Source organism: Paraburkholderia silviterrae, from assembly GCF_004353915.1.
GTDB classification, from domain to species: Bacteria; Pseudomonadota; Gammaproteobacteria; order Burkholderiales; family Burkholderiaceae; genus Paraburkholderia; species Paraburkholderia silviterrae.
In genome coordinates, this window is the sequence record NZ_SMRP01000005.1 from 159,440 (window position 1) to 274,782 (window position 115,343).

General features: G+C 65.1%; 95 protein-coding genes, 1 tRNA gene, 1 pseudogene and 1 riboswitch (1 of these 98 cut by a window edge). Of the genes and pseudogenes, 35 read left to right on the forward strand and 62 right to left on the reverse strand.

Annotation, left to right across the window (positions count from 1 at the left end; genetic code table 11):
* The 3 genes from EYW47_RS13005 to ndk form a co-directional block, all read right to left on the reverse strand.
* A protein-coding gene (locus tag EYW47_RS13005) for a helix-turn-helix domain-containing protein (RefSeq protein WP_133195249.1) crosses the window boundary here: on the reverse strand, positions 1–930 show its 5' portion. It extends 210 nt beyond the left edge of the window; only the first 930 of its 1,140 coding nucleotides appear in the window; it begins with the start codon at positions 928–930; its stop codon lies off the left edge, out of view.
* A gap of 249 nt (positions 931–1,179) precedes the next feature.
* On the reverse strand, positions 1,180–2,334 hold the full coding sequence (gene rlmN / locus EYW47_RS13010) for a dual-specificity RNA methyltransferase RlmN (protein ID WP_133195250.1): 1,155 nt from the start codon (positions 2,332–2,334) through the stop codon (positions 1,180–1,182).
* A gap of 127 nt (positions 2,335–2,461) precedes the next feature.
* On the reverse strand, positions 2,462–2,887 hold the full coding sequence (ndk, locus tag EYW47_RS13015) for a nucleoside-diphosphate kinase (protein ID WP_028216912.1): 426 nt from the start codon (positions 2,885–2,887) through the stop codon (positions 2,462–2,464).
* A gap of 293 nt (positions 2,888–3,180) precedes the next feature.
* On the opposite strand from ndk, the gene EYW47_RS13020 reads away from it, so the two are divergent.
* A complete protein-coding gene (locus EYW47_RS13020; RefSeq protein ID WP_133195251.1) occupies positions 3,181–3,879 on the forward strand; it encodes a Bax inhibitor-1/YccA family protein in 699 nt (232 codons plus the stop codon).
* A 128-nt stretch (positions 3,880–4,007) separates the two neighbouring features.
* On the opposite strand, the gene EYW47_RS13025 is transcribed toward EYW47_RS13020, so the two are convergent.
* The 10 genes from EYW47_RS13025 to EYW47_RS13070 form a co-directional block, all read right to left on the reverse strand.
* Positions 4,008–4,781 (reverse strand): MBL fold metallo-hydrolase, encoded by a 774-nt coding sequence (locus tag EYW47_RS13025; RefSeq protein ID WP_133195252.1) that lies wholly within the window; start codon positions 4,779–4,781, stop codon positions 4,008–4,010.
* 7 nt (positions 4,782–4,788) lie between these two features.
* Entirely contained in the window at positions 4,789–5,928 is a 1,140-nt protein-coding gene (bamC, locus tag EYW47_RS13030; protein WP_133195253.1) for an outer membrane protein assembly factor BamC, read from the reverse strand.
* 146 nt (positions 5,929–6,074) lie between these two features.
* Positions 6,075–6,980, reverse strand: a complete 906-nt coding sequence (dapA, locus tag EYW47_RS13035; RefSeq protein ID WP_133195254.1) for a 4-hydroxy-tetrahydrodipicolinate synthase — start codon at positions 6,978–6,980, stop codon at positions 6,075–6,077.
* Between the two features lie 44 nt (positions 6,981–7,024).
* Positions 7,025–7,762, reverse strand: a complete 738-nt coding sequence (locus tag EYW47_RS13040; protein ID WP_240763666.1) for a class I SAM-dependent methyltransferase — start codon at positions 7,760–7,762, stop codon at positions 7,025–7,027.
* A gap of 14 nt (positions 7,763–7,776) precedes the next feature.
* Positions 7,777–8,979: a tryptophan--tRNA ligase gene (locus tag EYW47_RS13045; RefSeq protein WP_133195255.1), complete on the reverse strand. Its 1,203-nt coding sequence runs from the start codon at positions 8,977–8,979 to the stop codon at positions 7,777–7,779.
* A gap of 4 nt (positions 8,980–8,983) precedes the next feature.
* Positions 8,984–9,649: a site-2 protease family protein gene (locus tag EYW47_RS13050; RefSeq protein ID WP_133195256.1), complete on the reverse strand. Its 666-nt coding sequence runs from the start codon at positions 9,647–9,649 to the stop codon at positions 8,984–8,986.
* Between the two features lie 91 nt (positions 9,650–9,740).
* Entirely contained in the window at positions 9,741–10,376 is a 636-nt protein-coding gene (locus EYW47_RS13055) for an L-threonylcarbamoyladenylate synthase (protein ID WP_133195257.1), read from the reverse strand.
* A 163-nt stretch (positions 10,377–10,539) separates the two neighbouring features.
* The gene (locus tag EYW47_RS13060; protein WP_133195258.1) at positions 10,540–11,370 is read right to left on the reverse strand and encodes a 3',5'-nucleoside bisphosphate phosphatase; all 831 of its coding nucleotides are present in this window, start codon (positions 11,368–11,370) and stop codon (positions 10,540–10,542) included.
* Positions 11,371–11,473: 103 nt separating this feature from the next.
* Complete coding sequence (locus EYW47_RS13065; protein WP_133195259.1) at positions 11,474–12,382, reverse strand: alpha/beta fold hydrolase; 909 nt, start codon at positions 12,380–12,382, stop codon at positions 11,474–11,476.
* A gap of 85 nt (positions 12,383–12,467) precedes the next feature.
* Positions 12,468–13,412, reverse strand: a complete 945-nt coding sequence (locus EYW47_RS13070; protein WP_133195260.1) for a ferritin-like domain-containing protein — start codon at positions 13,410–13,412, stop codon at positions 12,468–12,470.
* 214 nt (positions 13,413–13,626) lie between these two features.
* On the opposite strand from EYW47_RS13070, the gene EYW47_RS13075 reads away from it, so the two are divergent.
* Together EYW47_RS13075 and hslO are read left to right on the forward strand one after the other, a co-directional pair.
* On the forward strand, positions 13,627–14,151 hold the full coding sequence (locus EYW47_RS13075) for a gamma carbonic anhydrase family protein (protein ID WP_133195261.1): 525 nt from the start codon (positions 13,627–13,629) through the stop codon (positions 14,149–14,151).
* 66 nt (positions 14,152–14,217) lie between these two features.
* A complete protein-coding gene (gene hslO, locus EYW47_RS13080) occupies positions 14,218–15,180 on the forward strand; it encodes an Hsp33 family molecular chaperone HslO (RefSeq protein WP_133195444.1) in 963 nt (320 codons plus the stop codon).
* Between the two features lie 41 nt (positions 15,181–15,221).
* On the opposite strand, the pseudogene EYW47_RS41780 reads toward hslO, so the two are convergent.
* Positions 15,222–15,374 (reverse strand): annotated as a pseudogene (locus tag EYW47_RS41780) (IS5/IS1182 family transposase); the annotation flags it as partial.
* A 388-nt stretch (positions 15,375–15,762) separates the two neighbouring features.
* On the opposite strand from EYW47_RS41780, the gene EYW47_RS13085 reads away from it, so the two are divergent.
* From EYW47_RS13085 to EYW47_RS13115, 7 genes are all read left to right on the forward strand, one after another.
* Entirely contained in the window at positions 15,763–16,998 is a 1,236-nt protein-coding gene (locus tag EYW47_RS13085; protein ID WP_133195262.1) for an MFS transporter, read from the forward strand.
* Positions 16,998–18,677: an acyl-CoA synthetase FdrA gene (gene fdrA / locus EYW47_RS13090; RefSeq protein ID WP_133195263.1), complete on the forward strand. Its 1,680-nt coding sequence runs from the start codon at positions 16,998–17,000 to the stop codon at positions 18,675–18,677. Before EYW47_RS13085 ends, fdrA begins: the two co-directional genes overlap by 1 nt.
* A gap of 30 nt (positions 18,678–18,707) precedes the next feature.
* Positions 18,708–19,979 carry a YlbE family protein gene (locus tag EYW47_RS13095; protein ID WP_133195264.1) on the forward strand — a complete coding sequence of 424 codons (1,272 nt, stop codon included), beginning with the start codon at positions 18,708–18,710 and terminating at the stop codon, positions 19,977–19,979.
* Positions 19,980–20,004: 25 nt separating this feature from the next.
* Complete coding sequence (locus EYW47_RS13100) at positions 20,005–20,841, forward strand: oxamate carbamoyltransferase subunit AllH family protein (protein WP_133195265.1); 837 nt, start codon at positions 20,005–20,007, stop codon at positions 20,839–20,841.
* A 1-nt stretch (position 20,842) separates the two neighbouring features.
* A complete protein-coding gene (locus EYW47_RS13105) occupies positions 20,843–22,114 on the forward strand; it encodes an MFS transporter (protein ID WP_133195266.1) in 1,272 nt (423 codons plus the stop codon).
* An 11-nt stretch (positions 22,115–22,125) separates the two neighbouring features.
* Positions 22,126–23,058: a carbamate kinase gene (arcC, locus tag EYW47_RS13110; protein WP_133195267.1), complete on the forward strand. Its 933-nt coding sequence runs from the start codon at positions 22,126–22,128 to the stop codon at positions 23,056–23,058.
* Positions 23,059–23,198: 140 nt separating this feature from the next.
* Positions 23,199–23,600: a hypothetical protein gene (locus tag EYW47_RS13115; protein WP_377784904.1), complete on the forward strand. Its 402-nt coding sequence runs from the start codon at positions 23,199–23,201 to the stop codon at positions 23,598–23,600.
* Between the two features lie 129 nt (positions 23,601–23,729).
* Here EYW47_RS13115 and ftsB read toward each other — a convergent pair whose 3' ends face one another.
* The 9 genes from ftsB to EYW47_RS13160 form a co-directional block, all read right to left on the reverse strand.
* Positions 23,730–24,155: a cell division protein FtsB gene (ftsB, locus tag EYW47_RS13120; RefSeq protein WP_133195268.1), complete on the reverse strand. Its 426-nt coding sequence runs from the start codon at positions 24,153–24,155 to the stop codon at positions 23,730–23,732.
* Positions 24,156–24,256: 101 nt separating this feature from the next.
* The gene (eno, locus tag EYW47_RS13125) at positions 24,257–25,540 is read right to left on the reverse strand and encodes a phosphopyruvate hydratase (RefSeq protein WP_028216897.1); all 1,284 of its coding nucleotides are present in this window, start codon (positions 25,538–25,540) and stop codon (positions 24,257–24,259) included.
* A 337-nt stretch (positions 25,541–25,877) separates the two neighbouring features.
* A complete protein-coding gene (gene kdsA, locus EYW47_RS13130) occupies positions 25,878–26,732 on the reverse strand; it encodes a 3-deoxy-8-phosphooctulonate synthase (protein WP_133195269.1) in 855 nt (284 codons plus the stop codon).
* The gene (locus EYW47_RS13135) at positions 26,729–28,390 is read right to left on the reverse strand and encodes a CTP synthase (RefSeq protein WP_133195270.1); all 1,662 of its coding nucleotides are present in this window, start codon (positions 28,388–28,390) and stop codon (positions 26,729–26,731) included. Before EYW47_RS13135 ends, kdsA begins: the two co-directional genes overlap by 4 nt.
* Before the next feature lie 176 nt (positions 28,391–28,566).
* The gene (locus EYW47_RS13140) at positions 28,567–29,370 is read right to left on the reverse strand and encodes an alpha/beta fold hydrolase (protein WP_133195271.1); all 804 of its coding nucleotides are present in this window, start codon (positions 29,368–29,370) and stop codon (positions 28,567–28,569) included.
* A 189-nt stretch (positions 29,371–29,559) separates the two neighbouring features.
* Positions 29,560–32,127 carry a DNA internalization-related competence protein ComEC/Rec2 gene (locus EYW47_RS13145; RefSeq protein ID WP_133195272.1) on the reverse strand — a complete coding sequence of 856 codons (2,568 nt, stop codon included), beginning with the start codon at positions 32,125–32,127 and terminating at the stop codon, positions 29,560–29,562.
* Between the two features lie 118 nt (positions 32,128–32,245).
* A complete protein-coding gene (locus EYW47_RS13150; RefSeq protein ID WP_133195446.1) occupies positions 32,246–33,034 on the reverse strand; it encodes a TatD family hydrolase in 789 nt (262 codons plus the stop codon).
* Positions 33,035–33,123: 89 nt separating this feature from the next.
* The gene (gene lolD / locus EYW47_RS13155) at positions 33,124–33,855 is read right to left on the reverse strand and encodes a lipoprotein-releasing ABC transporter ATP-binding protein LolD (protein ID WP_133195273.1); all 732 of its coding nucleotides are present in this window, start codon (positions 33,853–33,855) and stop codon (positions 33,124–33,126) included.
* Positions 33,848–35,101 (reverse strand): lipoprotein-releasing ABC transporter permease subunit, encoded by a 1,254-nt coding sequence (locus EYW47_RS13160; RefSeq protein WP_133195274.1) that lies wholly within the window; start codon positions 35,099–35,101, stop codon positions 33,848–33,850. The genes lolD and EYW47_RS13160 overlap by 8 nt, the downstream gene beginning before the upstream one ends.
* Positions 35,102–35,444: 343 nt before the next feature.
* Here EYW47_RS13160 and EYW47_RS13165 point away from each other — a divergent pair, with 343 nt between their 5' ends.
* The 5 genes from EYW47_RS13165 to EYW47_RS13185 all read left to right on the forward strand — a co-directional run bounded on the left by EYW47_RS13165 (position 35,445) and on the right by EYW47_RS13185 (position 42,493).
* Entirely contained in the window at positions 35,445–36,668 is a 1,224-nt protein-coding gene (locus EYW47_RS13165; RefSeq protein WP_205710067.1) for a regulator, read from the forward strand.
* A 31-nt stretch (positions 36,669–36,699) separates the two neighbouring features.
* Positions 36,700–38,406, forward strand: a complete 1,707-nt coding sequence (gene recJ, locus EYW47_RS13170; protein WP_133195276.1) for a single-stranded-DNA-specific exonuclease RecJ — start codon at positions 36,700–36,702, stop codon at positions 38,404–38,406.
* A 94-nt stretch (positions 38,407–38,500) separates the two neighbouring features.
* A protein-coding gene (prfB, locus tag EYW47_RS13175) for a peptide chain release factor 2 (RefSeq protein ID WP_133195277.1) occupies positions 38,501–39,605 on the forward strand; the annotation gives its coding sequence in 2 pieces (ribosomal slippage) (positions 38,501–38,581 and positions 38,583–39,605; 1,104 coding nt in all).
* 227 nt (positions 39,606–39,832) lie between these two features.
* The gene (gene lysS, locus EYW47_RS13180; protein WP_133195278.1) at positions 39,833–41,368 is read left to right on the forward strand and encodes a lysine--tRNA ligase; all 1,536 of its coding nucleotides are present in this window, start codon (positions 39,833–39,835) and stop codon (positions 41,366–41,368) included.
* Positions 41,369–41,743: 375 nt separating this feature from the next.
* Positions 41,744–42,493 carry a glycine zipper 2TM domain-containing protein gene (locus EYW47_RS13185; protein ID WP_133195279.1) on the forward strand — a complete coding sequence of 250 codons (750 nt, stop codon included), beginning with the start codon at positions 41,744–41,746 and terminating at the stop codon, positions 42,491–42,493.
* Positions 42,494–42,649: 156 nt separating this feature from the next.
* Here the strand turns inward: EYW47_RS13185 and iscX are convergent, their stop codons facing one another.
* The 12 genes from iscX to EYW47_RS13245 form a co-directional block, all read right to left on the reverse strand.
* Complete coding sequence (iscX, locus tag EYW47_RS13190; protein WP_133195280.1) at positions 42,650–42,847, reverse strand: Fe-S cluster assembly protein IscX; 198 nt, start codon at positions 42,845–42,847, stop codon at positions 42,650–42,652.
* Positions 42,848–42,873: 26 nt separating this feature from the next.
* On the reverse strand, positions 42,874–43,215 hold the full coding sequence (fdx, locus tag EYW47_RS13195; protein WP_133195281.1) for an ISC system 2Fe-2S type ferredoxin: 342 nt from the start codon (positions 43,213–43,215) through the stop codon (positions 42,874–42,876).
* 215 nt (positions 43,216–43,430) lie between these two features.
* Complete coding sequence (gene hscA / locus EYW47_RS13200; RefSeq protein WP_133195282.1) at positions 43,431–45,302, reverse strand: Fe-S protein assembly chaperone HscA; 1,872 nt, start codon at positions 45,300–45,302, stop codon at positions 43,431–43,433.
* 146 nt (positions 45,303–45,448) lie between these two features.
* The gene (gene hscB / locus EYW47_RS13205) at positions 45,449–45,985 is read right to left on the reverse strand and encodes a Fe-S protein assembly co-chaperone HscB (RefSeq protein WP_133195283.1); all 537 of its coding nucleotides are present in this window, start codon (positions 45,983–45,985) and stop codon (positions 45,449–45,451) included.
* A 118-nt stretch (positions 45,986–46,103) separates the two neighbouring features.
* Complete coding sequence (gene iscA, locus EYW47_RS13210) at positions 46,104–46,427, reverse strand: iron-sulfur cluster assembly protein IscA (RefSeq protein ID WP_028216880.1); 324 nt, start codon at positions 46,425–46,427, stop codon at positions 46,104–46,106.
* 23 nt (positions 46,428–46,450) lie between these two features.
* Complete coding sequence (iscU, locus tag EYW47_RS13215; protein WP_133195284.1) at positions 46,451–46,855, reverse strand: Fe-S cluster assembly scaffold IscU; 405 nt, start codon at positions 46,853–46,855, stop codon at positions 46,451–46,453.
* 92 nt (positions 46,856–46,947) lie between these two features.
* Positions 46,948–48,171, reverse strand: a complete 1,224-nt coding sequence (locus tag EYW47_RS13220) for an IscS subfamily cysteine desulfurase (RefSeq protein WP_133195285.1) — start codon at positions 48,169–48,171, stop codon at positions 46,948–46,950.
* A 78-nt stretch (positions 48,172–48,249) separates the two neighbouring features.
* Positions 48,250–48,783 carry a Fe-S cluster assembly transcriptional regulator IscR gene (gene iscR, locus EYW47_RS13225; protein WP_028216877.1) on the reverse strand — a complete coding sequence of 178 codons (534 nt, stop codon included), beginning with the start codon at positions 48,781–48,783 and terminating at the stop codon, positions 48,250–48,252.
* A 153-nt stretch (positions 48,784–48,936) separates the two neighbouring features.
* The gene (locus tag EYW47_RS13230; RefSeq protein WP_133195286.1) at positions 48,937–49,419 is read right to left on the reverse strand and encodes a low molecular weight protein-tyrosine-phosphatase; all 483 of its coding nucleotides are present in this window, start codon (positions 49,417–49,419) and stop codon (positions 48,937–48,939) included.
* 118 nt (positions 49,420–49,537) lie between these two features.
* Positions 49,538–49,777: a hypothetical protein gene (locus EYW47_RS13235; protein WP_028216875.1), complete on the reverse strand. Its 240-nt coding sequence runs from the start codon at positions 49,775–49,777 to the stop codon at positions 49,538–49,540.
* A gap of 159 nt (positions 49,778–49,936) precedes the next feature.
* Positions 49,937–51,373, reverse strand: coding sequence for a lactate utilization protein B (locus EYW47_RS13240; protein ID WP_133195287.1), 1,437 nt, complete (start codon positions 51,371–51,373; stop codon positions 49,937–49,939).
* Positions 51,374–51,510: 137 nt separating this feature from the next.
* Positions 51,511–52,233 (reverse strand): (Fe-S)-binding protein, encoded by a 723-nt coding sequence (locus tag EYW47_RS13245; RefSeq protein WP_133195288.1) that lies wholly within the window; start codon positions 52,231–52,233, stop codon positions 51,511–51,513.
* Between the two features lie 236 nt (positions 52,234–52,469).
* Here EYW47_RS13245 and EYW47_RS13250 point away from each other — a divergent pair, with 236 nt between their 5' ends.
* Positions 52,470–53,270 (forward strand): IclR family transcriptional regulator, encoded by an 801-nt coding sequence (locus tag EYW47_RS13250; protein ID WP_028216872.1) that lies wholly within the window; start codon positions 52,470–52,472, stop codon positions 53,268–53,270.
* A gap of 86 nt (positions 53,271–53,356) precedes the next feature.
* On the opposite strand, the gene EYW47_RS13255 is transcribed toward EYW47_RS13250, so the two are convergent.
* From EYW47_RS13255 to pbpG, 3 genes are all read right to left on the reverse strand, one after another.
* Entirely contained in the window at positions 53,357–53,881 is a 525-nt protein-coding gene (locus EYW47_RS13255) for a helix-turn-helix transcriptional regulator (protein ID WP_133195289.1), read from the reverse strand.
* A 3-nt stretch (positions 53,882–53,884) separates the two neighbouring features.
* Entirely contained in the window at positions 53,885–54,172 is a 288-nt protein-coding gene (locus tag EYW47_RS41785; protein WP_133195290.1) for a hypothetical protein, read from the reverse strand.
* A gap of 256 nt (positions 54,173–54,428) precedes the next feature.
* Positions 54,429–55,613, reverse strand: a complete 1,185-nt coding sequence (pbpG, locus tag EYW47_RS13265) for a D-alanyl-D-alanine endopeptidase (RefSeq protein WP_133195291.1) — start codon at positions 55,611–55,613, stop codon at positions 54,429–54,431.
* Between the two features lie 740 nt (positions 55,614–56,353).
* Between pbpG and EYW47_RS13270 the strand changes: the two genes are divergently transcribed.
* Entirely contained in the window at positions 56,354–56,929 is a 576-nt protein-coding gene (locus tag EYW47_RS13270) for a phasin family protein (protein ID WP_133195292.1), read from the forward strand.
* Positions 56,930–57,138: 209 nt separating this feature from the next.
* Here the strand turns inward: EYW47_RS13270 and lpdA are convergent, their stop codons facing one another.
* From lpdA to aceE, 3 genes are all read right to left on the reverse strand, one after another.
* Positions 57,139–58,908: a dihydrolipoyl dehydrogenase gene (lpdA, locus tag EYW47_RS13275; RefSeq protein WP_133195293.1), complete on the reverse strand. Its 1,770-nt coding sequence runs from the start codon at positions 58,906–58,908 to the stop codon at positions 57,139–57,141.
* A gap of 87 nt (positions 58,909–58,995) precedes the next feature.
* Complete coding sequence (gene aceF, locus EYW47_RS13280; RefSeq protein WP_133195294.1) at positions 58,996–60,666, reverse strand: dihydrolipoyllysine-residue acetyltransferase; 1,671 nt, start codon at positions 60,664–60,666, stop codon at positions 58,996–58,998.
* An 80-nt stretch (positions 60,667–60,746) separates the two neighbouring features.
* Positions 60,747–63,443 carry a pyruvate dehydrogenase (acetyl-transferring), homodimeric type gene (gene aceE, locus EYW47_RS13285; RefSeq protein WP_133195295.1) on the reverse strand — a complete coding sequence of 899 codons (2,697 nt, stop codon included), beginning with the start codon at positions 63,441–63,443 and terminating at the stop codon, positions 60,747–60,749.
* Between the two features lie 296 nt (positions 63,444–63,739).
* Between aceE and fixL the strand changes: the two genes are divergently transcribed.
* The 4 genes from fixL to EYW47_RS13305 all read left to right on the forward strand — a co-directional run bounded on the left by fixL (position 63,740) and on the right by EYW47_RS13305 (position 70,438).
* Positions 63,740–66,256 (forward strand): oxygen sensor histidine kinase FixL, encoded by a 2,517-nt coding sequence (fixL, locus tag EYW47_RS13290; protein ID WP_133195296.1) that lies wholly within the window; start codon positions 63,740–63,742, stop codon positions 66,254–66,256.
* Entirely contained in the window at positions 66,253–66,906 is a 654-nt protein-coding gene (gene fixJ / locus EYW47_RS13295; protein ID WP_133195297.1) for an oxygen response regulator transcription factor FixJ, read from the forward strand. The genes fixL and fixJ overlap by 4 nt, the downstream gene beginning before the upstream one ends.
* 289 nt (positions 66,907–67,195) lie before the next feature.
* On the forward strand, positions 67,196–68,050 hold the full coding sequence (gene folD, locus EYW47_RS13300) for a bifunctional methylenetetrahydrofolate dehydrogenase/methenyltetrahydrofolate cyclohydrolase FolD (protein WP_133195298.1): 855 nt from the start codon (positions 67,196–67,198) through the stop codon (positions 68,048–68,050).
* 288 nt (positions 68,051–68,338) lie between these two features.
* Positions 68,339–70,438, forward strand: coding sequence for a M3 family metallopeptidase (locus EYW47_RS13305; protein WP_133195299.1), 2,100 nt, complete (start codon positions 68,339–68,341; stop codon positions 70,436–70,438).
* A gap of 108 nt (positions 70,439–70,546) precedes the next feature.
* Here the strand turns inward: EYW47_RS13305 and EYW47_RS13310 are convergent, their stop codons facing one another.
* Both EYW47_RS13310 and dinB read right to left on the reverse strand, forming a co-directional pair.
* A complete protein-coding gene (locus EYW47_RS13310; protein ID WP_133195300.1) occupies positions 70,547–71,833 on the reverse strand; it encodes an amidohydrolase family protein in 1,287 nt (428 codons plus the stop codon).
* Positions 71,834–72,040: 207 nt separating this feature from the next.
* The gene (gene dinB, locus EYW47_RS13315) at positions 72,041–73,228 is read right to left on the reverse strand and encodes a DNA polymerase IV (RefSeq protein WP_133195301.1); all 1,188 of its coding nucleotides are present in this window, start codon (positions 73,226–73,228) and stop codon (positions 72,041–72,043) included.
* A 134-nt stretch (positions 73,229–73,362) separates the two neighbouring features.
* Here dinB and EYW47_RS13320 point away from each other — a divergent pair, with 134 nt between their 5' ends.
* Positions 73,363–74,067: an aspartate/glutamate racemase family protein gene (locus EYW47_RS13320; protein WP_133195302.1), complete on the forward strand. Its 705-nt coding sequence runs from the start codon at positions 73,363–73,365 to the stop codon at positions 74,065–74,067.
* Between the two features lie 10 nt (positions 74,068–74,077).
* Here EYW47_RS13320 and EYW47_RS13325 read toward each other — a convergent pair whose 3' ends face one another.
* The 3 genes from EYW47_RS13325 to EYW47_RS13335 all read right to left on the reverse strand — a co-directional run bounded on the left by EYW47_RS13325 (position 74,078) and on the right by EYW47_RS13335 (position 77,413).
* Positions 74,078–76,237, reverse strand: a complete 2,160-nt coding sequence (locus tag EYW47_RS13325; protein ID WP_165976548.1) for a site-specific recombinase — start codon at positions 76,235–76,237, stop codon at positions 74,078–74,080.
* Positions 76,238–76,607: 370 nt separating this feature from the next.
* Positions 76,608–76,684 (reverse strand) — tRNA-Met (locus tag EYW47_RS13330).
* 183 nt (positions 76,685–76,867) lie between these two features.
* Positions 76,868–77,413: a PadR family transcriptional regulator gene (locus tag EYW47_RS13335; RefSeq protein WP_133195304.1), complete on the reverse strand. Its 546-nt coding sequence runs from the start codon at positions 77,411–77,413 to the stop codon at positions 76,868–76,870.
* A 264-nt stretch (positions 77,414–77,677) separates the two neighbouring features.
* On the opposite strand from EYW47_RS13335, the gene EYW47_RS13340 reads away from it, so the two are divergent.
* Positions 77,678–78,664: an NAD(P)H-dependent flavin oxidoreductase gene (locus tag EYW47_RS13340; RefSeq protein ID WP_133195305.1), complete on the forward strand. Its 987-nt coding sequence runs from the start codon at positions 77,678–77,680 to the stop codon at positions 78,662–78,664.
* Between the two features lie 106 nt (positions 78,665–78,770).
* On the opposite strand, the gene EYW47_RS13345 is transcribed toward EYW47_RS13340, so the two are convergent.
* Entirely contained in the window at positions 78,771–79,400 is a 630-nt protein-coding gene (locus tag EYW47_RS13345) for a 2-hydroxychromene-2-carboxylate isomerase (RefSeq protein ID WP_133195306.1), read from the reverse strand.
* Positions 79,401–79,669: 269 nt separating this feature from the next.
* Here EYW47_RS13345 and xth point away from each other — a divergent pair, with 269 nt between their 5' ends.
* Entirely contained in the window at positions 79,670–80,455 is a 786-nt protein-coding gene (xth, locus tag EYW47_RS13350; RefSeq protein ID WP_133195307.1) for an exodeoxyribonuclease III, read from the forward strand.
* Between the two features lie 51 nt (positions 80,456–80,506).
* On the opposite strand, the gene EYW47_RS13355 is transcribed toward xth, so the two are convergent.
* The 4 genes from EYW47_RS13355 to glnA form a co-directional block, all read right to left on the reverse strand.
* Positions 80,507–82,588 carry a prolyl oligopeptidase family serine peptidase gene (locus EYW47_RS13355; RefSeq protein ID WP_133195308.1) on the reverse strand — a complete coding sequence of 694 codons (2,082 nt, stop codon included), beginning with the start codon at positions 82,586–82,588 and terminating at the stop codon, positions 80,507–80,509.
* Positions 82,589–82,721: 133 nt separating this feature from the next.
* Positions 82,722–84,296: a nitrogen regulation protein NR(I) gene (gene ntrC / locus EYW47_RS13360; RefSeq protein ID WP_133195309.1), complete on the reverse strand. Its 1,575-nt coding sequence runs from the start codon at positions 84,294–84,296 to the stop codon at positions 82,722–82,724.
* Positions 84,297–84,343: 47 nt separating this feature from the next.
* Positions 84,344–85,486 carry a nitrogen regulation protein NR(II) gene (gene glnL, locus EYW47_RS13365; protein WP_133195447.1) on the reverse strand — a complete coding sequence of 381 codons (1,143 nt, stop codon included), beginning with the start codon at positions 85,484–85,486 and terminating at the stop codon, positions 84,344–84,346.
* Between the two features lie 168 nt (positions 85,487–85,654).
* Positions 85,655–87,070 (reverse strand): type I glutamate--ammonia ligase, encoded by a 1,416-nt coding sequence (gene glnA, locus EYW47_RS13370; RefSeq protein ID WP_133195310.1) that lies wholly within the window; start codon positions 87,068–87,070, stop codon positions 85,655–85,657.
* Between the two features lie 507 nt (positions 87,071–87,577).
* Here glnA and EYW47_RS13375 point away from each other — a divergent pair.
* The gene (locus tag EYW47_RS13375) at positions 87,578–88,042 is read left to right on the forward strand and encodes a rhodanese-like domain-containing protein (protein ID WP_133195311.1); all 465 of its coding nucleotides are present in this window, start codon (positions 87,578–87,580) and stop codon (positions 88,040–88,042) included.
* 186 nt (positions 88,043–88,228) lie between these two features.
* Here the strand turns inward: EYW47_RS13375 and EYW47_RS13380 are convergent, their stop codons facing one another.
* The 5 genes from EYW47_RS13380 to hrpA form a co-directional block, all read right to left on the reverse strand.
* Positions 88,229–89,065, reverse strand: coding sequence for a competence/damage-inducible protein A (locus EYW47_RS13380; RefSeq protein ID WP_133195312.1), 837 nt, complete (start codon positions 89,063–89,065; stop codon positions 88,229–88,231).
* A 42-nt stretch (positions 89,066–89,107) separates the two neighbouring features.
* Positions 89,108–89,941 (reverse strand): EI24 domain-containing protein, encoded by an 834-nt coding sequence (locus tag EYW47_RS13385; RefSeq protein WP_133195313.1) that lies wholly within the window; start codon positions 89,939–89,941, stop codon positions 89,108–89,110.
* A 173-nt stretch (positions 89,942–90,114) separates the two neighbouring features.
* Positions 90,115–91,143: a sterol desaturase family protein gene (locus tag EYW47_RS13390; protein WP_133195314.1), complete on the reverse strand. Its 1,029-nt coding sequence runs from the start codon at positions 91,141–91,143 to the stop codon at positions 90,115–90,117.
* A 45-nt stretch (positions 91,144–91,188) separates the two neighbouring features.
* Positions 91,189–92,220: a YVTN family beta-propeller repeat protein gene (locus tag EYW47_RS13395; protein WP_133195315.1), complete on the reverse strand. Its 1,032-nt coding sequence runs from the start codon at positions 92,218–92,220 to the stop codon at positions 91,189–91,191.
* 220 nt (positions 92,221–92,440) lie between these two features.
* Positions 92,441–97,186 (reverse strand): ATP-dependent RNA helicase HrpA, encoded by a 4,746-nt coding sequence (gene hrpA, locus EYW47_RS13400; RefSeq protein WP_240763668.1) that lies wholly within the window; start codon positions 97,184–97,186, stop codon positions 92,441–92,443.
* A 23-nt stretch (positions 97,187–97,209) separates the two neighbouring features.
* Between hrpA and argA the strand changes: the two genes are divergently transcribed.
* From argA to proP, 3 genes are all read left to right on the forward strand, one after another.
* A complete protein-coding gene (gene argA / locus EYW47_RS13405; protein ID WP_133195316.1) occupies positions 97,210–98,610 on the forward strand; it encodes an amino-acid N-acetyltransferase in 1,401 nt (466 codons plus the stop codon).
* 82 nt (positions 98,611–98,692) lie between these two features.
* Positions 98,693–98,968, forward strand: coding sequence for an oxidative damage protection protein (locus tag EYW47_RS13410; protein WP_027793465.1), 276 nt, complete (start codon positions 98,693–98,695; stop codon positions 98,966–98,968).
* A 638-nt stretch (positions 98,969–99,606) separates the two neighbouring features.
* The gene (proP, locus tag EYW47_RS13415; protein WP_133195317.1) at positions 99,607–101,076 is read left to right on the forward strand and encodes a glycine betaine/L-proline transporter ProP; all 1,470 of its coding nucleotides are present in this window, start codon (positions 99,607–99,609) and stop codon (positions 101,074–101,076) included.
* A gap of 125 nt (positions 101,077–101,201) precedes the next feature.
* On the opposite strand, the gene EYW47_RS13420 is transcribed toward proP, so the two are convergent.
* The 5 genes from EYW47_RS13420 to EYW47_RS13440 all read right to left on the reverse strand — a co-directional run bounded on the left by EYW47_RS13420 (position 101,202) and on the right by EYW47_RS13440 (position 105,069).
* Complete coding sequence (locus EYW47_RS13420) at positions 101,202–101,681, reverse strand: metallophosphoesterase family protein (protein WP_133195318.1); 480 nt, start codon at positions 101,679–101,681, stop codon at positions 101,202–101,204.
* A gap of 153 nt (positions 101,682–101,834) precedes the next feature.
* On the reverse strand, positions 101,835–102,266 hold the full coding sequence (locus EYW47_RS13425; protein ID WP_133195319.1) for a cupin domain-containing protein: 432 nt from the start codon (positions 102,264–102,266) through the stop codon (positions 101,835–101,837).
* Entirely contained in the window at positions 102,263–103,741 is a 1,479-nt protein-coding gene (locus EYW47_RS13430) for a mercuric reductase (protein ID WP_133195320.1), read from the reverse strand. The genes EYW47_RS13425 and EYW47_RS13430 overlap by 4 nt, the downstream gene beginning before the upstream one ends.
* A 309-nt stretch (positions 103,742–104,050) precedes the next feature.
* Positions 104,051–104,260, reverse strand: a complete 210-nt coding sequence (locus EYW47_RS13435) for a hypothetical protein (protein ID WP_133195321.1) — start codon at positions 104,258–104,260, stop codon at positions 104,051–104,053.
* A gap of 194 nt (positions 104,261–104,454) precedes the next feature.
* The gene (locus EYW47_RS13440; protein WP_133195322.1) at positions 104,455–105,069 is read right to left on the reverse strand and encodes a glutathione S-transferase family protein; all 615 of its coding nucleotides are present in this window, start codon (positions 105,067–105,069) and stop codon (positions 104,455–104,457) included.
* Positions 105,070–105,621: 552 nt separating this feature from the next.
* Between EYW47_RS13440 and EYW47_RS13445 the strand changes: the two genes are divergently transcribed.
* The 5 genes from EYW47_RS13445 (at position 105,622) to EYW47_RS13475 (ending at position 110,633) form a co-directional block, all read left to right on the forward strand.
* Positions 105,622–105,870: a hypothetical protein gene (locus tag EYW47_RS13445; protein WP_133195323.1), complete on the forward strand. Its 249-nt coding sequence runs from the start codon at positions 105,622–105,624 to the stop codon at positions 105,868–105,870.
* Positions 105,871–106,302: 432 nt separating this feature from the next.
* Entirely contained in the window at positions 106,303–106,575 is a 273-nt protein-coding gene (locus tag EYW47_RS13450) for a hypothetical protein (protein WP_133195324.1), read from the forward strand.
* 1,014 nt (positions 106,576–107,589) lie between these two features.
* Positions 107,590–108,651 (forward strand): substrate-binding domain-containing protein, encoded by a 1,062-nt coding sequence (locus EYW47_RS13460; protein WP_133195325.1) that lies wholly within the window; start codon positions 107,590–107,592, stop codon positions 108,649–108,651.
* Positions 108,652–109,126: 475 nt separating this feature from the next.
* Positions 109,127–110,332, forward strand: coding sequence for an MFS transporter (locus tag EYW47_RS13470; protein WP_133195326.1), 1,206 nt, complete (start codon positions 109,127–109,129; stop codon positions 110,330–110,332).
* Positions 110,333–110,495: 163 nt separating this feature from the next.
* A complete protein-coding gene (locus EYW47_RS13475; RefSeq protein WP_133195327.1) occupies positions 110,496–110,633 on the forward strand; it encodes an entericidin A/B family lipoprotein in 138 nt (45 codons plus the stop codon).
* Positions 110,634–110,792: 159 nt separating this feature from the next.
* Here the strand turns inward: EYW47_RS13475 and EYW47_RS13480 are convergent, their stop codons facing one another.
* Positions 110,793–111,782, reverse strand: a complete 990-nt coding sequence (locus EYW47_RS13480) for an EamA family transporter (protein ID WP_133195328.1) — start codon at positions 111,780–111,782, stop codon at positions 110,793–110,795.
* Positions 111,783–112,440: 658 nt separating this feature from the next.
* Between EYW47_RS13480 and EYW47_RS13485 the strand changes: the two genes are divergently transcribed.
* Together EYW47_RS13485 and thiC are read left to right on the forward strand one after the other, a co-directional pair.
* Complete coding sequence (locus tag EYW47_RS13485) at positions 112,441–112,848, forward strand: GreA/GreB family elongation factor (protein ID WP_133195329.1); 408 nt, start codon at positions 112,441–112,443, stop codon at positions 112,846–112,848.
* 83 nt (positions 112,849–112,931) lie between these two features.
* A riboswitch (TPP riboswitch) is annotated at positions 112,932–113,071 on the forward strand.
* Positions 113,072–113,172: 101 nt separating this feature from the next.
* The gene (gene thiC / locus EYW47_RS13490) at positions 113,173–115,104 is read left to right on the forward strand and encodes a phosphomethylpyrimidine synthase ThiC (protein ID WP_133195330.1); all 1,932 of its coding nucleotides are present in this window, start codon (positions 113,173–113,175) and stop codon (positions 115,102–115,104) included.
* Positions 115,105–115,343: the final 239 nt, after the last annotated feature.

Below are 115,343 nucleotides of genomic sequence, written 5' to 3' on the forward strand. Positions count from 1 at the left end.
GGAATCCTGCGTCACGCGAATCGCGAACGTCGAAGTGCCAGGCGCCGCCGAAACCGAAGCCGCTTGTTCCGTTGCCGCGGCTGCCACCGCTGGCGTGCTCGCCGCTGCCGCGTTCGCGGCAGGCGCCGCGCTTGCCGGCGCGGCCTGGGCAGCCAGCGATGCACTCGCCGCACCCTGAACGGCAGAGGCTGCGCCGCTGACCTGGCCATTGACCTGGCCATTGACCTGACCGCTTGCCTGAGCGTTCGCGGCCTCGCCACCCTGCGCGCCGGCCCCTTCCGTGCCCTGCCCGGCCGCTGCGCTCGTCGTCGCGCCCTCGGCCACCGTCGCTGAAGACGCGCTCGATTCACTGCTTGCGTTGCTAGTCGTGCCGCTCGCCATCGACTTCAGGCGCGCGAACCATGCCGACGAATCGACGCTGTTCGTATGCCACATCGAAATGCCGATCACCGCGACGACGACGATCGCCAAGCCCCACAGCCACGACGCACGGCGTCGCGGCGTGCGCACCCCGCCGCCCAGCGAGAGCGAGACGCGCCCGCGCGGCAGGTCCGCGCCCGCCGATGCGGGCATCGACAGATCCGGCTGCGGCACGCCACGCTCGCGGCGCAGCGCCTGAGTGAGCGGCGCGGGATCGGCGCCGAGCAGCTTCGCATAGGCACGCACCACGCCGAGTGCGAACGTTGCATCCGGCAGATGGCTGATGTCGCCCGCCTCAAGCTCGCGCAGCTTCGAAACCGACACCTTCAGACGCGCCGAGACGTCCTCGACCGACCAGCCCTTCGCCTGGCGCAGCTGCGCGAGGCGCACCCCCACTGCGGCGAGCGTGTCGGGCACCACCTGCACCGGCGATGGCGAGCCGTCGGATCCCGAACGGCCTGCGTTGGCCTCTGTTCCGTCTGTCCCGAAAGGGTGCTGCGGCTCGCTCATCCCAAAGTCCTTGCGTCGATTCTTTTCTATCCCGGAACCGGCGGGCGCGCTGCGCCCGGCCCCGATTCGCAGACCGTTTATAACAAAATGCGCGGCTACTGTGCCGCATCCGATCGCTTCTGCAACGTTTCTTGTCAAACTCGCTTGCAATACTGCGTCATTCCCCGCGCAGCTGCACCGACACTGCCTTTCGTGCCCCGCTTCTACTGTGTTATCACCCTTTTTTGCCTTACCCCGAGTCCACTGCGTTCAGTGCCGAACCGGATGGACGTCGATCACCTTGCGGGCGGTGCGCTCGGCCAGGCGCGTGCGGTCCTTCACCTCGCCTGCGAGCTGGCCGCAGGCCGCGTCGATGTCGTCGCCGCGCGTCTTGCGCACGGTCGTGACGACGCCCGCATCCATCAGGATCTGCGCGAAGCGCTTGATCTGGTCCGATTTCGAGCGCAGCAGGCCCGACTCGGGGAACGGGTTGAACGGAATCAGGTTGAATTTGCACGGCACGTCACGCGTTACCGCGAGCAATTGGCGTGCGTGCTCTTCCGTGTCGTTGACGCCGTCGAGCATGCAGTACTCGAACGTGATGAAGTCTCGCGGCGCAACCAACAGGTACCGCTGGCAGGCGGCCATCAGCTCGCGCAGCGGATACTTGCGGTTCAGCGGCACGAGCTCGTCGCGCAACGCGTCGTTGGGCGCATGCAGCGACACCGCGAGCGCGACCGGCAGGTCGGCGCCGAGGCGGTCCATCATGGGCACGACACCCGAGGTCGAAAGCGTGACGCGCCGGCGCGACAGGCCGTAGGCGTTGTCGTCGAGCATCAGGCGCATCGCGGGCACGACCGCGTCGTAGTTCAGGAGCGGCTCGCCCATGCCCATCATCACGACATTCGTGACGACGCGCTCGCCCTTGCCCTCACCGCCGGTCGCGCGGCCGCCAGCCTCGCCAAGGAGCGACGCGCGCAGGGCGAACTCCGCCATGCGCAGCTGGCCGATGATCTCGGCCGTGGTGAGATTGCGTGAAAAACCTTGCTTGCCGGTCGAGCAGAACCGGCAATTCACCGCGCACCCCGCCTGTGACGACACGCACAGCGTGCCGCGCGTTTCTTCGGGGATGAACACGGTCTCGACCGCGTTGCCGTTGCCGACGTCCACGAGCCACTTGCGCGTGCCGTCGGAGGAGACGTTGTCGGAAATGATCTCGGGCATGCCGATCGAGGCGCGCCCTTTTAGCTTCTCGCGCAGCGATTTGGCCAGATCCGTCATGCCGTCGAAGTCGGCGGCATTGTATTGATGAATCCAGCGCTGAAGCTGTTTGGCGCGAAACGGCTTCTCGCCCAGGCTCTCGCAATATGCGACAAGCCCTTGGGCGTCGAGATCGAGAAGGTTGACGGTGGAACTGCTCGTCATGTCGAATCCTGCCATTTCAGTGCGAGAGCGCGTTCACCGCCGGTTTCGAGGAAACCCGGCACCGACAGTGAACGTCATCGCCGTTCGCGACCCTATGCTACCTTGAACTACCGCTTACTCTTGCTGCTTAGCGCGAGTAAACGTTGACTTCCGGGAAGAAGAACGCGATTTCGACGCGAGCCGTTTCAACGGCGTCCGAGCCGTGAACTGCGTTGGCGTCGATGCTGTCCGCGAAGTCGGCGCGGATCGTGCCCTTCTCCGCCTTCTTCGGGTCGGTCGCGCCCATCAGGTCGCGGTTCTTCAGGATGGCGTTCTCGCCTTCCAGAACTTGAATCTGCACCGGGCCCGAGATCATGAACTCAACGAGGTCCTTGAAGAACGGACGCTCTGCGTGAACAGCATAGAACTTCTCGGCGTCAGCGCGCGAGAGGTGGACCATGCGCGAGGCAACGATCTTCAGGCCAGCGTTTTCGAAGCGGCTGTAGATCTGGCCGATCACGTTCTTTGCCACTGCGTCCGGCTTGATAATCGACAGGGTGCGTTCGAGCGCCATAAAAACTCCAGAAAATTAAGAGGTTACAGATTCAAATGAATCCGCAATTGTAGCATGTTCCCATGTATGATTGCGATTGAACCCCGATAGGCCGACAGACTTGGCCTCGCTGGCGCAAAGGCCGCGCCGCCGGGCTTTTCAGTACCAATTAAGCATGGGAGGCTACGCTCTCAAACGTAGCGAAACTGTGTGGCGCCCCGTTGAAACTCTGGGACGCCGCGCATATCTTAAGAGGGAGCGGATCGCGCAAGCGCCGCGCACCGCCTGCCACGCGTCTCACGCAAGGAGAAAGCATGAACGAGTACCCCTACAACTTCGGTCGCGGCGGCACTGTCGTCTCCGCCGAGACTCGCAACCGCGTACTGCGCAACACCTACTGGCTGCTCGCGCTGTCGATGGTGCCGACGGTGCTCGGCGCGTGGGTGGGCGTCACCACGGGCTTCTCGCTGTTTGCCGCCACCAGCCCCACGATGAGCCTGCTCGCGTTCTTCGCGATCGCTTTCGGTTTCATCTTCGCCATCGAGCGCACCAAGAACAGTTCGCTCGGCGTGTTCGTGCTGCTGGGCTTCACGTTCTTCATGGGCCTGATGCTCTCGCGGCTGCTGGCGTTCATTCTCGGTTTCTCGAACGGCGCGTCGCTGATCATGCTGGCGTTCGGCGGCACCGGCATCATCTTCGCCACCATGGCGACCGTCGCCACTGTCAGCAAGCGCGACTTCTCCGGGCTCGGCAAGTGGCTGTTCATGGGTGTGATCGTGATCCTGCTCGCAGGCATTGCGAACATGTTCCTGCAACTGCCCGCGCTGATGCTCACGGTGTCCGTGCTGGCCATCGCGATCTTCTCGGCCTATATGCTGTTCGACGTCCAGCGCGTCGTGAACGGCGGCGAGACCAACTACATCACGGCTACGCTCGCGATCTACCTGGACCTCTACAACGTATTCACGAACCTGCTCGCAATCCTCGGCATTTTCGGCGGCAATCGTAACTAAGCTCCGCAGGGCCGGCCGGACCTGTTCCGGCCCTCGCCCACAAGCAAAAAGCCCATGACTCGCGTCATGGGCTTTTTTTCGTCCGCGGCGCATCGCCCGCCACGCAACGCAGACCGCTTATTGTGGGCTTAGAGGGCGAGCCAGTCGAAGCCTTCGCCTTGCGTGGCGACTCCGATTTCAGTGGCCGCGTTGCCGAGCACGGCCGCCATGGCTGCGCGCGCGAGTTCCGGCGTGTTGTTTTGCTGGCTCAGGTGCGCCGCAACTAGATGCCGCAACTTCGAGCGATCGAGCGCCGCGAGAATGCCGCCCGCCGCCTCGTTGTTCAAGTGGCCATGCGAGCCGCCAATGCGTGCCTTGAGCGACGCCGGATAACGGCTCGCCGCAAGCATCCCGACGTCGTGATTGCATTCGAGCACGAGCGCGTCGCAGCCGCTCAGGACGGCGTTGATGTGCGGCGTCGACTCGCCGACGTCGGTCAGCACGCCAAGCCGGTTCGCGCCGTCACTGAAGACGAATTGCAACGGCTCGCGTGCATCGTGCGGCACGGTGTAAGGCAGCACGCCAAGCGCGCCAATTTCGACCACCTCGTCGCCCCAGAGAACGTTGAACTCGACGCCCGCGTCGTCGGCGCCCACTGCCTGCGCCGTGCCCCAACTCATGTAGAGCGGAATCGACCAGCGGCGCGCCAGTGTCAGCGCGCTGCCGATATGGTCGCTGTGTTCGTGGGTGATGAGAATTGCGCTGAGCGTGTCGGCGGCAAGGCCCACCCGGGCGAGCCGCCGCTCGACTTCTTTCGCGGAGAATCCGCAGTCGAGCAGCACGCGCGTGGGCGTCGCGCCGCCATCTGCTTCCACGACCAGTGCATTGCCCTCGCTGCCGCTGCCGAGGCTCGCAAAGCGCACAGCGCGTTCAGTTCAACTGGGCGTGCAGCGCGGTGACGATGCGCTGCGCGTCCGACGAGGTATCCACCTGTCCGTTCGGGTTGAGCACCGCCACCTGGGTCGAGTTGCCGCTCGAACGCACCGAAATCATGATCTCCGGCCCCTGATCCTTTGCCGCCTTCTTCGGGTTGTAGAACAGCTTGCCGAGCAGGCCGTCGCCCTTGAGTTCCTGCATGGAATCGGCGTAGCGCACGTAGTAGATGCCCTTCTCGCGGTCACGGTTGTCGACCGTGAAATTGGTGCGGTCGAGCGCGAGGCCCACGCGCAGCCATGCCGTGTCGAACGCCTCGGGCAAATCGAGCGTCGTGCCGTCGGTGCCGGCCACAACCTTGGCCGCGGAGGACGACGGACGCGCATCGGTCAGCAGTTGCTTGGCCTGCGCGTCGGTCAGGCCGAACTTCTGCATGACCTTGTCGAGGAACGCTGCCTCAAGGGCAGGATCGCGCGGGCGCTCAACCCACTTCGACGAGGTCTTGTCCTGGCCGGTCAACATTTCTTCCATCGCGCTGTGCGTGATCGAAATGTCGGTCTGGCCGTTGGTGCCGCGCGTAACCAGCGTGCGGAACTTGTCGCGCGTGCCCGACGAGTACGCAAAATCGACCACGCGGCCGATCGTGCGGCGGAACCAGTCGTCCGGAATATTGGCGCGGTTTTCGGCCCAGTCCGTGGTCATGATGCCCGTGGACGGCGAGTCGGTCGTGAGCGTGAAACCGTTGTCGGTCCAGAATTCCTGCAGTTGCGGCCAGACGTCGTCGGGCGAGCGGCCGTCGATCACGAGCCAGCGGCGGTCGCCGTCGCGCTCGACGTGCATGCCAAGCGGATCCTGCGCATTCGGCACACCGAGCGTGGCGTTGCCCGCGCTCGTGACGCTGCGCTGCGCAGCACCGCCCAGCGCCACCGTGGGCGGCGGCGCGATGTACTTCTGGTCGGTCGGCACCGCCGACAGGTCCTGCGGCACCGCCAATGCCGGCGCGCTTGCCGTCTCTTTGTAGTTGACGCGATCCGACGCGAACATGTCGTTCAGCGACTCACAACCTGCGAGCGATCCGAGTGCGAGCGCCAGCACCGCCATGCGGGTTGCGTGGAGGGAAAGAACGGGATGTTTCATGTGGACCTTCGTAATACGGGAACGCCAAGCCTTGACCTGGACATGCCAGGAAATCTGTCGTCGATTGTGTCGTCGATTTGGGCGCGTGGCTCGTGGCGGCGTCGGTTGAAAATACGGCGTTCTCGGCTGGATCGGGCTTGAGCCGATCAGCCGATCAGGCCAGCTTCGCGCAGCGCCGTGCGCACCACGTCGTGGTAGCGCGCGTCGAGCGGCGTGAGCGGCAGACGGATGCCGCCCTCAATGCGGCCGAGTTCCTGCAGTGCCCACTTCACCGGAATCGGGTTCGATTCGATGAACAGATTCTTGTGCAGCGACAACAGCTTCAAGTGAATCGCGCGCGCGGTTTTCGCGTCGCCTTCGAGCGCGGCGCGGCACAGCTCGCTCATCTGGCGCGGCGCGACGTTCGCGGTCACCGAAATATTGCCGTGGCCGCCCAGCAGCATCAGCGCGATCGCGGTGGGATCGTCGCCGCTGAAGATCTTGAAGCCTTCCGGCGCGTGCTTGATCAGATGCGCGGCGCGGTCGATGTTGCCCGTGGCTTCCTTCACGCCGACGATGCCCGGCACCTGCGCGAGGCGCAGGATCGTCTCGTTCGACATGTCCGCGACCGTGCGGCCCGGCACGTTGTAGAGCATAACAGGCAGGTCCACCGCTTCCGCGATCGTCGCGAAATGGCGGTACATGCCTTCCTGGGTCGGCTTGTTGTAATAGGGCACGACCTGGAGCGATGCCTGCGCGCCGACACTCTTCGCGTGTTTCGTGAGCTCGATCGCCTCGGCCGTGGAATTGCCGCCGGCGCCGGCGATGATTGGCATACGGCCCGCGGCGTGCTCAACCGCCGTCTTGACCATCAGGATGTGCTCTTCGACGTCCAGCGTGGCGGACTCGCCGCTCGTGCCGACGACGACGATTGCATCCGTCCCCTCTTCCACGTGCCAGTCGATCAGTTTGCGAAATGCCGGCAGATCGAGGCTGCCGTCTTCGTGCATGGGGGTGACGATCGCGGGAATGCTGCCGCGCAACGTAATGCCGTGCTGGGTGCCGTTAGCCATGAAACTTCAAAAGAATGAGTACGTTAAACCGCGATTGTAGCGGATTAGCTGGTCAGATCGTAACGCACCAGGGGTAGTACCTGAGGCGCCGCGCTGTTACCGGTTCTTTCCACCGTATCCGCGCCGTTCTGACGGGCAAAATTTTCCGCCGATGGTGAGTGTGCCGGGCGCATCTCGCGCACCGCACAGATGCGCTGGACGAACGCCTCCCGGGGTTGCGGGAGAAATCCGTCCTGGTAAGCGATCACGCGCAGCGCAGGCGTGCAGGCCGCCAGCAACTCGCCCGGCGCCAGCAGGAATGCCGGGTTCGAAGGTTTGCCGACAGTCTCGTTGCCTTGCGCGAAAGTTTCGTAGATCAGCACGCCGCCCGGCGCGAGCGCGTCGATGAGACGCGGCATGAGCGGACGATACAGATAATTCGTGACGATAATTCCCGCAAAACGCGCATCGTCCGGGAGCGGCCAGGGCGCGCCTTCGAGGTCGCACTCGAGCGTCGCGATGCCGGCCACGTCGCGCATCGTCGCGAGCGCGGCGGCGTCGCGGTCGAGCGCCGCAACCGGATGGCCACGGGCCGCAAACCAGCGCGCATGACGCCCCGCCCCCGAGGCGACGTCGAGCACCGTGCCGCCCGGCGCGATCAGGTGCGCCCACTGGCGCACCCAGCCGGACGGCTCGGAGAGCCCCGCATGCGTCACTCCGGGGCTCGCCAGCCCGGAATGCAGCCCCTGATGGGCCAGCCCCTTGGGCGCTAGCGGCGCGCCGCCGCCGGAGGTGGGCGTCATCGCGAGTGCCTGCCTTAGTTGTACGAGAGGCCCATCGCCTCACGCACGTCGCGCATGGTCTCGTTGGCGAACTTGCGCGCCTTGTCGCAACCATCGGCCACGATCGCGCGCAACAGTGACGGATCGTCCATGTACTTCTGCGCGCGCTCGAGCATCGGCTGCTGCTCGCGCAGAATGCCTTCGATCACCGGCTGCTTGCACTCGAGGCAACCGATGCCAGCCGTGCGGCAACCCTTCTGCACCCATTCGTGCGTCGCTTCGTCGGTGTAGACCTGATGCAGCTGCCACACCGGGCACTTGTCCGGATCGCCCGGATCGGTGCGCCGCACGCGCGCCGGGTCGGTCGGCATGGTGCGGACCTTCTTCGTGATCGACTCGGCGTCCTCGCGAAGCCCGATCGTGTTGCCGTAGGACTTCGACATCTTCTGGCCGTCGAGGCCCGGCATGCGCGAGGCCTCGGTCAGCAGCACCTGCGGCTCCGGCAGGATGATCTTGCGCGAGCCTTCGAGGTACCCGAACAGGCGCTCGCGGTCGCTCATCGACAGGCTCTGCGACTCGGACAGCATGGCGCGCGCCTGCTCGAGCGCCTCTTCATTGCCTTCCTGCTGATAGGCGTTGCGCAGCTCGTGATAGAGCTTCGAGCGCTTGCCGCCGAGCTTCTTCGCGGCCTCGTTGGCTTTCTCTTCGAAGCCCGGCTCGCGGCCATACATGTAGTTGAAGCGCCGCGCCATTTCGCGCGCCATCTCGACGTGCGGCACCTGGTCCTCGCCCACCGGCACGAGCGAGGCGCGGTACAGCAGGATGTCGGCGGCCATGAGCACGGGATAGCCGAGGAAGCCGTAGGTGCCGAGATCCTTGTCGCGCAGCTTCTCGATCTGCTCCTTGTAGGTGGGCACGCGCTCGAGCCAGGACAGCGGCGTGCTCATGCCGAGCAGCAGCGCGAGCTCTGCGTGCTCGGGCACGCGGCTCTGGATGAACAGCGTCGACTGATTCGGGTCGATGCCGGAAGCCAGCCAGTCGATCAGCACGTCCCACACGTTCTTCTCGATCACCTCAGGCGTTTCGTAGTGCGTCGTGAGCGCGTGCCAGTCGACCACGCAGAAGAAACACGGGTACTCGGACTGAAGCCGCACCCAGTTTTTCAGCACACCGTGATAGTGGCCGAGGTGCAGCGACCCGGTGGGCCGCATGCCGGAGAAGATACGGTCTGGGAACATGATGTTATGAAAAGAGCGATACAAGGGGAGTAAGGATAGCCGTCACCGCGTCGTAGCCGAGAGACACGAGCGGACGCAGCCAGAAGCGCGTAAAGACGCCGCTCACGAGGAGCGCCATCACGATGATGAAACCATAGGGCTCGAGGCGCGAGAGCGCAATGCTCGCGCGCGTGGGCAAGAGCGCTGCAAGCACGCGGCCACCGTCGAGCGGCGGCAACGGAAAGAGGTTCAACACGCCGAGCACCAGATTCACGCCGATGCCGGCGGCAGCCATGCGCGTGAAGAACGGCTCCTGAACGCCGGACACCGCCAGCGCCACGCCGAACACACCCCACACGATCGACTGCACGAAGTTGCAGGCCGGCCCGGCCGCGGCAACCCACAGCGTGCCCCAGCGCGGATTGCGCAGGTTGCCGAACGAAATCGGCACCGGCTTGGCGTAGCCGAACACGAAGGCGCCGCTCGTCAGGAAATAGAGAATGAGCGGCATGGCGATCGTGCCGACCGGATCGATATGGCGCATCGGATTCAGCGACACGCGGCCCAGCACGTAGGCGGTGTTGTCGCCGAGCAGGCGCGCAACGTATCCGTGGGCGGCTTCGTGCAGCGTGATCGCGAAGATCACGGGCAAGGCGTAGACGACGAGCGTCTGAATGATGTTGTCTTCCATGGCGCCGTATTGTAACAACGCGCTGTCTATGCGGAACCGACGCGCGAAACCGATGCGACGGCGTATGTGAGAACTGCGCCCACCGCGCGCATCAGGCCGGCTCCTCGAGCCCGAACGGCGCCAGGTCGCCCAGCCCCGCGCGCACGAGCACGGGCTCCTCGCCCGTGAGATCGATGACGCTCGACGACTCGCGCGGGCACGCTCCGCCGTCGATCACGAGATCGAGCTGCTTCTCGAGGCGCTCGCGGATTTCGTCGGGGTCGTTGAGCGCCTCGGTGTCGGGGGGCAGAATCAGCGTCGAGGCGAGCAGCGGCTCGCCCAACTCCTCGAGGATCGCGAGCGGAATCGCGTGACCCGGCACGCGCAGCCCGATGGTCTTGCGCGAGGGATGCGAGAGCCGCCGCGGCACTTCCTTCGTCGCTTCCAGCACGAACACGTAGGGTCCCGGCGTCACCGACTTGATGAGCCGGTACTGGCGGTTGTCCACCATCGCGAAATTCGCAAGCTCGGAGAGATCGCGCACCATCAGCGAGAGCAGCGCCTTGTCGTTGAGGCCGCGGATGCGCCGCAGACGCTCGGCGGCCGGCTTGTCGTCGATGCGCGCGGCAAGCGCGTAGCTCGAATCGGTGGGCAGCGCGATCACGCCGCCATCGCGGATGATCTGCACGGCCTGCTTGACGAGGCGCGGCTGCGGGTTCTCTGGGTGAAGCCGAAAAAACTGTGACATGGCAGTAATCAGCTGACGATGGCAAGGCGGAACGTGAAGCGCGACGCGAAATTCCGGTGCAACCGCGCGCGCAGCGAGACGAGCAGGACAACGGGGAAACGAAGCGCGGCGGGCCGCACAGTGGCTCAGGAACGGCGGATGTGGGCCACGCGGAGGGCGCGGCCTACAGCCATCGCTCCCAGACAGGCTTGAGACTGGAAGGCAGCGGCGGCAGCGAGCCCGGCATGATCGCATCCGGGCCGGGGGCGTGAAAATCCGAGCCGCGCGACGCCTCGAAGCCGAAGCGGCGGGCGACGGCGGCGTACTCGCCGTACTGGTCGGGCGTATGGCTGCCCGTGACGACTTCGATAGCCTTGCCGCCCAGATCGATGAACTCGCCAAAGAAGGTATCGAATTCGAGCGGCGTGTAGTGGTAGCGGCCGGGGTGTGCGACTACCGCCTCGCCGCCCGCGGCCTTGATCCAGGCAACGGCGTCCGCCAGTTTGGCCCAGCGGTGCGAGACATAGCCGGGCTTGCCCTCGCCCAGGCAGCGCGTGAACGCGTCTTGAGTATTCTGGGCACGCCCCGATTCCACGAGAAAGCGCGCAAAATGCGTGCGCGAAATCAGGTCGGGATTCGAGACATACCGGAGCGCACCTTCGTAGGCGTTCGGGATGCCGAGCGTCTCCAGACGTTCGCCGATCGCCTCGGCGCGCGCGGCGCGGCCGTTGCGCGTGCGCGCGAGCCCGTCGACCAGCGCCTTGCACTCGGGATCGACGTGCAGGCCGACGATGTGTACCGTGCGCGACGCCCACGTGACCGAAATCTCGACGCCGGTGAGATAGCGCATGCCGAGCGCTTCGGCGGCTGCACGCGCCTCACGCTGGCCGCCCAGCTCGTCGTGATCGGTGAGCGCCCACAGCGTCACGCCGCCCGCCTTCGCCAGCTGCGCAACGGCAGCCGGGGCCATCTGGCCGTCGGAGACTGTGGAGTGACAATGGAGATCGGCGTTCATCGCAGGCTTAAAAGGAGTAACAGCCCATTTTACTGCAATGCGACGAAGGCGTCGCAGGCGTCCGGCCGGCCGGGGTCTGGACCGGCGCACAGCGGCGGGAAAGCTAGCCGGCGCAGAACGCCTCGATGAGGTGAGCGACGGCTTCGGGCTGATCGTGATGGACCATGTGGCCCGCGTCGTCGATAAAGCGCTCGCGCCAGTCAGGAAATGCCTCGAAGCGCTTCTTGAACTCGCCGATGGGCACCTTGCCCGCGATGCGCGCGAGCGTCTCCGACTGCCTGGCTTCGACATGCAACACCTTCGCCCGCACGCATGCCCAGACCGCCATGATCTCTTCGAGGCGATACAGCACCGGGTTGACCATCTTGTGTGCGGGGTCACCGAGCAACATATAGCCGCCCTCGCCATGCTGGCCGCTTGCACCATCCACCGGCTTCGACCAGTGCTGAGCGAGAAAGCGGGCACGCGCAGGCACGAGGCGCGGGTTCGTCTTCACGAGCCGCGCGGCCACGTCGTCGAGCGTCGCGTAGGGGCGCAATTGCGGCGGCGTGCGCATTTCGTCGAGCCATTGCCGCACGCGGCCGGGCGCCTGCGCAGACACGGTCGCCGGCATGCCGAAGCCCTCCAGATCGACCACGCGCCGCACGCGCTCGGGCCGCACGCCGGCATAGAAGCACACGACGTTCGCGCCGAGACTGTGTCCGACGAGGTTCACTTCACCTCGAGGCGCGTAATGCTCGAGCAGCGCGTCCAGATCGGCGACGTAATCGTGGAACCAGTAGCTGCCCCCGCCCTGCTGCGCCGCCGGCCAGTCGGACAAGCCGAAGCCGCGCATATCGGGCGCGATCACCTGCCAGTTGCCGCCGAGCGCGTCGACGACGAACTGAAACGAGGCAGCCACGTCCATCCAGCCATGCAGCATGAAGAGCATGGGCGCGTTTTCGGCGCCCCAGCGACGCACGTGCAGGCGGATGCCGTTCACGTCGACGAATTCGGATCGGGAAAGATTCATTGCGCTCGCGCAAAAAAACAAAAAACAAAAAACGAATGATCGTTCGATTATATCGGCACACTCTGACGGATGGGCTAGCGCCCTTTCACTTTTCTTCTGCGTCGCGGCGGGCGGCGGATTCGCTCGCCGCGGCGGCGTCCTGCGCCGCCAGTGTGTCGAGCTCGGCCTGATCGAAGCCCGCCGAGCGGCGCGCCTCGAAATTGAAGGGTCCGCGCATGCGTGGCGCGTTGTACCGCGCGGCGAGCGCGAGCCATGCCGCGTGCGGATCGAAACCGCGCGCCTCGCATAAATAGCGGAACCAGTGATTGCCGATACGCACGTGCCCGACCTCGTCGCGCAGGATGATGTCGAGGATCGTGGCGGACTCGTCGTCGCCGGCCTGCTTCAGGCGCGCGCGGATAGGCGGCGAGGCGTCGAGGCCGCGCGCCTCCAGCACGCGCGGCACGAGCGCCATGCGCGCGAGCACGTCGTCACTGGTGCGCTCGCACATCTCCCAAAGGCCGTTGTGCGCCGGAAAATCGCCGTAGGCATGGCCGTAGTCGGCGAGCCGCTGGCGCAGCAGCGAGAAGTGATACGCCTCCTCTGCCGCGACACGGAGCCAGTCGGCGTAGAAAGCGTCGGGCAGGTTTGCGAAGCGCCACACGGCGTCGAGCGCGAGATTGATCGCGTTGAACTCGATATGCGCCAGCGCATGCAGCAACACCACGCGCCCTTGCGGCGTGCTCATGCTGCGGCGCTGCAGGCTGCGCGGCTCGACCAACTCGGGGCGCGCCGGGCGGCCGGGGAGATCGGCGTGCGCGACGAGCGTGCTTGACGCTTCCCAGTGTGTCACGCCTCGGGACGCTGCATCGAGCACCTGGGCATGGAGCGCGCGCACGGCGTCGGCCTTGGCAAGCGGATCGCGCTCGCTCAGGGCGTCGAGTGCGGCGGCGCGCCAGCCGGCGCGGGCCGGGGCGCAAGGGACACCATGAGCAGAATCGGCAGGATGCCGCGGCACGGAGCCGACGGCTTCGGGAAACACGGAATTCATCGTAAAACAGACAAAAATCGGCAAAAAACTCGAGAATGCGGGGCTCGACGGGCGCCGCAAGCGCTGTCGGGCATAGCAACTCGCCCGATTGCGGAGGCGGAACGAGCGCACGCACGCAACCGTTTACAATACGCGATTCACCCGGCCTGCGCCGCCTGCGCTCTTGAGCGCGTCCGCAGCCGCCCCACAGCAAGATAAAAGGAGACGTAACACCGTGGCCATCTACAAGCTTGGCGAAGCAGCGCCCACCATTCACGAAAGCGTATTCGTCGCGGACAACGCCACCGTCATCGGCAAGGTCGAACTGGCTGAGGATTCGAGCGTCTGGTTCGGCGCAACCCTGCGCGGCGACAACGAGCCGATCAAGGTCGGCCCGCGCAGCAACGTTCAGGAAGGCGCGGTGCTGCACACCGACCCCGGCTACCCGCTCACGCTCGAGGCGAACGTGACGGTCGGGCACCAGGCCATGCTGCACGGCTGCACGGTCAAGGAAGGCGCGCTCATCGGCATTCAGGCCGTGGTCTTGAATGGTGCGGTGATCGGCCGCAACTGTCTGGTTGGTGCGGGCGCCGTTGTCACGGAAGGCAAGGTGTTCCCCGACAACTCGCTCATTCTCGGCGCGCCGGCCAAGGTCGTGCGCGAGCTCACCGAGGCCGACATTGCCGGCCTCAAGCGCAACGCGGACGTCTACGCGCAGCGCCGGGAGTATTTCAAGGCGCAACTCGTGCGCATCGGCTAAAGGCTGCCCGCCTCGCCGCTGCGCTCTACGGGACGCGCCGAAAGGATCGAAATGAAGGAAAAGATTGTGAACGACCAGTTGCAGAAATTCATGTTCAGCGCAGCGCCCGTGCGCGGCGAGATCGTCTCGTTGCGCAATACGTGGCAAGAGGTGCTGACGCGCCGCCAGTACCCGACGCCCGTGCGCACCGTGCTCGGCGAAATGATGGCGGCCTGCGCGCTGCTCTCGGCGAACCTGAAGTTCGACGGCACCCTGATCATGCAGATTCTCGGTGACGGCCCGGTGCGGATGCTGGTCGTGCAGTGCAGCTCGGACCTCTCGATGCGCGCGACCGCGCGGCTCGCGGACGGCATCGAAGCCGAGGAAGTGGCCGTGCTCGCCGAGGGCGTCACGCTCGCCGAGCTCATCAACGTGAGCGGTCAAGGCCGTTGCGTGATCACGCTCGACCCGGCCAATAAACAGCCGGGCCAGCAGCCGTACCAGGGGATCGTGCCGCTGAACGGCGAGGACGGCCCGCTCAAGTCCATCGCGGAAGTGCTCGAGCACTACATGCACCATTCCGAGCAGCTCGACACGCGCCTGTGGCTGGGTGCGAACGACGACCGCGCGGTCGGCATGCTGCTGCAGAAGCTGCCCGGCGACGGCGGCATCGTGCCGCACCCTCACGAACTCGACACCGACACGTGGGAGCGTGTCTGCACGCTTGGCGGCACGCTCACGCGCGAAGAGTTGCTTGAACAGGAGCCCGAAACGCTGTTCCGCCGCCTCTTCTGGCAGGAGAACGTGAATCACTTCGAACCTGTGAGTGCGCGCTTCCTGTGCAGCTGTTCGCGCGAAAAAGTGGGCGCGATGCTCAAGATGCTGGGCCGCGAGGAAGTCGATGGCGTGATCGAGGAGCGCGGCCACGTCGAGATTCACTGCGACTATTGCAATCAGCGCTATGAGTTCGATCCCGTCGATGTGGCGCAACTTTTCGCCACGCCGGGGCTCTCGGAAGCTGTCTCCCCCGCTGCGGACCAGCGCCACTGACCGATTGCGGCCTGCCGGCGCGCAGGCGCACGGCCGCAACACTCGCAGTGCTTCCATGGCTTGCGGTTCCTCTCCAGCCAGGCAAAGCTGGACTCGACGCCCCAGCGCGTTGCGATGACCTTCAAGGTGTGCAATTCGCTGTGGTTGGCGAACTGCACCGTGCCGTGCTCGCCCAGAATGTTGCACACGCCCTGAGTGTCCACGCTCAGGAGCGTCGTGCAAGCGTTGCGCCCCCGTGCGAGACGACTGGCACCACCCTGATTCTTTAAAGACTGCTCCAGCAGGCTCCCTTGCGATTTTCGGCTTCGACCCTTGGTCATGCCGCGCACAGTCACGCATACAAGACAGCACGGCCTGATATTTCGGAATACTTATAAAACATGAAGTGATCACGTTGGAAGCGGTACCCGAGCAGGGCATCCGGGTGTCGATAGACGGAGAGGGACGCGGGTGCGACAACATGTTCCCCGAGCGAGTTTCGCGATGGACCTAGCATAGGTTTTTGCGAAGAGGAACCAAGCTCACGGGGCAATAAGAGCCAAAACGAGCTCAGGCTTGGCAGACCTCAAAAAAGGAAAATCAATGAGTACTCCCAAGATAGTCTCGACAGAGAATGTCGCGACGCAGAAACAGCCAACCCGCTGGTGGGTTGTCGCCCTGATGTTCTTCTTCGGCTGGATGTTCATCTACGCCGACCGCACGATCCTCAACCCGGTCATGAGCAGCATCGGCCAAACCTTCGGCCTCGATAAAGCTGGCCTCGGCCTGCTGAGCTCCGTCTTCTTCCTGACTTACGCAATCGTGCAGATTCCCTCGGGAATGCTCGGCGACCGCTTCGGCCGGCTGAAATTCATCATTCTCGGTTTTGTGATCTTCGGCACTTTCACCGGGCTGACCGGCGTCATGGGCGGTGTTGGCTTTCTCTTCATCATGCGCGCGATGGTCGGTTTTGGTCAGGGCTTCTATTACGGGCCGCAGTACTCGCTCTCGGGCGAGATGCTCCCCGAGAAATACCGCACTCTCGGCTCGGCCATCATCAACTCGGGGCAGGCCTTCGGCATCTCGCTCGGCATGATCGGTTCGTCGTTCATCGCCTTCGACATGGGCCTCGGCTGGCAAGGACCGTTCTGGTTCTTCGCGATTCCGACGGTCATTGTCGGCGTGCTCATGTTCCTCTTGATTCGCGAACCGAAGAAGGTTGCGAGCGCGGCGTCGAGCGAGCCAAAGCCCTCGATTCTCTCGCTGTTCAAGAACCGCAACCTCGTGATGACTTTCATCATGGTGTTCTGCTCGCTCTACGGCTTCTTCGTCATGATCACCTGGTTGCCGACCTACCTCGCCGAAATCTGGCAGGTGCCCAAATCGCAAACAGGCTTCGTCGCCTCACTCACCGCGTGGACCTCAGTACCCGCTGCGCTGCTGATCGCCTGGGTCTCAGACCGTATTGGCAAGCGCAAGCCGCTGCTGATGATCGTCTTTCCCGGCGCCATCGTCTCGATTCTGCTGCTCATGTTCGCGCCGTCGTACCAGGTGGTGATCGTCGCGCTCGTGCTTTACGGTCTGCTCGGCAAGCTCGCCACCGACCCGCTGCTGGTTGCCCTCTGTGGCACGAATTCACCGAAGGCGATCACTGCAACTGCCTTCGGTACCTTCAACTTCATCGGTATGTCGTCGTCGATTCTTGCCCCGTACGTCACGGGTTGGCTCGTTGACACCACCGGTAGCTGGAATACGGGCTTCTACCTCGCGATCGGCCTGCTCGCCATCGCGTTTGTCGCTGCCCTGTTCTTGCGTGAACCGCGAAAGGTTGAAAACTAATGCTACACACGATTATTCGCCCCAACACCTACCAGGACTCGGTAAGCCTCATGCTGCTTTCGAAGCAGCTGAGCGGGCTCGACGAGGTCGAGCGTGTCTCGATCATGATGGGCACCCCGGCCAACAAGGACATCTTCCGTGACACCGGCTTCGGCACGCCCGAGCTTGACCGGGCGGGCGCCGGTGACATGGTCATCGTCGTCGACGCAGACAGTGCTGACGCGGCATCGCTGGTCGACAAGAAAATCACCGACTTCCTGACCAACCAGAAAGCTGCCTCGTCGAGCAACAGCTTCACGACCGTGCGCTCGCTCGGCCGCGCCATGGAGGTCCTGCCCCAGGCCAATCTCGCCCTCGTCTCGATTCCCGGCGAGCAGGCCGCTCCCGAAATCGAGCGCGTGCTCGACGCCGGCATGAACGCCTTCGTGTTCTCGGACAACATCGCGATCGAAGACGAGGTGCGCCTGAAGTCGAAGGCCCGCGACCTCGGCTTGCTGATGATGGGCCCCGACTGCGGAACGGGCAGCTTCGCGGGTCTTCCGCTGGCGTTCACAAACATTGTTCGCCGCGGCTCGATCGGCATTGTCGGTGCCTCGGGTACCGGAACCCAGGAAATCATGGTGCAGATCGATCGCGCCGGCAGCGGCGTAAGCCAGGCCATCGGCCTCGGCGGTCGCGACCTGTCGGAGAAGGTCGGCGCCATCACCTGTCTGCAAGCGCTCGAGGCGCTCGACGCCGACCCGGGCACGAAGGTCATCACCCTCGTTTCGAAGCCGCCCGCACCGAGCGTGCGCGAGAAGGTGCTGGGCCGCTGCCAGCAACTCTCGAAACCCGTTGTGGCGATTCTGCTCGGCGAGCGCGCACCCAAGGCGGTGAACGGCAACATTCACTTCGCCGACACGCTCGAAGACGCCGCCCGCATTGCGGTGTCGCTCGCCGGTCCGGCAGACGTGGTGGTGCCTACGCTCAAGGCCGGCCAGAGCAAGATCACCGGTCTGTTCTGTGGTGGAACCCTCGCCAATGAGGCCGCCCTCATGGTTGCCGCCGAGCTGGGTGTGCCCACCGATGCGGCCCACGTTGACGGCTACATGCTGCACCACGATGGCCATACCATCATCGACCTCGGTGACGACAAGTACACCCAAGGCCGTCCGCACCCGATGATCGACCCGAGCCTGCGCGCGCAGATGATCGAGCAGGCCTTCGACAACGAAGCACTCGCCGTGCTGTTGTTCGACGTGGTGACCGGCTACGGCTCGAACCTCGACCCGGCCGGAGCCATCGCCCCGGCCATCGAGCGAGGCCTGGCCAAGGCTCGCGCCGCAGGCCGCGAAGTCGCCGTTGTCGCAAGCGTATGTGGAACCGAAAACGACCCACAGCCGCGCAGCGGACAAGAAGCCATGCTTCGTAACATCGGCGTGATCGTGCTCGACTCGAACGCCGCCGCCGCCCGCTTCGCGATTGGGATTGCCAAAACTGCGGGCCGCGCAGGCAGCAACACGCGCGTCCCCGAACCCACCCGCCGACTGATCAGCGAGGCGCCGCAGATCGTCAACATCGGTCTGCCGAGCTTTGCAGAAGCCCTCAACTCCGAAGGTGCCAGCGTTGTCCAGTACACCTGGTCGCCGCTTGCGGGCGGCAACACACGGCTGCAAAAGATCCTCGCCGTACTCGGCTAGCACCTGAATGACACAGTGAAAGAGAAAGCCATGACTGTAAAAGAAACCATCGACACCGCTAACGCCGCCGTCATCGAAAAGATCACGAGTGCGCAGCCTTTCCTCATCGACGTCGTTCGCGCCGGTGACGTCATTGCCCCGTTGAACGCCGGCAAAGTGCTGCTGCACGCGGGCCCGCCGATCACCTTCGACCAGATGACCGGCCCCATGCAGGGTTCGTGCGTCGGCGCCGCCCTTTTCGAGGGCTGGGCTGATAACGAAGCGGATGCCCGCCGCATTCTGGCCACCGAGGTCACCTACATGCCGTGCCACTCGGTGCAGGCTGTCGGCCCGATGGGCGGCATCACGAGCGCCGGCATGGCCGTGTTCGTGGTCGAAGAGCGTAACCACGGCAACCACGCCTATTGCACCATGAACGAGGGCATCGGTAAGGTGCTGCGTTTCGGCGCCTACGATTCCGAGGTGGTCGAGCGTCTGCACTGGATGGCCGACGAGCTCGGCCCGGCCATCGCCCGCGCCGTCAAGACCATCGACGGCGGCCTCGCCCTCATGCCGCTGATCGCCCGCGCGATCACGATGGGTGACGAGTTCCACCAGCGCAACATTGCCGCGAGCGCCCTGCTGTTCACGAAGCTCGCTCCGCTGATTGCCGCGCAAGACATTCCTGCTGCGAACAAAAAGCGCATTCTGACCTTCCTCGGCGACACCGACCAGTTCTTCCTGAACGTCATGATGGCCTCGGGTAAAGCCATTATGGATGCCGCCCGCACCATCGAAGAGGGTTCGATCGTCACCGCGATGACCCGCAATGGCCGCAACTTCGGTATTCGCGTTGCGGGTTGCGGCGACCGCTGGTTCGAGGCCCCCGTGAACACCCCGCAGGGTCTGTTCTTCACCGGCTTCACCCAGGACGACGCCAACCCGGACATCGGCGACTCGGCTATCACCGAGGCCTACGGGGTCGGTGGCATGGCCATGATCGCCGCGCCCGGCGTGACCCGTTTCGTTGGCGCCGGTGGCTTTGGTGACGCCCTCGCGACCTCGAACGAAATGCTCGAAATCGTCGACGGCCATAACCCCGGCCTGCCCATTCCGACCTGGAACTTCCAGGGCGCCTGCGTCGGTATCGACGTGCGCAAGGTTGTTGCCACCGGCATCACTCCGGTGATCAACACCGGTATCGCGCACAAGGTTGCCGGTAAGGGACAAGTTGGCGCCGGCACCGTTCGTCCGCCGCTCGCCTGCTTCGAACAGGCGCTTGAAGCTCTCGCCGAGAAGTACGGCGTGAGCGTCGACGACTAACGAAACGACCAGACGGTAGCGAGCGATGTGGATCGGTGTGACGGCGGCGGAGTTGTTGGGCAGTTCGCGCAGCATGACGGTCCACAGCGTTTTCGCTTCGTCGTTCAACTTGATTGCGACCGGCACTCCGTCGGTCGGCAAACCGGTGCGAGCCGAGAGACTCCTCTCTGTTTCGTTCGGCTCGCGTCTTGCCGGATGCCCCTTCGGCATCGAAATCGACAACCCGGTTCGCGCCGAACTTGGCCAACACTGGCGGTGCGACGGCACAACGCTCACGGCTGGCTCCGCGACCATACAGCTGACCGGCCTGCAGCCCGATCCGTGCCGAATCGAACCGCAGCGCGCCACCCCCGACGCACTGAGCGCCCTTCCCGACTCCGCAGCGGCGTTCGCGAACAGCGGACTGGCTGGGCTCGCCCGGCCCAGCGAGATACTGACGCGCCTTGAACGGGTCGCCTCCGGCCTTCGAGCCGGGAGCGACATGGCCAACGACGCACTATGGCTGATGGGACGCGGGCCGGGTCTCACACCGAGCGGCGACGACATGCTCGTCGGGATGCTCGCGGCGCACCGCGCCTGTGCGGGCGGCCCGATACATCCCCTGCTCACCGCCGCCACCAGTCACGTAGACGCGGCAGCAGAGAGCTGGACCGCGCGCACCACTGATGTAGGAGCGGCCTACCTCATCCAGGCAATGCGCGGCCGGTTTTCGAGGCCGCTGATCGCACTCGCACAGGCCCTTCGCGGCACCGCCGCCGAAACCCGAGCGGCCTGCACGCGACTGCGCGATTTCGGGCAGAGCTCCGGGGCCGACACACTTTTAGGCTTTACCGTCTACACCCATTGCCTCCCGGGACTATGACATGACTACGACGAGCACCCACCAGCACAGCAAGCGCTGGCTACTCTCCTGCCTTCTCTTCTTTCTCGGGTGGGTGATGATGTATGCCGACCGCTCGATTCTCTCGCCCGTGCAAGAGCTCGTTCGCCAACAGTTCGGACTCAGCAACGGTGCAGTCGGGCTTATTTCGAGCGTGTTCTTTATCGTCTACGCCATCGCTCAGATTCCTTCAGGAATCCTTGGCGACCGGATGGGGCGCATCAAGCTAATCACGGTCGGATTCGTCATCTTCGGTATCGCGACACTGCTCACCGGCGTCACCGGACTCATGCACCTGTTCGCGCTCTTTCTCATCATGCGCGCGATGGCCGGACTCGGCGAAGGTCTCTATTACGGGCCACAGTTCGCAAAATCGAATGAGATCACGCCCACCCGCTATCGCGCGCTCGGGGCAGCCATCATCAACTCGGGACAGGGCGTCGGCATCGCCGTCGGCATCATGGCCTCGTCGTTCATTGCCTTCGACCTGAAGTTCGGCTGGCCGTGGGCGTTCATCATTTTCGGCGCGCTCACCCTCGTTGTCGGGCTGCTCATCGCGATCGGCATTCCCGATGCGAAACCCGCGCAAGCGCCTGCGAAACTCTCAGCCGAACTGCGCCGCTTCGGCGCGCTGCTCGGCAATCGCACCCTGCTCGGCACCTTCATCATGCTGTTTTGCGGGGTCTACACCTTCTTCGTCATGGTGACATGGTTGCCGACGTATCTGCACACGGCATTCAACATGTCGTTCGGCAAAGCCAGCTCGATCTCGTCGATCGCGTTCTGGCTCGCGGTTCCGGCAGGGATGCTCATGGGTTACTTTTCAGACCGGTTCCGCAACCGCCGGGCATTCGTGATCCTTCTCACCCCGCTGACCATCGTTTCGGTTCTGGTCATGGCCTTCGCGCCGAACGTTCCCACGCTCATCGTGTCCATCGTGCTCTACGGCGTCTTCGGCAAGCTCTCGCTCGATCCCGTCCTCATCAGCATCGTGGCCGACCACGTGCCCGACGCGCAGCGCTCGAGCGCCTACGGGCTCTACAACTGCATCGGCATGATCGCCGCCATTCTGGCTCCCTACGCAACCGGCACCCTGGTCGATATCACGGGCAGCTTCCAAACCGCGTTCATCGTCTCGGTCGTGCTGCTCGCGACCGGCGCCGTCATTTTCTTTTTCACCTACCGTCCACCTGCGTCGCCGCTGTCCTCGAAGGATGCGAATTCCCCGGTCGCGCAGACAACCCACCTCGTTTAGAAAGGCATGCCATGAAGATTGTCGCTGCGCTCGGCGGAAACGCACTCAACCGCCGCGGAGAGCCCATCACGTCGCAAAATCTGCGCAAGAACGTTCGCGAGACGGTTAAACCGCTTGCCGACCTCGCCCTCGAGCACGACCTGATTTTGACTCACGGCAACGGACCGCAGGTTGGACTGCTCGCCCTGCAGAACCTCGCCTACGAAGAGGTTCAGGCCTACCCGCTCGACGTGCTCGGCGCCGAGACCCAGGGAATGCTCGGCTACGTTCTCGGTCAAGAACTGCTCAACGCCCTGAAGCTCAAAAAAGAGATGGCGACGATTCTGACGACCACCGCCGTCGCGGCCGACGACCCTGCGTTCGCACATCCGACGAAATTCGTCGGCCCAGTCTACAAAGAAGACACGGCCCGCGCCCTCGCGGCCGAGCACGGCTGGACGATCGCCCAGGACGGCGACTGGTGGCGCCGGGTTGTTCCCTCGCCCGAACCGCTGCACATCCGCCAGGCCGGCACGATCAAGAAGCTCTCGGAGATGGGACTCATCGTCGTGTGTGTCGGCGGCGGCGGGGTCCCCGTGATCGCCGACTACGAGCAGGCAACCCTGACAGGCGTCGAAGCCGTCATCGACAAAGACCTCGCCTCGGCTGTGCTCGCTCGTGACGCCGACGCCGACCTGTTCCTGCTTTTGACCGAGGCTGACGCCGTCTACCTCGACTGGGGCACGCCGGAGCAGCGCGCCATCAAACGCGCGACGGTCGATCAGCTCGCCCAGTACGGATTTGCCGAGGGCTCAATGGGTCCGAAGGTCGACGCCGCACGCCGTTTCGTGGCAGGCGGGCAAGGTGAAGCGGTCATCGGCTCGCTCAGCAAATTGCCGGAGATTCTGGCGGGAACCTCGGGAACCCGCATCGTTCGCGACGGCGAAATGGAGATTTACGCTTAGACTTAGAACCTGCTTACGATTTTCTGATCTGAAGAGCCAAGATGGCCAGATGGATGAATTGCCGGCTGGCGTTGGGCTTTCAGTTCGCTGGACAAGATCGTGAGCAGGTTCTTAGGTGTCCGACAGATGGAGGAAAAGCAATGAAACCGAACAAGTCCTTCGCACGGCAGCGGGGCTTGCGGCGCGCACAGGCCATGCTCGCGATGGCCGCGCTCGGCGCTGGCGTCGCGCTCACGAGCGGCTGCACGCTGGACCCTCCTGGACCTTCGCCGATATACAGCCGCCTGCCCCCCAACCAGGCGGACGCGCTGCAAAGCGCGCCGGTGCTCACGCCCGACGAGCGCGCCCGCTACGACGCGATCGACCGCCAGGCGCTCACCGAGTCGGACCGTGCGGCCACTGCCGAGGCCGCTGCGCAGGCCTGGTCGCGCGCCTATGCGCCGCCCGTTACCGTCTACGGCAGTTACTACAACGGTGGCTGGGGAAGCGGCTGGGGCACGGGCATCGGCTATGGCTACCCGGGCTGGGGTTGGGGCTGGTAGGCACGCAGTAGCTCGAGCGCGCCCAGTACCCCGTTGTCGGGCACAAAATAAAAGCGCGGCTTCCGTTTGTCGGAAGCCGCGCTTTTTTGTACCTTGAAGGCAAGACCGGAATCTGCCCGAGCGGATTGTTCAACCCAGCTTCTTCTTCGCATCCTTGCCGTGCCCGTGCCGCTTCTCCGGCACGCGCGATACCGGGTTCGGCACCACCCTGACCGGAGCCGCCGACATCTCGCCACGCGTGGAGACATTCGACGAGCCGGCCGGGGTCGAAGGCAAGGGCTGGTTCGGCGAAACGAACTGCACGAACACCTCGCCGTCCTTGACCATGCCCATCTCGTAGCGCGCGCGCTCCTCGACGGCCGCAGTGCCGCTCTGCAGATCCTGCACTTCGCCCGCAATGCGTTCGTTGCGCAGTTTCTCGTCGTCGTTCTGCTTCTGCTGCTGGGCGAGCTGCTCGCGCAGTTCGTGCACACGCAACCAGCCGCCGTGGCCCCACCAGAGCGGATACTGGATCAGCACGAGCAGGAGAATCAGGACGACAGTGACGAGCCGCATGTAAGGTGCCGGATAAATACACGCCGCCCTGCGCTTGACGCAGGGCGGCGGAGAGGGATTACGAAAAGAGACAGCAAGGCTGCTGCCGGGCTCGGGTCCGCTTAACGGAGGTTATAGAACGCCGACTTGCCCGGATAGCTGGCGATATCACCGAGATCTTCCTCGATGCGCAGCAGCTGGTTGTACTTCGAGATGCGGTCGCTGCGCGAGAGCGAGCCGGTCTTGATCTGACCAGCGTTCAGGCCCACGGCGATGTCGGCGATCGTCGAGTCTTCGGTTTCGCCCGAGCGGTGCGAGATCACGGCCGTGTAGCCGGCGCGCTTGGCCATCTCGATGGCCGCGAAGGTTTCCGTCAGCGTGCCGATCTGGTTGATCTTGATGAGGATCGAGTTGGCGATGCCTTTCTCGATGCCTTCCTTCAGGATGCGCGTGTTGGTGACGAACAGGTCGTCGCCCACGAGCTGGACCTTCTTGCCGAGCTTGTCGGTGAGCAGCTTCCAGCCGGCCCAGTCGGACTCGTGCATGCCGTCTTCGATCGAAACGATCGGGAACTTGTCGGCGAGCGTCGCGAGGTAGTCGGCGAACTCGGCCGACGAGAGCTGCAGGCCTTCGCCCGCGAGCTGGTACTTGCCGTCGTGGTAGAACTCGCTCGCTGCGCAGTCGAGCGCGAGCAGCACGTCTTCACCGGCGCGGTAGCCGGCTTTCTCGATCGCTTGCAGGATGGTCGAGAGGCATTCGTCGTTGCTGCCGAAGTTCGGTGCGAAGCCGCCTTCGTCGCCCACTGCCGTGCTCATGCCGCGATCCGAGAGGATCTTCTTGAGCGCATGGAACACTTCCGCGCCGCAACGCAGCGCTTCGCGGAAGGTCGGCTGGCTCACCGGCACGATCATGAATTCTTGAATGTCGAGGCTGTTGTTCGCGTGCGCGCCGCCGTTGACGATGTTCATCATCGGGACCGGCAGCTGCATCGCGCCCGAGCCGCCGAAGTAGCGGTACAGCGGCAGGCCGGCTTCTTCAGCGGCAGCCTTCGCGACGGCCATCGAGACGGCCAGCATTGCGTTCGCGCCCAGACGCGACTTGTTGTCGGTGCCGTCGAGCTCGAGCAGGGTCTTGTCGAGGAAGGCCTGTTCCGAAGCGTCGAGGCCCATGATCGCCTCGGAAATTTCGGTGTTGATGTGCTCGACCGCCTTCAGCACGCCCTTGCCGTTGTAGCGGCCGGCTTCGCCGTCGCGCAGCTCGATCGCTTCGCGCGAGCCCGTCGACGCGCCCGACGGCACTGCCGCGCGGCCCATCGTGCCCGACTCGAGCAGCACGTCGCATTCGACGGTGGGGTTGCCGCGCGAATCCAGGATCTCGCGACCGATGATATCTACGATTGCACTCATGGTTTCCTCAGGAAATGACAGTAATTCTTGCGCGACCGGCGCCGCCTGATGCATTGGCCCACGAGGCACAGCTTCTATGCTCGTTCAGGCACACCGTCACATGGGACAGGCGGCGCGGTCGTCAGGTTCAACTTGCCGCGGCGCGCCGGCTACACACTTGCCTTAGCCATTGCACCGCCACGCTGCCTTGCACATCATGCGCGGCGCGTCTGGCCGTTGCCCGCACAGCATGATGTCCGTGTGTGACACCCGCTGCGTGGCCGGCCTTGCGCCGCGTTGCTCCTCCATCGCGCCGCTCATGCAATTGAAGCGGCGCGCACTGCTTGCGACCTGACGATCAGTTGAAATCGTTCTCGAGGAACGGCGCACGCTTGACCGCCTGGTCGAGCGTGACGAGCGTTTCGAGCAGGTCGGCCATACGGTTCAGCGGCACGGCATTGGGACCGTCCGACTTCGCCTCGGCGGGGTTCGGATGGGTCTCCATGAAGAGACCCGCGACGCCCGTGGCCACGGCCGCGCGCGCGAGCACCGGCACGAATTCGCGCTGGCCGCCCGAGCTCGTGCCCTGGCCGCCCGGCAGCTGCACCGAGTGCGTCACGTCCATCACGACCGGCGCATTCGTCTCGCGCATGATCGCGAGCGAGCGCATGTCCGAAACGAGATTGTTGTAGCCGAACGAGACGCCGCGCTCGCACGCCATGAAGCGGTCTTCGGAAAGACCCGCCTCACGCGCCGCGTCGCGCGCCTTGTCGATCACGTTCTTCATGTCGTGCGGCGCGAGGAACTGGCCTTTCTTGATGTTCACCGGCTTGCCCGAGCGCGCGCACGCGTGGATGAAGTCGGTCTGGCGGCACAGGAACGCGGGCGTCTGCAGGACGTCCACGACCGATGCCACCGGCCCGATCTCCTCTTCCGAGTGCACGTCGGTCAGCACGGGCAGGCCGAGCTGACGCTTCACTTCGGAGAGGATGCGCAGGCCTTCGTCCATTCCGAGGCCGCGAAACGACTTGCCGCTCGAACGATTGGCCTTGTCGTAGGACGACTTGTAGATGAACGGAATGCCGAGCTTCGCGGTGATTTCCTTGAGGCGCCCGGCCGTGTCGATCGTCATCTGCTCGGATTCGACCACACAGGTGCCTGCGATCAGGAAGAACGGCTTGGTAAGGCCTACCTCGAAACCGCACAAATTCATGCTTTCTCCTCAGCGTGCGCCTGCTGGTGCGCGACCGCCGCTTCGACATAGGCCTTGAACAGCGGATGGCCGTCTCGGGGCGTGGACGTGAATTCCGGGTGGAACTGGACGCCGACGAACCACGGGTGCATATCGCGCGGCAGCTCCATCATTTCCGGCAGGTCCTCGGTCGGTGTACGGGCGCTGATGATAAGGCCGCCGGCTTCGAGCTTGGGCACGTAGCCGTTATTGACTTCATAACGGTGGCGATGGCGCTCGTTCACGTCCTTGCCATAAATCTCCGATGCGAGCGTGCCGGGCTTGATCGGGCAACGCTGCGAGCCGAGGCGCATGGTGCCGCCGAGGTCCGACTGTTCAGTGCGCTGCTCGACCTTGCCTTCGCGGTCCTTCCATTCGGTGATGAGCGCGACGACGCGGTCCGGCGTGTCCGGATCGAATTCCGTGCTGTTTGCGTGCTTCAGGCCCACCACGTCGCGCGCGAATTCGATCACGGCGAGCTGCATGCCGAGGCAGATGCCGAGATACGGCACCTTCGCTTCGCGAGCATATTCAATCGCCTTGATCTTGCCTTCGGTGCCGCGACGGCCGAAACCGCCCGGCACGAGAATCGCGTCGAGGTGCTTGAGGCCGTCCACGCCCTCTTCATCGATCTGCTCGGAGTCGATGTACTCGATGTTCACCTTGGTCGAGGTCTTGATCGACGCATGGCGCAGCGCTTCGATGAGCGACTTGTACGACTCGGTCAGATCGACATACTTGCCGACCATGCCGATCGTGACTTCGTGCTTCGGGTTCTCGAGCTTCTCGACCATCTCCGACCACATCGAGAGGTCGGCGGGCTTCGCGGAGAGCTTCAGCTCGTCGCAGACGATCGAGTCGAGGCCCTGGTCGTGCAGCATCTGCGGGATCTTGTAGATGCTGTCCGCGTCCCACACCGAGATCACGGCGTCTTCGGGCACGTTCGAGAACATCGAGATCTTCGCGCGCTCGTCGTCGGGAATGCGACGGTCGGCGCGGCACAGCAGCACGTTCGGATAAATGCCGATTTCGCGCAGCTTCTGCACGCTGTGCTGCGTGGGCTTGGTCTTCAGTTCACCTGCCGTGGCGATGAACGGCACGAGCGTGAGGTGCACGAAGCACGCGCTGTTGCGGCCGAGGCGCAGGCTCATCTGGCGCGCGGCCTCGAGGAACGGCAGCGATTCGATGTCGCCCACCGTGCCGCCCACTTCGACGATCGCCACATCCGGCTCGCCACACGTGGCCGAAGCCGCGCCGCGCTCGATGAACGCCTGGATCTCGTTGGTGATGTGCGGAATGACCTGCACGGTCTTGCCCAGATAGTCGCCGCGGCGTTCCTTGCGGATCACCGATTCGTAGATCTGGCCCGTGGTGAAGTTGTTGGCCTTGCGCATCTTCGTGCTGATGAAGCGCTCATAGTGGCCGAGGTCGAGGTCGGTTTCCGCTCCGTCTTCCGTCACGAACACTTCGCCGTGCTGAAACGGGCTCATCGTGCCGGGGTCGACGTTGATGTAGGGATCGAGCTTGAGGAGGGTGACTTTCAGACCGCGCGATTCGAGGATCGCGGCGAGGGAGGCGGCGGCAATACCCTTGCCAAGGGACGAAACTACGCCGCCGGTGACGAAAACATATTTGGTCATCGCTGAATGCTCGCGGGAAAAACGGATTATACCGTAAAGCAAGGGCTAACCCTGAATTTTGCGTGAGCTCTTTGTCGGGTGGCGAGCGCCGCGGGGGATCCGTGCGGGAGTGATTGCGCCCCTTGGACATGCCCCTCCACATGCCCCTCCAGAAGAGCCCGTGGAAGCCGGCTGGCTCAGCCGCCGTTGTCCATCGCGTAGAGCATGCGCTGCACCGCGCGCGCCGTCTCGATCGGCCGCTCCATTGGGTAGAGATGACTGCCCTCGATCCATTCGAGCCGCTCGCCGGCGAGGCGCTGCGTGGCCGCCAGCCCGACCTCGCGCACCTCCTTCGACTGCGTCCCGCCGATGAAGCTGACCGGCACCGGAGAGCCGTGTGCGAGCCGCGTGCCGAAGGTATGCGGCAAGGTCCGGTAGATCAGGTACTCGGTGCGGCGGTCGAAGGCCAGCGTGCGCGTGCCGTCGGCCGAGGTCTGAGGAATGCCGAAGTCGATATAGTCGGACAGCACGCGCTCGTCCCAGCGTGCGAACGCGGGCTTTGCATAGAAGTGGCGCCAGGCCTCGTCGCGGTTCGCCCAACTGGTGCGGCGCGTGCGCGTAGCGGCGGCGGGCGTGAGGCGCTCGTCGAGCCCGGTCCATTGCGAGACCTTGAGCATGCCGCTGCGCCAGCCCGCGATCACCGGCGAATCGAGCATCACCACGCCCCTCACCCACTGCGGTTTCCTGAGCGCCGCCATGAGCGAGAGATAGCCGCCCAGCGAATGGCCGACCAGCCAGACCGGATTGTCATAACAGCGTCCGATGTCCTCGATCAGTTGATCGACGAGGTGCGGCCAGTCGCGCGTCACGGGATAACGCGCATCGTGACCGATGCGCTCGATATAGCGCAGCTCGCAGGTGTCGCCAAGCTCGGCAAAAAGCGTGCGATAGGTCGATGCCGGGAAGCCGTTCGCGTGTGAAAAGTGGATGACGTTCTTCAATGGCCTGTTTTCTCCGGTCCTCGGTCCTGTTCACGGCCGCTTAGCACCCGTAACACGTGCGCGCCCGGCCATCCGCTCCAATTACTAGATTTGCTGCTCGTCTATCACCGGATTCGCGTCGCCTCATCCGCCAATGCGCGGCGCCGGCAAGCCGGACCAGCGATCGTGCCGCCCAGCCTTGCCTGCGCTTCACTCGCCCGCATCCATCCAGTAGCGCCGCTGCGTATCGCGAAAGCGCTCGACGGCGAGCATGCCTGGCGCCGCTTCGACACGGGCCGCGCCGTCCACGTCGCTGCGCGCCATCACGATCTGGCGCGACTCGTAGCGCACGAACACGCGTGGGTGCGGATGGTGAAACCGGTTCAAATAGCCTACCTGAAATATGGCGACGAGCGGCCTGACAGAATCGAGGAACGGTTCAGTCGACGATGTCTTGCTGCCGTGATGCGGAACGACCAGCACCTGAGCCTGCAAACGGCCAGCGTCGCGCGCGACGAGCGTGCGCTCGGTGGATGCCTCGATGTCGGCGGTGAGGAGCGCGGAGACGACGCCTCCCGACGTATCGCGCCCGGGCGCCGTGGATACGCGCAACACGCAGCAATGCGTATTGGGTTTGCCGGAAAGCGGCCCGGCGTTTGGCCAGAGCACCTCGAACGCAACGCCATCCCACTGCCAGCGCTGTCCGGCGGCGCACTGCACGAGATCGGCGCCGGCCCGCCGCGCACTCGCCCAAAGCGGGTGTTCAGCGAGGATGCCCGCCACGAACTGCCCCACGGGCACGGCATCGAGCACGGCCGGCGCACCGCCCGAATGATCGGAGTCGTCGTGGCTCACCATGAGCGCGTCGAGCCGCATCACGCCGTGCGCCTGCAGATAAGGCACGACGATTCGCTCGCCCGCGTGCGTGGATTCCGGTCCCGGGCCGGCATCGAAGAGGAGCGTATGCCGGGCGGTCTCGACGAGCACGGACGTGCCCTGCCCGATGTCCAGGGCCGTCAGGCGAAATGCGCCGGGCGGCGGCCCGCCGGGCGCGGGCACGAGCAACGGCAGCCAGGTGAACGGCGCAAGCCAGCGCAGCGGCCAGCCGCGCGGCGCGAGGCACCACGCGACGCCGACCGCCGCGCAGCCCAGCGCCCAGAAGCCGGGCTGCGGCAGGCGCAGCAGGGCCCAAGGCCACCCTTCCAGCGTTGCGAGCGCGGCGGCGAGCGCCTCGATCAACGTGTGCGCCGCGCGCAACGCGAAGGCATCGAGCGGCGCGGGCAGCATGACACCCGCCAGCACGGCGGGCGTGACGAACAGGCTCACCCACGGAATCGCAAAAGCGTTCGCCAGCGGACCGATCAGCGGGATCTGCATGAACCAGTACGCGGTGAGCGGCGCGAGCGCGAGTGTGACCGCCCACTGGACGCGTGCCCCGTCCCTCACCCTGGCCCAGAGGCGCCGCGCGGCTCGACGCCAGCGCTCGTAGTCGAAGGCCGCGGAAAAGCGCGCATAGAGGCGCGGTGAACGACTCACGCCGCGCGGTTGCTCTTCCCTCTCGCGCATCGGGTCGGCTTCTTCCGGCGAAAGCTCGATATCGCCGACTTGCCGCACGCGCGGCACCCCGCTCGCCGCGAAAAGAATCGCGGCGACTGCGCCGAACGAGAGCCAGAAGCCAGCCGCCGTGACCGCCCATGGGTCGCGCAGCAAGACGAGACCGAGCGCCCACGCGAGCACATGACCACGCATCAGCTCGCGCGAGCTCCATAGCGCCGCAGCCGTGACCGCGAGCATCCACAGCGCGCGCTGCACGGGCACGTTGAATCCGGCCAGCGCGGCGTAGGCCGCCGCCGCGCAGAGCGCACCGGCAACCGCGATTTTCTGTGCAGGCACGACAAGTGGCGCTTCGACCCCGCGCCAGCGCGCGCGCCGCCAGAGCGCGCCCGCGGCCCAGCCGGCCAGGCCGGCGACGAACGTCAGATGCAGCCCCGAAATCGCCACGAGATGGCTCGTGCCCGTATTGCGCAACAGCCGCCAGTCGGCGTCGCTCACGGCGTCCTGGGCGCCGGTTGCCAGTGCCACGACAATGCCGCGATGCGGTGCCCCGGCGAGCACCGCGTCGATGCGCGCGCGCACCGCCGCGCGCGCACGTTCGATCCAGACGCCAACGCCCTGTGCATCCGCCGCCAACCGTCGTGCGCGTTCCGGGACGTTGACGTAGCCCGTCGCGCGCACTCCGCGCGAAAGCAATGTGGTTTCGGCGTCGCGCAGGCCGAAGTTGCCCTCGCCGTGCGGACGCTTCAGACGCACGGTCAAGTGCCAGCGTGCGCCGGGCTCGATGCGCGGCAGCGGCACGTCTCGCGCAACCCACGTGAGCTGTATCAGTTGCGGCAACTTCGCTTCGGGCGCGCGATCGGACCAGGACTCCACCGCGAACAAGAAACTCGCCTTGCTTGTGTCATGCGCGAGCACGCGGCCGATGTGTCCGGTCACGTCGATGTCGCGAGCCTGCCAGGCGGCGGGCAAAGCAACGGCCAGCAGCCGTTCCGCGCGCGCGGCTGCATAGCCGAAGCCCACGCACGCCGACGCCACCCCGACTGCAGCCCAGGCGACCAGCTTGCGCGCTCCACCCGGCGCATCGTGCAACATCCACGCCGCCCCCAGCGCCGCCACCGCCGCCAGCACCACCAATACGAGCCACGCGCCCCGCCCCGGCAACGCCGCCTGGCGTTGCAGCACGATCACCCCGAGCGCAAATCCGCACCATACTGTCCGCATCGCGCCTCCTTCGTGACAAGACGGCGCGCAAACGCGAGCCACATGCAGTTGCGCGCGCAACCGCATGCGGCAGCTTTATCGCGCGAATCGCGGGATTCGCGCGCCACCCTCGAAGGAATTATGCAGACGAAAGCGCGAGCCGGGGCAGCGCCGCCGTGGCGTTGGCCGTTGTGCCAAGGGCAAGCTCCTCGGGCGTCAAGCCGCGCAACGCCGCAAGCACGGCGCCGATGCGCGGCACCTGATCCGGCGTGTTGCGCGCCCGATAGAGCCAGGACGGCGAGATGTCGGGCGCGTCGGTTTCCATGACGATCGCCTCGAGCGGCAATTGCGCCGCGAGGCGCCGGATCTGCAAGGCGCGCTCGAAGCTCACGTTGCCGCCGAAGCCCAGATGCATGCCTTGCTCGATGAACGCATTCGCCTGCTGGAAACTGCCGTTGAACGCATGAGCGATGCCGCGGCGCACGCCATTGCGGCGCAACCCCTTGAGCACCTGATCCTGCGACTTGCGCACGTGGCAGATTGCGGGCAGGTCGAACTCGCGGGCAAGACGCAGCTGGGCGTCATAGAAGTGTTGCTGGCGAGCGTCGTCCAGATTCGGCACGAAGTAGTCGAGGCCGATCTCGCCGATACCCACGAAGCGCGGATCGGCAAGACTCGCCTCGATCTCGGCGCGCAGTGCGCCGAGATCCTCGTCACGCGCTTGCGGCGTATACAGCGGATGAATCCCGAGCGCATAGACCGCGCCGGGTGTGCGATGCGCGAGCGCGCGCACGGTCGCGAAGTTCTCGCGTGCGACGGCGGGAATCACGATGCGAGTGACGCCCGAAGCGCGCGCCGCCGACGCCACCGCGTCGCGATCGGCGTCAAACTCGCTGGCATCGAGATGGCAATGCGTATCGATCCACATGGAAAGCGCGCTCCCGCCGCGCATGGGCACTTGCTGCGCCAGCTCCGTGCGGGCCGCCACCGGCGAGCCGCACGGAGCCACATAGTCGGTCACACCGGGACGACCGGCTCCTCGTGCAGCATGCCGTCGCGCAGGCGCACGATGCGGTCGCAGCGCGCCGCGAGGTCCGGGTCGTGCGTGACGATCACGAAGCTCGTCTGGAACTGGTCGGACAATTCGAGCATCAGGTTGAACACCGTGTCCGCCGTGCTGCCGTCGAGATTGCCGGTCGGCTCGTCCGCCAGCACGCAGGCGGGCCGCGTCACCAGTGCGCGCGCGACTGCCACGCGCTGGCGCTCGCCGCCCGAGAGCTCGCCGGGCCGATGCCGTGCGCGATGATCGAGTCCCACGCGAGCGAGCATCTCCAGCGCCTCGCGGCGCGCGTCGTCCTGCGTCATGCGGCGGATGCGCAGCGGCATCGCCACGTTGTCGAGCGCCGAAAATTCGGGCAGCAGATGGTGGAACTGATAGACGAAGCCCAGCGCGCGGTTGCGCAAGTCGTTGCGCTCGCGTTCGGAAAGCTCGGTGAACGGCTTGCCGAGCAGCTTGACGTTGCCGGTGCCCGGCTCGTCGAGCCCGCCCAGCACGTGCAGCAGCGTGCTCTTGCCCGAGCCCGACGCGCCCACGATCGCCAGCTTCTCGCCGCGCTTCACCGAGATCTCAGTGTCGTGCAGGACGTTCACCGAGAGCTGGCCCTGGCCAAACACCTTCGAAATGCCGTGCGCTTCAAGCACGTACGGATAGTCGCCCGCCGCGGCGAGGATCGATTGACGGTCATTCATAGCGCAGCGCCTCCGCCGGACGAACCTTGGCCGCGCGCCAGCTGGGATAGAGCGTCGCCAGCGCGGAAAGCACGAACGCAATCAAGCCGATGCGGATCACGTCGGAGGCGACGAGTTCCGAAGGCAGCTCGCTGATGAAATAAACCGACGGCGGCAGGAACTGCACACCCAGGAGGTGCTCGATCATCGGCACGCTCCAGGGAATGCTCCACGCGATGAGGCAGCCAAGCGCGATGCCGATGGCGGTGCCCGCGAAGCCGATCGTCACGCCCTGCACGAAGAAGATCTTCATGATCGAGCCGGGCTGCGCGCCGAGCGTGCGCAGGATCGCGATATCGGCCTGCTTGTTGGTGACGGTCATGACGAGCGACGAAACCAGGTTGAACGCCGCCACCGCGATGATGAGCGTGAGGATGATGAACATCATGCGCTTTTCGATCTGCACCGCGGAGAACCAGGTCTTGTTCTGCTGTGTCCAGTCGCGGATATAGAGGTCGCCCGAGAGCGTGTGCACGAGCTGGCGCGCCACCGCGGGCGCGCGCTGCATGTCCTTCAGGCGCAGGCGCACGCCGGTTGGCGCGGGCAGCCGGTAGAGCACCTCGGCGTCGCGGATGTTGATGAGCGCGAGCGAGCTGTCGTACTCGTAGTGCCCCGACTCGAACACGCCGGCCACCGTGAACTGCTTCAGGCGCGGCAGCATGCCCGCGGGCGTGATGCTGCCTTCGGGCGCGACGAGCGTGACCTTGTCGCCCCTGGTCACGCCGAGGCTCACGGCAAGGTCCGCCCCGAGCACGATGTTGAAACTGCCCGGCGTGAGGTCGTTCAGGCTGCCGGCCTTCATTTCCTTGTTGATGTCGGAGACCTGCGGCTCTTCGGACGGCTCGATACCGCGCAGCGCGACGCCGCTCAAGCTGTCGCTGCGCGTGAGGAGTGCCTGCGCATCCACATAGGGCGCGGCGCCGATCACCTCGGGATTGGTCTTCGCCTCCTTGGCGGTGAGCTGCCAGTCGGGCATCGAGCCCGTCGGCGAAAAGATCTCGATGTGTGCGAGCACGGAGAGCATGCGGTCGCGCACGTCGCGCTGGAAGCCGTTCATCACCGAGAGCACGACGATCAGCGCCGCCACGCCGAGCGCGATGCCCGACATCGAAATGAGCGCGATGAACGAGATGAACCCGTTGCCGGTCGTGCGCTTGCCGGCGCGGGTGTAGCGCCAGCCTATCTGCCATTCGTAGGGAAGTTTCAAGCGAATCCTTTTGTGCGTCTTCGTTGCGCGGGCGGCGCGCCGGCCCGCAAGCCGAATTACGTGCCGCAGCGTTTCGGCGATCAACCGCGAAGTTTGCCACACTAGCGGCACCTCACGGACTTTGCGCCGCCCAGGGGCGCCGCCCGGGCTCCTTCCGTTGGATGCGGATTACCCCCTCAGGTGCCCGGATTGTTTCCGATAAGTCGCTGATTTCTATGGCGCTCTTGTCAAGAGCTTGCGAGTTTCCTGCGCAGCGGCGCCCGCAGCCACCCCTTGCCGCAACACCCGCCGGAGCCCGGGCCTGGTTCGTGCCGCACCCAGGCGCCACCTGGGTCGAAGTACAATGCGCACCATCATGCCTGTCGATCGTCTCCATCTCCTCGTGCCGTTTGCGCTGCCGTCCGCGGCGGCGGCCTCAACCGCCCTCGCCGGCCTCGAGTATCCGGCACTCTCGAAACTGGTCGCGCGCGCGACCCTCGGCGAGCAGGTGATCGGCGAGGATTTCCAGCGCACTTTGCCGCACGAGCGCTGGGTTGCGCGCGCGTTCGGAGCGGCCGAGCCGCAGGCGGCGGGCAGGCCGGCCAGCGCAACCGGCATGACCGGCAAGAGCGGCGCGGACGACGATGAAGCCCCGCTCGCGCCGTGGATGCTGCTCGCCGACGGCGGCACGCCCGGCGACTCCACATGGGCCTGCGTCCAGCCCGTGCACGTGCGCATCGCGCACGACCATCTGGTGCTGATCGACCCGGCCTCGCTCGAACTCGCCGACGCCGATGCCGCCGCGCTCTACGCAGTCGCGAGGCCCCTCATCGAAGAGCTGGGCGTGCGCGTCGAAGCGCCCACGCCCCAGCGCTGGTATCTGTCGAGCGAGCAGCTCGGCACGCTCGCGGGCGCCTCACCGCTGCGCGCGAGCGGGCGCAACATCGAAATCTGGCTGCCGCACGAGGCGCACTCGGGTCAGCGCTCGCGCGCATGGATGAAGCTGCAGAACGAGGTGCAGATGGCCTGGTTCGAGCATCCCGTCAACGAAGCGCGCGAGGCGCGCGGCCTGCCCGCCGTCAACTCGATCTGGTTCCACGCGCAAGGCGCGCTGCGCCCGGTCAAGCGGGCGTTCTCGCGCGTGCGCTCGGACGCGGCGGCCACGCGCGGGCTCGCGCTCGCCGCCGGCGCGGAGCTGGGTGCGGCGCCCGAGACGTTCCGCACGCTTGCCGCATCGGCGGGTGCATCGACGGGCGCGGCACCCGGCATCGCACCAAACAGTGCACCAAACAGTGCACTCAACGGTCTAGCAAACGCAGCTGCACACGCAAACGGCGCCACGCTCGTCGAGCTTGACCCGTTCTCCGCCGCCTATATCCAGCAGGACTGGGGCCGCTGGAACGCGGCGTTCGCGCAGCTCGAGCGCGACTGGTTCGCGCCCGCGCTCGCCGCCCTCGAGACCCGCGAGCTCGCCGAGCTCGGCCTCACGCTATGCGGCGACACCGGCTCGGTCACGCTCACCGCCACGCGCGGCGACCTGCGCAAATTCTGGCGACGCCGCGAGTTCGCGTCGCTCATCCTCGACTAATGTCCAACGTTTCCTCCACGGCCTCTCACGCATGACCCGAATCGTCACCCGCGCCTGCTCCCCCGCCGATACCGAAGCCCTGATCCGTCACGGCCTGCATCCGGTGCTCGCGCGGCTCTATGCCTCACGCGGCGTGTGTCAGCCCGACGAGATCGAGACCGGCCTCAATCGCCTGATGCCGCCCGCCGGCATGAAGGGGCTCGACGAGGCCGCAATCCTGCTCGCGGATGCGCTCGAAGCCGAGTGCCGCATGCTCGTGGTCGCCGACTACGACTGCGACGGCGCAACGGCCTGCGCGGTGGCCGTGCGCGGCCTGCGCATGTTCGGCGCGCAGATCGACTATCTGGTGCCGAACCGCTTCGAGTACGGCTATGGGCTCACGCCCGAGATCGTCGCACTCGCCGCGCAACGCAAGGGCGGCCCACCCGACGTCCTGATCACGGTGGACAACGGCATCGCCAGCGTGGAAGGCGTGGAGGCCGCCAACGCGCTCGGCATCGAAGTCCTCGTGACCGACCACCACCTGCCCGGCGACACGCTGCCCGACGCGCGTGCCATCGTCAATCCGAACCAGCCGGGCTGCACGTTCGAGAGCAAGTGCATCGCGGGCGTGGGCGTCATGTTCTATACGCTGCTCGCGTTGCGCGCCGAATTGCGCAAGCGCGACGCCTTCAGCGACGCACGCCCCGAGCCACGCCTGGACGGCCTGCTCGATCTGGTCGCGCTCGGCACCGTCGCCGACGTCGTGAAGCTCGATTGCAACAACCGCGTGCTCGTTGCACAGGGCCTGCAGCGCATCCGCAACGGCCGCATGCAGCCCGGCATCGCCGCCCTGTTCCGCGCCGCGGGCCGTGATGCAAAAAGCGCCTCGGGCTTCGATCTGGGCTTCGCGCTCGGGCCGCGCCTGAACGCGGCGGGCCGTCTCTCCGACATGTCGCTCGGCATCGAGTGCCTGACCACGGACGACGTGGGCCGTGCGTGGGAGCTTGCCCAGCAGCTCGATACGATGAACCGCGAGCGCCGCGAAATCGAAGCGGGCATGCAGCAACAGGCGCTCGCCGATCTGGCCAACGTCGATCCGCAGGACAACGCCACGCTCACGCTCTTCAATCCGGGCTGGCATCAGGGCGTGATCGGCATCGTCGCGGGGCGGCTCAAGGAGAAGTTCCATCGCCCCTCCTTCACGTTCGCGCCCGCCGACGAAAACGGCGAGCTCGTGAAGGGCTCGGGCCGCTCGATCCCCGGTTTCCATCTGCGCGACGCCATCGATCTGATCTCAAAGCGCGAGCCGGGTCTCATCCACAAGTTCGGCGGGCACGCCATGGCCGCCGGCATGACTCTCTCCGCCGCCGACGTGCCGCGCTTTGCCGCCGCGTTCGAGCGCGTGGGCCGCGAGTGGCTCTCCGCCGAGGCGCTCGCGCGCACGGTGGAGACCGATGGCGAGCTCGAAGACGCCTGGTTCACGCCCGATTTCGTCGAAATGCTCGACGCGGCCGTGTGGGGCCAGGGCTTTCCGGCGCCCGTGTTCTCGGGCGAATTCGAGGTGGCCTCGCAGGCGCTCGTGAAGGACAAGCACCTGAAGCTTCAACTGCTGCGCGGGCGCCAGCGCTTCAACGCGATCTGGTTCAACCACACCGAGTCGCTGCCGCAGCATACGACCGTCGCCTATCGGCTCGTGCGCGACACGTGGAACGGCGTCTCTCGCGTGCAGCTCGTCGTGGAGCACGCGGCGCCCTGATCCGCACACGGGGCGCGAACCCGGCGCCAGCGCGCCCTTGACGCATGTCCAATCGGCTATAATTTGATGTTTTACACGCCGGATCACGACACAAATGGAAGCGGAACGTCTCAACGCGATCGAAGCCCTCTTGGCGGACCTGCGCACGCGCGCGGGCGAGCTACGGGGGTATCTTTGACTACGACGTAAAAGCCCGACGGCTCGTCGAAGTCAACAGCGAACTCGAAGACCCCAACGTCTGGAACGACTCCAAGCACGCCCAGGGGCTCGGCAAGGAAAAGAAGCTCCTTGAAGGCGTCGTGCACGTGCTCGACGGCATCGAGAACGACACGCGCGACACCCAGGACCTCTTCGAGATGGCCCGCGAGGAAGGCGATGAGGACACGCTCGTCGCCATCGAAACCGATGCTCAGGCGATCGAAGCGCGCGTAGCCGACGTCGAGTTCCGCCGCATGTTCGCGAACCCGGCCGACCCGAACAACGCCTTCATCGACATCCAGGCGGGCGCGGGCGGCACCGAGGCCTGCGACTGGGCGTCCATGCTGTTGCGCCAGTACGTGCGCTACTGCGAGCGCAAGGGCTTCAAGACCGAAGTGCTCGAAGAGTCCGAAGGCGACGTGGCCGGCATCAAGAGCGCGACCATCAAGGTCGAAGGCGAATACGCCTACGGGTTCCTGCGCACCGAAACCGGCATTCACCGCCTCGTGCGCAAATCGCCGTTCGACTCCTCGGGCGGGCGTCATACGTCGTTCTCGTCGGTGTTCGTGTATCCGGAAATCGACGAGTCGTTCGAGATCGAAGTCAATCCGGCCGATCTGCGCATCGACACGTACCGCGCTTCGGGCGCGGGCGGTCAGCACATCAACAAGACCGACTCCGCCGTGCGTATCACGCACATCCCGTCGGGCATCGTCGTGCAGTGCCAGAACGACCGCTCGCAGCACCGCAACCGCGCCGAAGCCATGGCGATGCTGAAGTCGCGCCTGTACGAAGCCGAGATGCGCAAGCGCCAGTCCGAGCAGGACAAGCTCGAAGCGGGCAAGTCGGACGTGGGCTGGGGTCACCAGATCCGCTCCTACGTGCTCGACAACAGCCGCATCAAGGATCTGCGCACCAACGTCGAAATCAGCAACACCAAGGCCGTGCTCGACGGCGATCTCGACGCCTTCATCAGCGCGAGCCTGAAACAGGGCGTGTAAGCCCGGCGCGCCCCAGGGCGCCGCCCTCTCCTGCCGCGCCGCCGCCCGTCTGGAAATGTCAGACTACGGCGCGCGCCGCGGGAACCGAAGTCCGCACGATGTGCCACACGGGGCCAGACAAGACCCGGCAGGCGCTGCGGCCCGCGCGGCACCGCGCCCGGGCCCCAAACCGAAACATCCGCCGAAACATCCGCCGAAACACCGCGAATCCAATCATCCGAGCCACCATGACCGAACCGACTCAGCCGACCGCGGCCAGCACCGCGCCCGAACTGGACGACAACCAGATCATCGCCGAGCGCCGCGAAAAGCTGCGCGCGCTGCGCGAAGCGGGTGTCGCCTATCCGAACGACTTCCGCCCCACCCACCACGCTGCGGACCTGCAGCGCGACTACGCCGACACCGACAAAGACGCGCTCGAATCCCAGGCGCTCGAAGTGTCGATCGCCGGCCGCATGATGCTCAAGCGCGTGATGGGCAAGGCGAGCTTCGCGACGGTGCGCGACGGCTCGGGCCAGATCCAGTTCTTCATCACGCCCGCCGACGTGGGCGAAACGACCTACGACGCGTTCAAGAAGTGGGACCTGGGCGACATCGTCGCGGCGAAAGGCCTGCTGTTCCGCACCAACAAGGGCGAGCTCTCGGTGCGCTGCACGGAATTGCGCCTGCTCTCGAAGTCGCTGCGTCCGCTGCCGGACAAGTTCCATGGCCTGTCCGACCAGGAAATGCGCTACCGCCAGCGCTACGTCGACCTGATCGTCACGCCCGAAGCACGCGAGACCTTTGTCGCTCGCACCAAGGCGATCTCCTCGGTGCGCCGCTTCATGGCCGACGCCGGCTTCATGGAAGTCGAAACGCCCATGCTGCACCCGATCCCGGGCGGCGCGGCGGCGAAGCCCTTCGTCACGCACCACAACGCGCTCGACATGCAGATGTTCATGCGCATCGCGCCCGAGCTCTATCTGAAGCGCCTGGTCGTGGGCGGCTTCGAGCGCGTGTTCGAAATCAACCGGAATTTCCGTAACGAAGGCGTTTCGCCGCGTCACAATCCGGAATTCACGATGATGGAGTTCTACGCCGCGTACACGGACTACACGTGGCTCATGGACTTCACGGAGCAACTGATCCGCCAGGCCGCCGTCGATGCGCGCGGCAACGCCGTGCTCACGTACCAGGGCCGCGAGCTCGATCTGTCGAAGCCGTTCCATCGCCTGACGATCACCCAGGCGATCCAGAAGTACGCGCCGCAGTACATGAACGAGCAGCTCGCCGACGCCGCCTTCCTGCGCGCCGAGCTCAAGAAGTTCGGCGTGGACGCGAACCAGCCGGCGTTCCTGAACGCCGGCGTGGGATCGCTCCAGCTCGCGCTGTTCGAAGAGACCGCCGAGTCGCAGCTGTGGGAGCCGACTTTCATCATCGACTACCCCATCGAGGTCTCGCCGCTCGCGCGCGCCTCCGACTCGACCCCGGGCATCACCGAGCGCTTCGAGCTCTTCATCACGGGCCGCGAGATCGCCAACGGCTTCTCGGAGCTCAACGATCCGGAAGACCAGGCCGCGCGGTTCAAGAAGCAGGTCGAACAGAAGGACGCCGGCGATGAAGAAGCGATGTTCTACGACGCCGATTACATCCGCGCGCTCGAGTACGGCATGCCCCCGACCGGCGGCTGCGGTATCGGCATCGATCGTCTGATCATGCTGCTCACGGACAGCGCAAGCATCCGCGACGTCATTCTCTTCCCGCATCTGCGCCGCGAAGACTAAGCATCGATACGCCACGGAGCGCCTGATTCGTTACAGACGCGCGCCAAACGGGGCGCATGCGGTTCACGCCGCATGTGCCCCGTTTGCTTTTCTCGGGGCTTTTTCGTTGCGCTTGCGCGACGGCATGTCAGCCGTCGTTCAGCTCGTCGTTCAGCTGTTTGTAACCAGCGGTAAAGCGGCCGGCCCGCTTCCCGGGCATGCCAGATGCGCGATGCCTGAAACCGCGTCGCACAGGGCTACGCGGCAGCCGCATATGTTCCATCCCTTTTTTTGCTTGCGCACGCGCAAACCCGGTTACAAATTGAAACGCCTGGGCTGTGGAATTGGCTCAAACTCATCTAAACAAAGCCAACTCTGCTAAAGACGGAGCCTGTCATGAACAATCCCGATCCGAAACCGACCACACTGAACCGCCGTATTCATCCGCTCGTCGCAACCGCCGCCGCGGCTGTGATCGTCGCGAGCCTCGCGGCCACGGCGGCCATCACCGGCGTCTTCCCCAAGGCCTCGAGCACGACCGAACAGAGCGCACAAAGCCAGACCGGCCAGACCGCGTTGATGGCGTCGCAGCCCGTGGTCGACTCGACCCGGCCCGTGACCGGTGCGCAAATCGCACAGAACGGCGCGCCGATCGCGGTCCCGAACAACGAGCCAGCGAACGAGCCTGCGAACCAGCCCACGGAGCCGCAGCCTGCGCCGGCCGCCCAGCAACAGGCTCCGGCCGCCCCACCGCCGCAGTACGGCCAGCAGCCGCAGCAATACGCTCAGGAAGCACCGCCCCACCAGGCGGCGTGCGCCTCGTGCGGCGTGGTCGAGGGTATCTCCGAGACGCGCCAGGAAGGCCACGGCACCGGCATCGGCGCAGTGGGCGGCGCAGTGGTGGGCGGCGTGGTCGGCAATCAGTTCGGCAGCGGCAATGGCCGCACGGCCATGACGTTGCTGGGTGCGCTCGGTGGCGGCCTCGGCGGCAACGCGGTGGAAAAGCATCTGCGCAGCACCACGAGCTACTCGGTACGCGTGCGCATGGACAACGGCAAGATGCGCTACTTCACATATCACCAGGCGCCACCGTTCCAGCAAGGCCAGCGCGTGCGCGTCGAAAACGGCACGCTCGCCGCGGCCTGAAGATAGTTAGCTGCGGACGCGTCGCTTCGCGCGCCAGCCACTAACGCGCGTGCCCAGCAAGCAAAAAAGGCGATCCGCCACACGGGCGGATCGCCTTTTCTCATTGCAATCGGCGGCGGACTGCGGCCACCGGCAACACAGCTCGCGAACGCGGAATCAATACTCCGAGTCTTCGATCCAGGCCGCCTGGATGGCCTCGAGGATCTTCTCGTTCGAGCGCTCAGGATCGTCGTCGAAACCTTCGAGCTCGGTGATCCAGCGATGCAGATCGGTGAAGCGCACGTACTGCGGGTCGATCTCCGGATGCTTATCCGTCAACGCCATTGCGATGTCCTGCGTATCGGTCCATTTCATGGCAGCGCGCTCCTCTCTCCGATGGATTAGTGGTTTTCCTTGGCGTGGTTGATCGAGTAACGCGGAATCTCGACCACCAGGTCATTTTCGGCGGGCACGATGGCCTGGCACGACAACCGCGAAGTCGGCTCCAGACCCCATGCCTTGTCGAGCAGGTCGTCTTCGGTTTCTTCCGACGGCTCGAGCGCGTCGAACCCTTCGCGCACGATCACGTGACAGGTCGTGCAAGCACACGATTTTTCGCACGCATGTTCGATCTCGATGCCGTGCTCCAGCAGCGCATCGCACACACTTTCACCCGGCTTGGCGTCGATGACCGCGCCCTCCGGACACAGTTCGACATGGGGCAGCACCACGATTTGAGGCATTGTGATTTCCGTATCCAATAACTTCTGTATCGGGCGCGCCCCGTCTGCCGACGGTGTCATCGCCCATTCTACTGACGTCGCGCGCCTTGCTGCATCGGGAAAGCACGCACGCGTGGCGTGCTTTCCGGTGCGTTTGCCGGCGCGCGTTCAACGTCCATTAAGTGTTCACTGAGCGCGCATGGAAGCGCGAATTCAGCGGCGCATTAGCCACGCATTTAGCCGATCTCGTCGAGCTTCTTGCCCGCGAGCGCGCGCTTGATGCCCTTGTCCATGCGCCGTGCGGCGAACTCGTCGGTACCCTCGGCGAGCGCCTTGGTCGCCGCTTCGATGGCGTCGGTGTCTTCGCCCTGCACGATTTGCGCAAGCGCCGCGATCAGCGCATCGAGTTGCGTGCGCTCCTCGGCGCTCAGCAGCTCGCCATCAGCGGCCAGTGCGGAGTTCGTCGCTTCGACGACGCGCTGCGCCTCCACCTGCGCCTCGCGCAGCGCGCGCGCGCGCATGTCGATGTCGGCTGTCTTGAAGCTGTCTTCGAGCATCTTCGCGATGTCGTCGTCGGCGAGACCGTAGGACGGCTTCACCACCACCGACGCCTCCACGCCCGAGATCTGCTCGCGCGCGAACACGGACAAGAGGCCATCGGCGTCCACCTGGTAGGTCACGCGGATGCGCGCCGCACCGGCCACCATCGGCGGAATGCCGCGCAGCTCGAAGCGCGCGAGCGAGCGGCAGTCGGAGACGAGCTCGCGCTCGCCCTGCACCACGTGGATCGCCATCGCGGACTGGCCGTCCTTGAAGGTCGTGAACTCCTGCGCTCGCGCGACCGGAATGGTCGAGTTGCGCGGGATGATCTTCTCGACGAGCCCGCCCATCGTCTCCACGCCGAGCGACAGCGGGATCACGTCGAGCAGCAGCCAGTCGTCCTCGCCATTGCGGTTGCCGGCGAGCAAGTCGGCCTGGATCGCCGCACCGAGCGCGACAACCTGATCCGGGTCCAGATTCGTGAGCGGCGGCTGGCCGAAATACTGCTCGACGGCGCGCCGGATCACCGGCATGCGCGTCGCGCCGCCCACCAGCACTACGCCCTTCACGTCCTTCGCGGCCACCTTGGCGTCGCGCAGCGCTTTCTTCGTGGGCGTGAGCGTGCGCTGCACGAGCGCCTGCGTGAGCGCCTCGAAGCGCGGCTCGTCGATCGTCAGCGCGATCTGCTTGCCGTTCGAGAGCGCGACGTCGATGCGCGCCTCGGCCGCCGACGAGAGCGCTTCCTTCGCGTCGCGCACGCGGTCGAGCAAGAGGCGCACGTCTTCGGGCGCGAGCGTGGCGCGCTCGATGCCGGACTGCTCGAGCACCCAGGCAAAGAGAGCGTGATCGAAGTCGTCGCCGCCGAGCGCGGAATCGCCGCCCGCCGCGAGCACTTCGAATACGCCTTTGGTGAGCTTGAGAATCGACAGGTCGAAGGTGCCGCCACCCAGGTCGTAGACCGCGTAGAGCCCTTCGGCGCCGTTGTCGAGGCCGTAGGCGATGGCCGCCGCTGTCGGCTCGTTGAGCAGGCGCAGCACGTTCAGGCCGGCAAGGCGCGCGGCGTCCTTGGTGGCCTGGCGCTGTGCTTCGTCGAAGTAAGCCGGCACCGTGATGACCGCGCCGACGAGCTCGTCGCCGAGCGTGTCTTCCGCGCGCTGGCGCAGCGTGGCGAGGATTTCCGCCGACACCTCGACCGGGCTCTTCACGCCATCGATGGTCTGGATCTGCACCATGCCCGGGGCGTCGACGAATTCGTACGGCGCGTTCGCCGCGCCTTCCACCTCGGCCTTGCCGCGGCCCATGAAGCGCTTGACCGAGACGATCGTGTTGCGCGGATCGGTGGCCGCGTCGGACTTGGCCGTGCGGCCGATGCGGCGCCCGCCGTTCGCGAGATAGCGCACGACCGACGGGAGCAGCACGTGGCCGTCCGCGTCGGGCAGCACGTCGGGCACGCCGCTGCGCACGGCGGCGACCAGCGAGTTCGTCGTGCCGAGGTCGATGCCGACGGCGAGCCGCCGCTGATGCGGCGCCGGCGCCATGCCGGGTTCGGAAATTTGCAGTAGTGCCATCTGTGTGATCTGTTGCGGGCCGCCTCACATCGTCGATCGATCAGTCGTCGTATCGATGCGTACCGATGAATCGGCAGCCCAGTCCTGTATCCGTGTTCTACGCTCTTTTTTGCTGTGCGCCCAGTCGGGGACGCCGAGCCGGGGCCCTAGCCTTCCAGCCGCTCGATCTGCGAGTCGACTTCGGCCGCCACACGCTCGACGAACATCAGCTGGCGCACGGCTTCCGCCGCCGGCTGGTTTGACCCGCTGTCGAGCCATGCCCCCAGCTTCGCGAGGCGCACGCGCTCGTCGTCGCGCAATTCGGCGAGAAGCGCATCGAGCGCATCGACGTTCTTCGCGCCCACCGCGTCCTCGATCGACTCGCGCCACTCCATCTGCTGCATCAGGAACGCGGGCTCCATGGCCGTGTTGTTCTCCGCGCCCACGTCGATGCCGCGCAAATGCAGCAGGTACGTCGCGCGCTTGAGCGGGTCGCGCAGCGTCTGATACGCCTCGTTCGTGCGCGTGGCCCATTGCATCGCCACGCGCTTTTGCGCCTCGCCGGCCGCGGCGAAGCGGTCGGGGTGCACCTGCGCCTGCACGGTGCGGTAGGCGTGGTCGAGCGCGGCGCCGTCGAGCGCGAACTGCTCGGGCAGGCCGAACAGCACGAAATGGCTATCGGAGAGCGAAGAAAGCGAGGCCATCGGAATGAACGTTCGGGTGAGGCTGTCGTCAGGATCGGTCGCACTGCTATCGCGCGGTGCGCCGCATCAAAAAATCAAAAAGGCGGCACAGGCCGCCTTTTCAGCGCAACGCGCGAACTCAAACGCGGAAGGACTCGCCGCAACCGCACTCGTCCTTCACGTTCGGGTTGTTGAACTTGAAGCCCTCGTTCAGGCCTTCGCGCACGAAGTCCAGCTCCGTGCCGTCGATATAGGAGAGGCTCTTCGGGTCCACGATGACCTTCACGCCGTGGCTCTCGAACACGTTGTCCTCGGGCGCGAGCTCGTCGACATATTCGAGCTTGTAGGCGAGGCCCGAGCAGCCCGTCGTACGCACGCCAAGGCGCAAGCCCACGCCCTTGCCGCGACGGACCAGGTACTTCTGCACGTGCTGTGCCGCTTTTTCTGTCAACGTGATTGCCATAACGTTCTCGCCCTGACCAGTCCTTAAGCCGCGTCGGCCTTTGCTTCCGTCGTGTGACGCTGACGGTAATCGGCCACCGCTGCCTTGATCGCGTCTTCCGCGAGAATCGAGCAGTGGATCTTCACCGGCGGCAGCGCCAGCTCTTCAGCGATGTGCGTGTTCTTGATCGAGAGTGCCTGATCGAGCGTCTTGCCCTTGACCCACTCGGTCACGAGCGAGCTCGAAGCGATAGCCGAGCCGCAGCCATAGGTCTTGAACTTTGCGTCCTCGATGACACCGTCCGCGCCCACGCGGATCTGCAGCTTCATGACGTCGCCGCATGCCGGCGCGCCAACCATGCCGGTACCGACCGCGTCGTCGTCTTTCGCGAACGAGCCGACGTTGCGCGGGTTTTCGTAGTGGTCCAGAACCTTGTCGCTATATGCCATGATCACACTCCTTCAATTCGTGTTTGCCGCGCTGCATCTGAATTGCGCTGCGGCCGGTTCGTTGTTTCGCTGCCGACTGCGGCCGGTACGCCTTAGTGCGCCGCCCACTGGATGGTCGACAGGTCGATGCCGTCCTGGTGCATTTCCCACAGCGGCGAGAGCTCGCGCAGCTTGGCGATCTTCGTCTGCAGCAGGTTGATCACGTAATCGACGTCCTGTTCGGTCGTGAAGCGGCCCACCGTGAAGCGGATCGAGCTGTGCGCCAGCTCGTCGTTGCGGCCGAGCGCGCGCAGCACGTACGACGGCTCGAGCGACGCCGAGGTGCACGCCGAGCCCGACGACACGGCCACGTCCTTGACCGCCATGATCAGCGACTCGCCTTCGACGAAGTTGAAGCTGATGTTCAGGTTGTGCGGGACACGCTTTTCCATGTCGCCGTTCACGTAGGTCTCTTCGATTTCCGAGAGGCCCTTGAGCAGACGGTCGCGCAGCATGCGCACGCGCTCGTTTTCCGTCGCCATTTCCTCGCGCGCAATGCGGAACGCCTCGCCCATGCCGACGATCTGGTGCGTGGCGAGCGTGCCCGAGCGCATGCCGCGCTCATGGCCGCCACCGTGCATCTGCGCTTCGATGCGCACGCGCGGCTTGCGTCGCACGTACAGCGCGCCGATGCCCTTCGGGCCGTAGGTCTTGTGCGCCGAGAACGACATCAGGTCGACCTTGAGCTTTTGCAGGTCGATGGGCGCCTTGCCCGTCGATTGCGCGGCGTCGACGTGGAAAATGATGCCCTTCTCACGGCAGATCTCGCCGATCGCCTCGATGTCCTGGATCACGCCGATCTCGTTGTTCACGTGCATGACCGAAACCAGGATCGTGTCCGGGCGGATCGCCGCCTTGAGCGCTTCAAGGTCGATCAGGCCGTTGTCGAGCACGTCGAGATACGTGACTTCGTAGCCTTCGCGTTCCAGCTCGCGGCAGGTGTCGAGCACGGCCTTGTGCTCGGTCTTCACCGTGATGATGTGCTTGCCTTTGCTCTTGTAGAAGTGCGCGGCGCCCTTGATCGCGAGGTTGTCCGATTCGGTAGCACCGGAGGTCCAGATGATTTCGCGCGGGTCGGCGTTCACGAGCGCCGCGACGTTCTCGCGCGCTTCCTCGACGGCGCGCTCCGCGTCCCAGCCATAGGCGTGGCTGCGCGACGCCGGATTGCCGAACTGCTCGCGCAGATACGGAATCATCTTGTCCACCACGCGCGGGTCGACAGGCGTCGTCGCGCTGTAGTCCATATAAATGGGCAGGTGGGGAATGTCGTTATTCATCTATCGCTCCGGGGGATTCTGTCTGCTGCTCTATGTATTGCGCTGGCCGTAATCGGGATCGCGAATCGCGTTCGCGAGTCAGGAGCCGGCCATGTTGAATATGGAATTCGGCCCGAGCGGCACCGTGCGCACCGGCTCCATCGCCGGCGCTTCGGTGCGGCGATCGCGCAGGACCGTGGGCGCTGCGCCTTCGCGGGCGCGCTGCTTGTCCACCAGATCCTTGAGCGACACCGAATCGAGGTACTCGACCATCTTCTGGTTCAGCGTCGACCAGAGCTCGTGCGTCATGCAATGGCCGTCGTGCTGCTTGGTGCCTTCGCAGGCGCCCTTGCCGCCGCACTGGGTGGCGTCGAGCGGCTCGTCCACGGCGATGATGATGTCCGCAACGGTGACGTCCTCCGCGCGGCGCGCGAGGTTATAGCCACCGCCCGGCCCACGGACCGATTCGACGATTTCATGACGGCGCAGCTTGCCGAACAACTGTTCCAGGTAAGACAGCGAGATGTGCTGTCGCTGGCTGATACCCGCAAGCGTCACCGGGCCCTGCTCCTGGCGCAGGGCCAGGTCGATCATCGCCGTAACGGCGAAACGGCCTTTGGTGGTGAGTCTCATGATGTAGGGGAACCGCTAATCTCGACAATTTTCGTCAAGTATAAATACATGACTAGTTTAGTCAAGTATCCGCGCTGCCAATTGGGTTATTAGGCGCATGACGAAAAGGGAAAACGGCGCAAACTTGCGTGAGGATGCGCCGCGACGTTCATCTCAGTCCGCCAGCCGCGGACGCAACACCGACAGCAAGCCCGAACAGGCCGCTTCGCACTGGTCAAGCACCGCCTCGAACCCCGCGTCGCCGCCAAAATAGGGGTCGGTCACCACGCGCTCCTGCGCGTGCGGTGCAAATTCCATCAGCAGACGAATCTTGTCGCGCCCGGCAGAAGGCGCCACTTGCTGGAGCGCCGTCACATTGGCGTCGTCCATCGCAACGATCAAGTCGAACGTGCCAAAGTCTTCAGCCGCGATCTGACGCGCGCGCAGCGGCGCCAGATCGTAGCCGCGCTTCGCCGCGGCGCGCTGGGCGCGTTCGTCAGGCGCCTCGCCGATATGCCAGTCGCCGGTGCCCGCCGAATCGACCGACACGTGCGTGCTCAAGCCCGCCTCGTCGACAAGACGCCGCATCACGGCTTCAGCCGTAGGCGAGCGGCAGATGTTGCCAAGACAAACGAAGCAGACGGAAACCTTTTTCATCGTGTCGGGTGTGAGGCGGGAAGCGGCTTGACGCAAGCCACTCGGCGCAAACGAACCATCGATTATACAAAGTGTCGGCGACGGACGCTGGGCGATTCCCGCGCCGTCACCGGTACATTTAGATCGCGCTCGTCTGCGGCGGCAACGGCGCCACGCTGCGCATTGCCTTGACAGGCGCCTTGACGTCGCCAGCATCGCCAACCAGGCCATACGACACAGTGCGCGCCAGCTCGGCGCTAACTTGATCGGCTGCCAGCGGGAACTGCTGCTCGGCGGTATGCCAGGCATGGGCCCACGCAATCGCCGCAAGCGGCACAATCAGCGCCAGCGGCCAATACACCACTATTTTCTTTCTCATGATGCGACTCTCTCTCGACTGTAGGGCGACACGTGCGAACGCACTATCGCCAGTCGAAATGATATAGATGATCGCAATCAGGAGAAACCCGGCAAAGACGAACACACTGTTGTCGCAGATTAAACAGTGCACGGTCTGCCGTTGATGAGCGCCCAATCGTCACGTCTTCCGCGCGCGTCCCGTCGTGTCCAGATGCGTGTGCCGCGCAGCGTACAGCTCGCGGAACGTACGGCCGACCGGAGCCGGCATGTCGCGCCCATCGGTCCAACCGCGCGCGAACGGCAGTTTGCGAATGAGCTGCGACTGGCCTCCCATGCGCTCCAGCACGCGCACGCCGAGCTTCGTGAGCAGCGCATACGCGCCGGGATGCAGGGCGAACCACCCCCACACCGCCAGCGCGGCGCGCTCGCGCCATGGGCGCAGGCGCCGCTCCGCCTGCTTCTCGCGCAGTTTGCGCAGCAGGTCCGAAAGCGGGATACCCACCGGGCAGACGCTATTGCACTCCCCGCAGAGCGTGGCGGCCTGCGGCAGATCGAGTGCCTTGTCGAGACCAACGTAGCTGGGCGTGAGCACGGACCCCATCGGCCCCGGATAGACCCATCCGTACGCGTGCCCGCCCACCTTCTGATAGACGGGACAATGGTTCATGCACGCTCCGCAACGTATGCAGCGCAGCATCTCCTGGAATTCGCCGCCGATCAGGCCGGTGCGCCCGCCGTCGACGAGCACGACATACATATGCTCCGGGCCGTCCTGATCTTGCGCACCGCGGGGGCCCGTGAGGACGGAAAAGTAGTTCGAGGTGGCCTGCCCCGTAGCGGAGCGCGGCAGCAGGCGCATCGCGGTGGCGAGGTCCTCGAGCGTCGGCAGGACCTTTTCTATGCCGGTGACCGCCACGTGCACGCGCGGCATCACGGTACACATGCCCTCGTTGCCTTCGTTCGTCACGAGCACGACCGAGCCCGTCTCCGCGACGAGAAAGTTGCCGCCCGTCACGCCCATGTCCGCCGAAAGGAAGTGCGGCCGCAGAACCTCGCGCGCCTCGCGCGTCATGTCGGGGATCTCGGTGAGGCGCGGCTTGTGATGCGTCTTCGCGAACAGATCGGCGATCTCGTCCTTGTCCTTGTGAACGACAGGCGCAATGATGTGGCTCGGCGGCTCGTTATTGTTGATCTGCAGGATGTATTCGCCGAGATCCGTCTCGATGGATTGCACGCCCATCCCGGCAAGCACGGTGTTGAGCTGCATCTCCTCGGAGACCATCGACTTCGTCTTGATGACCTTGCGCACCCCATGCTTGCGCGCGATTTCGGCGACGAGCTTCGCCGCATCGCGAGCCGTCTCGGCGAACAGGACCGTCACGCCGCGCCGTGTGGCCTCGGCCTCGAATTGCTCGATCCAGACGTCGAGATTCTCCAGCGCGCGATTGCGCCGCTCCTTGAGTGCGGCGCGCGTGGCCGGAAAATCGATCGCCGTGATCGCCTCTGCGCGAGCGGAAACGAACTTGGTCGAGAGCTTCTTGAGGTTTTGCTGAAGACGCTGATCGGCCAGCTTCTGGCCAGCGCGCGCCTTGAATTGCATCGATTGAACTTGCATGGCGTGGATTCGGGGCGTGTGTGCTTTCGTATGCGGTCGGATTCAGGCGAATTCCTGTGGCGTCATGCCGTGGGCGCCTCACCCGGTGAACAGAATGCCGCCACCTGGCCGCAACCAGACGGCGATCGCGCGGCGCCTCAAACGTCGCCGGCAAGCACCTGGGCGATATGCAGCACGCGGGTACTGGAATCGCCGGTGCGACGCAAACGCCCTTCGATGTTCAGCATGCAGCCGAGGTCGCCGAGCACCACTGTGCCCGCCCCGCTTGCCTGTACGTTCATGCATTTTTCGTCGGCGATCGCCGTGGAGATCTCGCCATACTTGACCGCAAACGTGCCGCCGAAGCCGCAACAGTGCTCGCAGTCCTTCATCTCCTGCACGGCCACGCCGCGCTGCGCGAGCAACGCGCGCGGTTGCGCCTTCACGCCCAGTTCGCGCAGTCCCGCGCATGAGTCGTGATAGGTTACCGGCCCGCGGAATTCGCCCTCGGGCAGCGTGACTTTCGCGACATTCACGAGGAAGTCCGTCAATTCGTAGACGCGCTCGCGCAGCCTGCCGTAACGCGCCATCAGTTCCGGGTCGTCGCGAAAGAGATCGCCGTAATGCACGCGGATCATGCCGCCACACGAGCCCGAAGGCACCACCACATAGTCGAATTGCTCGAATTCGCGCAGCGTCTTTTCCGCCAGGTCACGCGCGAGCGCGCGCTCGCCCGAGTTGTAGGCCGGTTGGCCACAGCAGGTCTGCGCAGGCGGCACGTCCACCTCATAGCCGGCCTCCTCGAGCAACTTGATCGCCGAAAAACCAACTTCGGGACGCATTGTGTCGATGAGGCAAGTGACGAACAAACCGACTCGCATGGGAACTCCTTGTGAAAACCGTCCCCGATTATCCGACGTTTCGCCGCCACCACCAACGCCGGACTGCCCCAGGATGGGCCGTCGGACGCGCTCGACAGGCCTGCGAGCGCGTGCGCCGCGCCGGCGCGCCGTCCCGTCTGCTGCTGTCTTTTTTCACCATACGAGATACAATGGGCGCTTCCGCGTCGCGTTTCCAATACGCGCCAAACGATTCTGCCCCCGGAATTTGCCCCCCCATGACCGACACCAATCCGGATCCGAAGACCTCGATTCAGGTGATCGAGCGCATGATGCGCCTACTCGACGCGCTTGCCGCGCACACCGATCCGGTCAGCCTGAAGGATCTCGCGCAACGCACCGAACTCCATCCGTCCACCGCACACCGTATTCTCAACGACATGGTGAGCTGCCGGCTCGTCGACCGCTCGGACCCCGGCACATACCGGCTCGGCATGCGGCTGCTGGAGCTCGGCAATCTCGTGAAGGCGCGCCTCTCGGTGCGCGATGCCGCGCTCACGCCCATGCGCGAGCTGCATCGCCTTACGGGCCAGACCGTGAACCTCTCCGTGCGCCAGGGCGACGAAATCGTTTATATTGAGCGCGCCTACTCGGAGCGCTCCGGCATGCAAGTGGTGCGGGCAATCGGCGGCCGCGCGCCGCTGCACCTCACCTCGGTCGGCAAGCTCTTTCTGGCCGCCGACGAAGCAAATCGCGTGCGCGCCTATGCCACCCGTACGGGCCTTTCGGGTCACACGCGCAACAGCATCACCGACCTTGGCCGGCTGGAGCGCGAACTCGCGCACGTGCGCCAGCAATCCTGCGCACGCGATAACGAAGAGCTGGAACTGGGCGTGCGCTGCATTGCAGCGGGCATCTACGACGACACCGGCAAGCTCGTCGCCGGACTTTCTCTCTCCGCGCCCGCCGACCGGCTTCAGGACTCGTGGCTTGGGCAACTGAGCAAGACGGCGCTCACGATTTCAGAATCACTCGGCTATCACCCGGAGCCCGCCGAAGGCAACGTGCAGACCGCCTGAGGCCAACGGTTGCGCGAACCTGCTTCGCAGCCAGGTCGAAATCCCCCAAGCGCCGGCAGGTCCGGCGCTCCCCTTCTTCATGCTCCTCAGTCGACAAGCTCTGTAAGCTGGCACTTGATGCCCGCGTCGATTTCGCGCGCCTCCTTCGCCAGATTGACCTGCTTCGCGGTACACGCCGTCTCCAGCAACGCGACGTCGATGCTATAGCCCTGGCGGCCGCTCAACCACGCGAGGATGTCGCCGAGATGCCAGAGCGACGGATTTCCTTCGTGCACAGGCGGCGGAAAATCTGCCGTGTGCGCGAGCATCAACTTACGCATGTTCTGACGTGACATGCCTGTCATGTCTGCAACATCTGTCAAGCCGACAAGATCCGGCGTGGCCTCCACAAGACGCGCGTGAGGCGCCGCCCGCTTCACGTTCTGCAACGCCGAGTAGATAGCCGACCACGCGCTCTCGCTCTCGCGTGCGAATGCCAGTGCGACGCGGCCAGGCTGCCCTACGCCGATCGTGGCGTCGTCGCAGCCCGCTTGCGCCAGCCGCTCCACGAGGTCGTCGTGATCGCAATCTTCTGTCGCGAGCTGATACTTGAGCGTGAATACATAGTTCATGAGTTACTCCTGCTGTTTGGCATTCGATCGCTCGGGCGGCGCGTTCGCGCGCTGCGCCGTGCAATGGTCGACCACGCGCCTCAACAAATGCGCATGGTTGCCGGCGTTTCGCGGCGTGCTCCAGATGCTCGTGATGCAAAACTCCGCGCATCGGCAATCTGCCTGGTTATACGGGCAGTACATCCTGCCCCACGCGTGACCATTGCCCTTACCTGGCTGAACTAACCAACCCCTGGCTTCGGCATAAGCCAGCGCAGCCTCGACCTCTTTCTTGGGATGCGATCGTCTCATCGGCAAACTCAGTGTATGAGCCGCCACAGAAGTTGTCAATTGACAACCGACAAACCTGCGGCAGCCAAATCGCGCTATCCGGCCGGACAGCGCGTCTCGAACCACTGAAATTCTGCTGACGAAACCGATCGTCCAACAGCTGGCCTCATGGCGTAGGAAGCGCCCAGACTGGCCCGAAAAACAAACGCCCCGCAATTGCGGGGCGTTTGTGCTGGAGAAGCCGAAAGCGGCTTGATTGGCCTGATATCGGGCCCGATCAGGTGCCCGGGCCGCCCGCGTCCGCGCTCGTGATGCGCGGCTGCTGGTCGGCACCGCCGTTATCGAGCCACGTGCGCACGCGAGTCGCATCGGCGAAACGCGAATACTTGCCGCTCGAATCGAGCAGCACCATGATGACCGGGCGGCTGTGGACCGTCGTCTGCATCACGAGGCACTCGCCCGCTTCGTTGATGAAGCCGGTCTTCTGCAGGCCGATGTCCCACGACGGATTGCGGATCAGTGCGTTCGTGCTGTTGTAGGCGAGATTGCGCTTGCCCGTAAACACGTCGTAGCTACGATCGGTCGAGAACTGGCGGATCATCGGATACTGATAGGCCGCGTTCACCATCTTCACGAGGTCACGCGCGGTCGAGACGTTGTGGCTAGAGAGCCCCGTGGAATTCTCGAAGTGCGTGTCGGTCATGCCAAGCTGCTTCGCCTTGGCGTTCATGGCCGCGATGAACGCAGGACGCCCACCCGGGTAGTAACGCGAAAGCGCCGCCGCCGCGCGGTTTTCCGACGCCATCAGCGCGATATGCAGCATGTCTTCGCGCGAGAGCACCGAGCCCACCGAGAGGCGCGAACCGGTGTTCTTCTCGTAGTCGCGGTCTTCGTCGGTGACTTCGATCTGTTCGGTGAGCGGCGCCTTGGAATCGAGCACGACCATCGCGGTCATCAGCTTGGAGATCGAGGCGATCGGCACGACGGCATGCGAATTCTTGTCGAAGAGCGGTTCCAGCGAGTTCTGGTCGACCACGTAGGCCACGCCCGAGCGCAGCATCAGCGAATCGGGCGTTTCATGCAGGCCGAACGCCTGGCCCACGGTCGGCTGACGCGGCTCGAACGCAACACGGCGCACCGCCGTGTGATGGCGGCCGTTCATCGTGTAGCTGACGCGGCGCTTCTTGACTGTCGGACGCGCATCGTCTTCCTTCGCGGCGACAGTGCGGGTCGCACCCGCTTTTTTGGCAACCTTCGCGGGCGCCTGCGCGCTGCTCGTGGCCTTCTTGGCAGTCTTTTTGGCCTTGGCCGTATTGGCCGCAGCGGTGTTCTGCGACGCAGCAAAAGCGCCCTCGGGCACTACGAGCGTCGCACTGATGACCACGGAGACAGCCACCGACAGCGCGGTACTGACAACCGATGAGGGCACCAGCTTGAACGACAGGAGCTTGTCGGATTTCATTGGTGTTCTGGATGAAGCGGCGGGATCGTTCGCCAAGTGTAGTAAAACCACGAAAAATTCGCAAATTGAAGCACTTATGGCTACTCGTTAAACCGAAGTCTGGCTTTCAATTGAGCTGACCAATGCGCTTCGCACATTCGATGGAGAGAGACAATCGCCTGGGCGGTCCCACCCTTCTGCGCCTTGCGCCGGCAACGTTTGTTGATTGCCTACGCATTGACGGCGCACGCCATGCAGAACTTGATGTGGGGGAAATACCGAGGACGATTCTCTGACACCGGTGCCGCCGAACCACGCGACGCGCATTCGACAGCAATAGATCTTTAACGTTCCATGACGAAATCTGGTGGACGCGACAAGTTCAATCCGGCACCGGCCTTCAACGAATCATACGGCGCACGCCACGGACGGCGCGCATCGTAAGACTCAATCTTGCCAGATCGAGCGCACCTATGCTTGACCGTGTCAGGAAAGGCCGCGCAGTAAGTCGGATGCAGACACTATGCCGCAGTTCAGCGAGACGCCTGGGCGCAAGTTCATGCCGAGCGCATAAGTAGTTGTTTAATAATACTTTCATGTAATTGTGCGTCGCACCAAAAGTTCTTGACTTTCGTCTCCAGCGACCTAAAATCGAGATTAATGTTGCGACGCACCAAAGCGCCGTGCAGATCACTCTGAGTCTTGCCACTTACTTCAGGCGACCCGCGAACGAGGCCGCCAAACATCCAGGAGCGTAAACCATGAGTCTGCTGACCCCTGAGCAATTCGCCGCTGCCCAGAAAGCCAACCTCGAAACGCTGTTCGGTCTCACCGGCAAGGCATTCGAAGGCGTGGAAAAGCTCGTCGAATTGAATCTTCAGGCCGTTCGCTCGAACCTGGCGGAATCGCAGGAACAGGCGCAGCGCGCGCTGTCGGCAAAGGACGCGCAAGAGTTCTTCGCCCTGCAATCGAGCTTCGCTCAACCGCTCGCCGAAAAGCTGCTCTCGTACGGCCGCCACGTCTATGAAATCGCCTCGGCTACGCAAGCCGAGTTCGCCAAGGTCGCTGAAGCGCACTACGAAGAGCAGAACCGCAAGGTCCAGTCGCTCGTCGACAACGTCGCCAAGAACGCACCGGCCGGTTCGGAAACCGCCGTCGCCGTGATCAAGTCGGCCATCAACGCTGCGAACACGACCTACGAAACGGTCCACAAGGCCACCAAGCAAGCCGTCGAAATCGCCGAAAGCAACTTCAACGCCGCCACCGCCGCAGCCAGCAAGGCTGCTGCGCAAGCTTCGCGTTCGGCTGCCGCCGCTACCGCCAAGAAGCCGGCCTGAACGTCGCGTATCGACCTGTGGCGCGCTGAAATGCGCGCCCAGCGCCGGACCTGACGCTCCGGTCCGGCACGTCGCTTGCCCGGTCGCTGGAGGCCGGGAATTTTTTTACGCTCCGGCGCCTCTCGCAGCCAATCACAGCGACCCTACTGCCCAAGTGAAAACGGCGCACTCCTCGCGGAGTGCGCCGTTTCTTCATGCGCGCGGCAAACTTACTTCTTCTTTTGCGGCGGCAGGTCCGTGCAGACGCCTTCGTACAGCTCGGCGGCCATGCCTACCGACTCGCCCAGCGTCGGGTGCGGGTGGATCGTCTTGCCGATGTCGGTCGCGTCCGCGCCCATTTCCACGGCGAGGCAGACTTCGCTGATGAGGTCGCCCGCGTTCAGGCCGACGATGCCGCCGCCGATCACGCGATGCGTCTCTTCGTCGAAGATCAGCTTGGTGAAGCCCTCGTCGCGGCCATTGGCGATCGCGCGGCCCGAAGCGGCCCACGGGAACACCGCCTTGCCGTACTTGATGCCTTCGGCCTTGCACTGCTCTTCGGTCTTGCCGGCCCACGCCACTTCCGGATCGGTGTAGGCCACCGACGGAATCTGCAGGGCGTCGAAGTACGCCTTCTCGCCGTGCGCCGCTTCGGCCGCCACGTGGCCTTCATGCACGGCCTTGTGCGCGAGCATCGGCTGACCGACGACGTCGCCAATCGCGAAGATGTGCGGCACGTTGGTGCGCTGCTGCTTGTCGACTTCGATGAAGCCGCGATCCGTCACCGCCACGCCGGCCTTGTCCGCGCCGATCTTCTTGCCGTTGGGCGAGCGGCCCACGGCGACCAGCACGAGGTCGTAGCGCTGCGCTTCGGCCGGAGCCTTCTCGCCTTCGAACGAGACGTAGATGCCGTCGTCCTTCGCCTCGGCCTTCGTCGTTTTGGTCTTGAGCATGACGTTCGCGAAGCGCTTCGCGTTGTACTTCTCCCAGACCTTCACGAGATCGCGGTCGGCGCCGGCCATCAGGCCGTCGAGCATTTCCACGACGTCGATCTGCGCGCCGAGCGTCGCGTAAACCGTCGCCATTTCCAGGCCGATAATGCCGCCGCCGATCACCAGCATCTTCTGCGGGATCTGGCGCAGTTCGAGCGCGCCGGTCGAGTCGACCACGCGCGGATCTTCCGGCATGAACGGCAGCTTCACAGCCTGCGAGCCGGCTGCGATGATCGCCTGCTTGAAGCGGACAATCTTCTTGCCGCCCTCGCCCGCCACTTCCATGTGGTACGGATCGAGGAACGTGCCAAGACCGGTCACGACTTCGACCTTGCGCGCCTTCGCCATGCCGGCGAGACCGCCGGTGAGCTTCTTGACCACGCCCGACTTGAAATCGCGCAACTTGTCCAGATCGATCTGCGGTTTGCCGAACGTGATGCCGTGCGAGCCGAGCGCTTCGGCTTCGTCGATCACGAGCGCCGTGTGCAGGAGCGCCTTCGACGGAATGCAGCCGACGTTCAGGCACACGCCGCCAAGCGTCGAATAGCGCTCGACGAGCACGGTCTTCATGCCGAGGTCGGCGGAGCGGAACGCCGCCGAATAGCCGCCGGGACCGGCGCCGAGCACGAGCATGTCGCATTCGACGTCGGCGCTGCCGCCAAAGCTGCCGGCTTGCGGCGCGCTTGCTGCCGCCTTCGGCGCTTCGGCAGCCTTCGGTGCCTCGGCCTTCGGTGCTGCAGCCGGAGCCGCCGCGCCCGCCGTTGCACCTTCGGAAGCTTCGACCAGCGCGATCACGGTGCCTTGCGACGCCTTGTCGCCCGCCTTGATCTTCACTTCCTTGACGGTGCCCGCGACATCGCTGGGCACTTCCATCGTGGCCTTGTCCGACTCGAGCGAGAGCAGCGTCTGCTCTTTCTCGATCACGTCGCCGGCCTTGATGTTGACTTCGATGACGTCGATATCCTTGAAGTCGCCGATATCCGGCACTTTCACTTCGACGAGACTCATGGTGTCCCCTTATGGAACGACCGGCCACGCCCGCCGCGACGCGCACCCGTTGGTGCGGCGCCGCGGCGCGAGCCGGTCGAAGCGGTTTTACAGGATCACGCGGCGGAAATCGCCGAGGATCTGGCCGAGGTACGCGTTAAAGCGCGCGGCAGCGGCGCCGTCGATCACGCGGTGGTCGTACGAGAGCGAGAGCGGCAGCGTGAGGCGCGGCACGAACTGCTTGCCGTCCCACACTGGCTTCATGGCGCTCTTCGAGAGGCCCAGGATCGCCACTTCGGGCGCGTTGATGATCGGCGTGAAGTTCGTGCCGCCGATGCCGCCGAGCGACGAGATCGAGAAGCAGCCGCCTTGCATCTGGTCGGGCTTCAACTTGCCTTCGCGCGCGAGCTTCGAGAGCTCGGCCATTTCCCTGGCGATGTCGACGAGGCCCTTCTTGTCCGCGTCCCGGATCACCGGCACGACGAGGCCGTTCGGCGTGTCAGCGGCAAAACCGATGTGGTAGTACTGCTTGAATACGAGATTGTCGCCGTCGAGGCTCGCGTTGAACGCCGGGAACTTCTTCAGCGCCGCGACGCAGGCCTTGATGACGAACGCGAGCATCGTGAACTTCACGCCCGACTTCTCGTTTTCCTTGTTCAGCTGCACGCGCAGCGCTTCGAGGTCGGTGATGTCCGCTTCGTCGTTGTTCGTGACGTGCGGGATCATGACCCAGTTGCGGTGCAGGTTCGCGCCGGAAATCTTCTTGATGCGCGAAAGCGGCTGCGAGTCGATCGGACCGAACTTCGTGAAGTCGACCTTCGGCCACGGCAGCAGGTTCAGGCCCGCGCCGCCGCCGGCAGGTGCCGCGGCAGCGGCAGGCGCCGCCAGCGCGCCCGTCATCACGCCCTTCACGAACGCGGTGACGTCGTCCTGGGTGATGCGGCCCTTCGGCCCCGTGCCCGTGACGCGGCCGACGTCCACGCCCAGATCGCGCGCGAACTTGCGCACGGACGGCGATGCGTGGCTCGGACGGCGCGTGCCGCCTTCGCCTGCCGGGATGATCGGCGCCTGCGCGAGCGCCGACGGTGCGGCGGGTGCGGGCTTGGCCGCGGCGGGCGCAGGGGCGTCCGACGGCTCTTCGACGTGCTTCGCAGCCGGGGCGGCGGCAGGCGCCGCAGCACCCTCTGCTTCGACGATGACGATCTCCGTGCCTTCCGACACGTTGTCGCCCACCTTCACTTTGATTTCCTTGACGACGCCGGCCACCGGGCTCGGCACGTCCATGGTCGCCTTGTCCGACTCGAGCGTGACGAGCGACTGCTCCTTCTCGACGCGCTCGCCAACCTTCACGTCGATCTCGATGACCGGCACATCCTTGTAGTCACCGATGTCGGGGACTTTGACGCTTTGCACGCCACCGCTTGCGGCAGGCGCTGCCGCTGCGGCAGGCGCGGCGGCGGCCGGTGCAGCGGCGGGAGCCGCAGCCGGTGCCGCGGCAGGCGCAGCAGCAGGCGCCGCAGCCGGAGCCGCGGCGGCACCCGCGCCGTTCAGCACGAGCACGAGCGAGCCTTCCGACACGTTGTCGCCCACCTTGACCTTCACTTCCTTGACCGTGCCCGAGGCCGGGCTCGGCACGTCCATCGTCGCTTTATCCGATTCCAGCGTGATGAGCGACTGCTCTTTTTCGACGGTATCACCCGCCTTCACCAGCACCTCGATCACAGGAATGTCCGTGTAATCGCCGATGTCCGGCACTTTGACTTCGATCGCTTGACTCATTGTTAGTGTCTCCGGGGCCGCATACGACGCGCCTCCCCGCTTCGGGGAGGCGCTCATGCCATGCACAGGGGGATGATGCGTTAGACGGTCATCGGGTTGGGTTTGGACGGGTCGAGCTTGTACTTCGCAATGGCGTCAGCCACCACCTTGCGCTCGATCTTGCCTTCGTCCGCGAGCGCGCCCAGCGCCGCGACCGTCGTCCAGTAACGATCGACCTCGAAGAAGTGACGCAGGTTTTCACGCGTGTCCGAGCGGCCGAAACCGTCGGTGCCGAGCACCACGAACTTGCGCGGAACGAGGCCGCGGATCTGGTCGACGAGTGCGCGCACATAGTCGGTCGATGCGATGACCGGACCTTCCGTGCCCTTGAGCAGCTTCTCGACGTGCGACTCGCGACGCGGCTCGCTCGGGTGCAGCAGGTTCCAGCGCTCGACTTCGTGGCCTTCGCGGGCCAGTTCCGTGAAGCTCGGCACGCTCCAGAGGTCGGCTTCGACGCCCCAGTCGTTCTTGAGCAGGTCGGCGGCGGCGATCACTTCATTGAAGATCGTGCCCGCGCCCATCAGCTGCACGCGCGGGCCCTTGGCCTTCGCGTCGCCCTTCTTGAACGAGTACATGCCCTTGAGGATGTCCGCGGCCACGTGCTCGCCCTGCGGGATCGCCGGATGCTCGTAGTTCTCGTTCATCACGGTGATGTAATAGAACACGTCTTCCTGATCCTGCACCATGCGGCGCAGGCCGTCCTGCATGATCACGGCCAGTTCGTAGCCGAAGGTCGGGTCATAGGTGACGCAGTTCGGCACCGAAGCGGCCCACAGGAGCGAGTGGCCGTCTTCGTGCTGCAGACCTTCGCCGTTGAGCGTCGTGCGGCCAGCGGTGCCGCCCAGCAGGAAGCCGCGCGAGCGCATGTCGCCTGCCGCCCACACGAGGTCGCCGATCCGCTGGAGGCCGAACATCGAGTAGAAGATGTAGAACGGCACCATGATCTCGCCGTGCGTCGAGTACGACGTCGCGGCTGCGATCCAGTCGCACATGCCGCCGGCTTCGTTGATGCCTTCCTGCAGGATCTGGCCGGTCTGCGATTCCTTGTAGAACATCAGCTGGTCGGAGTCTTCCGGCACGTACTTCTGGCCTTCCTGATTCCAGATACCGATCTGGCGGAAGAGGCCTTCCATGCCGAAGGTACGCGACTCGTCCGGCACGATCGGCACGACGCGCTTGCCGAGCGCCTTGTCCTTGAGCAGGATGTTCAGGATCCGCACGAACGCCATGGTCGTGGAGATCTCGCGGCCCTCGCCCGTGCCCTTGAGCAGCGGGTCGAACGCCTCGAGCGCCGGCACCGGCAGCGACTCGGCCTTCTGGCGGCGAGCCGGCAGATAACCGCCGAGGTCCATGCGCTTCTGGCGCATGTACTCGAGTTCCTTCGAGCCTTCCTCGAACTTCAGATACGGCACGTCGACGATCTGCTCGTCCGTGATCGGCAGGCGGAACTGGTCGCGGAACTTCTTGAGCTGATCCACCTGCATCTTCTTCTGCTGGTGGGTGATGTTCATGGCCTGGCCGGCCTCGCCCATGCCGTAGCCCTTGATCGTCTTCGCGAGAATCAGGGTCGGCTGGCCCTTCGCGTGCTGGGCCTGATGGAATGCCGCGTAGATCTTGTGCGGGTCGTGGCCGCCGCGGTTCAGGTTCCAGATGTCGTCGTCGGACCAGTCGGCGACCAGCGCCTTCAGCTCAGGCGTGTTGAAGAAGTGCTCGCGCACGAAGGCGCCCGACTCCGACTTGTAGGTCTGGTATTCGCCGTCCACCACATCCATCATGCGGCGCATCAGCGCGCCCGTCTTGTCGCGCGCGAACAGCGCGTCCCAGCGGCTGCCCCAGATGACCTTGATGACATTCCAGCCGGCGCCACGGAACTCGCTTTCGAGCTCCTGGATGATCTTGCCGTTGCCGCGCACCGGGCCGTCCAGGCGCTGCAGGTTGCAGTTGATGACGAACACGAGGTTGTCCAGGTGCTCGCGGCCGGCCATGCCGATCGCGCCGAGCGATTCCGGCTCGTCCGTCTCGCCGTCGCCGAGGAAGGCCCAGACCTTGCGGCCCTCGGTCTTGGCAATGCCGCGCGCCTGCATGTACTTCATGAAGCGAGCCTGATAGATCGCCATGATCGGGCCGAGACCCATCGAGACGGTCGGGAACTGCCAGAAGTCCGGCATCAGCCACGGGTGCGGATACGACGAGATGCCCTGGCCGCCCACTTCCTGACGGAAATTGTCGAGCTGGTTTTCCGAGAGGCGGCCGAGCAGGAACGCGCGCGAGTAGACGCCCGGCGACGAGTGGCCCTGCACGAACACGAGGTCGCCGCCATGCTCGGCGGAGGGTGCGTGCCAGAAGTGGTTGTAGCCGACGTCGTAGAGCGTGGCGGCCGACGCGAACGAGGCGATGTGGCCGCCCACGTTGGTGTGCTTGCCCGCGCGCAGGACCATCGCCATGGCGTTCCAGCGCGTGTACGAGCGAATGCGGTGCTCGACGTCCTGGTCGCCGGGGTTCTTGGCCTGGTTGGCGACAGGAATCGTGTTGATGTACGGCGTGTTGGCCGAGAACGGCAGATGCTCGCCATGCACGCGGGCGAACTCGATCTGCTTCTCGATCAAATAGTGTGCGCGATCGGGGCCGACCGTCGAGATAACGCCGTCCAGCGCCTCGAGCCATTCGGCGGTTTCCTGAGGATCTTCGTCCTTTTCGTTGGCAACGTATTTCAGGACTTCGTCGGGTACAGCGGACATACTCGTCTCCTGGATGTAGGGGAACGCTGTTGATCGGACCATGCGGATGGCGACCCTTGCGACGTGACCGGGCCGACCGCAGCAGCTTTGCGGGCGATTGTAATGACCGCCTCTTGCTTCACGCAAGGAATTTTTCGAATCGCGAGATGTAATTTTATAATGTGAAAAATTGCTGCAGTGCACGCTTAATCGTTCGCGCCCCTGCTCCGATATCGGCCAGTTTGCACCTGTTTATCGGCGATTTACCGCTTTTTTCACGGCGTTCCCGACTCTTTCGCTGAGCTACAATCCTTGCCATGTTGACCGAACGGCTTTTCGCACGCTCGGCGCGGCCGCCCGGTTCGCCCGGCGAGTCCTCGCCGTCCCGCTGGCACCACGGACCCTGGTGGTCGAATTCCTATTTGCTGACGCCGCTCCTGTCGATCCTCGTCTTCCTGATCGTCATGAGCTTGATCTTGTGGAGCCTGAACCGCCGCGAGCAGCAGCAGCAGGAAGACACGCTCTATCGCAACGTGGCCTGGGCGCAGCAGCAGATCCGCCTGTCCATGACGGGCGCGCAGGAGCAATTGCAGGCGCTCGCGCGCGACCTGGTCGCAGGCCACGCCGACCCGCAGTACTTTCAGACGTCCACCACGGACATCATGCAGGGTCATCCCGAGATCCTCTATCTGAACTGGTATACGAGCCAGCAGGAGCCTCGCTGGCCCAATACGGCCATGCCGGTGTTCGGCCAGCGCCTTGCCAAGCCCAACGACGCGCAGATGGACGAGGCCGTGAAGGCCGCCTTCGCCGAAGCGCGTTCGTCGCGCCGCCAGGTTTATTCGCCGCTCATTTACGACGACGTGGGCAACGGCTACATCACCTTGCAGACGCCGGTGTACCGCGACCGAGATTTCCTCGGCACGATCGCGGCCGTGTTCTCGGTCGAAGGGATCCTGAAGCACGATATCCCGCCCGAGCTGTCCGCCAAGTACAAGATCTCGATCCTCGACGCCAACAACCGCGAGCTCGCCACCACCTCGACGCGCCCGCGCCTGCCGCACGACGTCTACTACGACCTGCCGCTCGACCCGCCCGGCCAGGGCGTCTCGGTGCGCGTGTACTCGTTCCCGCAGATGACCAACTTCACGAACAATACGCTCGTGTGGCTGGTCGCGGGTCTGTCGTGCTTCGTGCTGTGGAGCCTGTGGAGTCTATGGAAGCATACGCGCCAGCGCTTTGAGGCACAGCAGGCGTTGTACGCGGAAGCGTTCTTCCGGCGCGCGATGGAAAATTCCGTGCTGATCGGCATGCGCGTGCTCGACATGCATGGCCGCATCACGCACGTGAACCCGGCCTTCTGCCGCATGACCGGCTGGGACGAGAGCGATCTGGTGGGCAAGCACGCGCCGTTCCCCTACTGGCCGCGCGACGCCTACCCCGAAATGCAGCGCCAGCTCGACATGACGCTGCGCGGCAAGGCGCCTTCCTCGGGCTTCGAATTGCGCGTGCGCCGCAAGGACGGCTCGCAGTTCCACGCGCGCCTCTATGTCTCGCCGCTCATCGACAGCTCGGGCCGCCAGACCGGCTGGATGTCGTCGATGACCGACATCACCGAGCCCAAGCGCGCGCGCGAAGAGCTCGCCGCCGCGCACGAGCGCTTCACCACCGTGCTCGAGAGCCTGGACGCCGCCGTCTCGGTGCTCGCCGCCGACGAAGCCGAGCTGCTGTTTGCCAACCGCTACTACCGCCACCTCTTCGGCATCCGTCCGGACGGCCATCTGGAGCTGGCCGGCGGCGGCGGCTTCGATTCGGCGGCCGCGTCGTCGGACTCGATCGACATGGTTGACGCCTATGCCGGCCTGCCCGCCACCGCGCTCACCGAAAGCGCCGCCGACGCGCAGGAAGTCTACGTCGAGAGCATCCAGAAGTGGTTCGAGGTGCGCCGCCAGTACATCCAGTGGGTGGATGGCCACCTCGCGCAGATGCAGATCGCGACCGACATCACCACGCGCAAGCAGGCTCAGGAGCTGGCCCGCCAGCAGGATGAGAAGCTGCAGTTCACGAGCCGCCTCATGACGATGGGCGAAATGGCCTCGTCGCTCGCGCACGAGCTGAACCAGCCGCTCGCCGCCATCAACAACTATGCCTCGGGCACCGTCGCGCTCGTGAAATCGGGGCGCGCCGCGCCCGACAACCTCTTGCCCGTGCTCGAAAAGACCGCGCAGCAAGCGGTGCGCGCGGGCATGATCATCAAGCGCATCCGCGAGTTCGTGAAGCGCAGCGAGCCCAAGCGCCAGGCCACGCGCGTGGCCGATATCGTTGCCGACGCGGTGGGCCTCGCCGAGATCGAGGCGAGGAAGCGCCGCATCCGCATCGTGACCGACATGCGCTCGCGCATGCCCGTGATCTACGTCGATCCGGTGCTCATCGAGCAGGTGCTCGTCAATTTGCTGAAGAACGGCGCCGAAGCCATGGCCGACGCGCGCCCGAATCTGGTCGACCCCGTGATCCGCGTGATCGTGAAGCGCGAAGGCGGCAACGTCTGCATCAGCGTCGTGGACCAGGGCCCCGGCGTGGACGAAGCCACCGCCGAGCGCCTCTTCGAACCTTTCTACAGCACCAAGTCCGATGGCATGGGCATGGGGCTGAATATTTGCCGCTCGATCATCGAATCGCATCGCGGGCGCCTCTGGGTGGTCAACAACGTCGAATCAGACGGCCATATCAGCGGTGCCACGTTCCATTGCAGTCTGCCCATCGGCGAATCGGATCATCCCTCGCGCGACGGATCCGACGAACCGACTCCACAAACCGTTACGGGAGAGCCATGAACAGCCCAGTCACCACTCAGGAAACCGTCTTTGTTGTCGACGACGATGAGGCCGTAAGAGATTCCCTGCGCTGGCTGCTTGAAGCGAATGGCTACCGCGTGCAGTGCTTCACGAGCGCGGAAGAATTCCTCGAGGGATACCAGCCGGCGCAGCAAGCCGGACAAATCGCCTGTCTGATTCTGGACGTGCGCATGCAGGGCATGAGCGGACTCGAGCTGCAGGAGCGCCTGATCGCCGAAAACGCCTCGCTGCCGATCATCTTCGTGACCGGTCACGGCGACGTGCCGATGGCCGTCTCCACCATGAAGAAGGGCGCGATGGACTTCATCGAGAAGCCCTTCGACGAAGCCGAATTGCGCAAGCTCGTCGAGCGCATGCTCGACAAGGCCCGCAGCGAAAGCACCAATGTGCAGCAGCAGCGCGCCGCCGCCGAGCGCCTCGGCAAGCTCACGGCACGCGAGCATCAGGTGCTCGAGCGCATCATCGCGGGCCGCCTGAACAAGCAAATCGCCGACGATCTGGGCATCAGCATCAAGACCGTGGAAGCGCACCGCGCGAACATCATGGAGAAGCTGAACGTGAATACGGTCGCCGACCTGCTGCGCCTCGCGCTCTCCAACAAGCCGCAACAGGCGCAGCAGCCACAGTAACGCTGCCTGCCAGCGCGGGCCGGCACGAAAGGGAACGGCGCATCACGGTGTACTTGCGCGGCGCATGACGCCGCGCAGCGCCTTCCCTACCACATTCCCACCGCTTCTTCCTGCCTCGTCCGGCCGGCGTTTCGCCTGGCCGCGACAGTTCACGCGCGCCGCGCGGGTATAATGTCGGCCTTCGCAGCCGGCGCCCGCTTCAACGAATAGTCCCGACGCACGAGCGACGGTCTGCCCGCCGCGCTCCGGCATGCATGCCCGCATCGCCCACACTCGAACTCGACCGACCATGACAGCCACCCTCATCGACGGCCTCGCCCTCTCCAAGAAACTGCGCGCCGACGTCGCCACGCGCGCCGCCGCCCTCACCGCCCGCGGCCATCAGCCAGGCCTCGCGGTCGTGCTGGTCGGCGACAATCCGGCGAGCGAAGTCTATGTGCGCAACAAGGTGAAGGCCTGCGAGGACAACGGCCTCTATTCGTCGTATGACCGCTATGCCGAGTCGCTCTCCGAAGCCGCTCTGCTCAAGCGCATCGACGAGCTGAACCGCGATCCGAAGATTCACGGCATCCTCGTGCAGTTGCCGCTGCCCAGGCACATCGACAGCCACAAGGTGCTCGAGGCCATCGCGCCGGAAAAAGACGTGGACGGCTTTCACGTGGCCAACGCCGGCGCGCTCATGACGGGCCAGCCGCTGTTCCGCCCCTGCACGCCCTATGGCGTGATGAAGATGTTCGAGGAATACAAGATCCCGCTCGAGGGCGCGAACGCCGTGGTGATCGGCCGCTCGAACATCGTCGGCAAGCCGATGGCGCTCCTGCTGCTCGAAAAGGGCGCCACGGTCACGATCTGCCACAGCAAGACGCGCGACCTCGCGAAGCACACGCGCGAGGCGGATATCGTGGTGGCCGCCGTGGGCAAGCGCAACGTGCTGAGCGCCGACATGATCAAGCCGGGCGCGACCGTGATCGACGTGGGCATGAATCGCGACGACAACGGCAAGCTGTGCGGCGACGTCGATTTCGCGGGCCTGAAGGAAGTGGCCGGCTTCATCACGCCGGTGCCGGGCGGCGTGGGACCGATGACCATCACGATGCTGCTCGTCAACACGATCGAGGCGGCGGAGCGCGCGGCCGGTATCTGAACGCGCAACAACCCAGGCCGGCACAATCCGGCACACTCGCGAAGCCATCGCAAAGCGGCTCGACGCCAAAAGCGCGGGCCGTTTTTTTTCGCCCGCGCATGGGCGACGCGCATGCCGGTACGCCCCGATTGCGCCGCCACGGCCGGACTTCTGTTAATTTGCTCGGATGCACCGGTTGGAAAGTGCGCACCGCGCCCCAATAACCGGAATATCGGGGTGCGCGCAGGTGCGCGGCGCCCCGGCTCACCTCACAGCGAATCAACCGCGACAGAAGGAACAGGACGCATCATGGCAACTACTCCCTCCGACAATCCGCTGCTCGATTTCACCGGCCTGCCGCGCTTCGGCGAGATCCGTCCCGAACACGTGACGCCCGCGCTCGACGTACTGCTCGCGAACGCGAATGCCGCAGTCGATCGCGCCGCCCAGCCGATGACGCCCTCGCAGTGGAGCGACGTGGTCGAGCCGCTCGAGCGCGCCAGCGAGCCGCTCTCGCGCGCCTGGGGCGTGATCGGCCACTTGAACGCCGTTGCCGACACACCGGAGCTGCGCGCCGTCTACGGCGAGAACCTGCCGCGCGTGACCGAGTTCTGGTCGAGCGTCGGTCAGAATCTCGCGCTCTACAAGAAGTACAAGGCCATCACGAACCACAACTCGTTCGAGCTGCTCTCGGGCGAGCGCAAGAAGATTCTCGACAACGCGCTGCGCGACTTCCGCCTGTCCGGCGCGGAGCTGCCCGAAGACCAGAAGCCGCGTTTCGCCGAATTGCAGGAGCGCCAGGCCGCGCTCTCGAAGGCGTTCTCCGACCACGTGCTCGATGCCACCAACGCCTACGCGTTCTACGCCACGAACGAAAGCGAGCTCGCTGGCCTGCCCGCCGACGTGATCGCCGCCGCGCGCGAAGCCGCCGAGCGCGAGAGCAAGGAAGGCTGGAAGTTCACGCTGCACTTCCCCTCGTATTTCCCGGTGCTGCAATACTCGGAAAACCGCAAGATGCGCGAAACGATGTATCGCGCCTACGTCACGCGCGCGTCGGAGCTGGGGCCCGAATACGGCGGCGGCAAGCCCGATTGGGACAACACGGGAATCGTCGACGACGAGCTCGAGCTGCGCACCGAAGAAGCGAAGATGCTCGGCTACAACAACTTCGCCGAAGTCTCGCTCACGCCGAAGATGGCCGAGTCGCCCGCGCAGGTCATGAGCTTCCTCGAAGACCTCGCCACGCGCGCGCGCCCGCACGCCGAAAAAGACTGGCAGGAGCTGCGCGAATTCGCCGCCAGCGAGCTCGGCCTCACGCAGATCGAGCCGTGGGACATGGCCTTCGCGGCGGAGCGCCTGCGCCAGAAGCGCTACTCGTTCTCGGAGAACGAGGTCAAGCAATACTTCCCCGAAGACTTCGTGCTCAAGGGCCTATTCAAGGTCACCGAGGCGCTCTTCGGCGTGCGCATCCGCGACGATCAGGCGGCCGTCTGGCATCCGGACGTACGCTTCTTCCGCGTCGAGAACGCGGACGGCACGCTGGTCGCGCAGTTCTATCTCGACCTCTACGCACGCGAGGGCAAGCGCGGCGGCGCATGGATGGACGACGCGCGCTCGCGCCGCAAGCTCGAGGCCAACGGCGTGCAGACGCCGGTCGCCTATCTCACCTGCAACTTTTCGGCGCCGGTGGGCGGGCGTCCCGCGTGCTTCACGCATGACGAAGTCATCACGCTGTTCCACGAGTTCGGCCACGGCCTGCACCACATGCTCACGCGTGTGGACGAGCTTTCGGTCTCGGGCATCAACGGCGTGGAGTGGGACGCAGTCGAGCTGCCCTCGCAGTTCATGGAGAACTTCTGCTGGGAGTGGGACGTCCTCACGGAGATGACTTCGCACGTCGACACGGGCAAGCCGCTGCCGCGCGAGCTCTTCGACAAGATGCTCGCCGCGAAGAACTTCCAGAGCGGTCTGGGCACGCTGCGCCAGATCGTGTTCTCGATGTTCGACATGGCGCTGCACGTGGACTTCGACGCCTCGAAGGGCAAGACCGTGAACGAGCTCGCGCGCGAGATGAACGCGCGCTATCACGTCATTCCGCAAGCGCCGTTCTCGCGCTGGCCGAACACGTTCAGCCATATCTTCGCGGGCGGCTACGCGGCCGGTTACTACAGCTACAAGTGGGCCGAAGTGCTTTCCGCCGACGCCTATGCGGCGTTCGAAGAAGCAGCGCAAGCCGCCAAGTCGAGCGTGCTCGACGCGGCCACGGGCACGCGCTATCGCCAGGAGATTCTGGAAGTGGGCGGCAGCCGCCCGGCGATGGAATCGTTCAAGGCGTTCCGCGGACGCGAGCCGAGCATCGATGCGCTGCTGCGCCATAACGGCATGGAGCAGCCGCCGGCGCAGCACTAAGCGCATTTGCGGCATCTGCGCTCGGTCACGAAGAACCGCGCACGGGAATCTGTCCCGTGCGCGGTTTTTTTTCGCCCGCTGTTTATCGTCTGCCGTTCAGTGAATCGGCTAGCGGCTCAGCTTGAAATCGACGCTCCCGGGCCGCCCTTCGAGCGCAAGCGTTGCGCGCTGCGCGGGTTGACGGCTCACCACCCTGCCCCGGCTGACCACGGCAAGACGCGCCGCGCGCAGGCGGATGGCCTCGACGGAATCGCGTGCGTCGAGCACCACGAGGTTCGCCGCACTGCCCGGCGCGATGCCATAGCCGTCGAGGCCGAGAATCTTCGCCGGATTGACCGTGACTGCATCGAAGCATGCCCGCGACGCCTCCACGCCCGTCATCTGCGCGACGTGCAGCCCCATCTGCGCGACTTCGAGCATGTCGCCCGAGCCGAAGCTGTACCAGGGATCCATCACGCAGTCGTGGCCGAACGCGACGTTGATGCCGGCCGCCATCAGCTCGGGCACGCGCGTCATGCCGCGCCGCTTGGGATAGGTGTCGGAACGGCCCTGCAGCGTGATGTTGATGAGCGGATTCGCGATCGCCGCCACGCCCGACTCGCGCATCAGCGGGATCAGCTTGCTCACGTAGTAGTTGTCCATCGAGTGCATCGACGTGAGATGCGAACCCGTCACGCGGCCATGCAACCCGAGGCGATTCGTTTGCGCGGCGAGCGTCTCGATGTGGCGCGAGAGCGGATCGTCGGACTCGTCGCAATGCATGTCGACGCGCAGGCCCTTTTCCGCCGCGAACTCGCAGAGCAGCCGCACCGACTCCGCCCCGTCGGCCATGGTGCGCTCGAAATGCGGGATGCCGCCCACCACGTCCACACCCAGGGCGATGGCGCGCTTGAGATTGTCGAACGCGCCGGGGCTGCGCAAGAGACCGTCTTGCGGAAAGGCCACGAGTTGCAGGTCGAGATACGGCGCCACGCGGCGCTTCACTTCGAGCAACGCTTCGACGGCGAGCAAACGCGCGTCGCAAACATCGACGTGCGAGCGGATCGCCAGCAGCCCGCGCGCGACGGCCCAGTCGCAGTACTGCAGCGCGCGCTCGACGAGCGCTTCCTGCGTGAGGTGCGGCTTGAGCTCGCCCCACAGCGCTATACCCTCCAGCAGCGTGCCCGACGCGTTCACGCGCGGCAGGCCCCAGGACAGCGTGGCGTCCATGTGAAAGTGAGCGTCGACGAAAGGCGCACTGACGAGCGCACCGGCCGCGTCGATCTCCTCGCGCGCCTGCGTCGCGAGATGCGGCTCGACGGTGGCAATGCGCCCCGCCTCGATGCCGATATCGACCATGGGATGCCCGGCGGGATGCGCATGTGCGAGCACGGCGCGGCGAATGATCAGGTCCATGGGTGGCTCCTCGATGGCGTCTTCGTGTCTCGATAATTGACGTTGCGCGTCCTGGCGTTGCGCCGCGATTGCACCGCGATTGCGCCTTGATTCTATCGGCGCATGAAATGGCCTGCCAGTACGAAGCCCCCGCGCGAAGCCGCCCGCGCAGCGCAAGCGGCGACCGAACACGTATCACGCACGAATCGCACGCTGATCGCGCGCGCGTCACGCCCCGGCTACGCGGTCGTCGTCCTCGGGATCGTCGTCGAATAGCGCGAACTGGCCGCGCAGCGCGGGATTGTCCTCTTCGAGCCGCACGCCCGCGCCCAGCAGCCGCACACCGAGCTTGCGCCGCGCAAGCCCTTTCTCGAGCAGCGCGAGCAGCGTAGTCAGATCGGTGGCATCGGCTACGCACTCGACCGTCGTGCGCTGAAAATTCGCGAAGCGGATCTTCACGAAGAGCTTGCGCACGGCGTGTGCGCACGCTGCGCGCTCGATGCGCACGTCGAGCTGCACGGCAAGGCGCTTGAGCTCCTCGCTGCACGCTTCGAGCGTGAGCAGATCGTTCACATAGGTCGTCTCGACGCTCACCGACTTGCGTTCCTGATCGGCGCGCACGGGCCGGTCGTCGATGCCGCGCGCCAGCTCGTAGAGCCGCTTGCCGAACACGCCAAAATGCCGGTGCAGATCGAACAACGACCATGTGCGCAACTGCGCGCAGGTCGACAGCCCGAGGCTCTCGAGCTTCGCCGCCGTGACCTTGCCCACGCCGTGAATCTTGCGCACGGGCAGCGCCGCGACAAACGCGTCGACCTCGTGCGGACGCACGACGAAGAGCCCATCGGGCTTGTTCCAGTCGGAAGCGATCTTGGCAACGAACTTGTTGGGCGCGACGCCCGCCGACACTGTGACGCCCACAGTCTCACGCACGCGCTCGCGAATCTCGTTCGCGATGAGCGTGGCGCTGCCCTTGCAGCGCGTGGTGCGCGAGACGTCGAGATAGGCCTCGTCGAGCGAGAGCGGCTCCACGTCCGCCGTGTAGTCGCGATAGATCGCCATGATCTGCCGCGAGGCGATGCGGTACTTCTCCATCGCTGTGGGCAGGATCAGCAGCTCGGGGCACTTGCGCATGGCAAGCGCCGACGACATCGCCGAATGCACGCCAAAGCGGCGCGCCTCGTAATTGCAGGTCGCGATCACGCCGCGCTGGTCGGGCCGCCCGCCCACCGCGATTGGACGCCCGCGCAGTGTCGGGTCGTCGCGCATTTCGACCGATGCGTAAAAGCAGTCGCAATCGCAATGGATGATCTTGCGAGCGAAGCCGGCAACCGCCGGCGTTTGAGGCTCGGACGACACCGGCGGCGAGAGATCGGAAGAAGGCGTGTTCAAAGTACTGATACTGTACAAAAACACAGTGCTCTTTTCAAGAAAACTGTCTGCGCCAGCCCGTCTTGCCGTACTGCGGCACACGGGCGGGACCGTATCTGTACAGCGGCGCTGGCATGCCTATACTCGTCCGATCATTTCAACCCTTGGCGGGACGCGCGATGAAGACGATCGGTGTGATTGGCGGGATGAGCTGGGAGTCGTCGGCGGAGTATTACCGGCTGCTGAACCGCTACGCGAAGGCGCGGCTCGGCGGCCATCACAATGCGCGCAGCCTGATGACGACGGTCGATTTCGCCGAAGTGGAAGCCTTGCAACGCGCGGGCGACTGGGACGCGCTCGGCGTGCAGATGGCGCAGGCGGCCGCGCAACTGGAGCGAGGCGGCGCCGATCTCGTGCTGCTGGCGACGAACACGATGCATCGCGTGTGCGCGTCGATCGAGGCGGCGATTTCGATCCCGTTCCTGCATATCGCCGATCCGACCGGCGCGGCGTTGAAGGCGGCAGGCGTGAGCCGTGCCGGCCTGCTCGGCACGCGATACACGATGGAGCAGGACTTCTACGTGGGGCGCCTGCGCGAGCGGCACGCGATCGAGGCCATCGTGCCGAACGATCGCGATCGGGAAAGCGTGCATCGCATCATCTACGATGAACTTTGCCATGGCGTCGTCGAAGACGATTCGCGACGCGTTTATCAGCGCGTGATCGACGATATGAAGATGCGCGGAGCACAGGCGGTCATCCTCGGTTGCACCGAGATCACCTTGCTGATCGGCCCCGCGGATTCGGCTTTGCCGGTGTTCGACACCACCGCGCTGCACGCTCAGGCCGCGGTGGATTGGACCCTGAGCGGCCACGAGGCGTGAAGGTGCCGCTTCAGCCCGGCTCGCCGGGCACATCGCGACGCGTGGCGAGTTGAGACCGTGGCGGAAAAATGAACTCTCTCGGGTGACGGAGCAGACGCCGCAGCACATCGCCGACCAGCCGGCGCGTTTCGGCAAAGGTCACTCTGCGCGCGCGCAGCGCGACCCACATCGCAAGGCTGAAGCTCACGAGCAGGTTGACCGCACCGATCGCCCACGTGCCAGCCATCGCTGTGAGCAGCAGCGTCTGCGGCACCGCAAAATCGAGCGAAACGCTCGCGAAGCCCGAGTAGGTCGACGCGAACGCAACATGCCGGATGTCGAGCGGCACCCCGAACAACACGCCGAGCGCCCATACGCCGCTGAGCATGAAGCCGAATACGAAGTTGCCGATCAGTGCGCCGAGATTGCCTCTCACATAGTTCGCGATGCGCCTCAGGTAGCGCTCGCCGAACAGGCGCCGCGCCCAGCGAACATGCATGATGCGCTCGGGAATGCGCTCGTAGGCACAGACGTTGTCGCAATAGCCGTTGATCTGTCCGGCGAGGAAGAGACAGACACCCGCGATCGCCGCGTAGATGAGCGTGGACGGCTTGAATGCCACCTCGCCCAGCAATTCGGTGGCCCTGGCGGGACTGAGGAAAGGGTGGCCCATCAGCTGCCGGTAAGCGAGTCCCAGCAGCATCGCCACCGGCACGGCAAGCACGACGTTGCCGACGATAGCCGCGGTCTGGCTGCGCATGGTGCGCACGATCAGCGTGACGAGATGGTCGAGGTCGCGGCCCCCTTTGCGGCTACTGTCCTTGATCACCGCGGCGAGCGCGTGCGCGGTCATCGCAGGCTGCTTGGTCGCCACGGTGCCGTGCAGGATATGGATCAGCACGAAGCCAAGGCCGTAGTTCAGGCCGAAGCCGATCGACTCGTTGAGCGGCGTCCAGCCCTGCCCCGCGATCACAAACTTGAATGCCGACATGAAGCCGATGATGACGCCGCCAAGCAGCGCGGAGCGCAGCAGCGCAAAGTAGTCCTTACGGCTTGACGCGATATAGTGCTCGCCGGTATGGCCGGCATTCTCCGTTACCCGCAGGGCGATCAGCTCGACGTTCTGGCGGAAGTAATCGCGCAGATTGTTGCGGCAGCATTCTGCCTGGATCAGTTCGGAGGCCAGCTCCGCGATCATGGGCAGCGCCGCCTCGGTACCGCCCGTCCCGCGCAGGGTATGCACCACGTCGATCAGCAGTTCCGCGCGCGTGAGATGCTGCTTCAGGCGCAACAGATGGAGCGTCAACGAAACGCTGGTGCCGGCATGCGCCGCACGCCTGCGGATCCGGTCGCCGACTTCGCGACATTGGTCGAGTAGCACCGCGAGATGCGCCTTGTCGGCGTCGACCGCGCAGCGGGGGATCGTATCGGCGTCGCCCCCGCAGCGGGGAAACGTATCGGCATCTGCGCAGCACGAGATTGCCGGCACCTGCGCCACATCTGGCGACATCTCGATGCGCGCAATATACGCCAGCATTTCCTGGTTTTGCGCAATGAACGGTGAATGGCCCGACTCGAGCATGGGATCGTGCCGAAGCACTTCGGGTTCGAGGCCGATCGCCGCGATCCGGTACGACAGCACGCGCAGCGCTTCGAGCAACTGGCGCAGCGGCTGCACGGCGCCAGGCGCTTCGCGAACACCGTCTTCACCGGAAGCCTCGTCAAAGCGCAGCGCGCGCAAGAGATCGGTCCATGCATCGACACCGACGTCGCGTACCCACAGATGATCGCTGGCCCGCTTGAAGACCTTGGCGATCACGTCGCGCAACTGCCCAAGATCGAATAGCGCGGGCAGCAGCGTGCTGCGAACGAACCGATGCGTGACTTCGGTGAAAAAGCCGTTATTCGCGAAGACGCCGACATCCGTATAGAGCGACACTTGTCTGCGTTCGGAGAGCAGTCGCCAAAGTGCGCCACGCAGCGCAGTCCGGTAGTCGTCGCGATGTTCGAGTAGAAAGCACAGTGTGTGGATCGCGTGGCGGGCAGCGTCGTTGTTGCGTGCGCGGTGCGGACGCATGCAACTGACCAGATTGTTGAACAACGCGATATCGGGCTCATTGGCCTCGACGAAGCTGTCCAGGACGTTTTCGAGAGCAGAGTGATGATTATGCGGAGCGATGGCTTTCTTCATGGGCTGCGGGGCGACGCAGAGCTGTGAACCGGGTGGGGACGTGACCAGAGAGGCGCGGCATCGGCAGCAAACGACGAGGCCGGCTACAGGAGAAGCATCTGGCGTATGCCGATATGCGCAGAAGGTTAAAGGCATCACGACGGCAGAGAAAGCCGGAAGTCGCCGTGAATTGTCTGCTGTCAACCCGATGACGGCGTGGCTCGAATGCACGCGGCTGCACAACGCCCAAGTGGACGCGCCGATGCGAATGGAAGTACGTGAGGGAGGTCAAATCGCCCGGCAGCAAGGACTGCTGCGAGCAGCGGACAACAAAAAACCCGCTCGAGGCGGGTTCATTGATTCGACGTTTCTACAAACATCTCGCGATGTCTGGTTGCGGGGGTAGGATTTGAACCTACGACCTTCGGGTTATGAGCCCGACGAGCTGCCAGACTGCTCCACCCCGCGTCCGTCAGAGAAAAGAATTATAGGGCGATACATTCATCACGTCAACTACTTTTTCCAATCGTTCGCCTCACTCGCCTGCTTGTCTGCATCGGTGACGTTCAAACAGCAACCGCGCCAGCAACGCGTGTGGACGTGAATCAATTCGGAATCCGAATATATTCACACCGCAACGCTTCTCGCGCCCTACGCATCGCCGCCATTCAAAAGCGGCCGAAGTTCTTCGGCCCATTCGAGCCACGATTCCTGCGTGTGTATCCCGGCCTTGAGAATCGCATATTGCAACTGCTGGCCGCGCGTGAGCGCCGGCGCGCCGAAATCACGCTGCTCGATCGCGCGATAAGTCTCGAGGCGCTCACGCGCGTCATCGATGAGCCGAGGTAGTTCTTCGCCCAGTCCAAGCGGGCCGATGACGGCATCGGCGCGCAGCTTCAGCAAGAACACGTTGCGATCGTCCACGCCCAGTTGCGTTTCGCGCACCCAGCGCTCGACCTCCTCGCGCCCCATCGGCAGCACACGATAGACCTTCTTGCGCGTGGCTGCCGCGTCTGTCGCGCCCTCCTCGACGACGGCGACCCATCCGGCCGCCACCATGCGGCCAAGTTCGCGGTAGATCTGCTGGTGCGTGGCCTGCCAGAAATAGCCGATCGCCCGGTCAAAGCGCCGGGCGAGGTCATAGCCGGAGGACGGCTTTTCCAGCAGGGCAATCAGGATGGCGTGCGGTGTCGACATGGGGCGATTCTAAACCAGGCCCCTGCGATGGCGCCCCGGTTTATCGCCTGCTGAACTTCAATCGATCCGGCACTGAATGCGCGCACTATGCAACCAGTTGCATAGTGCGCGTCAGTTTGCTATGTTTGACCCTGCTGGCCCGCAAGCACGGGCGCGCAACGCGAACAACACGGCAGCGCCCACGCCGGGCCGCCGACTTTCATCAGCTTTGCATGCGATGAGACCCAGCGCTCTACGCCAGGTCCCATCGACAAGGAGATACGCATGGCCCTGCCCGCCGTCCTGCGACGCGGCCTCTCGATTCCCGTCGTCGGCTCGCCGCTTTTCATCATTTCGAACCCCAATCTCGTGATCGCGCAGTGCAAGGCGGGCGTGGTCGGCTCCTTCCCCGCATTGAACGCGCGCCCCGAGCACGTGCTGGGCGAGTGGCTCGACCGCATCACGACCGAGCTCGCCGAATACAACGCGAAGCATCCCGAGCAGCCCGCCGCGCCGTTCGCCGTCAACCAGATCGTCCATAAGTCGAACGACCGCCTGCAGCACGATCTGGGCGTGTGCGCCGAGTACAAGGTGCCTATCGTGATCACGTCGCTGGGTGCGCGCGAGGACGTGAACCAGGCCATTCACGCGTGGGGCGGCATCGTCCTGCACGACGTGATCAACAACACGTTTGCGAAAAAGGCCATCGAAAAAGGCGCGGACGGCCTGATCGCCGTCGCGGCCGGCGCGGGCGGCCATGCGGGCACGCTCTCGCCGTTCGCGCTCATCCACGAGATTCGCGAATGGTTCGACGGCCCGCTGCTGCTCTCGGGCGCGATCGGCAACGGCAACGCGATTCTCGCGGCGCAGGCCGCGGGCGCGGACCTCGCGTATGTCGGCTCGGCCTTCATCGCCACCCATGAGGCCAATGCGGTCGATGCCTACAAGCAGATGATCGTCGAGAGCGGCGCGAGCGATATCGTCTATTCGAATCTCTTCACCGGCGTGCACGGCAACTATCTGCGTTCGAGCATCGTGGCGAGCGGCCTGGATCCCGAAGCGCTGCCGCAATCCGACCCGTCGGCGATGAACTTCGGCTCGACGCGCGTGAAGCCGTGGAAGGACATCTGGGGTGCGGGCCAGGGCATCGGCGCGGTCAAGGACGTCGTGCCCGCAGCCGAGTTGATCGAGCGCCTGAAGCGCGAGTATGAAGCGGCGCGCGAACGCCTCTCCCTGGTGAGCGCGAGCACCGAGGCGACGGCCGTAGCCTGAGCCTCGACGAAGGCAAGCACAGGGGAACGCTGGCCTGCACCGGCGTTCTCCGCACTTGCGCGCGACGCTCACGCGCTTTGCGTGTGACGCGTCGGGCGCGCCTCCATCACGCGGACGCTTTCACGCGCGCAATCTCCTCTTCGACGTCGCGCAAGCGGTCCTTGCCGAAGAACATCTCCTCGCCGACGAAAAAGGTCGGCGCACCGAACGCGCCGCGTTCGTACGCGGCCTGAGTGTTCGCGAGCAACGTGCCCTTGACGTTCGCATCGCCAAGCGCCGCTTCGAAGCGTGCCGCGTCAAGCCCGTCCGCCTCGAGCGTTGCGCGCAATACCTGCGGGTCGTCGAGCTTCAAGCCGTCCTCCCACATGTGCGCGAACATGCGGTCAACGTAACGCTCGAACATCCCCTCGACACCCTCGCGTTGCGCGGCGACGGCGCCGCGCATGAGCTGCAGCGTGTTCACGGGAAAATGCGGATTCATGCGATACGCCGTGAGTCCGTGCTGTTCGACGAAGCGCTGCATCTCCAGCATCATGTACTTGCGCTTGTTCTCGATATGCGCGGTGGTCTCGGCAGGCGACCGGTTGCCGGTCAGCTTGAAGAGTCCGCCGAGCAATATCGGCACGTATTCGAAACGCACGCCCTGGCGCGCTTCGATGGCCGGAATCACCTTGTGGCTCAGGTAAGCATTAGGACTGCCAAAGTCGAAAAGAAACTGGACGTTCACCACGCTCATCGTCGCTCCTCCATGTGTACGCGAAGTGCTTTGACGCATATTCCCCCATGTAGCCTGACGTGTCAGTAACAAAATTACGTGGGGCCAGAGTATGGCGCCATTGACTACGCGCGCTCGCGCAATCGATGGCGCGCGCGATAAGATGGCGCGTGCCTGTCAGCCACCCAGTTTCTACCGGGGCAAAAGAGGGTGGCCTGACTGCCAGCCAGCCCCAAACTTGACGGCTCAATCAGCCGCAAACCCTTGCCCAGCAAGGCTGTGAGAATTTAATGAAAATCGCCACCTGGAACGTCAACTCCCTGAAGGTCCGTCTGCAGCACGTCATCGACTGGCTCGGGCAGAGCAAGGCCGACGTGCTCTGTCTTCAGGAACTCAAGCTCACCGACGACAAGTTCCCGCGCGCCGAACTCGAAGCACAAGGCTATCGCAGCTGGTTCACGGGCCAGAAGACCTATAACGGCGTGGCCATCCTCGTGCGCGAGGGGCTCGCCGTCGATGAGGACACAGTCGTGCGCAACATCCCCGGATTCGAGGACCCGCAGCAGCGCGTGGTCGCCGTCACAGTGGAAGGCGTGCGCATCGTCAGCGCGTACTTCCCCAATGGCCAGGCGCCCGGCTCCGAGAAGTTCGCCTACAAGCTGAACTGGCTCAACGCGCTGCACGACTGGCTCGTCCAGGAGATGCAGCAGCATCCGAAGCTCGCGCTGCTCGGCGACTACAACATCGCGCCGGAAGACCGCGACGTGCACGACCCCAAAGCCTGGGAAGGCCAGAACCTCGTCTCGCCCGAAGAGCGCGCGCAGTTCCAGCGCCTCATCGGGCTCGGCTTCGTTGACGCCTATCGCCAGTTCGAGCAGCCCGAAAAAATGTTCTCGTGGTGGGACTATCGCATGTTCGCGTTCCGCCGCAATGCGGGCCTGCGCATCGACCACATCCTGCTTTCGCCCACGCTCGCGCCCTCGCTCGTGTCGTGCGAGATCGACAAGGTGCCGCGCAAGTGGGAACAGCCGTCGGACCACACGCCGGTCGTGGCCGATCTGAAGATCGCGGGCTGAGCGTCAATCGCACGAGGGCAGACGCAGACGCGCGGCCCCAGCCCGCGCCGCTCACCACGCTCCAGCGAGCGTGGTCCACAAAAAGCGGTACACGAGCGCATCGTATTGCGCGCGCTCGAGCGAGTCGCTGCCTGGCCCGTGACCGCCTTCGGTGTTCTCCAGATACCAGACGTTCGCGTGCCCCTGCTCCTGCATGCGCGCGACCATCTTGCGCGCATGCGCGGGATGGACGCGGTCGTCGCTTGTCGAGGTCGTGAAGAGCACGGGCGGATACGCAACGCCCGCCTTCACGCGCTGATACGGCGAGTATTCGGCAAGCGCGCGCCCTTCTTCGGCATCCTCAGGATCGCCGTATTCGTCCATCCATGACGCCCCCGCATGCAAGAGCGGATAGCGCTGCATGTCGAGCAGCGGCACTTCGCACACCACCGCGCCGAACAGCTCAGGCCGCTGCACCATGCACGCGCCAACCAGCAGGCCGCCGTTGCTGCCGCCCTTGATGCCCAGTTGCGCCGCGCTCGTATAGCCCTCGGCCACCAGTTGCTGCGACACCGCGATGAAGTCGTCGAACGAGCGTTGCCGATGCTCGCGCTGCGCATCCACGTGCCAGGCCGTGCCATACTCGCCGCCGCCGCGAATATGGGCGATGGCGACAATACCGCCCTGCTCCAGCCAGCCAATGCCGGAGCCGACGAGATACTGCGGCGTGAGCGCGATCGCGAAACCGCCATAGCCCGTCAACAGGCACGGCAGCGGCTTGCGCGCATCGCCCTCGAGCGCGGCGCGCGGGCCGACCACGGTAAACGGCACCATCGTGCCGTCCGCGGAGCGCGCATGGGAGCGGATCACGGCAAGCGGCGTGGAGTCGAACTGCGTGGGCCAGCGGTCGAGCAGCTCCCAGCTTTGCAAGTCCTGTTGCGCGAGATCGGCGAGCCAGTATTCGGGCGGCAACAGATAGTCGTCCACGTCGACGAAGACTTCGTCGTTGAGCGTGTCTTCGATGGGCGACACGTCCACCTGCGAGCTCGCGCGAGCCGGAAAAAGCCGCGACTGCCATGTCCACGCGCCGTCCTGCTGCTGCGGCTGCCACAGCATCGTGCGGCTTTGCACGTCGTCGAGCCACGAAACGATCAAGACGTTTTGCGTATTGGTCCAGTCGCACGCCGACGTGACCGGCGTGGGCGTGAAGAGCGGCGTGACGTGGCGCTCGCCCGCGAGAAATGCGTCTTCGCGGATCGCGAGCAGCGAGCCGCCCGCCCAGGTTTGTTCGCCAAGCGTCCAGTCGAGTCGCGGCTCGAGCAACAGCCAGCCGTGCCATGCGCCCACTGCCACGTGCGAGGGAACGTCGTAGAGCTGCCACTGGCTGCGCTCATCGAGACGATAAGTAAAGGAGTCGAAGAAGTCGACGCTGCGCACCACGTCATGGCGCTTCTCGACGGGGTCGTAATCGCCCTCCACGCTGATGTCGTCGAATTCGCCGCGAAACACCACGGGCGCGTCGGCGAGCCGCGTGCCGCGCGTCCAGCGGCGCACCTCGCGCGGGTAGCCCGAGCGCGTGAGCGTCTTCTTGCCGTGATCCCAGCCGACGTACGCGGTATCGCGGTCGATCCACGAGATGACGTGCTTGCCTTCCTTCTCGATGGCGAAGCCGCCGTCGACGAACACGCGCCTGGCGAGGTCGAATTCGCGCACGATGACGGCATCGGCGCCGCCGTCTGAAAGCTGGATCAGCGCCCGATCGCCATCGGGATAGAGGATGTCGATGCCCGCGCAAACCCAGGGCACGCGTTCAGCCGCGCCGAGCGCGTCGAAGTCGATGAGCGTCTCCCATTGCGGCTGGCGCGCGCGCCAGTCCGCCCACTTCGTGCGGCGCCAGAGGCCCTTGGGATTGTCCTCGTCCTCCCAGAGGTCGTAGGCCCACTCCTGCCAGCGGCTCGGGATCACGGGCCGCTCGCGCGGCAGATAGGCCTGTGCGAGGCGCTTCTCCAGCGCCTCGAAGCGCGCGCCGCCCTGCCACGCGCTGCGCGTGCGCGCATTCTGCTCTTCGACCCAGGCCATGGCGGCGGAGTCGTCGAGCGATTCGAGGGAGAGGAACGGATCGGCCTCGGCGGGCCAGGGGGAAGTCACGGGCATGTTCGATCATCGACGAGAAAAACAGCGTCGATTATGCCCCAGCGAGCGGCGCAGCTCCTTGCGCCTGAATGCGGCCGTGCGCGGCGGCGCAAACCGGCCGCCGAGCACGATTCATGTTGCGCTCATTGCGCACTCATTCGAGGTTGAGCTCCTGGATCTTGCGCGTGATGGTATTGCGGCCAATACCGAGGCGCTCGGCGGCCTCGACCTTGCGCCCGCGCGTAAAGTCGAGCGCTTCGCGAATCACGGCGGCCTCGAAACGGCGCGAGAGCTCGTCCATGACGCCAGCGCTGTTCTCGCGCAGCAAGCGCGCGACTTCGGTACGCAAGCCACTTTCCCACACGCTCACGGGTAGCACGGCTCCCCCGTTGGCAACCGGGAAAGTGCCCGCCAGCGCACCGGGTGCGCCAACGCTCGCGGCAGCGCCAACCGCAACACTCCCCAGCGCCGCCGCGCCGGGCGCGGACGCGAGCGGCGCGCCCACCGAGCCCGCGCCGGCCAGCGCGGCTTCGCTCAACGCCACCGCCTGGGCGCCCTCGCTTGCCGCAGCATGCGTGGGCACCAGGTCGGGCGGCAGATCCTTGATCTCGATGGTCTGCGCAGGCGCCATCACCGTGAGCCAGTTCGCGAGGTTTTCGAGCTGGCGCACGTTGCCGGGGAACGGCAGCGCCGACATATACGCCAGCGCCTCGTCGGACACGCGTTTGGGCTCGACGCCCAGCTCGCGCGCGCTCTTTTGCAAAAAGTGGCGCGTGAGCAGCGGAATGTCTTCGCTGCGCTCGCGCAGCGCCGGCAAGCGCAGGCGAATCACGTTCAGACGGTGATACAAATCCTCGCGGAACAGGCCCTGGCGCACACGCGTTTCCAGGTTCTGGTGCGTGGCCGCAATCACCCGCACGTTCGCGCGCAGCGGATTGTGGCCGCCCACGCGATAAAACTGCCCATCGGAGAGCACGCGCAAGAGGCGCGTCTGCAGGTCGAACGGCATGTCGCCGATTTCGTCGAGGAACAGCGTGCCGTTCTCGGCCTGTTCGAAGCGGCCCTGGCGCATCGCCTGGGCGCCCGTGAACGCGCCGCGCTCGTGGCCGAACAGTTCGGATTCCAGAAGATCTTTCGGGATGGCCGCGGTGTTCAGCGCAATGAACGGGCCGTTCGCGCGTGGGCTATGCCGGTGCAAGGCGCGCGCGACAAGCTCCTTTCCGGTGCCCGACTCGCCGGTGATGAGCACGGTGGCCGCCGAATGCGAGAGGCGGCCAATGGCGCGAAACATGTCCTGCATCGCGGGGGCCTGGCCCAGCATCTCGGGCGCCTCGGCGGGCCGCTCGTCCCACTGCTGCTCGCCGCGCATGCTCTCGTCCACGGCGCGGCGGATCAGCTCGACGGCCTTGTCCACGTCGAAAGGCTTGGCGAGATATTCGAACGCGCCGCCCTGGAACGCGGCCACCGCGCTATCGAGGTCCGAGAACGCGGTCATGATGATGACGGGCAAGCCCGGCACGCGCTCGCGCACCGTCTGCAGCAATTCGAGGCCCGAGCCGCCCGGCATGCGAATGTCGGAGACGAGCACCTGCGGGCTGTCGTGATCGAGCGCGCCCGCGGCGTCGCGCACGTTCGAGAAGCTGCGGGTCGCGAAATTCTCGCGCGCAAGGGCCTTTTCGAGCACCCAGCGTATCGATTGGTCGTCGTCTACTATCCAGATCGGCTTCATAAGGTCGGTCAGAAGTCCTGGTGGCGTGCGTTAGTGGTAGCGGTAGATCAGCAGTCGAGCGGCAGCAGGATCTGAAATTCCGTGTGGCCCGGCCGGCTTTCCACTTCGATCAGTCCGTCGTGCTGCTGGACGAACGTTTGCGCGAGCGTGAGCCCGAGACCGCTGCCATCCTCGCGTCCGGAGACGAGCGGATAGAAGATGCGGTCGCGGATGTCCTCGGGAATGCCGGGTCCGTTGTCGATGATATGCAAGTCCAGTGCCAGCTTGCACAGACGTTTTGAAATCGTGATCTTGCGTGCGATGCGCGTGCGCAGCTCGATGCGCGCATCGCCTTGCGAAATGCGTTCGCGCAGCGCCTGCGCCGCGTTGCGCACGATGTTCAGCAGTGCCTGGATCAGCTGCTCCTTGTCGCCGCGCAGGTCGGGCACGCTCACGTCGTAGTCGCGCTCGATCGTGAGGCCGCGCGGAAACTCGGCAAGAATCACGGCGCGCACGCGCTCGCACACTTCGTGAATGTTCACGTCGCCGACGATATGCGGATGCCGGTGCGGCTCGAGCAGCCGGTCGACGAGCGTCTGCAGCCGGTCGGACTCCTTGATGATCACCTGCGTGTACTCGCGCAGCTCGCCGCGCTCGAGCGTGCCGAGCTCGAATTCGAGCAGCTGCGCCGCGCCGCGGATCCCGCCGAGCGGATTCTTGATCTCGTGAGCGAGATTGCGGATCAGATGCTTGTTGACCGTCGCGAGGTCGTGAATGCGCTCCTCGCGATCGCTCCTGATGTGCCGCTCGTTCTCGAACAACTCGAGCAGCACGTAGTCGGGCGCGCTCTCGAGGAAACCGACGATCGCGTGCACGTGCAACGGCTCGCGGCCCGGGCGCTCGAGCGTGGCGTCGAGGCGCGTCGCATGAAAGCGGTGCGCCGCGATCGACGCGATCGTTTCGAGCAGTTCGTCCGCGTTGGAAAAAAGATCGGACCACGCCATCTGCGCGAGCTGGCGCCGCGAAAGATCGAGCATCGCTTCGGCCGAAGGGTTCGCGAACGCCACGCGCAAGGTGCGCTTGTCGAGCACGAGCACGACGGTGGGCAGCGCTTCGAAGCCGGGCAACAGACCCGACTCCACGAGCGTCGCCTCGTCCGAGAGCGCCTCCGCGTGACCCTTCCTTGCCTTGATCAGATTCTTGAGCACCATGTTGCGGGCTGGCTTGTTCAATCCATGTTGGTAAAAGACAGCGATGCGGCGATCACGCCAACTTCGGACCAACGAAAAAGGGACGGCGCTGCCGTCCCTTTACGAGCGTTTCGCCGACGTCGGAGAAGGCGCTACGCTCGCTTGCGGCCAGCGTAGCACCATCGTCGATTACAGCGAGTAGTACAGTTCGAACTCGACCGGGTGCGTGGTCATGCGCACGCGCTGGAGCTCGCCTTCCTTCAGGTCGAGGTAGGCGTCGATCATCGAATCCGTGAACACGCCACCGCGCGTCAGGAACTCGCGATCCTTGTCGAGCGCTTCCAGTGCCTGGTCGAGGCCCGCGCAAACGGTCGGGATCTTTGCATCCTCTTCCGGCGGCAGGTCGTACAGGTTCTTGTCGGCAGCTTCGCCCGGGTGGATCTTGTTCTGCACGCCGTCCAGACCCGCCATCATCAGTGCCGAGAAGCACAGGTACGGGTTGGCCAGCGGATCCGGGAAGCGCGTTTCGATACGGCGGCCCTTCGGGTTCGAGACGTGCGGAATACGGATCGATGCCGAGCGGTTGCGTGCCGAGTAAGCGAGCTTGACCGGCGCTTCGAAGTGCGGGACCAGACGCTTGTACGAGTTCGTGCCCGGGTTCGTGATGGCGTTGAGCGCGCGAGCGTGCTTGATGATGCCGCCGATGTAGAACAGCGCGAACTCGGACAGGCCTGCGTAGCCGTTACCCGCGAACAGGTTCTGGCCGTCCTTCCAGATCGACTGGTGAACGTGCATGCCCGAACCGTTGTCGCCAACGATCGGCTTCGGCATGAACGTCGCCGTCTTGCCGTACGTGTGCGCGACGTTGTGGACGATGTACTTCAGTTGCTGCGTCCAGTCCGCGCGCTGAACCAGCGTCGAGAACTTGGTGCCGATTTCGTTCTGGCCCTGGCCCGCCACTTCGTGGTGGTGCACTTCGACCGGAATGCCGATCTGCTCGAGCAGCAGGCACATTTCCGAGCGGATGTCCTGGAACTGGTCGACCGGCGCGACCGGGAAGTAGCCGCCCTTCACGCCCGGACGGTGACCCGGGTTGCCGCCTTCCATTTCGCGCGACGACGACCACGGTGCTTCATCCGAGCCGATCTTGACGAACGTGCCCGACATGTCCGTGTTCCACTGGACCGAGTCGAAAATGAAGAACTCGGGTTCCGGACCGAAGTAGGCCGTGTCGCCGAGACCCGTGCTCTTCAGATACGCTTCGGCGCGCTTGGCGAGCGAACGCGGGTCGCGCTCGTAGCCCTTGCCGTCGGCCGGCTCGACCACGTCGCAGGTCAGAACGAGCGTGGACTCTTCGTAGAACGGGTCGATGAACGCAGTGTTCGCGTCCGGAACGAGCAGCATGTCCGAGGCTTCGATGCCCTTCCAGCCGGCGATCGACGAACCGTCAAACGCATGGCCCGACTCGAACTTGTCTTCGTCGAATGCCGACAGCGGCACCGAAACGTGCTGTTCCTTGCCGCGCGTATCGGTGAAGCGGAAGTCGACAAACTTGACGTCTTCGTCCCTGACGAGCTGCATGACGTCGGCCACGGATTTACTCATAACCTATTCTCCTGATTAACGATTTCGGCGAACGTTGCCGCCGTGCCAATTCTGTTGATCCATGCTGACCGCTCTTGCACGCCTCGAGCAGGCCGGCTGCGAATCGATCGGAACATCTAAAGCAGCTTCCGTGCCAGCTTTGCGCCACGCTAGCGCAAACCCAATCTGGGCGCGTGCCTGAAGTAAAACGACGCGCGCCGCAAACGTGCCGGCTCCACAAACGAGCCGCCTCGCCGCACCATTTCCGTGCACTCCCGGATTTGGCGCGCGAAACCGACTCCATTATGGTGCATAAAACCATCGCCGCACCAATTCGATGCAAAACCCGCTGGGCGACGCGTTACACGCACCTCGCACGCACCCGCCTGGCGTGTGCGAAGGGTCTAGGTTAGCGCACCACCGCCCCGCCGAGGCTCTTTTATGCGGCATGGACGCCCCCTTCCCGCACCCATGCAGCGCGCTAGAATGATCTTTTGGTTCAACACGAGAAACAGGAGATCTGCTGTCATGAGTACGCTCGAACAGTTGTACGCCCAAGCCGAAAAGCGCCGCGCCGAGAATCAGTTGCCCTATGCGGGCGCGGTCTCGCCCGCCGAGGCGTTCGAGCTTCTGCAACTCGATGCGCGCGTGAAGCTCGTCGACGTGCGCACGCGCGCCGAGCTCGATTGGGTCGGCCGCCCCGTGGTCGGCGACGGCCAGTATGCCCATGTCGAGTGGACGCGCTACCCGGGCGGCGTGCCCAACGCCGAATTCATCGCCCAGCTCAAGAGCGTCGCCGATCCCGAAGCGCCCGTGCTGTTCCTCTGCCGCAGCGCCGCGCGCTCGAAGCTCGCGGCCATCGAGGCCGCCAAGGCCGGCTACAAGCAGGCGTACGATCTGCTCGAAGGCTTCGAAGGCGACAAGAACAGCGAAGGGCATCGCAAGACGGTCACGGGCTGGTGCTTCCGCGGCCTGCCCTGGCTGGGCGCCTGACGAGAAAGCCGCCCGCCTGGCCTCGATCGGCTGAATCGATTGCGGCCGCGGTCCGCCAGCGCGAGTCCGACGGACCACTTTGGGTGCCGCATGTGACACGGCGATGATGGCGCCGCACGCCCGGCACACGCGGCACGCCCGGGGCGGCGCCCATTCCGGGTCAACCCGCGCCGGGCCTGGCCAGCCTTATCGGGCCGGCGCGGCGTTGCCGCTTTTAGCCGGCTCGGGCGGCTCCACGATGTCGCCACCCAGCAGATGCACGCCTTCGCGCAGCTTCACGAACGCTGCCGCCACTGCCTCCGGCTCCCCTTTCACGCCCAGATCGATATGCCGGCGCGCATAAATGCCGCCGCGCTCCGCGTCGCCCACACTCGGCAGGCTGAACACGCGCACGCCCGGGAAATCGCGCTCGATGCGCTCCATGAGCGGCGTGAGCGTCGACTCCGGCAGTTCGAACACCAACAGCGACCTCTCCGCATGCGGCGTCTGATGATGCAGATGCGCGTACTTCGTATCGAGCACCCATTCGATCATCGGCCAGGCCATCACCGGAAAGCCCGGCACGAAATGGTGATCGCGAATCGAGAAGCCCGGGATCTTGTTATAGCCGTTCGGGATGATCTCGCAGCCCTGCGGGAAGGTGCCCATCTGGAAGCGGTGCTGGTTCTCGGGCGAATTGAAGTCGACCGGATCGGCGCCCGTGTGCATGTCGCGGATGCGCTCGCTAATCAACGTCCTCGCGTCCGGGTGCAGCGCAAGCGGCACGCCAAGCGCGGCCGCGGCGCACTGGCGCGTGTGGTCGTCCGGCGTTGCGCCGATACCGCCCGTGGAAAACACGATGTCGCCCGAAGCAAACGAGCGCTCGAGCGTCGCCGTGATGCGCGCCGGGTCGTCGCCGACGTATTCGGCCCAGTCGAGCGCGAGGCCGCGCGCGCCGAGCAGCTCGATTACCTTCGGCAGATGCTTGTCGGTGCGGCGTCCCGAGAGAATCTCGTCGCCGATGATGATGACGCCAAATGCCATGAGTTGCCTCGTCGTAATCGCAAGAATGGGGTGTAGTGAACTTCAGTGCACGATCGTCACGTCATGCCCTGTCGGGCGCGCCTCTTCCGCGCGCAGGCGCTGGAGCGCGCGCAGGCAGTAGTGGCCGAACCAGAGCGCCGTGAACACCAGAATGAACGCATAGATCCAGATGGTCGCCACGGCGACGAACGGGAAAAACAGCAGCAGCCAGGCGGAGGCAATCCAGACCACCGTGGGCAGCGAGCTGAGCAGGCCGCTCGCCACGCCGATCGCGAGCAGTGGCAACCGGTGCCGCCGCACGAGCTCGCGCCGCTCCTCGGTAGTGGCGTGCAGCGCGAGTGCGTCGTAGGTCATCACGCGATAAGTCAGCCAGCCCCACAGCAGCGGCGGCACGAGCGCGAAGAACGGCGGGAAAAACCAGAACGGCAGCGAGACGCACAGCAGCACGATGCAAATCACCGTGGTCCAGAGCGAATGAAACAGGCTGCCGTACCAGCTGCCGCCGTGCCGGGCCTCCAGCATGGCGTATTGCCGGGCCGTGAGATGGCGGATCACACGCGGCATCGAGATCGCGACGATCAGCAGCAACACGGTAATGACGATGAGCGGAACCGACAGGACGATCACCACGAACGGCCCGATCATGTTGCGCAGCGTGCCGTAGCCGAGCAGGTCGAACAGATGATAGAGGTACGCGGTGGCCCACCAATGCTCGAGCGCGGGACGCAGCGCATCGATGAGCGGTTGCCAGAACACATAGAGCAAACCGCCCCACACCCCCGCCGCCACGAGGAACGGCGCGAAGGTGAGGAACAGCATCGAGGGATGGAGTGCGCCGGCAAGCGCGCGTCCGAATGAGCGCAGCAGATCGTTCATGCGAGGGGGAAATGTGCGGTAAGACGAGGAAGCATCGCGAGGCCCACGGGTTCGGTGCGTCAAATCGACAGCATAAACCACGGCGCGGTGGGCCGGCCAATGACTAGAAGCACGAGACGCGCACGATGCGCACGTCTCGGCGGGAAAGCGGAAGAACGGGCAGGAACTTCGGATCAGGCGGCGCTGGCGTCGTCGCGGGTTTCGCCTTTTGAGCGCCGCTGCGCCGAGAGGCGGTGCGCGATGCGCCGGAACGCGAGCCCTTGCTGCGCCCAGAAGCCTTCGCCATAACGAGCGCCTTCGAGCTGGTCGCGAATGCCGGTAGGCTCGATCTCACGATTGAACGACGCGCTGCCGAACATCATGTCCCACCAGGGAAACAGCACGCCGAAATTGCAGCCATAGGTCGTGCCCTCGTGGCCATAGCCGATCGCGTGATGGCGACGATGAAAGCGCGGGCTCACGACGAGGCGCTCGCCGAGCCAGCCGAAGTGCACGCGAATATTGGCGTGCTGCACGTTCTGGACGAAGTTCGTGATGGCGACGAGCACGACGAACTGCGCGGGCGGCACGCCAATCACGAGCGCGATGGCGGCGAACATGCAGGACTGTCCCAGCACGTCGAGCAGGTGATTGCGGTTATCGCACCAGAACGACATCTTGCGCTGGCTATGATGGACCGCATGCAGCTCCCACCACAGGCCGAAGCGGTGCGAGAGCCGGTGATACCAGTAGCCGAAGAAGTCGAGCACGACCAGATAGATCGCGAACGTGACGAGCGGCACGGTCGTGACGCCGGGCCAGAGATTGTCGATGTCGACACTCATTACGCCATGCAGCCGCAGCCAGCCCTGGGCGCGGTCGAAAGCCGGCTGCAGCGCGAAAAAGAACAGCAGATTGAAGATGCCGAGCCGCGTGATCCAGGTATAGAGGGCGTCCACGCCCACGCCCTTGCGGCCGCGCCATTTTTCCACCGGCATGAGCGCTTCGAGCGGACGCAGGATCGCGTACATGGCCGCGATCTCCAGCACGCCGACGATCACCCAGTAGAGCGCATCGAACGTGTCCTCATCGACATCCATGAAGCCGGCGTAAAAAAGCAGCGGCTGCAGGATGTTCACATAGACGAGCGTCTGGAGCCACGACACGAGGTCGTCGGCGCCGGACGCGGCCCAATGTGCGCAGGAACTCAGAAAGGCAAGCATGGGTGACGGCAATCCATCGACGAGGCTCGCGCCGCGGTCAGTAACTCAGGCGCCGTTGGGCGACATGACCGGCGCGCGGTCGTAGAAGTAGATGCCATGCGGCGAGCGGCCCACGGGAATCGTCTTCACGAGCTTCTTCGTTTGCATGTCGATCAGGCCGATGCGCTTGGCGAAGCGGAACGTGACCCACAGGTAGCGCTTGTCGGCGGTGAGCTCCATGTCGTCGGGCCCAGGCAACAGGCCGTTGATCTCGCCCACTTTCTCGAGCGACTCTTCGTCGATGATGCTGATGACGTTCGAGACGCGGCTCGACACCAGCACGTGGCGGCCGTCCACCAGCGAGCGGAAGTTGTGCGCCGCCTTGCCCACCTGGATCGTCTTGATGACCTTCTGGTTGCGCCAGTCCACCACCGCGACGTAGTCGGCGCCCGTCATGCCGACGAGCAGGTACTTGTCGCCGGGAGTGAGCCACAGGCCCGCGGGCGCCGCGCCCACTTTCATCTTCCAGAGCACGCGCTGGGTGGGCAGGTCCACCGCCGCGACCTCGCCCGACACCTGCAGCGAGACGAACACGGTGTTGCTGTCCTTCGTGAACGCGAGGTGGCTCGGCATGGCCGAAAGCGGCAGGCGCTTTGCAATGGTGAAATTGCCGGCGCCGCCATAGTGATAGATGTCGAGACGGTCAAGACGCAGGCCCGTGGTCACGAACCACTTGTTGTCGGGCGAGAAGCCGAGCTGATACGGGTCTTCGATATTCTCGATCCAGCGCTGCGGCTTGCCCGTCTTCGGGTCGACGAACAGCAGGTTGTTCGACACCGAATTCGCGACGATGAGCGAGCTGTTGTCCGGCGTCGGGAACAGGTGGTGTGGTTCCTTGCCCGTGGGCACGGTGCCGACCACTTCGTGGGTCTTGTCGTCGATGAGGCTCAGCGTGGCTTCGCCCGAGTTCAGCACGATGATGTTGTTCGCGTGCGCGGCGGTGGCGGGAATACCCGCGAGCGCGGCACAGGCCAGCGCTGCGCTGGCGGCCTTCACAACGAGGCGGCCCGCGGCGCGGCGGAATGTTTGATTACGCATGGGGAGTCGTTTCCGGACAGATTCGTGATTGTAGAACGTCTACCTTCCCGCAAGGTTGACGTAGGGCTGATGAAATGCGACCGGGTGCCGCGCCCGGTCCTCGTTTTGCCCTGTTTTGTGCTCTCCGGCGCGCCTTTTCGAACTTTTGCGACCGTCCGGGGCCCCGGCGTGCCGGACGGCCCGCGACGGGCCGCGACGAGCCGCGAGCCGTCGCAAGACGTCAGCGCAGCATCGACTCCCAGACCTTGTGGAGCCGCTTGACCGACACCGGCATGGGCGTGCGCAGCTCTTGCGCGAACAGCGAGATGCGCAGCTCCTCGAGCAGCCAGCGGAACTCGGACAGGCGCGGATCGAACACGCCACCGCGTTGCGCGAGCGCGCGCTGATACTGCTGCGCGAGCGGCAGGAGCTCGGCCGCCTGACGCGCGTCGCGGGCCGGATCGGCGCGCAGCTTGTCGATGCGCAGCGCCACGCCCTTGAGATAGCGCGGGAAATGCACGAGCTGCGCGTACGGCGTCTCCAGGATGAAACGCTTGCCGATGAGCGCATCGACCTGCGCCTGCATGTCCGCCGCCGGCGCGCCGAAGGCCTTCGCCTGCACGAGCTTTTTCGTCACCGACGCGTATTCGGCAAGGATCTGGCCGACGAGCCGCGCGATCTCCTGCGCGAGCAGCGAGAGACGGCCGCGGCCTTCGTCCTTGCGCGCGTGGAAGCTGGCTTCATCGTCGGGCAGCGGATCCTGCAGGCAGGCGCGGTCGAGCGCGAGCTCGATCAACTGGTCGCGCAATTCTTCCTGGGTGGCCCGCGCCATGAACTGCATTGCCATCTCGCGCAGGCCCGGCAGGTTTTTCTCCATATAGCGGATCGGCTCGCGCAATTGCAGCGCAAACAGCCGCCGCAAGCCGGCGCGATGGATGCGCGCGGCCTCTTCGGGCGAATCGAACACTTCGACGTCGCAATGCGCGCCGCGGTCGACCAGCGCCGGATAGCCGAACAGCGTCTGGCCGCCCCGGCGGATCTCCAGCAGCTCGGGCAGCTTGCCGAAGTTCCAGGTCGTGAGGTTCTCGTAGAGTGCGGTGGCCGGCGCGGCGTCGCTGGACGCGCTCGTGTGCGGCGCGTGGCTCTGCGTCGACCCGCTCTTCGCCGCACCCGCCTGCGCGTCGGCGCCGCTCTGCTGTGCGTCTTGCGCCGCGGTGCGCGGCGCCCCTGCCCCACGCGCCTCCAGCGCCGCGAGCGCGGTCGCACTCGCAAGCTTCTGGAACTGCTGCTGCGCCTGCGCGCCAAGCTCGCTGCGCAGTTGCGCGAGATTGCGGCCCATCGCGAGCTGGCGACCGTGCTCGTCGATCACCTTGAAGTTCATGAAAAGGTGCGCCGGCAGCAATTCGAGCTTGAAGTCGGACGACTTCAAGGCGATCTGCTTTTGCTCGCGCACGTCCGCGATGAGCGCCTCGACCAGCCCGCCCGCGCCGAAGCGCTCACCGCCTATACGCTCGGCAAAGCCCGCCGCGTAGTCGGGCAACGGCACGCAATGGCGGCGCAGCTTCTGCGGCAGCGACTTCAGCAACTGATGCGCCTTCTCCTTGATCATGCCCGGCACGAGCCATTCGCAGCGACGCGCGTCGACCTGGTTGAGCGCGTAAAGCGGCACCGCAAGCGTCACGCCATCGCGCGGCGAGCCCGGCTCGAAGTGATAGGTGAGCGCCATCGCCACGCCCGACATCGTCATGCGCTTCGGGAACAGCTCGGTCGTCACGCCAGCGGCCTCGTGGCGCATGAGGTCGTCGCGCGAGAGATAGAGCAGGCGCAGCTTGTCTTCGGGCTGAGCGCTCTTTTTCACCTCGTCGCGATACCAGCGCTCGAACGACGCGCCGGAATAGATGCCCTCGGGAATCGCCTGATCGTAGAACGCGAAGATCAGCTCGTCGTCGACGAGCACGTCCTGGCGGCGCGACTTGTGCTCGAGCTGCTCGATATCGGCGAGCAGCTTGCGGTTGTGCGCGAAGAACGCGAGCTTCGTGTCGAACTCGCCCTCCACGAGCGCGCCGCGAATGAAGAGCTCGCGGGCACGCGCCGGGTCCTGCTTGCCGAACGCCACGCGTCTGCGCTGATAGACCGGCAGGCCATACAGCACGCCGCGCTCGAACGCGCTCACCTGCGCCGCGCGTTTTTCCCAGTGCGGCTCGGAAAGCGACTTGCGCAACAGATGCGCGCCCACCTTCTCGAGCCACTCGGGCTCGATCTTCGCGATGCAGCGCGCGTACAGCCGGCTCGTCTCGACGAGCTCGGCCGCCACGACCCAGCGCCCCGCTTTCTTCACGAGCGCCGAGCCCGGCCACAAGTGGAACTTGATGCCGCGCGCGCCGAGATAGTGCGGCTCATCGTCGGCTTTCAGGCCGATATTGCCGAGCAATCCCGTGAGCAGCGCGTGATGGATCTGCTCGTAGGTCGCGTCCGCTTCGTTGATGCGCCAGCCGTGCTCGCGCACCACCGTGAGCAGTTGCGAGTGGACGTCGCGCCATTCGCGCAGCCGCAGATGCGAGAGGAAATTCGCGCGGCACGAATCCACGAGCTGCTTGTTCGACTTCTTGTGCGCGACGGCGTCCTCGAACCAGGCCCAGATCTTGAGCCACTGGAGGAATTCGGAGCGCTCGTCGGCAAAGCGGCGATGCGCCTGGTCGGCCTGTTCCTGCGCCTCGACGGGCCGGTCGCGCGGGTCCTGCACCGAAAGCGCGCTCGCGATGATGAGCACTTCGCGCATGGCCTGCTCGTCGCGCGCACCGAGAATCATGCGGCCCACGCGCGGATCGAGCGGCAGGCGCGCGAGCTCGCGGCCCAACAGCGTGAGCGCGTTGTCGTCGTCGACGGCGCCGAGTTCATTGAGCAGCTGATAGCCATCGGCGATCGCGCGGCCCGGCGGCGGCTCGATGAACGGAAACGTCTCGATCGCCGTGAGATGCAGCGATTTCATGCGCAGGATCACCGCCGCAAGCGACGAACGCAAAATTTCCGGATCGGAAAATTTTGGCCGCGAAAGGAAATCCGGCTCCTCATAGAGGCGGATGCAAATGCCGTCCGCCACACGGCCGCAACGGCCCGCTCGCTGGTTCGCGGCGGCCTGCGAGATCGACTCGATCTGCAACTGCTCGACCTTGTTGCGGTACGAGTAACGCTTCACGCGCGCGAGGCCCGTGTCGACCACGTAGCGGATGCCCGGCACCGTGAGCGAGGTTTCCGCCACGTTGGTGGCCAGCACGATGCGGCGCGCGTTCGACGGCTTGAACACGCGCTCCTGCTCCTGCGCGGAAAGCCGCGCGAACAGCGGCAAGATCTCGGTGTGCGGCGGATGATGCTTGCGCAACGCCTCGGCGGCGTCGCGGATCTCGCGCTCGCCGGGCAGGAACACGAGCACGTCGCCGGAGCCTTCGCGGCACAGTTCGTCGACGGCGTCGACGATGGCGTCCATCAAATCGCGGTCGGCATCCCTCTGCGACTTGGCGCCTTTATCGCCGCGCTCGCGCCCCGTCGTCCCCTGCGCGGCCTTCACCGCGGGGCTGTCCTCCTGCACCGGCCGATAGCGCACCTCGACCGGATACAGCCGCCCGCTCACCTCGATCACCGGCGCGGGCTTGTCCTCGCTGCCGAAATGGCGCGCGAAGCGATCGGCGTCGATGGTCGCCGAGGTGACGATCAGCTTCAAATCGGGACGGCGCGGCAGGATCTCCTTCAGATAGCCGAGCAGGAAGTCGATGTTCAGGCTGCGCTCGTGCGCCTCGTCGATGATGATCGTGTCGTAGGCCTTGAGCAGCGGATCGGTCTGCGTCTCGGCGAGCAGGATGCCGTCGGTCATGAGCTTGACCGACGCGCCCGGCGCGAGATTGTCCGTGAAGCGCACCTTGTAGCCGACCACCTCGCCGAACGGCGTGCCGAGCTCTTCGGCAATGCGGCGGCCCGTGGCCGACGCCGCGATCCGGCGCGGCTGCGTATGGCCGATTAGGCCGGTGCCGCCCGCGCCGCGGCCGCGGCCGAGCGAGAGCGCGATCTTCGGCAACTGCGTGGTCTTGCCCGAGCCGGTCTCGCCGCTCACGATCACGACCTGGTTTTCGGCGATGGCGCGCGCGATCTCCGCGCGGCGGCCCGAGACCGGCAGCGCTTCGGGAAACGTGATCGGCGGAATGGGATTCGGCTCGACCGGGGCGCGTGGCGCACGTGGGGCGCGCGGCTCGCCTGGCTGGCGCTCGGCGCGTGGCGCACGTTCGCCTTCGTTGGCGGGGCTCGATGCGTTTTCGGTTCTGCGCTTGCTGGACTGCGGCGGCTTCGGCTCGCGCGCCTGATCGGGCTGCTTCGGCTGCTGCGCGCGCGGCGGCTGCTCGCGCGCAGCCTGCGTCTGCGCTTGCGCGTTGCGCGGTTCGCCGCGCCGCGCCGTGCGTTCATCGTTACGCGATGCACCGGGCTGTGCTGCCGGTGCTTTCTCGTTCCGACGCGCCGCACTCGGCTCGGTTCGCGAATCGCTATGCGACGCGCCCGGCTGTGTGGCGGCCCGCTCCGTCTGCGGATCACGACGCGCCTCGCCGGTTCGTCCCGCGCCCCGCGATTCAGCGCGGGCGGACGGCTGCGCTGCCGGCCTGTTTTCGCTACGCCGTGGTGCATGCGCCTCGGTGCGCGGCGACGTTTGTGCTTGCGTGGGCGCCGCCGCCTTCGCTGCGCCTGGCTCCTGCGTCTGCGCGCGCTTCGGCTCGACGTTCTGACTAATTTTCTCGCCAGCCGCCTGCGCGCCCTTGTGCTGTTTCTGCGGATGACTCGCCCCGCCGCTCACGAGCGCGGCAAGCCGATCGGCAGACGCCAGCTTCTGTCCGCCGCCATACTTCTGCGAAGCGCGCTTTTCCTGCGCGTCGCCGTGCGCCGCGTCTTTGCCTGCAGGGGTGTTGCTGCCCTGCGCCGAGGCAGGTCTTTTGGGTACATTCGACATGGGGGCGCATTATAATCCCGGGCATGAATTCCCAAACCGACCTCGTCCCCGCCTCCGCGAGCGCGCCGGCCTCCGCCGCCGCGGAATCCGCTTCAGAGCAAGCTGCCCAGCAAGCCGCGCAGCACGCGCAGTTCGTCGACTGGATGCGATCGGTCGCGCCCTACATTCACGCATTCCAGGGCAAGACCTTTGTCGTCGGCTTCGGCGGCGAAGTCGTGCACCAGAATCTGCTCAACGCGCTCGTCGCCGACATCGCGCTCTTGCAGGCCATGGGCATCCAGATCGTGCTCGTGCACGGCTCGCGCCCGCAGGTCGAAGAGCAGATGAGCCTGCACGGCGTCGAGTCCGAGTTCTCGCACGGCATGCGCATCACCAATGCCCGCGCGCTGGAGTCGGCGAAAGAAGCCGCCGGCGAAGTGCGACTCGACATCGAAGCCGCGATCAGCCAGGGGCTGCCGAACACGCCGATGGCGCACGCGCACATCAGCGTGGTCTCGGGCAATTTCGTGACGGCGCGGCCGGTCGGCATTCTCGACGGCGTCGACTTCCAGCACACGGGCGTCGTGCGCAAGATCGACGCCGATTCGATCCGCCATTCGCTCGCGAGCCGCAAGCTCGTGCTGCTCTCGCCGCTCGGCTTCTCGCCCACCGGCGAGGCGTTCAACCTGTCGATGGAAGACGTCGCCTCGGCGGCGGCCATCGCGCTGCGCGCCGACAAGATCATTTTCCTCACGGAAACGCCGGGCCTCATCAACGAGGAAGCCGAGCTGATCCGCGAAATGTCGCTCGACGACGCCTACAAGCTGCAGGAGAGCGGGACCGTGCTCGGCGACGCCGGCTTCTATCTGAAGCACTCGATCCGCGCCTGCCGTGGCGGCGTGGGCCGTGCGCACATCGTGCCCTACGCGCTCGACGGCAGCCTGCTGCTCGAACTGTTCCTGCACGACGGCGTGGGCACCATGATCTCGTACGAGAACCTGGAGAGCCTGCGCGAAGCCACGCCGGACGACGTCGGCGGCATTCTCACGCTGATCGAGCCGCTCGAAAGCGACGGCACGCTCGTGCGCCGCGGGCGTCACCAGATCGAGCGCGACATCGACCACTTCTCGGTGATCGAGCACGATGGCGTGCTGTTCGGCTGCGCCGCGCTCTACGCGTATCCGCAAGAGCGCATCGGCGAAATGGCGTGCCTCACGGTCTCGCCCGAGGCGCAAGGCTCCGGCGACGGCGAGCGGCTGCTGCGCCGCATCGAGCAGCGCGCGCGTGCGCGTGGCCTCACACGCATTTTCGTGCTCACCACGCGCACCGAGCACTGGTTCCTGAAGCGCGGCTTCGTGAAGGTCACCGTCGACGACCTGCCCGAAGACCGCCGCCGGCTCTACAACTGGCAGCGCAAGTCGCTCGTGCTGATGAAACAGCTATGAAAGCCGCGTCCCCATCCGGGGAGTGGCCGCCAAGCGAAGCGAAACGCGCCGCCCACACCTACGACTACAGGAGAAGCACAGCATGGCCCGTATGATCCAATGCGCCAAGCTCGGCAAGGAAGCCGAGGGACTCGATTTTCCGCCGCTGCCGGGCGAGCTCGGCAAACGCATCTACGAAAACGTCTCGAAAGAGGCATGGCAGGCCTGGCTCAAGCAGCAGACCATGCTCATCAACGAGAACCGGCTGAACATGGCCGATCCGCGCGCGCGCCAGTATCTGATGAAGCAGACGGAGAAGTTCTTCTTCGGCGAAGGCGCCGATCAGGCGTCGGGCTACGTGCCGCCGACCGAAGGCTGAAATGCCTGCGCCGCGCGCCGGGATCCGTCCCCGGCGGCCGTCTCCACGACGGCATGCGAAGCGGCCAGACGGACCGCAAAAACCGCGCCTCCAGGTGCGGTTTTTTTATGCACTTCATGCATTTTCAGAGCGCATTTCAAAAGTCGCTTAATTCGCGCAATCCCCCGCCACACGGGGCCTGGCGCGCTCACCGGGATCCCCGCCTGACGGGCGGTTTGCGCGATCTTTCGTTATCGTGCTATCATAACGCTTCTTTCAACAGGCATTAGCCATCAATTGCATTCAGGCCGGCACCCAAAACCGCTACTTGCCTGATTGCTTTCACACAAAAAGAACGCTCCGCCACGCGGGCTTTCTTTTTCGTTCAGCGGCGCTTCACTGAGCACCCTCGTGCCGGTCCAGCGTCCTCATGCGTCCTGCCCCCCAACCACGGCCACGCAGGCGCGCAACGCTTACGCACAATTCGATTGAGTGTCGTTTCGCGACACGTCAGCATGTCACTCGTGCACCGCCTGCCTCGCAGACGGACCGGGCGCCCTCCCTTTGCGGCGTTCGTGCGCGAAATGTCGCCGCTATCGCGAAACGGCACTCTCCGGCAACCGTGGCGAGCCTTCGCAGGCTCGTCGCTGTCATTGGAGATGCAAACCTTGACCGCTTCCACTTCCGGTTCATCGGCGACTTCGACCGATCTCACCTTCGACGACATTACGATCGTCGACAAAAGCCTCCTCAAACGCGCCGTCGGCGCCATGGCGCTCGGCAACGCCATGGAATGGTTCGACTTCGGCGTGTACAGCTACATCGCCGTCACGCTCGGCCAGGTGTTCTTCCCGTCGAGCAGCCCCTCGGCGCAGCTTATCGCCACCTTCGGCACGTTCGCCGCGGCCTTTGTCGTGCGCCCGATCGGCGGCATGGTGTTCGGGCCGCTCGGCGACCGCATCGGCCGCCAGCGTGTGCTCGCAATGACCATGATCATGATGGCCTGCGGCACCTTCGCCATCGGCCTGATTCCGTCGTACCACTCGATCGGCATTGCCGCGCCCGTGCTGCTGCTCGTGGCGCGTCTGATCCAGGGCTTCTCGACGGGCGGCGAGTATGGCGGTGCTGCAACCTTCATCGCCGAATTCGCCACCGACAAGCGCCGCGGCTTCATGGGCAGCTTCCTCGAGTTCGGCACGCTGATCGGCTACGTGCTCGGCGCGGGCACGGTCGCCGTGCTGACCGCCGTGCTTTCGCATCAGCAACTGCTCGACTGGGGCTGGCGCATTCCGTTCATGATCGCGGGCCCGCTCGGCCTCGTGGGTCTTTACATCCGCACGAAGCTCGAGGAAACGCCCGCCTTCAAGCGCGAAGCCGAACTGCGCGAAACCGAAGAGCACGCGCGTCCGAAGCTCACGCTGAAGTCGCTCGTCACGGAGCATCTGCGCCCCTTCCTGCTGTGCGTAGGCCTCGTGCTGATCTTCAACGTGACCGACTACATGGCGCTCTCGTACCTGCCCAGCTATCTCTCGGCGACGCTGCACTTCAACGAAACGCACGGCCTGTTCCTCGTGCTGATCGTGATGGTCCTGATGATGCCGATGACGCTCGGGTTCGGCCGCCTCTCGGACGCCATCGGCCGCAAGCCGGTGATGCTAGCGGGCTGCGTAGGCCTGATCGTGCTGTCGATTCCCTCGCTCACGCTGATCCAGACGGGCGAGCTCCTGCCGGTATTCTTCGGGCTCCTGATTCTCGGCGTGCTGCTTTCGTGCTTTACGGGCGTGATGCCCTCCGCGCTGCCGGCGCTGTTCCCGACCGCGATCCGCTACGGCGCGCTCGCGATTGGCTTTAACGTGTCGGTGTCGCTGTTCGGCGGCACGACGCCGCTGGTCGCCGCCTGGCTCGTCGAGCACACGCAGAACCTGATGATGCCCGCGTACTACCTGATGGGCGCCGCGGTGATCGGCATCATTTCGGTCGTGTCGCTGCACGAGACGGCGCGCAAGCCGCTGCCGGGCTCAACACCGTGCGTCGGCACCCGGGCCGAGGCCCATGCAGTGATGCGCGGCGTGCGCGTCGCCCGAGAAATCGACGAGGATTACGCCGCGCACGCTGCGGTGCGGGTGTAACGAACGCAGTCGTGGCGCCGCAGTCGTGGCACCGTTGTGATGCGCTACGCACTGAGGATTTCGCATCGGAAATCATCGAAGGCCAGCCATGTGCTGGCCTTTTTTACGTCTCGAGGGCGACGTGCTCAGTCGACCAGCCGCGTGTGCTCGACGTTCAGCACGCCATCGTTTCCGATCGTCAACATCGCGGCGGAAATGGGCAATTTGAAGCGGCGCGGTCCGGCGCTGCCCGGATTCACGTAGCGCACGCCATCGCGCATTTCAAGCGCCGGCTTGTGCGAATGGCCGCTGACCACGATGGCGAAGCCCTGCGCTGCCGGGTCGCCACGCAGGTCGGGCAATTCGTGGACGACCGCAATCGCGATACCGCCGATTTCGACGACGGTTTGCACCGGCAGCGCCTCGGCCCATGCGCCGTGGTCGTTATTGCCACGCACGGCAGTCAGCGGCGCGATCGCGGCGAGCCGGTCGAGCACGCCTGGCTCGCAAATATCGCCCGCGTGGACGATCGCATCGCAGCCCGTCAGGAAGCTCAACAGCTCGGGCCGCACGAGATTGTGCGTATCGGAAACCAGCGCGACGCGCAGCGGATGTTGACGTGACATGGGACGGTGTTTCGTAACGGAAAAAAGGTTGCGGCGCGAGCGACGATCGAGCGCGTGGTCCGCACGGTTTGCTGCTCAGCCGATACGGGTGATTATCGTCGACGTGCCGCGCGTCTCGTCTCCGAAAGGAAAATTCCGCCGAAGCCGGCCGGCTCACCCGCGTTCGTCAGCAGCCGCGCCAAAATACACGGCGAGCCAGACCGAGGGCGCCGCCGTGTCGGTCCACGCCACGCGGTGCCGGCAGTGCGCGGGAATATGCATGTAGTCGCCGGGGCGCATCGGGTGGCGCGCGCCGCCTTGCGCTTCGAATTCCAGCTCCGCCGCGCCCGCGAGCAAAACCACCCACTCGTCGCGCGGATCGTCGTACCAGAACCCTTCCGGACTCGCCTGCCCCGTCGAGACGATCCGTTCGATCAGCACGCCGGCTCGCGCGACGAGCCGCTCGAAACGCTCGTCGTGCGCGCCGGCTTCGATGCCCGCGTAGAGGTTGCCGCCCAGTGCATTGCCTGATGCATTGCCTGATGCGTTGCCTGATGCGTTGCCAGCGCGGTCGTCGGCATGCGCGTGCTCGCCGGGCGCGCTCATGCGAGCGGCCTCAGTCCGTCAAGCAAGGTCGGGACCAGTTCGCTCACTGTCGGGTGAATGTGCATCGCATATTCGAGCGTCGTGTACGGCGCGTCGGCGGTCATCGAGTCGATGAACGTGTGGATCGCCTCGTCGCCTTCTATGCCGAAAATCGTCGCACCAAGAATGCGCCGCGTTTGTGCATCGACCAGCGCCTTCATGAATCCGTCCGTCTCGCCGCGCTCGCGCGCGCGGCCGACGCGCGACATCGGCATCGTCGCGATCAGCGCGGGCCGCCTGCTTGCGCGTACCTCGCGCTCGCTCAATCCCACGCGCGCAAGCGGCGGATCCACGAATACGGCATAGGCCGGAATGCGCGCGTCGGCACTGCGCGGCACGCCGTCGAGCAAGTTCGCCGCGACGATCTGGTAATCGTCGTACGAGGTATGCGTGAACGCCCCGCGCCCGTTCACGTCGCCAAGGGCCCACACCCCTGGCACGCGCGTGCGCAGTTCTCCGTCGACGGGGATGAGGCCGTGTTCGTCTCGCTCGATGCCTGCCGCGTCGAGCCCGAGATCGTCGGTATTCGGAATGCGGCCTGTGGCGAACAGCAGATGCGAGACATCGAGCGCTTCGCGCTCGAGCTCGATACGTATGCCGTCCGGGTGCGCGGCGCCCGCCGCCGCGCTTGCGCCAACCACACCGGCGGCGCCGCTCGCGCCCAGCGGCGCCACGCTGCGCGGCGCGTTGCCGAAGCGAAACTCCACGCCTTCGTGCGCAAGCACATCCTGAACGGCCTGCGCGACATCATCGTCTTCGCGCGCCAGAATGCGCTCCCCACGCACGAGCACCGTCACGCGGCTGCCGAAACGGCGAAACACCTGCGCAAATTCGAGCGCCACATAGCTGCCGCCGACAATCGCCAGATGCGCCGGCAATGTCTCCAAAGCGAGCATCGTCGAGTTGGTTTCGTATCGGATACGCTTGAGCCCGGGCAGCTCGGGCACAGCGGCGCGCGTTCCGGTATTGATGAAGATCTCGGGCGCTTCGAGCGCCGCCGTTTCGCCGCCCGCCAACGTCACACTGACCGTATGCGCACCGGTGAAACGTGCATGCCCCTGCAGCACCGTCACGTTGGGTGCATTGCGCAGCCAGCGCTCGACACCATCACGCGACGCGCCAATGATGCGGTCTTTACGCTCTTTCACGAACGCGAGATCGACGCTCACTTCGGCGCCTTGCGCGCCGTTTTCCGCGCCACCGGGCGCGGCATTGCCGATCCGCACGCCGAAGTCGGCCGCGTGGCGCGCCACATGCGCGGCACGCGCGCAGGCCACATAGGCCTTGGTCGGCGTGCAACCGACATTCACGCAAGTGCCACCGAACGCCGCGCGCTCGATCACCGCCGTCTTGCGTCCGCTGGCTCCGAGCCGCACCGCTAGCGGCGGACCGCTCTGCCCCGTGCCGATCACGATCGCATCGAAACGCTGTGCCATGCCGACCTCCTTCTCGCGAAACGTCGTGCCGCTCGCCTGCGGGCATCACGTTCGCGCCATCTTACGCCGGCAACTCAAGCGCCGCGCGTGAACGCGCGATTCCGTCGTGCATCGGCAGCCGGCGCGACAAAGCGGTCAAAACATCGGGATTTCCAATCGGAAAATGAGAAAAAAAGAGCCGCCCCGAATCATGAGGCGGCTCACAGGGTGACGTCACAACAGCAAACGGGCGAAGCCGCTGCGCGTCGGGGGAGAGTCGTAAAACGGTATGCTGTCTTTGGCCTGTCCGCAGCTCGAAGGAAAATCGGATCAGTGAACGCGTTCAGCCTGCGCAGCACATTCATGGCTTGCGCACCAGAGTTCGCGCGAACGCTGCAGCGCCGCGCGTGCACCGCGCGTCGCCACCATCAATCCGATCTGGCCCATATTGAAGTCGAGCGACACCATCAGCTGCATCAGGTCCACCATCGGCAGAACCAGGGCTGGCTGATACAGCTGTCGTTCGATAAAGGACTTCATGACGGCTCCCGCTTGAACCGCCGAGCCATCATGACGCAGCGGTATATCCATGAGAGCCATTCTAGGAATGTAGCGTCTGCCGATAAATGGCCCAGACGCGAAGTCACTTGTCGCTAAACGCGAACAATCGGGCAAACAGCAGCGCTAACAACGGGACAGAACGATCAGCGGGTCCGCACGCGCGGCCCCGCGGCTCACTCGAGCGGCGTCGCCACGAACTCGGGCAGCGCTTCGGCGCGGGCGGAGTGCGCGGCGAGCGCCGGATAGCGCGCGGGGTCCGCAACGCCCGGCAAGATGTGCTGCGTGAAGCGCCAGGCCACTGCGGCCGTGATGTCGGCCTGCGTGATCCGCCCCGCACACAGCCAGCCCGCACGGCCGCCCAGCAGCTGGTCGAGCACGGCATACGCAGCGTGCATCTGCGCATTGACGCGCTCGAACCACGGCTCGTGCTGACGCTCCTCGGGCCGCAACTGGCGCTCGTACACCTGCTGCACCGTCTTCTCCATGGCCGCCAGCGCGAACCCGTTCACACGCAGCGCGAAGGTACGCTCCTGCGATTCTTCCGGCATGAGGCGCCGCACCGCCGGGACCTTGCGGTCGAGGTAGTCGAGGATGAGCGTGGAATCGATCAGCAGCGTGCCATCGTCGTCGATGAAGGTCGGGGCTTTCACGACCGGGTTGATCTGCGCGAACTCGTCGTAGTGCCTGAACACCGACACGCTGCGATGCTCGAACGGCATCCCGAGCACGTGCAACGAAATTGCGACACGGCGCACATACGGGGAATCCATCATGCCAATCAACTGCATTGCTTCACCTCGTACAAGAAAAGGGGACCGGACAGCCGATAGTGCAGCATCGGCGGATGCATTTCAAGATCAGCAAGGCGGTCCTCGCAATCGACCGTTCTCGACCTGCGACCACCTTGTTCGCTCCAGAAAAACAGTGCCTGATTCCATGAGCCGGAGCGAGCGTCGCCGGGAATATTGCGTGACGGCACCGCGAAAACTGATCGATATCAAACATCAAATGGGGCCAAACGTAGCCGTGTCGATGTGCCACGCAAGATTTATTTTGTCCGGCGCTACATTCGTTAGCTGACGTCCCGCGTGACGCGACGCGCCATTGTTGCGCCGCAATGTCCCCGACTGTCGCGATCCGTCACCATGCGGCTGCTCGCACAGCCGCGCCACGTAAGGCTCGACGTGTCGCAGGTCGCAACACAAGGACGCCGAAGTATTACTCGCCCTGCATTTCAAGGGGTTTTCGCTCGCCGCATGTGCTGCACTGCATCGCCGGGAAACTCCTGGATTCGTACGCCGAAAGGCTGAGATAGTCTGACTGCACTAGGAGACGAAATCATGAGACAAGCATTCAATGTTGGCGTTGTCATCGTCCTCGCACTGCTCCTCGGGAACCGGGTCATGACACGCGTGCAGGCGCACGAGAGTGGCTCGCTCACCTGCTCGAAGGGTTCGGAACTCGTCCGACTGGACGCGCTGGCGCGCGGATTCACCGCCGTCGGCGCACGCAGCCAGGGAGAAAATTTCCTCTCGTCCTGCCTCGTCTCCGGCCAGGCACAAGTCGGCGATATCGTCGCGCACGACTAAGTCCCCCCCTCGCACCGTCCCGGACGCCCCGCGTGCGGGGCGCGCCGCGAACGGCAAGCACAAGCTTGCGCGGTGTTCCCGCGCGGCGTGCACACGGGCTTGGCACGTTCCGTGACATAGACACACGTCGCTGACGCGTTGGCTGCACAATCCCTGCGCGCGCGCTTTGGTATCTGCGCTAAAGCGTCCAGGCAGGTTCGTCAGCGGTCCGGGATCCCGGACCGCACGCACCACAACGCGCTAGCCCTGCGCGGGCGGTGCCACCGGCTCTTCAGAGCCGATCGCCACTTTCACAGTGCCCTCGCCCGCCCCCAACAGCGCGCGTCGATAAACCCCATGCCCCGATCTGCAAAGGACGTTAATTAACAATTCCTTCGAGTTGCCAATGCGCATGTTTGGCGGCGACAATGGTGCGCGATCAGGAGGAATTTTATGAAAGGCAGCATCGTGTTGCTTGGCCTTAGCATGTTGGCGGCATGTACGTCGGTAACCGGTGTGAATTCGAGACAGGATGGGCATCTTTCGGTAACGAGCCGTGCGCGCTGGGACATCATCTCGTGGAACCGCGTGCGCAGCGCCGGCTTCAAGGAAGCACAGGCGTATTGCGACAAGCAGCATAAGGAGATGCACGCAGTCGAAGTGCACAGCGAAGGCCTGCGAGGTGTCACCGCGCAAACAGTAGAGGTAATCTTCGACTGCATCTGATTCGACTCCCGCCGTGCCGTACAGCCCCGCCCATCAAGCACTTCCCCGGTCAGCATCGTGTTTGCCACACAAATATTGCGTAATCGCAATAGTTTGTTGTCGTTCCCCCTGATACTCAATTCGCATCCCGCAGATACACTGACGTGTAACGTTTTGTTCCGGCATGTATCATGCTCACCACCTTTTTCATTGTGTCGCCCTTGGCGATTGCCGCGCTGTTCGGCTTTGCGCGGCTCGTCAATCCGCGTACCGGCCAGATCGGCAGCCGCTGAGCGCACCGTCGCCGCCTGAGGCCGCCAGGCTGGCGCCCGGCGTCATGCGCGTGTCTGCACGCGGGTGGGCACTTGCGGCACGCCGGATCATCGCCCCTTCCCCTCCTCAGCCTCGCCCCATTGCTGCGCGCGCGAACGCACGCCCCATACAGGACATTCCAGTAACGCCAGGAAGCAGCAACAAAAAACCCGCGAAGCTTTACGCTTTCGCGGGTTTCAGGATTCCAGCGGAACGCGCTGGAACGATTCTTGGTGCCGGCGACCGGAATCGAACCGGTAAGCCGTGAGGCGGCGGATTTTCGTCACACTACGTCTTTCGACGCCATCCGCAAGGTTCTTGCGGGTGTTCGTGCGCTGGACTATGCCTTCGCCCTAGCCATGTAGCGCGCGGTCAAGCCGCACCTTGGCCTTAGGCGCCCCCCGTCTAGTCTCTACACCTTCCAGGCTGGCGCGCATCGCGTCAGCCGGCTTGGCTCGGCGTCGCCTCGGCGCAATGCGCGCTCGCGCACCGCAAAGTCCAGGGGTTTCGCCGAATTTGAGGGGTTCTGCACCGGCCGTTTCCGGCTGGGCACTCAATCTAGTTTTAAGTCCGCTATGTTTACCAATTTCATCACGCCGGCAAGGCGGACGCGATTCTACCACTGCCCCGCGCGCCCTCCCAAGCGCCCCGCGTCATCGGGCGGTCATACGCGCTTTCCATAATCGGCCCATCGAAAACGTTTACATCGCTCGGGCCGCCAGCATGACGTCAACCATCAAGGATGTCGCCGCACACGCGGGTTTTTCGATCGCCACCGTCTCGCGCGCGATCAACGCACCGCATACGGTCAATCCGGTCACGCTCGCCAAGGTGCGCGAGGCCATCGACGCACTCAAGTTCCGCCCGAGCCCGCTTGGCCGCCAGCTACGCGGCGAACGCACGCGCCTGATCGGCGTCGTGCTGCCCACGCTCGCCAATCCGGTGTTCGCCGAATGCCTGCAGGGCATCGAAGAGCTCGCGTGCGCACAGGGCTTCCGGCTCATGCTGATGACGACGCAATACGACGCACAGCGCGAGCGCCACGCAATCGAAACGTTGCGTGCGCAACGTGTTGAAGGCCTGATCCTGACCGTCGCCGACGCGGACACGCACCCGCTGCTCGACGAGCTCGATGCCAACGGCCCGCTCTATGTGCTCATGCACAACGATACGAAGCGTCGCCCGTCGGTCTCGGTCGATAACCATCGGGCCGCCTTCGACGGCGTGCGCATGCTGATCGCCCACGGGCATCGGCGCATTCTCATGCTGGCTGGCACGCTGGCCGCCTCCGACCGCGCCCGCCAGCGCCATGGGGGCTACGCACACGCGATGGAGCAGGCCGGGCTCACGCCGGCGCCCGCGCTCGAAGTCGACTTCCACGCCGAAGCGCTCGCGCCTTCGGTGCTCGCGCACCTGAGCGCGGGCCCAGCGCGGCCCACGGCCCTCTTTTGCAGTAACGACCTGCTCGCGATGGTGGTGATGCGCGGCCTGTGCCGTGCACGCCTGCGCGTGCCGCAGGACATGTCGATTCTCGGCTTCGACGGGCTCGCCATGGGCGAGTTGCTGGCGCCGCCGCTCGCGAGCATCGTCACGCCAAACGGCGAGATCGGGCGCGCCGCGTGGCAGCGGCTCATGGCGCGCATCGGTGGTGAGTACGCGGGCGCATCGCGCGGTCTTGCGTTGCCGCACACGCTGCGCGAGGGCGGCACGATTGCTGCCATTGCAGGCGCGTCGCTCTCCGCGGCGGCGGGTCAACGTTTCATGCCCGGCCCGGCGCGTGCCTGACGCTCGCCCACGCCGCGTGCCGCTGTCGATCAGCGTCTCGCGCGCAGGCCATCGCACGCCACGATTCGTTGTCCAGACAATCGCCGTTTTGCATGCGACCGAAGTCCGTGCTGTGGCGCTAACGCCACTCGACAGCTCTACACCCGCTCCGATCAAAACCGGATCTCGCGCCCGGCGCGCCCCCCACTTTCACGCTCGCGCCGCCCGCGTTCGCGCTGCATCGCCATGACGAGACGAACGGCATCGTCACCCATCACGCGTACGTGGACGCGGCGGATGGCTCTTGCCCGTTGCACGAGCCGTCGGCCGCGTCGATCGCGTAGTGCACATGTCAAACGCGGATCGAGACATGACCAGCACGATCGCACACGCTCCGGTATGATCGGCACGCCCGGGCCCGTGCGGACAGCGTTCTATCTGCACGAGCCCGCTCCGCCTTTTTAGTACCCCGCCGGGCGCCGCCCGCACTGCGCACATGTCCACACCCGATACCGCATCCGCTGGCGAGAGCCAGTCGCTGCGCGGCCTGCTGCTTCTGCTCGCGACGATTGCGGGTGTAGCGGTCGCGAACATCTATTACAACCAGCCGCTCCTCGACGACTTCCGCCATGCCTTCCCCGCCGGAGCCGCCTGGATCGGCGCCGTGCCCGCAGCGACGCAGCTCGGCTACGCGCTGGGCATGCTCCTGCTCGCGCCGCTTGGCGACCGCTTCGACCGGCGCCGCATCATCCTCGTGCAGACGGCGCTGCTGTGTCTCGCCCTGCTCGCCGCCGCAACCGCGCCCACGCTGCAGGTGCTGATCGGTGCGAGCCTCGCCATCGGCGTGCTCTCAACCATTGCGCAACAGGCCGTGCCGTTCTCGGCCGAACTCGCACCGCCCGAGGCGCGCGGCCATGCCGTGGGCACCGTGATGAGCGGCCTGTTGCTCGGCATCCTGCTCGCGCGCACGGCGGCCGGGTTCGTCGGCCAGTACTTCGGCTGGCGCACGGTATTCGGCGCGTCGATCGTGGCGCTCATCGCGCTCGCCGTGGTGGTCGTGAAGAAGCTGCCGAAGAGCCAGCCAACCTCGACGCTCGGCTATGGCAAGCTGCTTGCCACGCTCTGGCATCTCACCGTCGAATTGCGCGGCCTGCGCGAGGCATCGGCGATCGGCGCGTGCCTCTTCGCAGCGTTCAGTCTGTTCTGGCCCGTGCTCACGCTGCTGCTCGCGGGCGAGCCGTTCCATCTCGGCCCCCAGGTCGCGGGGCTCTTTGGCATCGTCGGCGCGGCGGGCGCGCTCGCGGCGCCGTGGGCGGGCCGTTCCGCCGACAAACGCGGCCCGCGCGCCGTCATTACGCTCTCGATCGCGCTGATTGCCATCGCGTTCGTGATCTTCGCGTTCTCGGGCACGAGCCTGATCGGCCTCGTGATCGGCGTGATCGTGCTCGACGTGGGCGTGCAGGCCGCGCAAATCTCGAACCAGTCGCGCATCTATGCGCTGCGCCCCGAAGCACGCAGCCGTGTGAACACCGTGTTCATGGTCTGCTACTTCATCGGTGGCGCAACGGGCTCGGCGGTAGGCGCAGCCACGTGGCATGCGTTCGGCTGGACAGGCGTATGCGTTGCAGGCCTCGCCTTCAGCGCACTCGCGGCGTGGATCCACTACGCCACGCGAGCGAGGCACGACGCACGCGCCGCTTAAATGTCCTGAGAAACGTCCAGAGAAACGCGCTGAGCGCCTTCGCCGCCCGGGCGCAGCGCGGAACACATGCGCCTTGGGCATCGCGCGTTCGTGCAGGCGGCACGACGTGCCGGGCACGGGGCGTGCTGAAGAAGGGTTCACTCATTTAGCGGAGAAACCCCTCATGAAACGCCTGATTGCCTTGCTTCTCGTCACCGCGTCGGTTGCGGCGCTGGCCGCCTGCAATACCGTCGCCGGCGCCGGCGAGGACCTGTCCTCGGGTGGCCACGCCATCACGAACAGCGCCGAGAAGGCGAAGTAACCGGCGCGGCAGGCACGGCGCCGAGGCTGAGGCTGAGGCTGATGCTGATGCTGATGCTGATGCTGGCGCCGCGACTGTAGCCGTGGCTGGCGCCGCGACTGTCCATTAGCGCGTCGGCATAGACTTAAATTGCTTCGTTCTGCGAACGATCCGGCGGGATCAGGACGTGCGCCGCCGATCGTCGAACACGAACGAGAGCCCGACGCTGCCGAGGATCAGCACCGTCGCGACGATCGTGCCGAGCGTGATCGGCTCGCCGAGCGTGAGCGCTCCCAGTATGACCGCGACTACCGGGTTCACGTACATGCAGCTGCTCGCCACGATCGGGCTCGTGTGGCGAATCAGATAGCCATAGGCGACATACGCGGCCATCGTGCCGATCAGCATCAAATAGACGAACGCAACAAACGGCAGGAAATGCAGCGTGCCCATGCGCTCGCCTGTGATCCATGCGACCAGCGTCGAGATCGCGCCGCCGAGGCCGATCTGCAGCGCCGTTGCGATGAAGAGATCGGCGGGCAGTTCGAGCCGCCCCGCGAGATGCGCGCCGATTGCCCAGAAGAGCGCGCCGCCGAGAATCGCGAGGCTGCCGCCTGCGGTCCCGCTCGCTCCCCCGCCGTGGCTGAGAATCGCGATGCCGACGAGCCCGAGCGCCACCGCTGCCCATTCACCCTTCGCGACGCGCCGCCCGGCCGCAGCGGCGATGAGCGTGGCGAACAGCGGCACGGTCGCGACCATCACCGCCGCCGTGCCTGTGCCCACCGTGCGCATGCCGTAGGCCAGCATGCCGCTCGACAGGCCCACCAGCATCGTGCCAACCACGCCCGCGTTACGCACTTGCGCGAGCGTCGGCATGACGGGACGCCGGCGCATGGCAAACATGAAGAGCCCGATGCCCGCGAGCAGATTACGCAGGCCCGAGAGCAGCAGCGGTGGAAAAGAGCCAAGCGCGACGTGCACGCCGAGATAGGTCGAGCCCCAGACGAAGTAGACGACCGCGAGCGACAGCGCGACGCGACCGCCGCGCGACTGCGGCAGCCGCACGCTGCGCGCGAGGCGCCAGCATTGTGTGCCGGCCTGGGTCAGCGTCTGCAACAGGCCTTGTACAAGCGGGCCGGCGCTCCAGCGGGAAGGCAAACGGGGTGGCATCGTCATTGCACCGCGGAGAGACTGAGGGCGAACCGCGGACATCCCGCCGGACGTGAGACGGGACGAATGAAGCGCAACGGCATGATGGAAGCGACGAAAAAAGAAAGTGCGAGGTGTGCCCAGAATTGGGGGCACGAAGGACACGAAACGCCCGAGCTGGGCGCCACGCATTATGCAACAAGGCATCTCGTTGCGGACGCAGCGAGCGCGCTTTATGCGCAGGCGCGCGGCTTGCGCGCAACGAAGCGCAGCGCTGACACGGCTACCGCGCAGCAATGCGCGGCAAGACGCCGCAATCGCTCGCGTCGCCCACGCGGGGCACCCGCGCGCCTCGCCCACCATTTTCGAGACCGTGTTAGCATGTTACCTGCTTTCAAAAATCTTTCAAATTCTGTCGTCCGTATGCATCTGCCGCTCACGCACCTTGCCGTGCATCTCGCCGCTTCCTTGCCGCCGCGCTCCCAGCGCGGCGCGTTGGCGTGCGCGAGAGCGTATCCGCAGGCGCGCACCGCCGCCCGACGACACGTCCCCGGCTCCCCGGCCCCGCTCGCCGCCGCCCGGCGTCCACACTGAACCCCCCTCCACCTCCCGGAGCCGTTCGGTCGGGCTCCGGGCCGATCCCCCACTTTTTCTATCCCGGATCGTAAGGAGAACCACCATGTCAAAGAAAATCCGCTACCTGACCGAGCTCGATCTCGCCCGCCTCGAGAAATGCGCCGCCGAGCCTGGCGCCGCACCCGCACGCCAGCTCATGCTTGACGAGCTGCTCGAACGCGCCGAGATCGTCGACTCGCACAAAGTCGCGTCCAACGTCGTCACCATGAACTCGCAGGTCACGCTCGTGAACGAAAGCACGGGCGAGAACGTCACGTTCACCGTGGTCTACCCCGTGAGCGCCAACCTCGACGCCGGGCGCCTGAACGTCTTTTCGCCCGCGGGCCTCGCGCTGCTGGGCGCGAAGCGCGGCGAGTCCGTGCGCTTCACGCCGCCGAGCGGCGCCGTGGAGACGTTCAAGATCGACCGCATTCTGTTTCAGCCCGAAGCCGCGGACGATTTCACGCTGTAAGCGTCGGGCGCCTCCGCCTCGCCTGGCACAATTCGCACGCCAGAGCACTTGCCAGATCGTCGCAGCACGGTGTATCGTTTGGCCTGCTTACGCGGGGGTCCTGCGTTATGCGCCGCTTCGAATCGTTCAGACGAATGTTCAAGCCGCGTATTACGTGGGTGAGAAATACCCTTTGAACCTGATCTGGATAATGCCAGCGCAGGGAAGCGTCCGGACTTCGCAACGCATCACGCCTCACCCCATCACAGCGAAGTCCGTCCACGTTCCGTCTCGTCTCCTGCTAAGCCGCTGTTCCCACTTTGCTTTGCATGGAGAGAGAGACGCATGAACGCGAATCCGAAGTTCATTTCCGCCAACGCGCACGTCGACGAAGCCGCAATCGCGCCGCTGCCGAATTCCCGCAAGATTTATGTGACCGGTTCGCAGCCCGACATCCGCGTGCCGATGCGCGAGATCACGCAATCGGATACGCCCACGGGCTTCGGCGGCGAAAAGAATCCGCCGATCTACGTCTACGACACCTCGGGTCCGTACACCGACCCCGAAGCGAAGATCGATATCCGCGCGGGCCTGCCGGCGCTGCGTCAGGGCTGGATCGAGAAGCGCGACGACACCGAAGCGCTGCCCGGCCTCTCCTCCGACTACGGCCGCGAACGCGCCGCCGATGCGGCCACGGCCGAGCTGCGCTTCCCGGGCCTGCATCGCACCCCGCGCCGCGCAAAGGCCGGCAAGAACGTCACGCAGATGCACTACGCGCGTCAGGGCATCATCACGCCCGAGATGGAGTACATCGCGATCCGCGAGAACCAGCGCCGTGCCGAGTATCTGGAAAGCCTCAAGACGAGCGGCCCGAATGGCGCGAAGCTCGCCGCGATGATGGGCCGCCAGCACCCGGGCCAGGCGTTTGGTGCCGCGGCCTTCGGCGCGAATGCGCTGCAAGAGATCACGCCTGAATTCGTGCGCGAGGAAATCGCGCGCGGCCGCGCGATCATCCCCGCGAACATCAATCACCCGGAAAGCGAGCCGATGATCATCGGCCGCAACTTCCTCGTGAAGATCAACGCGAACATCGGCAACTCGGCGGTCACCTCCTCGATCGGCGAAGAAGTCGACAAGATGACGTGGGCGATCCGCTGGGGCGGCGACACGGTCATGGATCTGTCGACCGGCAAGCACATCCACGAAACGCGCGAGTGGATCATCCGCAACTCGCCGGTGCCGATCGGCACGGTGCCCATCTATCAGGCGCTCGAAAAGGTCAACGGCAAGGCCGAGGACCTCACGTGGGAAATGTTCCGCGACACGCTCATCGAGCAGGCCGAGCAGGGTGTGGACTACTTCACGATTCACGCCGGCGTACGCCTGCAATACGTGCCGCTCACGGCCAACCGCATGACGGGCATCGTCTCGCGCGGCGGTTCGATCATGGCCAAGTGGTGTCTCGCACATCACAAGGAGTCCTTCATTTACGAGCATTTCGAAGAGATCTGCGAAATCATGAAGGCCTATGACGTGAGCTTCTCGCTCGGCGACGGCCTGCGTCCGGGCTCGATCTACGACGCCAACGACGAAGCGCAGCTCGGCGAACTGAAGACACTGGGCGAGCTCACGCAGATCGCGTGGAAGCACGACGTGCAGGTCATGATCGAAGGTCCGGGCCACGTGCCGATGCAGCTCATCAAGGAGAACATGGACCTGCAACTGGAATGGTGCGACGAAGCGCCCTTCTATACGCTCGGGCCGCTCACCACCGACATCGCGCCGGGCTACGACCACATCACCTCGGGCATTGGCGCAGCGATGATCGGCTGGTTCGGCACGGCGATGCTCTGCTACGTCACGCCGAAGGAACACCTGGGTCTGCCGAACAAGGACGACGTGAAGGAAGGCATCATCACGTACAAGCTCGCGGCGCACGCGGCCGATCTCGCGAAAGGCCATCCGGGCGCGCAGGTGCGCGACAACGCGCTCTCGAAGGCGCGCTTCGAGTTCCGCTGGGAAGACCAGTTCAACATCGGCCTCGATCCGGACAAGGCACGCGAGTTCCACGACGAAACACTGCCGAAGGACTCCGCGAAGGTCGCGCACTTCTGCTCGATGTGCGGACCGCACTTCTGCTCGATGAAGATCACCCAGGACGTGCGCGATTTCGCGGCGAAACAGGGCGTGAGCGACGACGAGGCCCTGAAAAAGGGCATGGAAGTGAAGGCCGTCGAGTTCGTCAAGCAAGGTGCGGAGATTTATCACCGCCAGTAAGGCACGCAAGACGGTTCGCTGCGCCGCACGATGAGACGCGAGGCACGCTTCGCGTGCGTGCGGCGCGGCAAACCGGGCGCCGCTAGTGGCTGCGTGCCGGCGGCTAGGCGCCCCGAGCTCCCCGCCCGGACCGAAACAATTTCTAACGACTCCGACATCTCGTTGACAAGCGCATACACCCGGATACGGGACGCGCCATTACGATGAACGTATTGGAGGTGCGCATCGGGCCAAAAAGC

Excerpts from the sequence above, each read along its gene's own strand:
- rlmN (WP_133195250.1), bottom strand. The coding sequence starts at position 2,334 with ATGACGAGCAGTTCCACCGTCAACCTTCTCGATCTCGACGCCCAAGGG.
- ndk (WP_028216912.1), bottom strand. The coding sequence starts at position 2,887 with ATGGCGCTCGAACGCACCCTGTCGATTATCAAGCCGGACGCAGTGGCA.
- EYW47_RS13020 (WP_133195251.1), top strand. The coding sequence starts at position 3,181 with ATGAACGAGTACCCCTACAACTTCGGTCGCGGCGGCACTGTCGTCTCC.
- bamC (WP_133195253.1), bottom strand. The coding sequence starts at position 5,928 with ATGAAACATCCCGTTCTTTCCCTCCACGCAACCCGCATGGCGGTGCTG.
- dapA (WP_133195254.1), bottom strand. The coding sequence starts at position 6,980 with ATGGCTAACGGCACCCAGCACGGCATTACGTTGCGCGGCAGCATTCCC.
- EYW47_RS13040 (WP_240763666.1), bottom strand. The coding sequence starts at position 7,762 with ATGACGCCCACCTCCGGCGGCGGCGCGCCGCTAGCGCCCAAGGGGCTG.
- EYW47_RS13045 (WP_133195255.1), bottom strand. The coding sequence starts at position 8,979 with ATGTTCCCAGACCGTATCTTCTCCGGCATGCGGCCCACCGGGTCGCTG.
- EYW47_RS13050 (WP_133195256.1), bottom strand. The coding sequence starts at position 9,649 with ATGGAAGACAACATCATTCAGACGCTCGTCGTCTACGCCTTGCCCGTG.
- EYW47_RS13055 (WP_133195257.1), bottom strand. The coding sequence starts at position 10,376 with ATGTCACAGTTTTTTCGGCTTCACCCAGAGAACCCGCAGCCGCGCCTC.
- EYW47_RS13060 (WP_133195258.1), bottom strand. The coding sequence starts at position 11,370 with ATGAACGCCGATCTCCATTGTCACTCCACAGTCTCCGACGGCCAGATG.
- EYW47_RS13065 (WP_133195259.1), bottom strand. The coding sequence starts at position 12,382 with ATGAATCTTTCCCGATCCGAATTCGTCGACGTGAACGGCATCCGCCTG.
- EYW47_RS13070 (WP_133195260.1), bottom strand. The coding sequence starts at position 13,412 with ATGAATTCCGTGTTTCCCGAAGCCGTCGGCTCCGTGCCGCGGCATCCT.
- EYW47_RS13085 (WP_133195262.1), top strand. The coding sequence starts at position 15,763 with ATGAGTACTCCCAAGATAGTCTCGACAGAGAATGTCGCGACGCAGAAA.
- fdrA (WP_133195263.1), top strand. The coding sequence starts at position 16,998 with ATGCTACACACGATTATTCGCCCCAACACCTACCAGGACTCGGTAAGC.
- EYW47_RS13095 (WP_133195264.1), top strand. The coding sequence starts at position 18,708 with ATGACTGTAAAAGAAACCATCGACACCGCTAACGCCGCCGTCATCGAA.
- EYW47_RS13100 (WP_133195265.1), top strand. The coding sequence starts at position 20,005 with ATGTGGATCGGTGTGACGGCGGCGGAGTTGTTGGGCAGTTCGCGCAGC.
- EYW47_RS13105 (WP_133195266.1), top strand. The coding sequence starts at position 20,843 with ATGACTACGACGAGCACCCACCAGCACAGCAAGCGCTGGCTACTCTCC.
- arcC (WP_133195267.1), top strand. The coding sequence starts at position 22,126 with ATGAAGATTGTCGCTGCGCTCGGCGGAAACGCACTCAACCGCCGCGGA.
- EYW47_RS13115 (WP_377784904.1), top strand. The coding sequence starts at position 23,199 with ATGAAACCGAACAAGTCCTTCGCACGGCAGCGGGGCTTGCGGCGCGCA.
- ftsB (WP_133195268.1), bottom strand. The coding sequence starts at position 24,155 with ATGCGGCTCGTCACTGTCGTCCTGATTCTCCTGCTCGTGCTGATCCAG.
- eno (WP_028216897.1), bottom strand. The coding sequence starts at position 25,540 with ATGAGTGCAATCGTAGATATCATCGGTCGCGAGATCCTGGATTCGCGC.
- kdsA (WP_133195269.1), bottom strand. The coding sequence starts at position 26,732 with ATGAATTTGTGCGGTTTCGAGGTAGGCCTTACCAAGCCGTTCTTCCTG.
- EYW47_RS13135 (WP_133195270.1), bottom strand. The coding sequence starts at position 28,390 with ATGACCAAATATGTTTTCGTCACCGGCGGCGTAGTTTCGTCCCTTGGC.
- EYW47_RS13145 (WP_133195272.1), bottom strand. The coding sequence starts at position 32,127 with ATGCGGACAGTATGGTGCGGATTTGCGCTCGGGGTGATCGTGCTGCAA.
- EYW47_RS13150 (WP_133195446.1), bottom strand. The coding sequence starts at position 33,034 with ATGTGGATCGATACGCATTGCCATCTCGATGCCAGCGAGTTTGACGCC.
- lolD (WP_133195273.1), bottom strand. The coding sequence starts at position 33,855 with ATGAATGACCGTCAATCGATCCTCGCCGCGGCGGGCGACTATCCGTAC.
- EYW47_RS13165 (WP_205710067.1), top strand. The coding sequence starts at position 35,445 with ATGCGCACCATCATGCCTGTCGATCGTCTCCATCTCCTCGTGCCGTTT.
- recJ (WP_133195276.1), top strand. The coding sequence starts at position 36,700 with ATGACCCGAATCGTCACCCGCGCCTGCTCCCCCGCCGATACCGAAGCC.
- lysS (WP_133195278.1), top strand. The coding sequence starts at position 39,833 with ATGACCGAACCGACTCAGCCGACCGCGGCCAGCACCGCGCCCGAACTG.
- EYW47_RS13185 (WP_133195279.1), top strand. The coding sequence starts at position 41,744 with ATGAACAATCCCGATCCGAAACCGACCACACTGAACCGCCGTATTCAT.
- iscX (WP_133195280.1), bottom strand. The coding sequence starts at position 42,847 with ATGAAATGGACCGATACGCAGGACATCGCAATGGCGTTGACGGATAAG.
- fdx (WP_133195281.1), bottom strand. The coding sequence starts at position 43,215 with ATGCCTCAAATCGTGGTGCTGCCCCATGTCGAACTGTGTCCGGAGGGC.
- hscA (WP_133195282.1), bottom strand. The coding sequence starts at position 45,302 with ATGGCACTACTGCAAATTTCCGAACCCGGCATGGCGCCGGCGCCGCAT.
- hscB (WP_133195283.1), bottom strand. The coding sequence starts at position 45,985 with ATGGCCTCGCTTTCTTCGCTCTCCGATAGCCATTTCGTGCTGTTCGGC.
- iscA (WP_028216880.1), bottom strand. The coding sequence starts at position 46,427 with ATGGCAATCACGTTGACAGAAAAAGCGGCACAGCACGTGCAGAAGTAC.
- iscU (WP_133195284.1), bottom strand. The coding sequence starts at position 46,855 with ATGGCATATAGCGACAAGGTTCTGGACCACTACGAAAACCCGCGCAAC.
- EYW47_RS13220 (WP_133195285.1), bottom strand. The coding sequence starts at position 48,171 with ATGAATAACGACATTCCCCACCTGCCCATTTATATGGACTACAGCGCG.
- iscR (WP_028216877.1), bottom strand. The coding sequence starts at position 48,783 with ATGAGACTCACCACCAAAGGCCGTTTCGCCGTTACGGCGATGATCGAC.
- EYW47_RS13230 (WP_133195286.1), bottom strand. The coding sequence starts at position 49,419 with ATGAAAAAGGTTTCCGTCTGCTTCGTTTGTCTTGGCAACATCTGCCGC.
- EYW47_RS13235 (WP_028216875.1), bottom strand. The coding sequence starts at position 49,777 with ATGAGAAAGAAAATAGTGGTGTATTGGCCGCTGGCGCTGATTGTGCCG.
- EYW47_RS13240 (WP_133195287.1), bottom strand. The coding sequence starts at position 51,373 with ATGCAAGTTCAATCGATGCAATTCAAGGCGCGCGCTGGCCAGAAGCTG.
- EYW47_RS13245 (WP_133195288.1), bottom strand. The coding sequence starts at position 52,233 with ATGCGAGTCGGTTTGTTCGTCACTTGCCTCATCGACACAATGCGTCCC.
- EYW47_RS13250 (WP_028216872.1), top strand. The coding sequence starts at position 52,470 with ATGACCGACACCAATCCGGATCCGAAGACCTCGATTCAGGTGATCGAG.
- EYW47_RS13255 (WP_133195289.1), bottom strand. The coding sequence starts at position 53,881 with ATGAACTATGTATTCACGCTCAAGTATCAGCTCGCGACAGAAGATTGC.
- EYW47_RS41785 (WP_133195290.1), bottom strand. The coding sequence starts at position 54,172 with ATGAGACGATCGCATCCCAAGAAAGAGGTCGAGGCTGCGCTGGCTTAT.
- pbpG (WP_133195291.1), bottom strand. The coding sequence starts at position 55,613 with ATGAAATCCGACAAGCTCCTGTCGTTCAAGCTGGTGCCCTCATCGGTT.
- EYW47_RS13270 (WP_133195292.1), top strand. The coding sequence starts at position 56,354 with ATGAGTCTGCTGACCCCTGAGCAATTCGCCGCTGCCCAGAAAGCCAAC.
- lpdA (WP_133195293.1), bottom strand. The coding sequence starts at position 58,908 with ATGAGTCTCGTCGAAGTGAAAGTGCCGGATATCGGCGACTTCAAGGAT.
- aceF (WP_133195294.1), bottom strand. The coding sequence starts at position 60,666 with ATGAGTCAAGCGATCGAAGTCAAAGTGCCGGACATCGGCGATTACACG.
- aceE (WP_133195295.1), bottom strand. The coding sequence starts at position 63,443 with ATGTCCGCTGTACCCGACGAAGTCCTGAAATACGTTGCCAACGAAAAG.
- fixL (WP_133195296.1), top strand. The coding sequence starts at position 63,740 with ATGTTGACCGAACGGCTTTTCGCACGCTCGGCGCGGCCGCCCGGTTCG.
- fixJ (WP_133195297.1), top strand. The coding sequence starts at position 66,253 with ATGAACAGCCCAGTCACCACTCAGGAAACCGTCTTTGTTGTCGACGAC.
- folD (WP_133195298.1), top strand. The coding sequence starts at position 67,196 with ATGACAGCCACCCTCATCGACGGCCTCGCCCTCTCCAAGAAACTGCGC.
- EYW47_RS13305 (WP_133195299.1), top strand. The coding sequence starts at position 68,339 with ATGGCAACTACTCCCTCCGACAATCCGCTGCTCGATTTCACCGGCCTG.
- EYW47_RS13310 (WP_133195300.1), bottom strand. The coding sequence starts at position 71,833 with ATGGACCTGATCATTCGCCGCGCCGTGCTCGCACATGCGCATCCCGCC.
- EYW47_RS13320 (WP_133195302.1), top strand. The coding sequence starts at position 73,363 with ATGAAGACGATCGGTGTGATTGGCGGGATGAGCTGGGAGTCGTCGGCG.
- EYW47_RS13325 (WP_165976548.1), bottom strand. The coding sequence starts at position 76,237 with ATGAAGAAAGCCATCGCTCCGCATAATCATCACTCTGCTCTCGAAAAC.
- EYW47_RS13335 (WP_133195304.1), bottom strand. The coding sequence starts at position 77,413 with ATGTCGACACCGCACGCCATCCTGATTGCCCTGCTGGAAAAGCCGTCC.
- EYW47_RS13340 (WP_133195305.1), top strand. The coding sequence starts at position 77,678 with ATGGCCCTGCCCGCCGTCCTGCGACGCGGCCTCTCGATTCCCGTCGTC.
- EYW47_RS13345 (WP_133195306.1), bottom strand. The coding sequence starts at position 79,400 with ATGAGCGTGGTGAACGTCCAGTTTCTTTTCGACTTTGGCAGTCCTAAT.
- xth (WP_133195307.1), top strand. The coding sequence starts at position 79,670 with ATGAAAATCGCCACCTGGAACGTCAACTCCCTGAAGGTCCGTCTGCAG.
- EYW47_RS13355 (WP_133195308.1), bottom strand. The coding sequence starts at position 82,588 with ATGCCCGTGACTTCCCCCTGGCCCGCCGAGGCCGATCCGTTCCTCTCC.
- ntrC (WP_133195309.1), bottom strand. The coding sequence starts at position 84,296 with ATGAAGCCGATCTGGATAGTAGACGACGACCAATCGATACGCTGGGTG.
- glnL (WP_133195447.1), bottom strand. The coding sequence starts at position 85,486 with ATGGTGCTCAAGAATCTGATCAAGGCAAGGAAGGGTCACGCGGAGGCG.
- glnA (WP_133195310.1), bottom strand. The coding sequence starts at position 87,070 with ATGAGTAAATCCGTGGCCGACGTCATGCAGCTCGTCAGGGACGAAGAC.
- EYW47_RS13375 (WP_133195311.1), top strand. The coding sequence starts at position 87,578 with ATGAGTACGCTCGAACAGTTGTACGCCCAAGCCGAAAAGCGCCGCGCC.
- EYW47_RS13380 (WP_133195312.1), bottom strand. The coding sequence starts at position 89,065 with ATGGCATTTGGCGTCATCATCATCGGCGACGAGATTCTCTCGGGACGC.
- EYW47_RS13385 (WP_133195313.1), bottom strand. The coding sequence starts at position 89,941 with ATGAACGATCTGCTGCGCTCATTCGGACGCGCGCTTGCCGGCGCACTC.
- EYW47_RS13390 (WP_133195314.1), bottom strand. The coding sequence starts at position 91,143 with ATGCTTGCCTTTCTGAGTTCCTGCGCACATTGGGCCGCGTCCGGCGCC.
- EYW47_RS13395 (WP_133195315.1), bottom strand. The coding sequence starts at position 92,220 with ATGCGTAATCAAACATTCCGCCGCGCCGCGGGCCGCCTCGTTGTGAAG.
- hrpA (WP_240763668.1), bottom strand. The coding sequence starts at position 97,186 with ATGTCGAATGTACCCAAAAGACCTGCCTCGGCGCAGGGCAGCAACACC.
- argA (WP_133195316.1), top strand. The coding sequence starts at position 97,210 with ATGAATTCCCAAACCGACCTCGTCCCCGCCTCCGCGAGCGCGCCGGCC.
- EYW47_RS13410 (WP_027793465.1), top strand. The coding sequence starts at position 98,693 with ATGGCCCGTATGATCCAATGCGCCAAGCTCGGCAAGGAAGCCGAGGGA.
- proP (WP_133195317.1), top strand. The coding sequence starts at position 99,607 with ATGCAAACCTTGACCGCTTCCACTTCCGGTTCATCGGCGACTTCGACC.
- EYW47_RS13420 (WP_133195318.1), bottom strand. The coding sequence starts at position 101,681 with ATGTCACGTCAACATCCGCTGCGCGTCGCGCTGGTTTCCGATACGCAC.
- EYW47_RS13425 (WP_133195319.1), bottom strand. The coding sequence starts at position 102,266 with ATGAGCGCGCCCGGCGAGCACGCGCATGCCGACGACCGCGCTGGCAAC.
- EYW47_RS13430 (WP_133195320.1), bottom strand. The coding sequence starts at position 103,741 with ATGGCACAGCGTTTCGATGCGATCGTGATCGGCACGGGGCAGAGCGGT.
- EYW47_RS13435 (WP_133195321.1), bottom strand. The coding sequence starts at position 104,260 with ATGAAGTCCTTTATCGAACGACAGCTGTATCAGCCAGCCCTGGTTCTG.
- EYW47_RS13440 (WP_133195322.1), bottom strand. The coding sequence starts at position 105,069 with ATGCAGTTGATTGGCATGATGGATTCCCCGTATGTGCGCCGTGTCGCA.
- EYW47_RS13445 (WP_133195323.1), top strand. The coding sequence starts at position 105,622 with ATGAGACAAGCATTCAATGTTGGCGTTGTCATCGTCCTCGCACTGCTC.
- EYW47_RS13450 (WP_133195324.1), top strand. The coding sequence starts at position 106,303 with ATGAAAGGCAGCATCGTGTTGCTTGGCCTTAGCATGTTGGCGGCATGT.
- EYW47_RS13460 (WP_133195325.1), top strand. The coding sequence starts at position 107,590 with ATGACGTCAACCATCAAGGATGTCGCCGCACACGCGGGTTTTTCGATC.
- EYW47_RS13470 (WP_133195326.1), top strand. The coding sequence starts at position 109,127 with ATGTCCACACCCGATACCGCATCCGCTGGCGAGAGCCAGTCGCTGCGC.
- EYW47_RS13475 (WP_133195327.1), top strand. The coding sequence starts at position 110,496 with ATGAAACGCCTGATTGCCTTGCTTCTCGTCACCGCGTCGGTTGCGGCG.
- EYW47_RS13480 (WP_133195328.1), bottom strand. The coding sequence starts at position 111,782 with ATGCCACCCCGTTTGCCTTCCCGCTGGAGCGCCGGCCCGCTTGTACAA.
- EYW47_RS13485 (WP_133195329.1), top strand. The coding sequence starts at position 112,441 with ATGTCAAAGAAAATCCGCTACCTGACCGAGCTCGATCTCGCCCGCCTC.
- thiC (WP_133195330.1), top strand. The coding sequence starts at position 113,173 with ATGAACGCGAATCCGAAGTTCATTTCCGCCAACGCGCACGTCGACGAA.